General features: G+C 70.6%; 112 protein-coding genes and 1 pseudogene (2 of these 113 cut by a window edge). 51 read left to right on the top strand and 62 right to left on the bottom strand.

The features are described 5' to 3' along the window. The 3 genes and pseudogenes from PV646_RS17325 to PV646_RS17315 all read left to right on the top strand — a co-directional run. On the top strand, positions 1-434 hold the 3' portion of the coding sequence (locus PV646_RS17325; protein WP_500343005.1) for an ABC transporter ATP-binding protein. Its footprint begins 451 nt before the window's first position; the window shows 434 of its 885 coding nt (coding positions 452-885); the start codon falls outside the window, past its left edge; its stop codon occupies positions 432-434. A gap of 29 nt (positions 435-463) precedes the next feature. Continuing rightward, on the top strand, positions 464-1,183 hold the full coding sequence (locus tag PV646_RS17320) for an ABC transporter permease (protein ID WP_500343004.1): 720 nt from the start codon (positions 464-466) through the stop codon (positions 1,181-1,183). Between the two features lie 421 nt (positions 1,184-1,604). After that, positions 1,605-1,760: pseudogene (locus tag PV646_RS17315) on the top strand (LuxR C-terminal-related transcriptional regulator); the annotation flags it as partial. Positions 1,761-1,813: 53 nt separating this feature from the next. On the opposite strand, the gene PV646_RS17310 reads toward PV646_RS17315, so the two are convergent. Beyond that, positions 1,814-2,473 (bottom strand): response regulator, encoded by a 660-nt coding sequence (locus PV646_RS17310; protein WP_500343002.1) that lies wholly within the window; start codon positions 2,471-2,473, stop codon positions 1,814-1,816. A 9-nt stretch (positions 2,474-2,482) separates the two neighbouring features. Further along, positions 2,483-3,634, bottom strand: a complete 1,152-nt coding sequence (locus tag PV646_RS17305; RefSeq protein ID WP_500345024.1) for a sensor histidine kinase — start codon at positions 3,632-3,634, stop codon at positions 2,483-2,485. Positions 3,635-3,754: 120 nt separating this feature from the next. Between PV646_RS17305 and PV646_RS17300 the strand changes: the two genes are divergently transcribed. From PV646_RS17300 to PV646_RS17285, 4 genes are all read left to right on the top strand, one after another. After that, on the top strand, positions 3,755-4,498 hold the full coding sequence (locus tag PV646_RS17300; RefSeq protein ID WP_500343000.1) for an ABC transporter ATP-binding protein: 744 nt from the start codon (positions 3,755-3,757) through the stop codon (positions 4,496-4,498). Then, the gene (locus tag PV646_RS17295; protein ID WP_500342998.1) at positions 4,498-6,957 is read left to right on the top strand and encodes an ABC transporter permease; all 2,460 of its coding nucleotides are present in this window, start codon (positions 4,498-4,500) and stop codon (positions 6,955-6,957) included. Before PV646_RS17300 ends, PV646_RS17295 begins: the two co-directional genes overlap by 1 nt. A 72-nt stretch (positions 6,958-7,029) precedes the next feature. Then, positions 7,030-7,494, top strand: coding sequence for a hypothetical protein (locus PV646_RS17290; RefSeq protein WP_500342997.1), 465 nt, complete (start codon positions 7,030-7,032; stop codon positions 7,492-7,494). An 87-nt stretch (positions 7,495-7,581) separates the two neighbouring features. After that, complete coding sequence (locus tag PV646_RS17285) at positions 7,582-8,319, top strand: ribonuclease activity regulator RraA (protein ID WP_500342995.1); 738 nt, start codon at positions 7,582-7,584, stop codon at positions 8,317-8,319. Here PV646_RS17285 and PV646_RS17280 read toward each other — a convergent pair. The 4 genes from PV646_RS17280 to PV646_RS17265 form a co-directional block, all read right to left on the bottom strand. After that, positions 8,316-9,581 (bottom strand): mandelate racemase/muconate lactonizing enzyme family protein, encoded by a 1,266-nt coding sequence (locus PV646_RS17280; RefSeq protein ID WP_500342994.1) that lies wholly within the window; start codon positions 9,579-9,581, stop codon positions 8,316-8,318. The two genes, PV646_RS17285 and PV646_RS17280, sit on opposite strands and share 4 nt — an antisense overlap. Next, positions 9,578-11,587 (bottom strand): ABC transporter permease, encoded by a 2,010-nt coding sequence (locus PV646_RS17275; RefSeq protein WP_500342992.1) that lies wholly within the window; start codon positions 11,585-11,587, stop codon positions 9,578-9,580. Before PV646_RS17275 ends, PV646_RS17280 begins: the two co-directional genes overlap by 4 nt. Then, positions 11,584-12,966, bottom strand: coding sequence for an extracellular solute-binding protein (locus PV646_RS17270; RefSeq protein WP_500342991.1), 1,383 nt, complete (start codon positions 12,964-12,966; stop codon positions 11,584-11,586). The genes PV646_RS17275 and PV646_RS17270 overlap by 4 nt, the downstream gene beginning before the upstream one ends. 178 nt (positions 12,967-13,144) lie before the next feature. Next, a complete protein-coding gene (locus PV646_RS17265) occupies positions 13,145-13,888 on the bottom strand; it encodes a FadR/GntR family transcriptional regulator (protein WP_500342990.1) in 744 nt (247 codons plus the stop codon). Positions 13,889-13,960: 72 nt separating this feature from the next. Here PV646_RS17265 and PV646_RS17260 point away from each other — a divergent pair, with 72 nt between their 5' ends. After that, positions 13,961-15,118 (top strand): mandelate racemase/muconate lactonizing enzyme family protein, encoded by a 1,158-nt coding sequence (locus tag PV646_RS17260; RefSeq protein ID WP_500342989.1) that lies wholly within the window; start codon positions 13,961-13,963, stop codon positions 15,116-15,118. Here PV646_RS17260 and PV646_RS17255 read toward each other — a convergent pair. The 3 genes from PV646_RS17255 to PV646_RS17245 form a co-directional block, all read right to left on the bottom strand. Further along, positions 15,100-15,273, bottom strand: coding sequence for a hypothetical protein (locus PV646_RS17255; protein ID WP_500342988.1), 174 nt, complete (start codon positions 15,271-15,273; stop codon positions 15,100-15,102). The genes PV646_RS17260 and PV646_RS17255 overlap by 19 nt on opposite strands. Positions 15,274-15,389: 116 nt before the next feature. Beyond that, on the bottom strand, positions 15,390-15,566 hold the full coding sequence (locus PV646_RS17250) for a CsbD family protein (RefSeq protein WP_500342987.1): 177 nt from the start codon (positions 15,564-15,566) through the stop codon (positions 15,390-15,392). 78 nt (positions 15,567-15,644) lie between these two features. Next, positions 15,645-16,157, bottom strand: coding sequence for a MarR family winged helix-turn-helix transcriptional regulator (locus PV646_RS17245; RefSeq protein ID WP_500342986.1), 513 nt, complete (start codon positions 16,155-16,157; stop codon positions 15,645-15,647). A gap of 58 nt (positions 16,158-16,215) precedes the next feature. On the opposite strand from PV646_RS17245, the gene PV646_RS17240 reads away from it, so the two are divergent. Further along, positions 16,216-17,376, top strand: a complete 1,161-nt coding sequence (locus tag PV646_RS17240) for an FAD-dependent monooxygenase (protein ID WP_500342985.1) — start codon at positions 16,216-16,218, stop codon at positions 17,374-17,376. Between the two features lie 101 nt (positions 17,377-17,477). On the opposite strand, the gene crtI is transcribed toward PV646_RS17240, so the two are convergent. Together crtI and PV646_RS17230 are read right to left on the bottom strand one after the other, a co-directional pair. After that, positions 17,478-18,941 carry a phytoene desaturase family protein gene (gene crtI / locus PV646_RS17235; RefSeq protein WP_500342984.1) on the bottom strand — a complete coding sequence of 488 codons (1,464 nt, stop codon included), beginning with the start codon at positions 18,939-18,941 and terminating at the stop codon, positions 17,478-17,480. Next, complete coding sequence (locus PV646_RS17230) at positions 18,941-20,017, bottom strand: polyprenyl synthetase family protein (RefSeq protein WP_500342982.1); 1,077 nt, start codon at positions 20,015-20,017, stop codon at positions 18,941-18,943. Before PV646_RS17230 ends, crtI begins: the two co-directional genes overlap by 1 nt. A gap of 143 nt (positions 20,018-20,160) precedes the next feature. Between PV646_RS17230 and PV646_RS17225 the strand changes: the two genes are divergently transcribed. Continuing rightward, complete coding sequence (locus PV646_RS17225) at positions 20,161-21,087, top strand: phytoene/squalene synthase family protein (protein ID WP_500342980.1); 927 nt, start codon at positions 20,161-20,163, stop codon at positions 21,085-21,087. A gap of 10 nt (positions 21,088-21,097) precedes the next feature. Further along, on the top strand, positions 21,098-22,060 hold the full coding sequence (locus PV646_RS17220; RefSeq protein WP_500342979.1) for a Rieske (2Fe-2S) protein: 963 nt from the start codon (positions 21,098-21,100) through the stop codon (positions 22,058-22,060). Positions 22,061-22,125: 65 nt separating this feature from the next. Here PV646_RS17220 and PV646_RS17215 read toward each other — a convergent pair whose 3' ends face one another. From PV646_RS17215 to PV646_RS17205, 3 genes are all read right to left on the bottom strand, one after another. After that, positions 22,126-23,664, bottom strand: coding sequence for an FAD-dependent oxidoreductase (locus PV646_RS17215; protein WP_500342977.1), 1,539 nt, complete (start codon positions 23,662-23,664; stop codon positions 22,126-22,128). After that, positions 23,661-24,356 (bottom strand): class I SAM-dependent methyltransferase, encoded by a 696-nt coding sequence (locus PV646_RS17210; protein ID WP_500342976.1) that lies wholly within the window; start codon positions 24,354-24,356, stop codon positions 23,661-23,663. The genes PV646_RS17215 and PV646_RS17210 overlap by 4 nt, the downstream gene beginning before the upstream one ends. A gap of 65 nt (positions 24,357-24,421) precedes the next feature. Then, positions 24,422-25,231 (bottom strand): YhjD/YihY/BrkB family envelope integrity protein, encoded by an 810-nt coding sequence (locus PV646_RS17205; protein ID WP_500342975.1) that lies wholly within the window; start codon positions 25,229-25,231, stop codon positions 24,422-24,424. Positions 25,232-25,285: 54 nt separating this feature from the next. On the opposite strand from PV646_RS17205, the gene PV646_RS17200 reads away from it, so the two are divergent. After that, positions 25,286-26,038 (top strand): CDP-alcohol phosphatidyltransferase family protein, encoded by a 753-nt coding sequence (locus PV646_RS17200; protein WP_500342974.1) that lies wholly within the window; start codon positions 25,286-25,288, stop codon positions 26,036-26,038. On the opposite strand, the gene PV646_RS17195 is transcribed toward PV646_RS17200, so the two are convergent. The 13 genes from PV646_RS17195 to PV646_RS17135 all read right to left on the bottom strand — a co-directional run bounded on the left by PV646_RS17195 (position 25,966) and on the right by PV646_RS17135 (position 37,587). Continuing rightward, on the bottom strand, positions 25,966-27,438 hold the full coding sequence (locus tag PV646_RS17195) for a phytoene desaturase family protein (RefSeq protein WP_500342972.1): 1,473 nt from the start codon (positions 27,436-27,438) through the stop codon (positions 25,966-25,968). The genes PV646_RS17200 and PV646_RS17195 overlap by 73 nt on opposite strands. A 1-nt stretch (position 27,439) precedes the next feature. After that, positions 27,440-28,558 carry a glycosyltransferase family 2 protein gene (locus tag PV646_RS17190; RefSeq protein WP_500342970.1) on the bottom strand — a complete coding sequence of 373 codons (1,119 nt, stop codon included), beginning with the start codon at positions 28,556-28,558 and terminating at the stop codon, positions 27,440-27,442. Continuing rightward, a complete protein-coding gene (locus PV646_RS17185) occupies positions 28,555-29,370 on the bottom strand; it encodes a carotenoid biosynthesis protein (protein ID WP_500345023.1) in 816 nt (271 codons plus the stop codon). The genes PV646_RS17190 and PV646_RS17185 overlap by 4 nt, the downstream gene beginning before the upstream one ends. Before the next feature lie 53 nt (positions 29,371-29,423). After that, a complete protein-coding gene (locus tag PV646_RS17180; RefSeq protein WP_500342969.1) occupies positions 29,424-29,891 on the bottom strand; it encodes an SRPBCC family protein in 468 nt (155 codons plus the stop codon). A gap of 96 nt (positions 29,892-29,987) precedes the next feature. Next, the gene (locus PV646_RS17175) at positions 29,988-30,569 is read right to left on the bottom strand and encodes a TetR/AcrR family transcriptional regulator (protein ID WP_500342967.1); all 582 of its coding nucleotides are present in this window, start codon (positions 30,567-30,569) and stop codon (positions 29,988-29,990) included. Between the two features lie 77 nt (positions 30,570-30,646). Continuing rightward, complete coding sequence (locus PV646_RS17170; RefSeq protein WP_500342965.1) at positions 30,647-31,477, bottom strand: alpha/beta fold hydrolase; 831 nt, start codon at positions 31,475-31,477, stop codon at positions 30,647-30,649. 38 nt (positions 31,478-31,515) lie between these two features. After that, on the bottom strand, positions 31,516-32,352 hold the full coding sequence (locus PV646_RS17165; protein WP_500342963.1) for an alpha/beta fold hydrolase: 837 nt from the start codon (positions 32,350-32,352) through the stop codon (positions 31,516-31,518). A 52-nt stretch (positions 32,353-32,404) separates the two neighbouring features. After that, positions 32,405-32,950, bottom strand: a complete 546-nt coding sequence (locus PV646_RS17160) for a hypothetical protein (RefSeq protein ID WP_500342961.1) — start codon at positions 32,948-32,950, stop codon at positions 32,405-32,407. 48 nt (positions 32,951-32,998) lie between these two features. Continuing rightward, a complete protein-coding gene (locus PV646_RS17155; protein WP_500342960.1) occupies positions 32,999-33,658 on the bottom strand; it encodes a response regulator transcription factor in 660 nt (219 codons plus the stop codon). Further along, entirely contained in the window at positions 33,655-34,812 is a 1,158-nt protein-coding gene (locus PV646_RS17150) for a sensor histidine kinase (protein WP_500342959.1), read from the bottom strand. Before PV646_RS17150 ends, PV646_RS17155 begins: the two co-directional genes overlap by 4 nt. Before the next feature lie 14 nt (positions 34,813-34,826). After that, on the bottom strand, positions 34,827-35,597 hold the full coding sequence (locus PV646_RS17145) for an ABC transporter permease (RefSeq protein ID WP_500342957.1): 771 nt from the start codon (positions 35,595-35,597) through the stop codon (positions 34,827-34,829). Then, positions 35,597-36,520 (bottom strand): ABC transporter ATP-binding protein, encoded by a 924-nt coding sequence (locus PV646_RS17140; RefSeq protein ID WP_500342955.1) that lies wholly within the window; start codon positions 36,518-36,520, stop codon positions 35,597-35,599. Before PV646_RS17140 ends, PV646_RS17145 begins: the two co-directional genes overlap by 1 nt. Positions 36,521-36,702: 182 nt before the next feature. Then, complete coding sequence (locus tag PV646_RS17135) at positions 36,703-37,587, bottom strand: oxidoreductase (protein ID WP_500342952.1); 885 nt, start codon at positions 37,585-37,587, stop codon at positions 36,703-36,705. 203 nt (positions 37,588-37,790) lie between these two features. On the opposite strand from PV646_RS17135, the gene PV646_RS17130 reads away from it, so the two are divergent. From PV646_RS17130 to PV646_RS17120, 3 genes are all read left to right on the top strand, one after another. Continuing rightward, complete coding sequence (locus PV646_RS17130) at positions 37,791-38,213, top strand: PLAT/LH2 domain-containing protein (RefSeq protein ID WP_500342949.1); 423 nt, start codon at positions 37,791-37,793, stop codon at positions 38,211-38,213. A 132-nt stretch (positions 38,214-38,345) separates the two neighbouring features. Then, positions 38,346-39,386, top strand: coding sequence for a LacI family DNA-binding transcriptional regulator (locus tag PV646_RS17125; RefSeq protein WP_500342945.1), 1,041 nt, complete (start codon positions 38,346-38,348; stop codon positions 39,384-39,386). Between the two features lie 149 nt (positions 39,387-39,535). Beyond that, positions 39,536-41,218 carry a cellulase family glycosylhydrolase gene (locus tag PV646_RS17120; RefSeq protein ID WP_500342942.1) on the top strand — a complete coding sequence of 561 codons (1,683 nt, stop codon included), beginning with the start codon at positions 39,536-39,538 and terminating at the stop codon, positions 41,216-41,218. Positions 41,219-41,240: 22 nt separating this feature from the next. Here PV646_RS17120 and PV646_RS17115 read toward each other — a convergent pair whose 3' ends face one another. After that, positions 41,241-42,023: a glycoside hydrolase family 16 protein gene (locus PV646_RS17115; RefSeq protein ID WP_500342941.1), complete on the bottom strand. Its 783-nt coding sequence runs from the start codon at positions 42,021-42,023 to the stop codon at positions 41,241-41,243. 181 nt (positions 42,024-42,204) lie between these two features. On the opposite strand from PV646_RS17115, the gene PV646_RS17110 reads away from it, so the two are divergent. Continuing rightward, complete coding sequence (locus PV646_RS17110) at positions 42,205-42,861, top strand: hypothetical protein (protein ID WP_500342938.1); 657 nt, start codon at positions 42,205-42,207, stop codon at positions 42,859-42,861. Next, positions 42,858-43,136, top strand: a complete 279-nt coding sequence (locus PV646_RS17105) for a hypothetical protein (RefSeq protein WP_500342937.1) — start codon at positions 42,858-42,860, stop codon at positions 43,134-43,136. The genes PV646_RS17110 and PV646_RS17105 overlap by 4 nt, the downstream gene beginning before the upstream one ends. 219 nt (positions 43,137-43,355) lie before the next feature. Here the strand turns inward: PV646_RS17105 and PV646_RS17100 are convergent, their stop codons facing one another. Continuing rightward, positions 43,356-45,416: a putative bifunctional diguanylate cyclase/phosphodiesterase gene (locus tag PV646_RS17100; protein ID WP_500342935.1), complete on the bottom strand. Its 2,061-nt coding sequence runs from the start codon at positions 45,414-45,416 to the stop codon at positions 43,356-43,358. 181 nt (positions 45,417-45,597) lie between these two features. Further along, positions 45,598-46,986: a hypothetical protein gene (locus PV646_RS17095; protein WP_500342932.1), complete on the bottom strand. Its 1,389-nt coding sequence runs from the start codon at positions 46,984-46,986 to the stop codon at positions 45,598-45,600. Positions 46,987-47,215: 229 nt separating this feature from the next. Here PV646_RS17095 and PV646_RS17090 point away from each other — a divergent pair, with 229 nt between their 5' ends. Beyond that, complete coding sequence (locus PV646_RS17090; protein ID WP_500342930.1) at positions 47,216-47,560, top strand: MmcQ/YjbR family DNA-binding protein; 345 nt, start codon at positions 47,216-47,218, stop codon at positions 47,558-47,560. Here the strand turns inward: PV646_RS17090 and PV646_RS17085 are convergent. Next, complete coding sequence (locus PV646_RS17085) at positions 47,557-48,387, bottom strand: alpha/beta hydrolase (protein WP_500342925.1); 831 nt, start codon at positions 48,385-48,387, stop codon at positions 47,557-47,559. The two genes, PV646_RS17090 and PV646_RS17085, sit on opposite strands and share 4 nt — an antisense overlap. Positions 48,388-48,491: 104 nt before the next feature. Here PV646_RS17085 and PV646_RS17080 point away from each other — a divergent pair, with 104 nt between their 5' ends. The 3 genes from PV646_RS17080 to PV646_RS17070 all read left to right on the top strand — a co-directional run bounded on the left by PV646_RS17080 (position 48,492) and on the right by PV646_RS17070 (position 51,802). Further along, the gene (locus tag PV646_RS17080; protein WP_500342922.1) at positions 48,492-49,100 is read left to right on the top strand and encodes a TetR/AcrR family transcriptional regulator; all 609 of its coding nucleotides are present in this window, start codon (positions 48,492-48,494) and stop codon (positions 49,098-49,100) included. A gap of 20 nt (positions 49,101-49,120) precedes the next feature. Beyond that, positions 49,121-51,067, top strand: coding sequence for an ABC transporter ATP-binding protein (locus tag PV646_RS17075; RefSeq protein WP_500342920.1), 1,947 nt, complete (start codon positions 49,121-49,123; stop codon positions 51,065-51,067). A gap of 75 nt (positions 51,068-51,142) precedes the next feature. Next, the gene (locus tag PV646_RS17070; protein ID WP_500342918.1) at positions 51,143-51,802 is read left to right on the top strand and encodes a Type 1 glutamine amidotransferase-like domain-containing protein; all 660 of its coding nucleotides are present in this window, start codon (positions 51,143-51,145) and stop codon (positions 51,800-51,802) included. Here the strand turns inward: PV646_RS17070 and PV646_RS17065 are convergent. Continuing rightward, on the bottom strand, positions 51,773-52,606 hold the full coding sequence (locus PV646_RS17065) for an aldo/keto reductase (RefSeq protein WP_500342916.1): 834 nt from the start codon (positions 52,604-52,606) through the stop codon (positions 51,773-51,775). The genes PV646_RS17070 and PV646_RS17065 overlap by 30 nt on opposite strands. A gap of 98 nt (positions 52,607-52,704) precedes the next feature. On the opposite strand from PV646_RS17065, the gene PV646_RS17060 reads away from it, so the two are divergent. Beyond that, positions 52,705-53,631, top strand: coding sequence for a LysR family transcriptional regulator (locus tag PV646_RS17060; protein WP_500342915.1), 927 nt, complete (start codon positions 52,705-52,707; stop codon positions 53,629-53,631). On the opposite strand, the gene PV646_RS17055 is transcribed toward PV646_RS17060, so the two are convergent. From PV646_RS17055 to PV646_RS17035, 5 genes are all read right to left on the bottom strand, one after another. Beyond that, positions 53,606-53,872, bottom strand: coding sequence for a DUF3040 domain-containing protein (locus tag PV646_RS17055; protein WP_500342913.1), 267 nt, complete (start codon positions 53,870-53,872; stop codon positions 53,606-53,608). The genes PV646_RS17060 and PV646_RS17055 overlap by 26 nt on opposite strands. Beyond that, entirely contained in the window at positions 53,862-54,311 is a 450-nt protein-coding gene (locus tag PV646_RS17050) for a GreA/GreB family elongation factor (RefSeq protein ID WP_500342912.1), read from the bottom strand. The genes PV646_RS17055 and PV646_RS17050 overlap by 11 nt, the downstream gene beginning before the upstream one ends. Positions 54,312-54,428: 117 nt before the next feature. Continuing rightward, entirely contained in the window at positions 54,429-54,590 is a 162-nt protein-coding gene (locus PV646_RS17045; RefSeq protein ID WP_500342910.1) for a hypothetical protein, read from the bottom strand. Further along, positions 54,587-55,831: an NAD(P)/FAD-dependent oxidoreductase gene (locus PV646_RS17040; protein WP_500342908.1), complete on the bottom strand. Its 1,245-nt coding sequence runs from the start codon at positions 55,829-55,831 to the stop codon at positions 54,587-54,589. Before PV646_RS17040 ends, PV646_RS17045 begins: the two co-directional genes overlap by 4 nt. Positions 55,832-55,915: 84 nt before the next feature. Further along, positions 55,916-57,457 (bottom strand): PucR family transcriptional regulator, encoded by a 1,542-nt coding sequence (locus tag PV646_RS17035; RefSeq protein WP_500342905.1) that lies wholly within the window; start codon positions 57,455-57,457, stop codon positions 55,916-55,918. A gap of 70 nt (positions 57,458-57,527) precedes the next feature. Here PV646_RS17035 and PV646_RS17030 point away from each other — a divergent pair, with 70 nt between their 5' ends. After that, the gene (locus PV646_RS17030; protein WP_500342903.1) at positions 57,528-58,061 is read left to right on the top strand and encodes a hypothetical protein; all 534 of its coding nucleotides are present in this window, start codon (positions 57,528-57,530) and stop codon (positions 58,059-58,061) included. 2 nt (positions 58,062-58,063) lie between these two features. Here PV646_RS17030 and PV646_RS17025 read toward each other — a convergent pair whose 3' ends face one another. Further along, entirely contained in the window at positions 58,064-58,327 is a 264-nt protein-coding gene (locus tag PV646_RS17025) for a UBP-type zinc finger domain-containing protein (RefSeq protein ID WP_500342902.1), read from the bottom strand. A 56-nt stretch (positions 58,328-58,383) separates the two neighbouring features. On the opposite strand from PV646_RS17025, the gene PV646_RS17020 reads away from it, so the two are divergent. From PV646_RS17020 to PV646_RS17010, 3 genes are all read left to right on the top strand, one after another. Beyond that, positions 58,384-60,051, top strand: a complete 1,668-nt coding sequence (locus PV646_RS17020) for an NAD(P)/FAD-dependent oxidoreductase (RefSeq protein ID WP_500342900.1) — start codon at positions 58,384-58,386, stop codon at positions 60,049-60,051. Then, a complete protein-coding gene (locus tag PV646_RS17015) occupies positions 60,051-61,463 on the top strand; it encodes an ATP-binding protein (RefSeq protein ID WP_500342899.1) in 1,413 nt (470 codons plus the stop codon). The genes PV646_RS17020 and PV646_RS17015 overlap by 1 nt, the downstream gene beginning before the upstream one ends. A gap of 80 nt (positions 61,464-61,543) precedes the next feature. Continuing rightward, positions 61,544-61,858 carry a hypothetical protein gene (locus PV646_RS17010; RefSeq protein WP_500342897.1) on the top strand — a complete coding sequence of 105 codons (315 nt, stop codon included), beginning with the start codon at positions 61,544-61,546 and terminating at the stop codon, positions 61,856-61,858. Between the two features lie 32 nt (positions 61,859-61,890). Here the strand turns inward: PV646_RS17010 and PV646_RS17005 are convergent, their stop codons facing one another. Beyond that, entirely contained in the window at positions 61,891-62,775 is an 885-nt protein-coding gene (locus PV646_RS17005) for a LysR substrate-binding domain-containing protein (RefSeq protein WP_500342896.1), read from the bottom strand. A 77-nt stretch (positions 62,776-62,852) separates the two neighbouring features. Between PV646_RS17005 and PV646_RS17000 the strand changes: the two genes are divergently transcribed. The 4 genes from PV646_RS17000 to PV646_RS16985 are packed head-to-tail and all read left to right on the top strand — an operon-like array spanning position 62,853 to position 66,253. Beyond that, positions 62,853-64,064: an acetyl-CoA C-acetyltransferase gene (locus PV646_RS17000; RefSeq protein WP_500342894.1), complete on the top strand. Its 1,212-nt coding sequence runs from the start codon at positions 62,853-62,855 to the stop codon at positions 64,062-64,064. Then, positions 64,064-64,825, top strand: a complete 762-nt coding sequence (gene pcaD / locus PV646_RS16995) for a 3-oxoadipate enol-lactonase (protein ID WP_500342893.1) — start codon at positions 64,064-64,066, stop codon at positions 64,823-64,825. The genes PV646_RS17000 and pcaD overlap by 1 nt, the downstream gene beginning before the upstream one ends. A 2-nt stretch (positions 64,826-64,827) precedes the next feature. Next, entirely contained in the window at positions 64,828-65,598 is a 771-nt protein-coding gene (locus PV646_RS16990) for a CoA transferase subunit A (RefSeq protein WP_500345022.1), read from the top strand. Between the two features lies 1 nt (position 65,599). After that, positions 65,600-66,253, top strand: a complete 654-nt coding sequence (locus tag PV646_RS16985; RefSeq protein ID WP_500342892.1) for a CoA transferase subunit B — start codon at positions 65,600-65,602, stop codon at positions 66,251-66,253. Here PV646_RS16985 and PV646_RS16980 read toward each other — a convergent pair. The 3 genes from PV646_RS16980 to PV646_RS16970 all read right to left on the bottom strand — a co-directional run bounded on the left by PV646_RS16980 (position 66,222) and on the right by PV646_RS16970 (position 68,300). Further along, the gene (locus PV646_RS16980; protein WP_500342890.1) at positions 66,222-66,893 is read right to left on the bottom strand and encodes a DUF4166 domain-containing protein; all 672 of its coding nucleotides are present in this window, start codon (positions 66,891-66,893) and stop codon (positions 66,222-66,224) included. The two genes, PV646_RS16985 and PV646_RS16980, sit on opposite strands and share 32 nt — an antisense overlap. Then, positions 66,890-67,603: a hypothetical protein gene (locus PV646_RS16975; RefSeq protein ID WP_500342889.1), complete on the bottom strand. Its 714-nt coding sequence runs from the start codon at positions 67,601-67,603 to the stop codon at positions 66,890-66,892. Before PV646_RS16975 ends, PV646_RS16980 begins: the two co-directional genes overlap by 4 nt. Before the next feature lie 61 nt (positions 67,604-67,664). Beyond that, positions 67,665-68,300 carry a TetR/AcrR family transcriptional regulator gene (locus PV646_RS16970; protein ID WP_500342888.1) on the bottom strand — a complete coding sequence of 212 codons (636 nt, stop codon included), beginning with the start codon at positions 68,298-68,300 and terminating at the stop codon, positions 67,665-67,667. A 77-nt stretch (positions 68,301-68,377) separates the two neighbouring features. On the opposite strand from PV646_RS16970, the gene PV646_RS16965 reads away from it, so the two are divergent. After that, positions 68,378-69,040, top strand: a complete 663-nt coding sequence (locus PV646_RS16965; RefSeq protein WP_500342886.1) for an RraA family protein — start codon at positions 68,378-68,380, stop codon at positions 69,038-69,040. Between the two features lie 55 nt (positions 69,041-69,095). On the opposite strand, the gene PV646_RS16960 is transcribed toward PV646_RS16965, so the two are convergent. After that, complete coding sequence (locus PV646_RS16960; RefSeq protein WP_500345021.1) at positions 69,096-69,818, bottom strand: GntR family transcriptional regulator; 723 nt, start codon at positions 69,816-69,818, stop codon at positions 69,096-69,098. Positions 69,819-69,926: 108 nt separating this feature from the next. Between PV646_RS16960 and PV646_RS16955 the strand changes: the two genes are divergently transcribed. The 3 genes from PV646_RS16955 to PV646_RS16945 are packed head-to-tail and all read left to right on the top strand — an operon-like array spanning position 69,927 to position 72,890. Then, positions 69,927-71,183, top strand: coding sequence for an MFS transporter (locus PV646_RS16955; RefSeq protein WP_500342884.1), 1,257 nt, complete (start codon positions 69,927-69,929; stop codon positions 71,181-71,183). A gap of 20 nt (positions 71,184-71,203) precedes the next feature. Beyond that, positions 71,204-72,586 (top strand): acyclic terpene utilization AtuA family protein, encoded by a 1,383-nt coding sequence (locus PV646_RS16950; protein WP_500342883.1) that lies wholly within the window; start codon positions 71,204-71,206, stop codon positions 72,584-72,586. After that, positions 72,579-72,890 carry a DUF4387 domain-containing protein gene (locus tag PV646_RS16945; protein ID WP_500342881.1) on the top strand — a complete coding sequence of 104 codons (312 nt, stop codon included), beginning with the start codon at positions 72,579-72,581 and terminating at the stop codon, positions 72,888-72,890. The genes PV646_RS16950 and PV646_RS16945 overlap by 8 nt, the downstream gene beginning before the upstream one ends. Here PV646_RS16945 and PV646_RS16940 read toward each other — a convergent pair. Both PV646_RS16940 and PV646_RS16935 read right to left on the bottom strand, forming a co-directional pair. Further along, a complete protein-coding gene (locus PV646_RS16940; protein ID WP_500342879.1) occupies positions 72,877-75,111 on the bottom strand; it encodes a molybdopterin-dependent oxidoreductase in 2,235 nt (744 codons plus the stop codon). The two genes, PV646_RS16945 and PV646_RS16940, sit on opposite strands and share 14 nt — an antisense overlap. An 11-nt stretch (positions 75,112-75,122) precedes the next feature. After that, positions 75,123-75,698, bottom strand: a complete 576-nt coding sequence (locus PV646_RS16935; RefSeq protein WP_500342878.1) for a TetR/AcrR family transcriptional regulator — start codon at positions 75,696-75,698, stop codon at positions 75,123-75,125. Positions 75,699-75,842: 144 nt separating this feature from the next. Here PV646_RS16935 and PV646_RS16930 point away from each other — a divergent pair, with 144 nt between their 5' ends. The 3 genes from PV646_RS16930 (at position 75,843) to PV646_RS16920 (ending at position 78,345) form a co-directional block, all read left to right on the top strand. Beyond that, a complete protein-coding gene (locus PV646_RS16930; protein ID WP_500342876.1) occupies positions 75,843-76,307 on the top strand; it encodes a hypothetical protein in 465 nt (154 codons plus the stop codon). 110 nt (positions 76,308-76,417) lie between these two features. Continuing rightward, positions 76,418-76,744, top strand: a complete 327-nt coding sequence (locus PV646_RS16925; protein ID WP_500342874.1) for a hypothetical protein — start codon at positions 76,418-76,420, stop codon at positions 76,742-76,744. Further along, the gene (locus PV646_RS16920) at positions 76,741-78,345 is read left to right on the top strand and encodes a hypothetical protein (RefSeq protein WP_500342872.1); all 1,605 of its coding nucleotides are present in this window, start codon (positions 76,741-76,743) and stop codon (positions 78,343-78,345) included. Before PV646_RS16925 ends, PV646_RS16920 begins: the two co-directional genes overlap by 4 nt. Positions 78,346-78,368: 23 nt before the next feature. On the opposite strand, the gene PV646_RS16915 is transcribed toward PV646_RS16920, so the two are convergent. Next, positions 78,369-78,968, bottom strand: a complete 600-nt coding sequence (locus PV646_RS16915) for a sigma-70 family RNA polymerase sigma factor (RefSeq protein WP_500342870.1) — start codon at positions 78,966-78,968, stop codon at positions 78,369-78,371. 113 nt (positions 78,969-79,081) lie between these two features. Here PV646_RS16915 and PV646_RS16910 point away from each other — a divergent pair, with 113 nt between their 5' ends. Next, positions 79,082-79,834: a zf-HC2 domain-containing protein gene (locus PV646_RS16910; RefSeq protein ID WP_500342869.1), complete on the top strand. Its 753-nt coding sequence runs from the start codon at positions 79,082-79,084 to the stop codon at positions 79,832-79,834. Positions 79,835-79,888: 54 nt separating this feature from the next. Here the strand turns inward: PV646_RS16910 and PV646_RS16905 are convergent, their stop codons facing one another. Further along, positions 79,889-80,965 (bottom strand): BtrH N-terminal domain-containing protein, encoded by a 1,077-nt coding sequence (locus PV646_RS16905; RefSeq protein WP_500342866.1) that lies wholly within the window; start codon positions 80,963-80,965, stop codon positions 79,889-79,891. Positions 80,966-81,241: 276 nt separating this feature from the next. Between PV646_RS16905 and PV646_RS16900 the strand changes: the two genes are divergently transcribed. The 3 genes from PV646_RS16900 to PV646_RS16890 are packed head-to-tail and all read left to right on the top strand — an operon-like array spanning position 81,242 to position 82,922. After that, a complete protein-coding gene (locus PV646_RS16900) occupies positions 81,242-81,598 on the top strand; it encodes a hypothetical protein (RefSeq protein WP_500342865.1) in 357 nt (118 codons plus the stop codon). After that, on the top strand, positions 81,595-82,482 hold the full coding sequence (locus PV646_RS16895) for a WXG100 family type VII secretion target (protein ID WP_500342863.1): 888 nt from the start codon (positions 81,595-81,597) through the stop codon (positions 82,480-82,482). Before PV646_RS16900 ends, PV646_RS16895 begins: the two co-directional genes overlap by 4 nt. Then, a complete protein-coding gene (locus tag PV646_RS16890; protein ID WP_500342862.1) occupies positions 82,479-82,922 on the top strand; it encodes a hypothetical protein in 444 nt (147 codons plus the stop codon). The genes PV646_RS16895 and PV646_RS16890 overlap by 4 nt, the downstream gene beginning before the upstream one ends. 39 nt (positions 82,923-82,961) lie before the next feature. On the opposite strand, the gene PV646_RS16885 is transcribed toward PV646_RS16890, so the two are convergent. After that, the gene (locus PV646_RS16885; protein WP_500342859.1) at positions 82,962-84,005 is read right to left on the bottom strand and encodes a glycosyl hydrolase; all 1,044 of its coding nucleotides are present in this window, start codon (positions 84,003-84,005) and stop codon (positions 82,962-82,964) included. Positions 84,006-84,159: 154 nt separating this feature from the next. After that, positions 84,160-85,212: a LacI family DNA-binding transcriptional regulator gene (locus tag PV646_RS16880; protein ID WP_500342858.1), complete on the bottom strand. Its 1,053-nt coding sequence runs from the start codon at positions 85,210-85,212 to the stop codon at positions 84,160-84,162. 134 nt (positions 85,213-85,346) lie between these two features. Here PV646_RS16880 and PV646_RS16875 point away from each other — a divergent pair, with 134 nt between their 5' ends. Further along, positions 85,347-86,372, top strand: a complete 1,026-nt coding sequence (locus tag PV646_RS16875; RefSeq protein WP_500342854.1) for a LacI family DNA-binding transcriptional regulator — start codon at positions 85,347-85,349, stop codon at positions 86,370-86,372. Here PV646_RS16875 and PV646_RS16870 read toward each other — a convergent pair. The 4 genes from PV646_RS16870 to PV646_RS16855 are packed head-to-tail and all read right to left on the bottom strand — an operon-like array spanning position 86,369 to position 91,769. Continuing rightward, complete coding sequence (locus PV646_RS16870; protein ID WP_500342850.1) at positions 86,369-88,735, bottom strand: glycoside hydrolase family 2 protein; 2,367 nt, start codon at positions 88,733-88,735, stop codon at positions 86,369-86,371. The two genes, PV646_RS16875 and PV646_RS16870, sit on opposite strands and share 4 nt — an antisense overlap. 21 nt (positions 88,736-88,756) lie before the next feature. Further along, positions 88,757-89,590 carry a carbohydrate ABC transporter permease gene (locus PV646_RS16865; protein ID WP_500342848.1) on the bottom strand — a complete coding sequence of 278 codons (834 nt, stop codon included), beginning with the start codon at positions 89,588-89,590 and terminating at the stop codon, positions 88,757-88,759. Further along, positions 89,587-90,447: a carbohydrate ABC transporter permease gene (locus PV646_RS16860; RefSeq protein WP_500342843.1), complete on the bottom strand. Its 861-nt coding sequence runs from the start codon at positions 90,445-90,447 to the stop codon at positions 89,587-89,589. Before PV646_RS16860 ends, PV646_RS16865 begins: the two co-directional genes overlap by 4 nt. A gap of 8 nt (positions 90,448-90,455) precedes the next feature. After that, positions 90,456-91,769 carry an ABC transporter substrate-binding protein gene (locus PV646_RS16855; RefSeq protein ID WP_500342842.1) on the bottom strand — a complete coding sequence of 438 codons (1,314 nt, stop codon included), beginning with the start codon at positions 91,767-91,769 and terminating at the stop codon, positions 90,456-90,458. 196 nt (positions 91,770-91,965) lie between these two features. Between PV646_RS16855 and PV646_RS16850 the strand changes: the two genes are divergently transcribed. Further along, positions 91,966-92,571 carry a hypothetical protein gene (locus tag PV646_RS16850; protein ID WP_500342840.1) on the top strand — a complete coding sequence of 202 codons (606 nt, stop codon included), beginning with the start codon at positions 91,966-91,968 and terminating at the stop codon, positions 92,569-92,571. Here PV646_RS16850 and PV646_RS16845 read toward each other — a convergent pair. After that, entirely contained in the window at positions 92,568-93,548 is a 981-nt protein-coding gene (locus PV646_RS16845; protein ID WP_500342838.1) for an ADP-ribosylglycohydrolase family protein, read from the bottom strand. The two genes, PV646_RS16850 and PV646_RS16845, sit on opposite strands and share 4 nt — an antisense overlap. Before the next feature lie 18 nt (positions 93,549-93,566). Continuing rightward, positions 93,567-94,295: an SDR family oxidoreductase gene (locus PV646_RS16840; RefSeq protein WP_500342835.1), complete on the bottom strand. Its 729-nt coding sequence runs from the start codon at positions 94,293-94,295 to the stop codon at positions 93,567-93,569. A gap of 145 nt (positions 94,296-94,440) precedes the next feature. Between PV646_RS16840 and PV646_RS16835 the strand changes: the two genes are divergently transcribed. Beyond that, positions 94,441-94,974 carry a TetR/AcrR family transcriptional regulator gene (locus PV646_RS16835; RefSeq protein WP_500345020.1) on the top strand — a complete coding sequence of 178 codons (534 nt, stop codon included), beginning with the start codon at positions 94,441-94,443 and terminating at the stop codon, positions 94,972-94,974. Here the strand turns inward: PV646_RS16835 and PV646_RS16830 are convergent. Continuing rightward, the gene (locus PV646_RS16830; protein ID WP_500342833.1) at positions 94,954-96,069 is read right to left on the bottom strand and encodes a DNA alkylation repair protein; all 1,116 of its coding nucleotides are present in this window, start codon (positions 96,067-96,069) and stop codon (positions 94,954-94,956) included. The two genes, PV646_RS16835 and PV646_RS16830, sit on opposite strands and share 21 nt — an antisense overlap. A 128-nt stretch (positions 96,070-96,197) precedes the next feature. On the opposite strand from PV646_RS16830, the gene PV646_RS16825 reads away from it, so the two are divergent. Continuing rightward, positions 96,198-97,055: a DUF6585 family protein gene (locus PV646_RS16825; protein ID WP_500342831.1), complete on the top strand. Its 858-nt coding sequence runs from the start codon at positions 96,198-96,200 to the stop codon at positions 97,053-97,055. 22 nt (positions 97,056-97,077) lie between these two features. Here PV646_RS16825 and PV646_RS16820 read toward each other — a convergent pair whose 3' ends face one another. After that, positions 97,078-98,295, bottom strand: coding sequence for a multidrug effflux MFS transporter (locus PV646_RS16820; RefSeq protein ID WP_500342829.1), 1,218 nt, complete (start codon positions 98,293-98,295; stop codon positions 97,078-97,080). A 54-nt stretch (positions 98,296-98,349) separates the two neighbouring features. Between PV646_RS16820 and PV646_RS16815 the strand changes: the two genes are divergently transcribed. Then, positions 98,350-98,805 carry a MarR family winged helix-turn-helix transcriptional regulator gene (locus PV646_RS16815; protein WP_500342827.1) on the top strand — a complete coding sequence of 152 codons (456 nt, stop codon included), beginning with the start codon at positions 98,350-98,352 and terminating at the stop codon, positions 98,803-98,805. Positions 98,806-98,818: 13 nt separating this feature from the next. Here the strand turns inward: PV646_RS16815 and PV646_RS16810 are convergent, their stop codons facing one another. The 5 genes from PV646_RS16810 to PV646_RS16790 all read right to left on the bottom strand — a co-directional run bounded on the left by PV646_RS16810 (position 98,819) and on the right by PV646_RS16790 (position 104,868). Beyond that, positions 98,819-100,831: an iron ABC transporter permease gene (locus PV646_RS16810; protein WP_500342825.1), complete on the bottom strand. Its 2,013-nt coding sequence runs from the start codon at positions 100,829-100,831 to the stop codon at positions 98,819-98,821. A 2-nt stretch (positions 100,832-100,833) separates the two neighbouring features. Next, the gene (locus tag PV646_RS16805) at positions 100,834-101,790 is read right to left on the bottom strand and encodes an ABC transporter substrate-binding protein (protein WP_500342824.1); all 957 of its coding nucleotides are present in this window, start codon (positions 101,788-101,790) and stop codon (positions 100,834-100,836) included. A 23-nt stretch (positions 101,791-101,813) separates the two neighbouring features. Then, on the bottom strand, positions 101,814-102,632 hold the full coding sequence (locus PV646_RS16800; protein ID WP_500342821.1) for an ABC transporter ATP-binding protein: 819 nt from the start codon (positions 102,630-102,632) through the stop codon (positions 101,814-101,816). A 91-nt stretch (positions 102,633-102,723) separates the two neighbouring features. Continuing rightward, a complete protein-coding gene (locus tag PV646_RS16795) occupies positions 102,724-103,710 on the bottom strand; it encodes a hypothetical protein (protein ID WP_500342819.1) in 987 nt (328 codons plus the stop codon). Between the two features lie 135 nt (positions 103,711-103,845). Beyond that, positions 103,846-104,868, bottom strand: a complete 1,023-nt coding sequence (locus PV646_RS16790; RefSeq protein ID WP_500342817.1) for a S1 family peptidase — start codon at positions 104,866-104,868, stop codon at positions 103,846-103,848. Between the two features lie 492 nt (positions 104,869-105,360). Here PV646_RS16790 and PV646_RS16785 point away from each other — a divergent pair, with 492 nt between their 5' ends. From PV646_RS16785 to PV646_RS16765, 5 genes are all read left to right on the top strand, one after another. Continuing rightward, the gene (locus PV646_RS16785) at positions 105,361-106,701 is read left to right on the top strand and encodes a glycoside hydrolase family 10 protein (protein WP_500342814.1); all 1,341 of its coding nucleotides are present in this window, start codon (positions 105,361-105,363) and stop codon (positions 106,699-106,701) included. Between the two features lie 352 nt (positions 106,702-107,053). Then, a complete protein-coding gene (locus PV646_RS16780; RefSeq protein WP_500342812.1) occupies positions 107,054-108,763 on the top strand; it encodes an RICIN domain-containing protein in 1,710 nt (569 codons plus the stop codon). A gap of 119 nt (positions 108,764-108,882) precedes the next feature. Next, positions 108,883-110,055 (top strand): right-handed parallel beta-helix repeat-containing protein, encoded by a 1,173-nt coding sequence (locus PV646_RS16775; RefSeq protein ID WP_500342810.1) that lies wholly within the window; start codon positions 108,883-108,885, stop codon positions 110,053-110,055. A gap of 185 nt (positions 110,056-110,240) precedes the next feature. Further along, positions 110,241-111,611, top strand: a complete 1,371-nt coding sequence (locus PV646_RS16770; RefSeq protein WP_500342808.1) for a glycoside hydrolase family 43 protein — start codon at positions 110,241-110,243, stop codon at positions 111,609-111,611. Between the two features lie 11 nt (positions 111,612-111,622). Next, on the top strand, positions 111,623-112,151 hold the beginning of the coding sequence (locus tag PV646_RS16765; RefSeq protein ID WP_500342807.1) for a family 43 glycosylhydrolase. The gene runs 911 nt beyond the window's last position; the window shows 529 of its 1,440 coding nt (coding positions 1-529); the start codon lies at positions 111,623-111,625; the stop codon falls past the right edge of the window.

Here is a 112,151-nt window from a genome sequence, read left to right as displayed (position 1 = left end):
AGCTGGTGTTCCTGGACGAACCCACCACCGGCCTCGACATCCAGTCCCGCGACGACCTCTGGTCCACAGTGGACAGGATGCGCGAGAACGGCAGCACCGTGGTGCTCACGACGCACTACCTGGAGGAGGCACAGCAGCACGCCGACCGCATCGGGCTCATGCACCGCGGCAGGTTCCACCGCGAGGGCACGGTCGCCGAGCTGACCAGGACGCTGCCGTCGGTCATCCGCTTCGGTCTCGCGACACCCGCCCCGGCGCTGCCCCTGGACGCGACGAGCGAAGCGGACGGCCGGTTCCTCGTCGAGACCTTCGAACTGCAGAAGGCCATGTCGGCGTTGCTGCGCTGGGCGGAGGACAACGACCTCCAACTGCGCGACCTGGAGGCGGGCCCGACGCGTCTCGACGACGTCTTCCGCGCCATCGGCACCTCCTGACCCCGCTTCGTCCTGAAAGGACACCCGCTGTGCTCCCGATCTTCCTCAGCGAACTGACCCAGATCTTCCGCAACCGGTCGGTGCTGATCACGAGCTTCGTCATGCCGATCGCCGTCAGCGCGTTCTTCCTCTACCAGCACGATCTCTTCACCCAGATCGGCAGCCTGGGCTACATCGCCGCGATCGTGATGTTCACCGTCTGCGCGTTCGGCCTCTACGCGAGCTCCGTCACGACGCTGGCCTCGCGGCGCCAGAACCTGTTCCTCAAGCGGCTGCGGTCCACCGCCGCCGGCGACGGGGCGATCCTCACCGGGCTCGTGCTGCCCGCCACCGTGATCGCGCTGGTCCAGGTGACCGCGATCATGGCCGTGCTCGCCGCGGTCACCACGGTCCCGGAGAACATCGCCCTGCTCGCGCTCGCGGTCGTCACCACCGCGCTCATGATGGTCGGCCTGGCGCTCGCCACCGCAGGCCTGACGAACTCGCCCGAACACGCGCAGGTCACGACGCTGCCCGTCTGCCTCGGTGTCGTCGCCGTCGCGAGCTGGGTCGGCATCAGCGGGACCGAGGACCTGACGCTGCTCAAGCGGCTGCTGCCCGGAGGAGCGGCGACCGAACTGGTCGTGAACGCCTGGAACGGCGGCGCCTCGACGGCGGACTCCCTGTTCCTGCTGGCCCCGACGCTCGCGTGGGTGGTCGTGGCCGCCGCGCTGGCGTCCCGCCTGTTCCGCTGGGAGCCGCGGCGGTAGGCACCGGATAGGCACTTCTTGCCGATGCGGCGGCACGCGGGGCGAATCGATGATCAAGCTCCTCTTCGATCTTCGCGCACAGGGAGTCCCGCATGTCCACAGCAGTCGTGTCGCGCACCGTCGGCAGGCGCTGGTGGTGGTTCCTCTGGGGACTCCTCGCCCTGCTGGCGCTCGTCACCGCCGGCGTCTTCGTGCCGCCGTACCTGGCCGGGGGCTCGACCGTGCCGAACCTCGACCGAACCACCCCGGGCTACTACACCAGCCTCGTCGTCCACGCCGTGCCCGCGGGCCTCGCCCTGATCACCGGTCCGTGGCAGTTCGTGCCGAGGCTGCGGGCGCGGTATCCGCGACTGCACCGGATCACGGGCCGGAGCGGCGCTCCGCCCAGGTCCACGAACAGCTCACGACGCACCAGGTGGCCGTCGCCCGGCTCGTCGCCGCGGGCGCCACGTCGAAGGAGGTCGCGACCCAGCTGTTCATCAGCAAGCGGACCGTGGACGCGCACCTGCGCACCATCTTCCAGCGGCTCGGGGTGACCTCCCGCAGACAGCTCAGGGACCACCCCGGCCTCAGGTGATCCGGGCGCACGTCTCCGGTGTCCACACGACACCGACGAGAACCGTCACCCGCTCAGGAGCACAAGCCCGTCCGCCACGCCCAGGCGGCGATCTCCACCCGGTTGCGCACGCCCAGTTTCCGTTGCACGTTCGCCAGGTGCGTCTTGACCGTGGCCTGGGTCACGTACAGGTTCTCGGCGACCTCGGCGTTCGTCCTGCCCTGCGCCACCTGCCGGATGACGTCGAGCTCACGGTCGGTCAACGGTTCGCTCGGCGCCGAGTCCACAGTGGCCGTGTCCGAGCGGTCCAGCGCGAAGTGGGACAACAGCCGCGTGGTCACCGTGGGCGCGATCAGCGTCGCTCCCGCCGAGGCCGCGCGCACCGCCTCGACGAGCAACGCCGGTGACATGTCCTTGAGCAGGAATCCGCACGCGCCGTTCCGCAACGCGCGGTACACGTACTCGTCCAGGTCGAACGTCGTGGCGATCAGGACGTTGAGCGGGTTCAGCACCCCTGGTCCGGCGAGCAGCCTGGTCGCTTCCAGGCCGTCGAGCTTGGGCATGCGGATGTCCAGCAGGCACACGTCGGGGCGCAGGCGCCGGGCCTCGTCGACCGCGGCCTGGCCGTCCTCGACGGACGCGCACACCTCGATGTCGGGCTGGGAGTCCAGGATCATCCGGAACGCCGAACGCATCATCTCCTGGTCGTCGGCGATCAGCACGCGGATGCTCATGACCGTCCATCATGGCAGAGCCGGCGCGAGCGGCAGGACCGCGGTCACGCGCCAGCCGCTGCCCACCGGGCCCGCGGTGAGGGTGCCGCCGGCGGCCTCGACCCGTTCGGTGAGGCCCACCAGACCGAAGCCGGTGCCGGGAACGTCCGAAGTGGACGGAGAGTCGTCGGCCACCACGACCTCCAGTCGTGCTCCGGGCAGGGTCCTCGCCCGGACCTCCACCGCCCCGGCATCCCGCGCGTGGCGCAGGACGTTCGTGAGCGACTCCTGCACGACGTGCCGGACGGCGTCGACCACGGTGGCGGCCAGGTGCGTCGTCGCGAGGTCGTCGTCGATGTCGATGGTGATCGGCGGGCCCGCGAAGTGACCGACCGGCTCCGCGACCGCCTCGCCCAGCGTGCTGCGGATCGAGGCCGGTTCGTCGTCGCGCAGCACCGAGATCATGCCCCTCATCGACACGAGGGCCTGCTCGCCGGCCTGCTCGATCCCGGCCAGCGCCCTGTCCAGGTCCTCGGGCCCCGGCTGCCGGCCCTCCGTCGAGATGAAGCGGACGGCCTGCGCCTGCACCACCATCGCCGTCACGTGGTGAGCGACGAAATCGTGCAGGTCACGCGCGTACTCGAGCCTCTGTGCCTGCTTGGCGAGCTCCCCTGCGTCGACGCGGCGCTGGTCGTGCAGCCGCAGGTACATGCCGAGCAGGACGACGAACAGCATCCCGACGGCGAAGAACCCCGCCACGTAGTCGAGTTGCGGCCGTTCGAGCGTGTAGCACCGCGTCAGCATCGACACGACCGCGCCGTACAGCAGCGGAACCACCAGCATCGAACGGCTCGGCCGCAGCTCGATGATCGACCGCGCGCTCAGCCAGGCGAGCGCGGTCAGCTCCACCACTCCGAACGTGTTGTCCAGGCCGGCCGGCAACGCCTGGACCAGCAGGGTGAACACGATCGAGACGACCGCCACCGCCGCGACCACCGGCGCGCGCACCGAGGGCATCGCGAGTGCCGCGAGCGAGAGCAGGCCGGTGACCACCAGTCCCGCCCCGGTCGCCACCGTCTCCGCGCTCAGTCCCTCGAACACGACCACGGCGGTGGCGGTGAGCAGGCCGAGTCCCGCCGAAAGGCGCTGCGCCCAGGACAACCTTCTGATCTCCGCCAGCATGACCGTCACGGTAGGACAGTCGGCGGCGCCCGGCCCTCATCCCTTTGGTTGAGTGGCCCCGGAGGCGTTCGTCAGTTCGGTTGAGCCGCCGGGCCCACCACCCGCGCGAGCATGGCGATCATGAACGAACACACGGTGGCCGAGGCGATCCAGCTCGGCAAGGTCTACGGGGAGGGCGACGCCGCCGTCACCGCGCTGGCCGGGGTGACGGCGGGGTTCCGGCGCGGGGAGTTCACCGCGATCATGGGGCCGTCCGGCTCGGGCAAGTCGACGTTCCTGCACTGTCTCGCCGGACTCGACGAACCCACGTCCGGGACGGCGCGGATCGCGGGCACCGACCTGGGATCGCTGGACGACGAGAACCTCACGCGCGTGCGTCGCGAGCAGATCGGCTTCGTGTTCCAGTCCTTCAACCTGCTGCCCACGCTGACCGCGTGGGAGAACATCGTCCTGCCCCTGTCGCTGTCCGGCCGGACGCCGGAGAAGAGCTGGGCGGACCAGGTCGTCGCCGCGGTGGGCCTGGAGGACCGGCTCGAGCACCGCCCCGCGCAACTCTCCGGCGGCCAGCAGCAACGTGTCGCCTGCGCGCGGGCGTTGATCACGCGGCCCGAGATCATCGCCGCCGACGAACCCACGGGAAACCTGGACTCGCGCTCCGGCGCGCAGATCCTCGGCCTGTTCCAGCGCTGTGCCCGGGAGTGGCAGCAGACCGTGCTGATGGTGACGCACGACCCGTTGGCCGCCGGTTACGCGGACCGCGTGCTCTTCCTGGCCGACGGCGTGCTGGTGGACGAGATGCGGCAGCCGACACCGGACCAGGTGCTGGCGCGCATGCGCCGGTTCGAGCCGCAGGCGGTGCGCTGATGCTGCGTCACGCCCTCCGATCCGTCCTCGCGCACAAGGCGCGGTTCCTGCTGTCCCTGGCAGGTGTGGTCCTCAGCGTCGCCTTCGTCGTCGGGTCGCTGCTCTACGGTGACGCGGTCACGACCGCGTTCGACCGGGCTCAGGCCCGCGCGCAGGCCGACGTGGCGGTCAAGGTGGAGCCCGATCTCGTCTCCACCAAGCTCGGCGACGACGTCGTCGCGCAACTCCGCGCCCTCCCCGGCGTCGCGCAGGTGCGGCCGATCGCCGACGGATACGCGTTCCTCGTCACGAAGAGCGGGGAGATCGCCGGTCAGCCCGACCACGCCGGAGGTACCAGCTTCGACTCCGGCCGCCACCGGCTGATCGCCGGGAAGGCACCGGAGAGCGAGAACCAGGTCGCACTCGACGAGCACACCGCCACGAAGACGGGCTATCAGGCCGGTGACCAGGCCCGGGTGATCGTGAACGGCGTGGTGCACCCGGTGATGGTCACCGGTGTCTTCACCGCCGACGACCCGAGGCTCGCCGCGGGAGGCTCGCTCGTCGCGTTCGACCTCAGGACGGCGAGCGAGCGGTTCTCCCCCGTTCCCGGCGGGTACACGGCGGTCGACCTCGTCGCCGCACCGGGCGTCAGCCAGGACACGATCGCCACGAGCGTCCGCGCGGCCCTGCCGCCGACCTTCGACGCCGCGACGGGAGCCTCGCTCAACACCGTCGGTGGTGACGACAAGCTCACGTCGATCCTCCTCCTGTTCGCGAGCGTGGCGCTGTTCGTCGCGGTGTTCCTGGTGGCGAACACCTTCACCATGCTCGCCACAGCGCGTTCCCGGGAGAACGCCCTGTTGCGCGCGGTCGGCGCGTCCCGGCGGTACGTGCTCCGCAGCGTGCTCGCCGAAGCCGCTGTGCTCGGTCTCGTCGCGACGGTGCTCGGCTACGCGCTCGGGATCGGTGTCGCCGCCGTGCTCAACAGCGCCTTCTCCGTGATCAACGGCCCGGAGGTGCCGCTGCGGGCGTTCAGCCTCGGCGCCGTGGCCGCCGCTCTGGCCGTCGGCGTCGGCGTCACGACGGTCGCCGCGTACGTCCCGGCCCGGCGCGCCGCGTCCGTCCCGCCGATCGCGGCCCTGCGCACCGGACTTCCGCAGACCACGAAGTCGTTGCGCCGCAGGAACGTTCTCGGCGCGGCCCTGTTCCTGATCGGAGCAGCGGTCACCGCGGCCGCGATCGGCAGCCAGGACCTCATCTACCTCGGCGCTCCCCTGGTGATGCTCGGCCTGATCGTGCTCACTCCCCAGGTGAGCGCGGGCCTGACCAAGGTGCTGCGCGGCCCGCTGACCCGGCTGCGCGGGATGCCGGGCACCCTGGCCGTGGAGAACGCCCGCCGCAACCCGCGCCGCACGGCCGCGACCGCCACGACGCTGATGATCGGACTGTCCGTCTGCGCCGCCGTCACGGTGGGGATCTCCTCGGCGGCCACGAAGGACGCGGAGGACACCCGGACCGGGGACAACGCGGACGTCCAGATCGGCACGATCCCCTTCTCGGACCTCAGTTCCAGCACCGTGGCCGAGGTCGCGAAGGTCTCCGGCGTGCAGGCGGTCAGCCCGCTCACGCCGGTGTCCATCAAGCTGGGTGAGAGCAGGTTCCTCAACCTGACCGCCGTGAACGCGTCGAGCGTCGAGGACTTCCTGCCGCTGACGGTCAGGGACGGCTCGCTGGACCGCCTGGACCAGGGCATCGCCGTCTCGACGGCCACGGCCGACCGGTACGACCTCACGGTCGGTTCCCCGGTCACCGGTGTGCTCCAGGCGTTCGGCGCGGAGGACAAGCCGGTGACCCTGCCGGTCGTGGCCACCTACGACGTGCCGGAGGCCTCTGGACAGAAAGCGCTGATCTCGACGGAAGTCGCTCCGGCAGCGGCGTCACCGAGCACGATCCTGGTGAAGGCCGCGTCCGGACAGGATCCCACCGAGTTGCGCGCGCGGCTCCAGAAGACCCTCGACAACCCAGTGCTGACGGTGCAGACCAAGCCGGAGGCCGCGGAAGCGGCGACCAGTGCGGCGAAGACGTTCCTGAACATCCTCTACGCACTGCTCAGCGTCTCGGTGCTGATCGGCGCCCTGGGCGTGGTGAACACCATGACGATGTCCACTTTGGAGCGTGTGCGCGAGATCGGTCTCCTGCGCGCGGTCGGCCTGAGCAGCAGGCTGGTCGGCTCGGTCCTGCGGCTGGAGTCGGTGATCATCGCGGTGCTCGGCGCCGCCCTCGGCCTGCTCGCCGGCACCGGCCTCGGTGTGGTGGGAGTGCTCAGCCAGAAGGGGATTCCCGTGGTGATCCCGTGGGGGCAGCTGGGAGCGTTCGTCCTCGTGACGGTGGTGATCGGGATGCTCGCGTCGTTGTGGCCGGCCAGGACCGCGGCGCGCACGCCGATCCTGACGGCGATCCACGCGGACACCGAGTAGGCGTCGGCAGGCCGGATCCCGGTTCACGATTGTGGCGCGGGATCCGGCCCGGTGGCCCTACTGTGGTCAAGCATGAGACTGGTGCCGTTGCAGAAGGCCTCGCTCGTAGTGATCTTCATCGACGCCGTCGTCATCGTCTCCGGGTTCCTGACCGGCAGTGCGTTGCTGCCGCGGTCGGCGAACGTCGTGCTGACGGTGATCTCGACAGCTCTCATGGCCTCGACGGTGGTGCTGGCCAGAGGCGGGTACAACTTCACGAAGCCGACGCTGCCCGCATGGGCGGTCGCGGTGGGGGTGATCTCGTTTCTCGGCGGTGCCTTCCTCTTCGCCTACCCGCTGCTGACCGGCACCGACGCGGGCAGTTTCGAGCAGCGGAACGGGAAGTACCAGGAGTCGAAGGACGGTGTCGTCGTCCGCGAGCTCACCGAGGAGCAGTACGACGCGGTGATGGCGGCGAACCAGCGCGGGTGGGCGGGACTCGCTCTCGCCTTCGCCGGGGGCACGCTCCTGTACGCCGGGATCCGTCATCGCAAATGACTAGTCACACCAAGGGTTTTCCCGGCTAAGCTGAGATCGAACCTCTCCGTCAGTCGCGGTCAGCACGGATCCGAGGGAGCTGCCGACGTGGTCGAGACGCACGACATCGTTCGCCCGCCTGCCGAACTCAGCGCGGCCCTCGCGGCCATCGGGAGCGCGACGGCCAGTGCCGAGCTCAGCAGGATGGGCATCCGCAGCGCGTTCATCCGCGGGCCCGTCTCGGTGACGCCCGGCGTGCGGGTGGCGGGACCGGCGTTGACGTTGCAGTTCCTGCCGAAGCGGGAGGACCTGTACCCGGTCGACGAGTACGAGGAGCCGGAGAAGCAGTTGCACCGGCACGTCATGTACCACGCCCAGCCCGGCGACATGATCGTCGTCGACGCGCGCGGTGACATGGGCAGTGGCGTGTTCGGCGAGATGATGCTGACCTACTTCAAGGGTCGCGGCGGTCTCGGTGTCGTGGTCGACGGGTGCCTGCGCGACGTCGGTGAGGCAAAGGAACTCGGTCTCGGGCTGTGGATCCGGGGCGCCACACCGAACTTCCACGCCCAGACAGACATCGTGCCCGCCGCCGTCAACGTGCCGGTGGCGTGCGGCGGCACGCTCGTCGAGCCGGGCGACATCGTCGTGGCCGACGACGACGGGGCGGTCGTGGTGCCGGTCAAGCTCGCGCCCGCGGTGCTGGCCGTGGCCCAGGAGCACGCCGAGTGGGAGGAGTTCTCCCGGCTGCGCCTGGCCGAAGGTGGTGACCTGCGGCGGTACTACCCGCTGTCGGACGAGGCCCGGCCCGAGTACGAACGGTGGCGTGCCGAGCAGGGTCGTTAGCTCCACAGGCGGTCGTGGCTCGCCTCACCGTCCCAGTGCGTCGTCTCCGCGAAGAACACCGGATCACGCGGGTCCAGGTGGCGTCGCACCAGTTCCTCGTCGAGGTCGCCGAACCCCAGCCCCGGCGTGTCCGGCACCGCGATGTGGCCGTTCTGGATCAACGGGCGCGGCAGGCCGGTGACGAGGTCGCTCCAGAACTCCACATCGGTCGCGTGGTGTTCCAGCGCCAGGAAGTTCTCGGTGGCGGCGGCCAGGTGCACGCACGCCATCGTCGCGATCGGGGACGCCGCCAGGTGCAACGCCATCGCGATCCCGCGTTCCTGCGCGTGGTCACCGATCCGTTTGGTCTCCGCGATTCCTCCCGCCGTCGCGGGGTCGGGGTGCACGACGCGGACGGCGCCGGCGTCGAGCAGCGGCCGGAAGCCGTCGAGCAGGTAGATGTCCTCCCCCGTGCACGTCGGGACGGCGACGGACTCGGTGAGCCGGCGCCACTGGTCGGTCAGCTGCCACGGGATCAGGTCCTCGATCCACGCCAGCGTGAACGGTTCGAGCGCGCGACCGACGCGGATGCACGAGTCGAGGGCGATGTGGCCGAAGTGGTCCGCGGCGAGTGCGATGTCGTAGCCGACGACGGATCGGACGGTGTCCACATAGGACGCCAGGTGGTCCACGCCCTTCGCGGTGACCTGGATGCCGGTGAACGGGTGCATCGTCGTCAGGTCCGCGCGGGCGCCCGGCGGCGCGATCAACGCCCCGGGCACGTCCCACAGCAGGTCGATGCCCACGTCCATCTTCAGCATCGTGAACCCGCGTCGCCTGCGGTCCAGCAGCCGGGCGCCCATCGCGTGCGGATCCGGCAGCGACGGGGTGTCCGCGTAGCAGCGGACCTCGTCGCGGAACCGGCCGCCGAGCAACGCGTGCGCGGGCACCCCGTACGCCTTGCCGGCGAGGTCCATCAGCGCCATCTCGACGCCGGAGACCCCGCCGCCCTGACGGCCGTGGTGCCCGAACTGCTTGATCTTGCGGAAGATCTTGCCGACGTTGCAGGGGTTCTCGCCGACGAGCCGGCTCTTGAGCACGAGCGCGTAGGTGGCGCTGGCCTGGTCGCGCACCTCCCCGTAGCCCACCAGCCCCTGATTGGTGTCGATCCTGATGATCGACGAGCGGAACGGCACCCCGGCCAGCGTGGTCACCCGCAGGTCGGTGATGCGCAGGTCACTGGGCCGGGACGCCGTCGCGACGTGCTCCTCCGTGATGCTCACCCCTTCACCGCCCCCGCGGTGAGCCCTTCGGTCAGGAACCGCTGCCCGAACGCGTACATGGTGACGACCGGGATGCTGATCAGCAGCGAGGCCGCGGCCAGCTGTCCCTGCGGCACGACGTCACCGAAGATCATCGACTGCATGCCGACCGGCAACGTCTTGTAGTCGTCCTTGGTGATGAACACGAAGGCGAACAGGAACTCGTTCCACGCGTTGGTGAGCGTGAACAGCGCGACCGCGAGCAGTCCCGGTTTGGCCAGCGGCAGCACGATCCTGATGAACGCCCCGAACCGCGTGCAGCCGTCGACCAGCGCGGCCTCCTCAAGGTCCGCCGGGATCGACTTGAAGTAGCCGACGAGCAACCACGTCGCGAACGGCAGGGTGAAGGTGGGATAGGCGAGCACGAGCGACCACAACGAGTCGTTGAGCCCGATGCCGCTCATCATCTGGTACAGCGGGATGAACAGCAGCGCGCCCGGCATCACGTAGGTGAGCAGGATCGTGACCGTGAAGCTCTCCGAACCCCGGAACTTCAACCGCGCCAACGCGTACCCGGCCAGCGCCGCGCACACCAGCGCGATCACCGTGGACGCCACCGACACCAGGATCGTGTTGAGGTACCAGGTGCCGAACGCCCTGTCCGTGAAGAGGTTGGTGAACTGCTCGGTGGTCCACGGCGTCGGCCAGAGATCGTCCGTGCGCGCGACGATCTGGTCGTCGGACTTGAACGCCGTGACCGTCATCCAGTAGAGCGGCGCGAGCACGAAACCCAGCAGTCCCACCAAAGCGATCCCCGAACCGGTGCCGCCGACCAGGCGTGCGGCCAGCCGGTTGCCCCGCGCGGCGAGCACCGACACCACCCGTCCGACGGCGGCGGCGAGCACCACGAACACGCCCAGCACGAGCGCGGCCTTCCACACGATGTGCGGCGAAGCCCAGACCAGCACCAGCACCGAGAGCACGACGACGACCCACGGCAACGCCCTGCGCTGGGCCGGGGACAACCGCCTGCGTCCCAGGTCGCCCGCGCCCGGCAGGTCGTTGCGGCGCATCATCCGCACGAGGATCACGACGAGCACGGCGATGATCGGCAGCATCACCAGCGTGACCGCGGCGCCCGCACCCAGTTGCAACTGCTGGATGGCCTTCGAGTAGGCCACCATCACGTACGGGGCCGTGGCGTCCCCGGGGCCGCCCTGGGTCATCAGCCAGATCAGGTCGAAGTTGTTGAACGTCCAGATCGACGACAGCAACACCGTCACGATCATGATGTGGCGCAGGCCCGGCAGGGTGATGTGCAGGAAGCGCTGCCACGGCGTGGCACCGTCCACAACGGCCGCTTCGTACAGGCCGCCGTCGATGGCCTTGAGCCCGGCGAGGAACGTCACCGTGAAGAACGGGATGCCCTTCCACACGTTGACCAGGATGACCGCCGGCATCGCGAGTGCGGGATCGGACAGCCACTCCGCGGGCCACCGGTCGACCAACCCGATCGCGGCGAGGCCGGGCCCGATGCCGGAGTCGGTGAGCAAAACGTTGACGCTGCCGAAGATCGGGTCGAACAGCGACCGCCAGGTGAAGGCGGTGACGACCGTCGGCACCACCCACGGCAGCAGGATCACGCCGGCGACGATCGCTCGGCCGCGGCGCATGTGGTGCAGCATCAACGCCGCGATGAGGCCGAGGGTCACCTTGAAGATCTCGGCGTACGCGGTGAAGACGAACGAGTTGAGCACTCCCTTGTGGAACACGGTGTCGTCCACGAGGGCGGTGTAGTTGTCCAGCCCGACGAACACCGTCTCCGCGCCGTGGCGTTCCGTGGTGCTGGTGAAGATCGAGTCGGCGATCGGGAACAGGATCAGGCCCGCGACCAGCACGAGCGTCGGCCCGATGAACACCGCGGCGAGACGCCAGTCCCGCCCGAGCAGCCGCTGCGACGGCGTGAGCGAGGACGACCGGCCCGGCGCCGGGTGAACCGGCGCCGGACGTGTGCGCAGGGTGGTCACTGCTTGTAGCCCTGCTGCTCGAAGACCTGGACGATCCGGGCGTGCGTCGAGGCGACGGCGTCAGCCGGCTTGGTGCCCTGGATGACCGACTGCATCATGTCGGTCAGCAGGTACGCGGCGGTGGCGGCCTGCTCGCCGGGACTGGGAGCCTGGGGGAACTTGAAGCCGGTCTTCGTGGTCACCGGCAGCGGTGTGCGGGTCTGTTCCCGCAACGCGGGGAAGGCCGGGTCACCGCTCGTGTAGTACGGGTCGGAGTCCCACACCTTGTCCCACGACGGGTTCACCAGGCACGGCGCTCCCTTCGCCACACCGAGCAGCGCGGTCCCGCTGACCATGTACTTCGCCACGAGCTTGGCGAGATCGGGGTTCTTCGCCCCCTTGAACACGACGAACGAGTTGGACTCGCCGAACGCGAGCGGCTTGTCGAGCGCCGGTCCGGTGGCGCCGTTGAACGGGTGGGTGTTGGCGTAGACCGGGTTGTTCTTGGTCTTCGAGTCGGCGTAGACGCTGAACTGGTTGAGCGTGAGCCCCAGGATCTGGGCCAGCCAGTTCTCGTTGTTGCTCGAGTCGGTCCAGCTGCCGATCCCCGGCGGCAGCATCGGCGTGTACTTCGGGTTCGTGTAGATGTCGCCGATGAACGTGACGGCGGCGACGGTCTCCGGCGAGTTGAACACCACCTTCGTGCCGGTGTTGTCCGCGATCGCGCCGCCGTAGGTGTTGACGACGTTCGCGATGAAGCCGTTGGCGTCACCGGAGCGGTTCACCGTGAGACCCCAGCCGAAGCGCTTCTTCGCCGGGTCCGAGACCTCCAACGCGTTGTCGCGCAACTCTTCCCACGTGTAGTGAGGTTTGAGCGCTAGCCCCTTCTCCTGGTACCAGTCCTTGCGCAGGTACATCGCGGACGCGATGAAGTGGTACGGGATCGCGAACCAGCGCCCGCCGAACACGCAGTAGTTGGTCGCCTCCGTCGCGGGCTCCCCGTAGAGCTTGCGCATCTCCTCGACCACGTCGGTGACGTCGGTGAGGGCGCCGAGGTTGTGGAGCTGGCCGACGAACCGCCGGTCGCTCACGAAGGCGAAGTCACGGCTGGTGCCCGCCTTCACCTCGGCGTCCATCTTGGCCACCATGTCGCCGGCGTCCCCGGAGACCAGGTCGTTGCGGACCGTCGTGCCGGTGGCCTGTGCGAAGACCTGCAGCGACGCGTCCAGTGCCTTGTTGGCGGACTCGGAGTACAGCTTCTGCGAGAGCATTCCGACCGACCCGCCGCGGAGCCCGGCCGCCTGGTCCAGCAGGGCCTGGGGCACTTTGACGTCGACCTGCGGCGCGGCGGGGGCTCCTCCCCCGCATCCGGCGAGACCGAGCACGCCGAGCGCGCTCATCCCGAGAAAAGAACGCCGGGATAAATCCGCTTTCTCTTCCATGACCACTCCTCTCGCGTCCGGGCATGCGGACGCGGACCGACGGGGCGACGTTGCAGCCGGCGGTACAGCGAGGCGTGCGCCGCGCTGCCGGGTCGTTCAAGCGGCGAAGACGGCGGAGCGAGGTGCTGGTGGTGCGCTAACGGCGGCGGGTGGCCCGCCTGGTCTGCTTTTCCTTCTCCGCGAGGAGAGCGGAGTTGTTCGCGAGGTGCTTGCGCATCGCCGCGCGGGCCCGGTCCGGATCGCGCGCGACGATCGCCTCGTAGATCTCGGTGTGGTCGGCGGTGGCCTTGCGCAGTGCGGCGGGCGCCTCGTTGGTGATGCGCCGGCTGGCCGTGCCGAGCCAGCGGGCGGAGTACATGATCCGGTCGAGGATGCGGTTGTCGGCCGCCCGGCAGATCTCCATGTGGAACTCGTGGTCGACCTCGAGGTAGGCGTTGGGATCCGCCTCGAGCTCGGCCATCCGGTCGACCCCGGTCCTGAGCCGGTCGAGCGATTCGCCGGTGACGACGGCCGCGGCCATCGCGGCCAGTTCGGGTTCGAGCAGCACGCGCATCTGGTGCAGCTCCTGCAACAGGTCACCGACGATCTCCGTCGGCAGCCACTCGATCAGCAGCGGGCTCAGGTAGTCCCACTCGGCGGGTGGACGCACGACGACGCGGCGGCCCTGTGCGACCTCCACGATGTCCAGCGAGGCGAGGATCTTGAGCGTCTCCCGCGCCACCACGCGGGACACACCGAACTCCTGGGAGATGTCGAGTTCCGAAGGCGCGCGGCCGTCCTCGATCCCGCCGCTCACGATGCGGCGGGTCAGGTGTGCCGCCACCTGCACCGGAAGGGTCCGGACCTTGACAGCGTCCGGAGACTCTTGTCCCCTTTGCATGTCATCAGCTTATAGGACAAGTTGAGTTTCGCGACAGTCCGTTCTCATGCACCACCCGACTCCGGGAGAGCCATGCGAATCGTGAACGTCACAACGGCGGTGGTCGCCTACCACGGCGAGGCCACCCTCGTTCGAATCGACACCGACGAGGGCCTCAGCGGGTTCGGCGAGGCCAATCCCGACGCCGGCGCGGGTGCCGTCGTCGGGATGATCAACTCGCTGACGCCCCTCCTGATCGGCGAGGACCCGCGCAACGTCGAGCGGTGCTGGGAGAAACTGCGGCGCGCCAAGGTCTTCGCGGGGGCGCAGAGCGGGGTGTTCGTGATCGCCCTGTCCGGGATCGAGCTCGCGCTGTGGGACCTGGCGGGCAAGGCCGCGGGCCAGCCGGTGTACCGGATGCTCGGCGGGAAGTTCCGCGACCGGATCCGCCTCTACGCGGACTGCGGCGACGGTGACGACCCGGCCGGTTCGATCAGCGGGTGCGTCGACCGGGCCCAGCGGATGGTCGCGGAGGGGTTCACGGCCATCAAGTTCGACGTCGACGACCTGCACCACCCGGCCAAGTTCGACGCGTTCAACCACACGGTCAACGCCGCCGAGCTGCGGTCGATGGTCGAACGCGTGGCGGCCGTGCGGGAGGCGATCGGGCCGGACGTCGACCTCGCAATCGATCTGCACGCCCGCTACGACGTGCCGAGCGCGTGCCGGATCTCCTGGGAGCTCGAGCCGTTCGGCCTGATGTGGCTGGAGGAACCGCTACCGGCGGAGAACGTCGACGCGCTGGTGCGGGTGCGGGAGCAGACCCGCACGCCGATCTGCGCGGGCGAGAACCTCTACCTGCGGTGGGGATTCCGCGAGCTGCTCGAACGCGGCGCCGTGGACTTCATCGAGCCGGACGTGCCGAAGTGCGGCGGCCTGGCCGAGGCCAAGAAGATCGCCAACCTCGCCGAGCTGCACTACGTGCCCTTCGCACCACACCTGGTGTCGACGCCGCTGGGCACGATGGCCACGTCGCACCAGTGCGGGGCGATCCCCAACTTCTTCGTCCAGGAATGGCACGCCCTCGAGGAGCGCGAGGTGTGGGACAGCTACGTCCACGCACCGGACGGGAGCGGTTCGATCGTCAAGGACGGCTACATCACGCTGCCCGACACCCCCGGCATCGGCGTGGAGCTCGACATGGACGGGGTCCGGAGGCACGCCGTCGCGGGCTACGGGGTGTTCGAGTAGACGTCGGGCGCCGCAGCCGGTTCGTGGAAGAGGTTCGTGCGGTACTGGGCCATCTCGGCGGGCGAGAAGGCGCGCTGGGCACCGGTGTACTCGGTGTCCGGGTGGCTGAACAGCCCGTGGTCGGGCAACGTCTGGGCAGCGGGCTGGATCTGCAAGGTTCTCGGCTCTCTGTACGACCCGTGCGTTCACGGGCGGTCGTGCTGAAGTTGTTTCACAACAACGCGATGAGCGTGCATCCGGAGATGCACGCTCATCGCGGGAGACGCGTCGGTCAGTCCTTCTTGAAGGCGTCCTTCACCTTCTCGACGCCTTCCTTCAGGTGACCCTTCGCCTGGTCACCCTTGCCCTCGGCCTGCAGGCCCTCGTCGTCGGTCGCAGAGCCGACGCCCTCCTTGACCTTGCCCTTGAGCTGGTCGGCCTTGGCGTCGATCTTGTCGTCGGTGCCCATGTGGTCCTCCCTCAACGACTGTTTTGGTGCTACGCCAGCCGGATGCCCCACTCAGGTGAAGGTCAACCGTCGACCTCGTCACAACTTCGGGTGCGATTCCTCCTGCTCGCCCAGGCGCCGGTCGGCGTCGGCCGCGGCGCCGGTGATCCTGCCCAGGAACGCCGCGACGGCCCGGAGTTCGGCCGGTGACGTCGTGCGGAGGACGTCCGCGATCTCGGTGCCGGCGACGGCGAGGAAGCGGCGGGCGTGCTCGCGCGACGCCGGGGCGGGTCGCAGCGTGACGCGGCGGCGGTCGGCGCTCTCGCGGCTGCGGACGAGGTGCCCGGCGGCCTCGAGCCGGTTGAGCAGGATCGTGGTGGCGCCGGTCGTCATGCCGATCTGCCGGGCCAGCCGGGCGGGCGAGAGCGGTGTGCCCGCCTCGGCCGCCCAGACGATCTGCCCCAGCGCGCCCGCGTCGGAGGTGGGCAGGCGCATCCACGTGGCGAGGTGCTGGTCGAGCGCCGTGAACGCGACGACCCAGTCCCGCAGTCCGTGCATCACCTCGACCTGGGCCGCCGACCACGCCTCCACCAGCGGATCCGCGTCTGTCATGCACCCTCCCGCTCCCCGAAGTAGCTTTGCAGCAAAGCTATCAAGCAGGGGGTTGCACATGACGACACGGCACGCGGTCATCTCCGGCGCGAGCATCGCCGGGCTCTCGGCCGCGTTCTGGCTGCGCCGCACCGGGTGGGAGGTGACCGTGCTGGAGCGCGCACCGGAATTCCGCGACGGCGGGCAGAACGTCGACGTCCGCGGCACCGCCCGCGAGGTGCTCACCAGGATGGGGTTGTTCGACGCGGTCAAGGAGCAGAACACCACCGAGACCGGCACGGTGTTCGTCGACTCGTCGGGCCGGGTGCGCGCGGAACTGCCCTCGGGCGGCCCGGACGGGGCGACCGCCGAACTGGAGGTCCTGCGCGGCGACCTCGCCCGCACGATCCTGCGGCACCTGCCCGCGGGGGTCGACGTCCTCTTCGGCGACACCATCTCCGGCGTCGAGGACGGCACCGACGCCGTCACGGTGACCACCGCCTCCGGCCGGACGTTCCGCGCCGACCTGCTGGTCGTCGCCGAGGGCGTCCGCTCCACCACCCGCGACCTGCTGTTCGACGACGTCGACCGCCGTGACCTCGGCATCACGATGGCGTTCGGCACGATCCCCCGCACGGCGAGCGACGACAGCCGGTGGCGCTGGTACACCACGACCGGCGGACGGCAGATCCACCTGCGTCCCGACAACCACGGCACGACGCGGGCCATGCTCGCGTGCACCGGGGACTTTCCCGACCGCGCCCTGAGCCGGTTCCGCGAGCGCTTCGCCGACGCGGGCTGGGAGGCCCGCCGCGTCCTCGACGGGCTCGACGCCTCCGACGACGTCTACGTCGACCAGCTCACCCAGATCCGGATGCCCTCGTGGCACCGCGGCCGGGTGTGCCTCGCCGGGGACGCCGCGTGGTGCGTCACCCCGATGGGCGGGGGCGGCGCCTCGTTGGCGCTCATCAGCGGGTACGTGCTGGCCGCCTCCCTGTCCGGGTCCGAAGGCGGGCTCGCCGCCTACGACGAGTGGATGCGGCCGCTCGTCGACGACGTGCAGAACTTCCCGGGCTGGATCGTGCCGTTCGCGTATCCGCGGACCCGGTTCGGGTTGCGGCTGCGCCACCTGGCCGACAAGGCGTTCACTTCACGGCTGCTGGCGCCGTTGACGGCCAAGATGACCCAGGTCGCCGCGAGTGAGCGGGCGCTGCCGCCCATCGCGGTACCGCAGGTCTGAGGCCGGTGCCGGCCGGTCCGAGGTGACCGGCCGGCACCAGCCCGGTCAGCACCAGCCGGTCAACGCCGCACAACCAGCACCGCACGACCAGCACCAGCCAGTCAGCGCCGGAGCCGCTCGGCCGCCAGCCGGCCGGAGATCAGCACCGGGGGGATCCCGACCCCCGGTGCGGTGCCGCTGCCCGCCAGCACGACGTTGCCGTCGCGGAACGGCAGGTTGCTCGGCCGGAACGGTCCCGTCTGGGCGAAGGTGTGCGCGGCCGAGAACGGGGTGCCCGCGGCCTGGCCCTCCCGTGCCCAGTCGTCCGGGGTCACGACGGCGAGCGGTTCGGCGTCGGTGACGAGCTTGCGGGCCGTCATCTCCGCGATGAGTTCCTCCGCGTACCGCTCGGCCTCGACGTCCCAGCGGATCGGGGCCGCGTCGAGGTTCGGGCAGGGCGCGAGGAGGTACTGCAGGTGGCGGTCCGCGGGGGCGAGCGCGGGGTCGGTCAGCGTCGGGGTGGTCAGCAGCAGCGACGGATCGCTCATCAGCCGCCCGCGCCGGATGATCTCGTCGAAGGTGCCGTTCCACTGCTCGCCGAACGAGATCGTGTGGTGGGCGAGGTCGTCCACCACCCTGCGGGCGCTCAGGTGCACGACGACAGCGGAGGGCGACCAGCGCAGCGGCGTGAGCCTGCGCGGTTCCCCGCGCAGCAGCCGGGTGCTCTGGGCGGGACCGGTGGCGAGAACCACCGCGTCGCAAGGGAAGCGCGCCTCTGTCGAACGCACGGCTGTCACCCGGCTCCCCGTGCGTTCCAGGTCGTCGACCTCCACGCCGTAGGAGAACCGCACTCCGGCGCGCGCGGCGGCGTCGGCCAGTGCTTGGGGCACGGCACGCATTCCGCCGCGCGGGAACCACACACCCGCCACGGTGTCCATGTAGGCGATGACGGCGTAGGCGGCCAACGCGTCTCGCGGTGCGACACCGGCGTACAGCGCCTGGAAGGTGAACACCCTGCGCAGCCGCTCGTCCTTCAGGAACTTCCCGACGGCCCGATCGAGCGACCCGAAACCACCGAGCCGGGTGAGCGCCACCAGGTCGGGGCCCACCAGGTCGAACGGCGAGTCGAAGCTCGCGCCGATGAACTTGTCCCGTTCGACCTCGTAGAGCTTCGTCAGCCACGCTCGCATGTCGCGGTAGCCACGAGCTTCCGCACCGCCCGCGAAGTCGCGGACGGCCTGCTCCATGCGCTCGCCGTCGGTGTGCACGTCGAGTGCGGTCCCGTCGGCGAACGTCGCCCGGTAGGCCGGGTGCAGCGGCAGGAGCTCCAGGTGGTCCTCACGACGCTCCCCCACGGCCGCGAACGCCTCGTCGAGCAGTTCCGGCATGGTGAGCACGGTCGGCCCGGTGTCGATGTGGTGACCCGCGACGTCGAGCCTGCCCGCCAGCCCACCGGGGTGCGGCTGTCGTTCGAGGACCGTCACCTCGTGGCCGGCACCGCGCAGGTGCAGCGCGGCCGACAACCCCGAGAGCCCCGCTCCGACCACCACGACCCGGTCGGTCCGGCCTCGCACCGTGCGCGCCATCAGGTCGTCCTCTCCACGGCGCGGTGAGCCAGGCGGATCAGTTCGTCGCGGGCTCGCTCTTCGAGGTCCGCGCGTTCCAGGGCCGCCAGGCCTGTGGCCGCGAGCACCTCGATGTGCTCCTCGACCGCGGCGACCGCGCCGAGGTCCACCAGCAACGCGCGCACGTCGTCGACGGTCCGATCGCTCACCGCGCTGGCGGTGAGGCAGCGGCGCAGCAGTCTTTGCGCGCCGGGTTTTCCCTGTGCTCGTGAGAGCGCTATCGCCATGAGCGGTGTCCGCTTGCCTTCCCTCAGGTCCTCGCCCACCGGCTTCCCGCACACCGACGAGTCCCCGAACACGCCGATCAGGTCGTCCCGCAGCTGGAAGGCGATGCCGACGGAGTGGCCGTACTCGCGCAGGCTCTTCACGACGTCGTCGCCCGCTCCGGCGAGGGCGGCCCCGAGGTGCAACGGACGCTCCACGGTGTACGCGGCGGTCTTCAACGCGGCGACCCGCAAAGCGTGCTCCAGGGACTCCTCGCGGCGGGCGACGGCCTGCAGGTCGAGGTGCTGTCCGGTGATCATCTCGGTGCGCACGTCCTGCCACGGCCGCCAGGCCCGTTGCAGCGCGTCCGCGGGCAGACCGGCCGTCACCAGGGCGTCGTCGGCCCACGCCAGCGCCAGGTCGCCGACCAGGATCGCCGCCGAGTCGCCGTACTGGCGGGCACTGCCCGCCCAGCGCTCCCGCCGGTGCCGTGCCGCGAGCGCCTCGTGCACGGAGGGCTTGCCCCTGCGCGTCGGTGAGCGGTCCATCACGTCGTCGTGCACGAGTGCACAGGTCTGCAACAACTCCAACGAGACCAAAGCGCGCACGACGGTGTCCGCACGGGGCGCGCCGCCCGCGGCCCGCCAGCCCCACCACGCGAACGTGGGTCTGATCCTCTTGCCACCGGCCAGGGTCAGCCTGCGCAGCTCGTCGCCGAGCTCGCCCTCGGCGCCCTGCTTCGCGCTCAGGAACTCCCGCAGCGCGTCGTCCAGGAGCACGCCGAAGTCGTCCAAAGGCGACGTGCGAGCGTCCACGCTGGTCAACAGCGACATCGTCGCCCCCTCGAAGTCGGCGGAAGTGCGGCTTTCCGAGCTGACCACGGGCGGGTCGGGTCTGCATGATGAACGCCGCCGTTGTGCGGAGGGCAACTCGCCGCTTTAGCGTTGGGGAGAACCCTTCCGCGAAAGGACCGCTGATGTCGGCAGAGCGCGAACTGGACGCCGCCGGTGTGACCGCGCCGGCCCTGCGTGACGCGTACAGGCGCTGCCGCGAGCTCAACGCGCAGCACGGCCGCACCTACTTCCTGGCGACGAGGCTGCTCAGCCCAGAGCAACGTCCGGCCGTGCACGCGCTGTACGGCTTCGCGCGCTGGGTGGACGACGTCGTCGACGATCTCCACAGTGGACTCGACGAGAAGATCGCCGAGCTGTCCGCCGTCGAACTGAGGCTGCGCGCGGCCCTGGAGCACGGCACGTCGGACGACCAGGTGCTGACCGCGCTGCTCGACACCGTTCAGCGCTACGGCATCCCGCACCGGCACCTTCACGACTTCATGGCCTCGATGCGGATGGATCTCACCGTCACCGACTACCCCGGTTTCGCCGACCTCGAACGTTATGTGCACGGATCCGCCGCGGTGATCGGACTGCAGGTCCTGCCGGTGCTCGGCACGAGCGTGCCGCGCGAGGAGGCGGAACCCGCGGCCGCCGCGCTCGGCGTCGCCTTCCAGCTCACCAACTTCATCCGGGACGTCGGCGAGGACCTCGACCGCGGGCGGGTGTACCTGCCCGCCGACGAGCTCGCCTCGTTCGGCGTCGACCGCGAGAGGCTCCTGCACGCGCGTGCGACGGGCCAGACGGACAAGCAGGTGCGTGCCGCGCTGCGCGACCAGGTCGGCCGGGCGCGTGACATCTACACGCGCGCGTTGCCGGGTATCGCGATGCTCGCACCGCGCTCACGGCCGTGCGTGATGACCGCGTACCGGCTCTACGGCAGGATTCTGGACCTCGTCGAGGAGGCGGACTACGACGTGTTCTCGCGCCGTGTCGTCGTGTCCAACGGCAGGCGGCTCGCCGTAGCCCTGCCCGCGCTCGCCAGGGCGGTGCTCGCCCGTGCCGCCTGACGAGGGTTCCATGCGAGACCGCATTCCGCTGAAGGTGTACTCCAGTCCGCCGTGGAGGGAGCAGCGGCCCACGTGGCAGGACGCCAAGCCCGCGCTGATCGAGGCGGCGCTCAAGCGTGCGGAGGCGCGCCCGTCCGGGAACTGGTTCGTCGCGGGCGCGAGCGGGGACGTCGTGCGCGGCAAGGTGTGCGGCCGCACGATCGCGGGCCGGGAGATCGTGCTCTGGCGCGGACCTCACAGCCGGTTGATGGCGGGTTCCGGGTCGTGTCCGCACCTCGGAGCGCCACTGTGCGACGGTGCCGTGGCGGAGGGAAAGCTGATCTGCCGCTGGCACGGACTCGCCCTCGACGGCACGCGGTTCGGCGCGTGGACGCCCTTCCCCGCGCACGACGACGGCGTGCTCGTCTGGGTGCGGCTCGACCAGGCGGGCGGTGAGGAACCGCTGGACGCGCCCGTGCTGCCGCAACGCCCGCCGGCGGGCTCGATCGACGCCGTGGTCACGCTCGCCGGTCGCTGCGATCCCGAGGACGTCGTCGCGAACCGGCTCGACCCGTGGCACGGCGCGTGGTTCCACCCCTACTCGTTCGCCAACCTGAGGGTGCTGGAGACACCGACCGAGCAGAACGACGTCTTCCTGGTCGAGGTCACGTTCCGGCTGGCCGGCCGGGTCGGTGTGCCGGTGGTCGCCGCGTTCACCTGCCCGGAACCGCGCACCGTCGCGATGCACATCGTCGAAGGCGAAGGCGCCGGGAGTGTCGTCGAGACGCACGCGACACCGATCGGCCCTGGCCGCACCGCGGTCGTCGAGGCCACCATCGCGCACTCGGAGCGCAGCGGGTTCGCGGTGGCCCGGCGTGCCGCCGGCGCTCTGCGGCCGATCATGCGCCGGGCGGCGGTCCGGTTGTGGCGCGACGACCTCGCCTACGCCGAACGCCGCTACGCCCTGAGGGCGAGCGGCCGTTTCCCCGACTGAGCCAGGGGTTCCGTGTCGAAGTCCGGCCCGGCTGTCGCGGACCGGACTTCGACACGGATCCCAGGTCACGAGGCCTGGCGGTCCATCCCTCCCCAACGGCGGGCCGCCGCGCGCAGCAACGGCACGCGCCCCTCGGTCGGCACCGTCCACAGCTCGGTCCCGGCCACGCCCCACTGCCGCAGCAGGCGGTTGGCGGCGGTGAAACCGGTGGTGGCGGCGCGTTCCATCAACGCGACGGGCAGGTCGACGCGCACGTGGTCCCCGGCGAGCACCAGGAACTCGTCCGGTGTCCGCACTCCCGGCCGCCGCGCGTACCCGCCGGCAGGGAACAGCGGGCAGTCGTCGTGCAGCTCGTGCCGCTCGTCGACCACCTCCGCTCCCTTGGTCTCCGGGTAGACCTCGGTGAGCTGATGCCACAACCGGGCCCGCGCGTCGTGTTCGTCCACATCGGACGGCAGCGCGTAGGCGTGCAGTTCGACGACCGAGCCGCCCGTGCGCGCGGCCCACGCCCGTGCCTCGTGTTCGTAGTGGTCGAGCACGCTGATGTTGTCGAGCAGGTCGTGCCCGCTGGTGCCCAGGAATCCGGGCCTGTCCGGGTCCACCGGCCGGTCGAGCCAGAACCGCGACACCAGGAACGGCGGCGCGTTCCGCAGCTCACCGACGCGGCTCCTCCACTCGGCGTCGGCGAGGGACGGCGAGGCGCCTACGAGCGCTCGCAGGCCGCGGACGTCGGCGGCCAGCACCACCGCGTCCGCCTCGACCTCCCCTCCCCCGATCTCGACCGAGAAGCGCTTGTCCGTTCCACCGCGCACGGAGCCGACCTCGGTGCCCGTGCAGACCGTCGCGCCCAGCGAGGCCAGGTGCTGTCCCAGCGGCCCCCACAGACCGTGCGGGAACGGGTCCGCGGCCACGTCGAACAGCAGGCCCTCGTTGGACCCGAGGAAGTAGATGTGGAACATCACCGCGAGTTCCGCGGCCGACATCTGGCTGGGGTGCGCGAAGAAGCTGCGCGAGAAGACCTCGAACGCCAGGGCGTGCGCCGCTTGGGGAAAGCGGATGCGCTCCAGGTAGGACGCCGCGTCGATGCCGTCGAGCGCCTCGTAGACGCGAGGCACGGACACGTCGAACAGCGGTATGGCGGCGCGGCCGTCGACCTGCGGCAGGTCACGCCACCGGAAGGTCGGGCTGGCGCGCAGGAAGGCGAGCGCGTTCCACGGCGCCGTCGTCGGCAGTCCCGCGAACGAGTCGCGGTGGCCGGACGCCTGCTGCAACGGGTAGTCCGGCATCCCGGTCAGCGCGCGCCCGCCCGGATCGACCCGCCGCAGCAACGACCTGAGGTTGTAGTACTGCCGGAAGAACGCGTGGAAGCCGCGGGTCATCGTGACCTCGCTGCCGTCGGAGAGCCGGGTCGGCCAGCCGCCCACCCGTCCGCCGAGGTACCGCTCCCGTTCGCAGAGCACGACTCGCGCCCCGCGTTCGGCGAGCAGCGTCGCGGCGGCCAGACCGGCGATCCCGCCGCCCACGACGACGACCTGCGGGGCGTCCGCTCCGAACCGCGCGCGTCCCGCCGGTGCGGCGATCCGCACCGCCTTGCGATCCCTCACTGCTGCTGCTCCTGTTCCGGCGCGTGGCCGAGGAAGGTGTGCACGACCCCGAGTTGGAGGCCGCGGGACGGCGAGCTGGTCACGCCGACGAACCCGTTGCGGCGCAACCGGTCGCGCAACGCCGTGGCCCCGTCGAAGCGCACCACGCTGCGCCACAGGTAGGTGAACAGCGAGCGGTCGCCGGTGGCGAGCCAGCCGGCCGGCACGATCACGCCGCACAGCGCCGTCCAGATCGCGGTGCTGACGGCGGAGTCGCGCACCGAGTACTCGTGCAGCACCATGCGGCCGCCCGGCGCCAGGAAGTCCTTCACCTTGCGCAGCAAGGGATCCGGCTCCGGCAGGTTGCGCACGAGGTAGGCCGCGAACACGGCGTCGAACCGGCCCTCGTCCACGTCCTCGGCGCGGCTGTGCACGAACCGCACCCGGTCCGGCCAGCGCTTGCTCCGAGCACGGTCGAGCATCCCCGCCGACGCGTCCACGGCGACGATCTCGACCCCCGGCGCGGCCAGGACGAGCGCCGCCGTGGACGCTCCCGTGCCGCAGCCGAGGTCGAGCACCCGCATGCCGGGCCGCAGTCCCAACGCCCGTGCGGACCGGCGCAACGCCTGGTGGTAGCCGGGGTTGAGACCGACGAGCAGGTCGTACCCGTGTGCGGCGCGGTCGAACTTCCCCGGCACCTCGAGCTTGTCCACGTACCTGCCCTTCCCGTGCCCACGGCGACGAACCGTTGACGTCCTGCTCCGACCGTAAGTCCGCCTCAGCGAGCCTGCACAACGGCGAGGAAGCTCAGCGTCGTGCGGTAACCGAGCAGCAAGATGATGTGCAGCGCGAACAGCCACAACCCGAGTGCGGCGACGGTGCCCACCGCCGGCAGGCCTCCGAAGGGGATGGACCAGTCCAGGGGGATGGCCAGGAACACCAGGAAGCCGTGCAGGAAGCCCGTGAGCACGGCGCCGACCGCGACCCCCGACACCACCGCGGCTCTGATCGGCAACGTGACCGGGCCCGCGAACGCGAACACGAGGGCGACGGCCACGCACACAGGCACCAGGTCGAGGTGGAACGACAGCACAACGCCCCACACGACCGGCCAGCCACCGGCCTCGTACAGCGCCGCCACGTCCGCGGTGAACCGCAGAGGCAGCGCGATCAGCAGCGGCGCCACCAGCAGCACCGGCAGGAACCCGACGCGGCCGGCCTGCCCCGTCCACTTCGACACCGGCCGGTGGGCCACCTGCCCGAGTCCGCGCCGCAGCCCCTCGCCGTACAGGGTCGCGGGGATCAGCGCGGCGGCGAGCACCGGCCAGGAGGCGTTCACCGCGGCCTCGGCCAGCCGCACGAGCGCCTCGGTGGGATCGTGCGCGCTCGGCATCGACCCGCCGAGGATCCGGGCGTTGCCGAGCACGAACGCCGGTCCGAACAGCAGTGCCGCCCCGCGCAGCGCGAGCAGCAGCATCGGCACGAGGCCGAGTCCCGCGTAGAACGTCAGCCCGGCCGCCCACAGCACAAGATCCCGGCCGCGCAACGAACTTCGCACGTCGGCCGTCACGGCGCGGAGCAATCCCATGATCACCAGTTACCCGAACCTGCGTGCCGCCACCCCTCCGATTACGGTGGTGACGTGACCGGTCACGAGGTGGACCCCGTTGCCGGTTGGTCGCGCCTGCACAGCGAGGACGTCTCCGGCAGCCGGTTGGTCGTCGGCTGGCTGCGGTTCATCCACGCGATCGCGCGGCCGTTCGACCGCGTGCACCCCGACCTGCTGTCCGTCGCGGGAGTGGTGGCCGTCGGAGGGGCCGCGGCGGTGGCGTTCGCGGGTGGACGATGGCCGTTGCTGGCGCTGGTGCTGGTCGTCGCCGGTGGGGTGCTCGACGGGCTGGACGGCGCGGTCGCCCTGCGCACCGGCCGTGCGCGACCGGTGGGTGCCGTGATCGACGCCGTCGCCGACCGGCTCTCGGACCTGGGTCTCGTGCTGGTGCTGTTCGCGCTGGACGCGCCGGCGTGGTGGTGTGCCGGTCTCGGCGTGGCGTTGCTGCTGCACGAGTACGCCAGGGCCAAGGCGCAGAGCGTCGGGATGACGTCGGCCGGGGCCGTCACCGTGGCGGAACGTCCGACCAGGATGATCGTCGTCGCCGTGGCGTGTGCCGGCGCGGGACTGGCGCCGGACGGCACCCCGGGCACCGGGTGGAGCTGGGCCGTGGTCTGCGCACTCGTGTGGGCGGGGTGCGCGGTGGCCGGGATGGTCCAGCTCGCGGCGGGAATCCGGCGGGAGCTCGGCGGCCGGGTGTTGCCGGACGCCGTTCAGGCCGGTCCGACGAGGCGGGACACGATCGCCGCCGACATCCCCACCAGCGGCAGTCCCCCACCGGGGTGAGCCGATCCCCCGACCAGGAACAGTCCCGGCACGGGTGACCGGTTGGCCGGGCGCAGGAGTGCCGCGCGCGGTCCGTTGGACGAGGTGCCGTAGATCGCGCCGCCGACGGACCCGGTGTCGCGTTCCCAGTCCGCCGGAGTGCGGATCTCCCGCCACAGCACGCGGTCCCGCACGTCCAGGCCCCGGCTCGCCATGACTTCCAGGACCCGGTCGGCGTACCGCTCGGCGAGCTCCGGAGCGGTCCAGTCCACGGGTCCCTGCCTCGGGGCGTTCACCAGCACGAACCAGGCCTCGGCACCGTCCGGTGCCACCGACGGGTCGGCGGGGTGGCAGACGTAGACCGTGGGATCGGGCACCGGCCGCGGGTCCTTGCCGAAGATCGCGTCGAACTCGGCGTCGTAGTCGGTGGGGAACAACACCCGGTGGTGCGCCGCGTCCGGCGTCCTCCCCCGCAACGCCAGCAGCAGGACGAAGCCCGACAACGACGGCTCGACCTTCCGCAACGCCCTGCGGGCCCCCTTCGCCCGGCGATCGGGCAGCAGCGCGCCGTAGAGCTGCGCCGCGTCGGCGTCCGACACGACGACGTCCGCCTCCACCCGTTCGCCGTCCTGGAGCACGAGCCCGGACACGCCTCCGGCGCGGGTCTCGATCGCCTCGACCCTGGTGTCGAACCGGAAACCGGCTCCCAGCAGGACGCAGCGTTCGAACAGGGCCTCGCCCAGCCTGCGCAGCCCGCCCCGCACGTACCAGCCGCCGTACCGCTGCTCGATGAACGGCACCACCGTCATCAACGCCGGTGTGCGGCGGGGATCCGAGCCGCTGTAGGTGGCGTAGCGGTCGAGCAGCATGCGCAGGCGCGGGTCTTCCAGCCGGCGTTCGCCGACCCCGCGCAGCGTGCGCCACGGCGCGATCGCCATCAGGTCCCGGACGCTCGCCGACCGGCGGACGAGATCACGCACGCCGCCCAGCGGGTTCTGCAGCACGGGTTCGCCGACGAGGTCCCACAACCGTTCCGCGTCGTTCATGACGGCACGCCAGTCGCGTGCGGCCTTCGGCCCCAGCGCCCCGGCGATGGCGGCGTCGACGTCCCGTTCGGCGTGGGGCAGGTCGAGGGTGGAACCGTCGGGAAAGCGGTACCGGCACGCGGGTTCGACCGGGACGACGTCCACGACCTCGTCGAGCGGCGCGCCGGTCTCCGCGAAGAGGTCGCGGTAGACCTGCGGCAGCGTCAGCAACGACGGGCCCGTGTCGAAGGTGAACCCCTCCCGCCTCAGGACACCGAGCTTGCCGCCGTGCTCCGGGGCCTGCTCGTACACGGTGACGGTGTGCCCGGCGTGTGCCAGGCGCGCGGTGACGGCCAACCCGCCCATGCCCGCGCCGATGACTGCGACTCGTGCCACGTCAGGTGCTTCCTCGCAACGATCGGCCCTTCCAGCTCAGGCGTCCCCTCCACCGCGACCACCACGACCGCGCGATCAGGGACACCAGGACACCCACCGAGATCGGGTGGGCCAGCGCGTCCGGCCACACCCGGCCGCCCGTGCGCCGCGCGGCCACCGCACGACCGAGGACGCCGGCGAGGTAACCGGCCGCTCCCGCACGTGAGCCCGCGAGCGCCGCCACCACCGGCAGCACGTACAGCCAGGTGAGCACGCCCGACAGCGCCACGGCCGACACGGGACTGCCGGTAGCGGACCACAGCGACTTTTCGTAGCCGTCGCGCAGGTCCGGCCACCCGTCGTACATCCGGCAGACCGCCACGGAGCTGCCGTCGGCGACCACACCGCGGCCACCACCGCGCTTGATCGCCCGCATCAGCGCGAGGTCGTCGAGCACGGCCGTGGCCACCCCGGCGAAGCCTCCGCAGCGGTGGTAGGCGTCGGCGTCCACGACGAGGAACTGGCCGTTGGCGGCGGACAGCGACGGACGCGGTGAGCGTTCGGCGAGGCGCAACGGCAGGAACGTGAGCCACGACCACTGCAGCAGCGGTTGGACGAGACGGGTCGCCACGTCGTCCGCGAGTTGCCGGGGGAAGGGTGACACGGCGTCGAGCCGGTTCTCGCGCAGCAGGGCGATCGCGGCGGCCACCGCGTGTGGCGCGAGCACCACGTCGGCGTCGACGAACACCAGCACCCGGCCCCGCGCCATGGCGGCGAGTTGTGCGCACGCGTGCGGCTTGCCGGGCAGGCCGGGCGGTGGCGGCTCGCCGGTGACGACGCGGAGCCGGACGTCGCCCGCCGCGACCGAGAGGACCTCGTCTGCGGTGCCGTCGGCCGACCCGTCGTCGAGCACGACGATCTCCAGCCCGGGCACTCCCTCCTGGCCGAGCAGGGACCGGATGGTCGGCGCGATGCGGTGCGCCTCGTCCCGTGCGGGTACCAGCACCGACACCATCTCGTCGCACTCCGGCGGATGTGCCGGCGGGACCCTCATCAGCCGTGCGTTGACCAGCACGTGCAGCAGCGAGACGGCCGAACCGACGGCCGCACCGCGCACGGCGGCCGAGAGCCAGGGCTTCACCGATGCGCCTTCCAGACCTCGACCGCGAACGGCACGGCGACGATCCCCATCAGCAGACCGCCGACGAGCGCGCCGGACGGACGCCCGAAGAACGCGGCGTGCGCCCACACCGACGAGCCGAAGGTCCAGAGGTAGAGCACCGGAGCGGGCCCCACGCGCAGATCCAGTTCCCGGCCCTCGCGTCCCACCAGCCGGTGCAGCGCCGCCACCATCAGCGTGGCGACGAGGATCCACCCGGCGAAGTTGGTCAGCGGCACCCCGTGGACACCGGGCAACGCCGGCTCGGGGTGGGCCCACACCCAATGGCCGGCGTCCACCATCTGCGGGTCCAGGAAGACGTCCCAGCTCACCAGGGCCCAGGCGCCGATTCCCACGACGAGCCAGGCCGGTGGACCTTCCCGCCACCGCCGCGCGAGAGCACGGCCGACGAGCAGGGCGGGCCAGGACATCATCACCCAGGCCAGGGGGACCACCAGCGGCACCGTCCACAGCGAGGGCCCGAGCGTGCCCGCGTAGAGGTACTGCCCGAACGGGAATCCGGTGTGGACACCGACCGTCTCGGCGAGCAGCCCGCCTCCCCCGGCGACCACCACGAGCGCGACGGCGGCCGTCCTGCCGAAGCGGACGGCCGCGTCGCACACCGATGCCACCGCGAAGGCGGCCACGGACAGCAGCGTCATCGGCAGCCGCTGGTCCGGCTCGGTCATCGAGTAGACGATCTGGGCGAGCACGACGACGAAGCCGCAGGCCCAGGCAACACCCGGGACGACTTTGGTCCGACTGCGCACCGCTGACAGGGAGACCGGCGTCATGGGCACGAACTCACGCTAACCGGCGCCGAGGAGCCCGGCATGACAGCGCGTGATCAGGACTGGGCGGGGCGGTCGACGTCACCGCGCCACGCACCGGTCTCGACGCCCCCGCGCTTCTCGATGAACGTCTTGAACCTGTCCAGGTCACCCTGCACCCGGCGGTCGAGGATGCCGAGCTTGTCGGCGACGTTCTCGACGAAACCCTCCGGGTCGATGTCCATCTGCACCGTGACCCGCGTGTGCTCGGCGTCGAGGCGGTGCACGGTCACCACCCCGGCGTGCCCCGGGCCCGTGTCGGAACGCCAGGCGACCCGCTGGTCCGGGTGCTGCTCGGTGATCGTGGCGTCGAACCCGCGCGTCACCCCGGCGATGCTGACCGTCCAGCGGGTGTGGGTGTCGTCGAGCTGCTCGATCCGGTCGACGCCCTCCATGAACCGCGGGAACTCGGTGAACTGCGTCCACTGGTCGTAGACGCTGGTCACGTCGGCCTCGACGTCGACGGACTTGGTGATCGTGCTCATGACGGGCGCCTCCTGCTGGTGAAGTGGTCGCGGAATGCCGCGACCGCTCCAGCAGTACCCCTCGATTCAACTCAAAAACGATCCAATCGACTGTGATCAGGTCGCGGCGGAGTCCGGCCGGTTGTGCAACAGGCCCGAGATCACGGACTCGACCAGCACGCGGTAGCTGCGGTCGACGTCACGCGGCAACCCGAAGGCACCGGCACTTTCGAGGCTCGCGAAGCCGTGCACCGCCGCCCGCAACGCACGGGCGGCGTCGACCGCGTCGTCGTCGTGCAGCCCGAAGCCGGCGAGAATGTCGTAGAGCGCCCGCAGCGAGTCGTCGCTGATCTGGCGGTCTTCCTCGTCGTCGGGTGCGGGGGCGCGGAGTGACGCCACGTAACGGCCGGGGTGGTCGAGGACCCAGCGGCGATACGCGTCGGCGAACGCGTGGATCGCCGCTGAGCCCGCCTTGCCGACGGCGGCCCGGGCCGCCACGCCGCCCAGTTCGCGCTTCGCTTGCAGGGCGATGCCCCGGCGCAGCGCGTCCAGGGACTCGACGTGCCGGTAGAGCGAAGGCGGGCGCACGTCGAGCCGCTCGGCGAGCAGGCCCATGGTCAGCGACTCGAAGCCGACCTCGTCGGCGAGTTCCGCTCCGGCCGCGATGACGGTGGCCGGAACGAGGCCCGCCCTAGGCACGAGAGCCCCCGCGGAGGGTTGTCTGCATCAGGAACACCACTTCGCCGGGGTTGTTCGGACGTGCTGGTTCGATCATCTCAGGCTCCCGCGGCCACGTCCGTCATGAAGTCGGTCACCAACGCGGCGAACCGGTCCGGCGTCTCCTGGTGCGGAGCGTGGCCCGCGCCGGGGATCACCTGGACCTCGCCGCGCCACAACGCCGGGAAGTCGAGCTTGCGCAGGTAGTCGAGACTCACCAGCTGTTCCTCGGCACCGTGCAGGACGGCCAGCGGACGGCGGAGTGCCGAGACGATCGCGAGTTCGTCGGCGAACAGACCGGCACCGGCACTGGCGCCGAGTCCGGTGCGCGCCCTGCCGTCGGTGGCCAGGATGTCAGCGACGAAGTCCGCGAGGCCCAGAGACGAGTCCGGCGCGGTGAAGCTCGCCGCGACGAGTTCGGCCTCCTCCTCGCTGACCTGGTCGGTGAAGAGCGCGCCCATCGCCGGGTGGGGCAGGAACGCCTCGGCCATGTCCGCGGGTGTCGCGATCGGGGGCGCGCCGAAGACGACGAAGCCGCAGGCGTCCGGCAGGCCGGGCGCGGCCTCCATCACGATCTGCCCGCCCAGGCTCCAGCCGACGAAGACGGCGTCGGTCACCCCCAGTTCCCGGGCGAAACCGGTGAGCACGGCCGCGTACCCCGGCAACGAGTAGGCGGCGTCGTCGCCGGCCGGCTCGGACCTGCCGTGCCCGGGCAGGTCCAGGGCGAGACAGCGGAACCGGCTGCCGAAGTCCTGCTGCAGCAGGGGAAGCCACGTTCGTGCCGAGGACGAGTTCCCGTGCAGGAACACCACCGTGCGGGCGTCCGCCCGGCCTGGGCTCTCGACGTAGGCGATGTTCTGCCCACCGACGTTCACGTTCGACTGCTTCACCAGAAGCCTTTCTGTGGATTGTGGACGGACGCGGCCGTTCAGGCGCGCGCCAAGGTCTTGGTCAGAAACGGCAACGAGAGTGCGAGCACCTCGTCGGGGGTCTGGGTGTGCGGGTAGTGCCCGGCACCGTCGATGACCGCCAGCTCACCGAGGCCGCGGGGCAGGTCGGCGAGGACCCTCTCCCCCTCGGAACGCGGGTCGGCCCAGTCGGGATCGGCGCTGCCGACGACGACCAGGACCGGGCAGGTGACGTTGGCCAGCTGGGCGCCGGCGTCGGCGGGGCTGGTCTTGCACATGGCCTGCAGGACCTTCATCCGGCCGGGTTCGCTCAGCTTGGACTCGATGCGCGCGAGCTCGGCGTCCCAGTCCGCCGGCTTGGCCGGCATCGCGAGGCCGAGGTACTTCTTCCAGGCCGTCAGGCTTCCCCCGACCATGACCTTCGCGAGCTGGGTGTAGCCGGCGCGGAACCGCCGCACGCGCATCAGCCCGCCCAGGTCGAAGGACTGCGCGCGGGTGAACGGCGCGAGCTCGACGACTCCGGCGATCACGTCGGGCGCGGTGGCGGCCGCGATGGTCGCGGCACCGCCGCTGATCGACTGGCCGATGATCACCGCCGGGCCGCCGAGGTGGCGGACGACGGCGACCAGGTCACCCGCGATGTCGGTGCGGCTGTAGCCGTCCCAGCCGGTGCTGGAGTCACCGCAGCCGCGGATGTCGACGTTCGCCACCCGGTAGCCCTGCGCGGCGAGCGCCGGGGCCAGGAAGCGGTAGGAGTGGCGGCTGTCCCCGATGCCGTGGGCCAGCACGACGAGGGGACCCTGCCCCGTCACGTCGTAGGCGATGGTGTTCCCGGCGATGTTCAGGTACTCGGTCATGCCGTCCGTCCTCCGCAGTAAAACTAATGTGATTAGCTAAAAGCTAATGCTGTTAGCTTTTGCTGTCAACCACCTTGCGGACCCGTCCCCACGGCTTGAACACCGAGAGCACCATCGCGAAACTCAGCAGCACCAACGCGCTGATGGCGAGGAACGCGACGAACCACATGTCCTGCAACGGTTGTTCGCCCGACGACAGCTCGCGGATCGGCCCGAGGAACGCCAGCAGCAGTGCGCATGCCACGACGTTGAGCACCAGTTTCACGGCGACCCATCGGTAGCGGACGAGTCCCCACTTCGTGGCCATCCCGAGCAGGACTCCGGTGACCAGGCAGACCACCCCCGCCACGAGAGCGGCGAGCAGGAGCGGGACGACGGAGAAGTCCGCGAGTGCCTGGTACACGGCGGTCCGGTCGTCACCCGACCTCGCCCATCCGATCGCCACGAGAACGGTGGCCGCGACGTCGACGCCGATCCAGGCTCCCGCCGCCACGACGTGGGTCACCAGGATCGCCTTGCGCAACCGGGCCGAGATGGGCCAGCGGACGCGGTTCACCGGTGCGGGAGCAGTTTTGGGCGCTGTCGTGAGAGTGCTCATGGTCGTTCCTTGTCCGTGAGAAGTCGGGGGTGATCAACCGAGCGGACGTCAGGCGCGGACCAGGCCGGTCTGGTGCGCCACCACGACGAGCTGGGCGCGGTCGCGCGCCTGGAGCTTCATCATCGCCCGGTTGACGTGGGTCTTGACGGTGAGCGGCGAGACCACGAGCTCTTCCGCGATCTCGTCGTTGGACATGCCGTTGGCCGCCAGCACGACGACTTCGCGTTCGCGCTGGGTCAGCACGTCCAGGCGTTCGGGGTTGATCGGCTCGCTGGGGCGCTGGGCCAGGAACCGGCCGATCAACGCCTTGGTCGCCTTCGGTGACAGCAGGGCGTCACCTCGGGCCACGGTGCGGATCGCCGCCTGCAGTTCGGCGGCCTCGACACCCTTGCCGAGGAACCCGCCGGCTCCCGCCTGGACTGCCTGAGCCACGTGGTCGTCCATCTCGAACGTGGTCAGCACCAGGACCTTCACGCCGTCGAGGTTCTCGTCGGCGGTGATGCGGCGGGTGGTCTCCAGTCCGTCCATCCGGGGCATCCGGATGTCCATGACGACCACGTCGGCACGGCACGTGCGCACGTGGTCGAGCACTTCCAGCCCGTCGGCCGCCTCACCCACGACCTCGATGTCCGGCGCGGAGTCGATGAGCACGCGGAACCCGGCCCGGATGAGCGGCTGGTCGTCGGCGAGCAGGACGCGGATGGTCATGAGTTCTTCCCGAGGGGCAGGGTGACGTGGAGGTGGAAGGTGTCGCCGGGGCCGATCCCGGTCCTGGCCGTGCCGCCGACGGCGCCGGCGCGTTCGCGGATGCCGATCAGCCCGAGTCCCGAACCGCCCGTGGCAACGTGGTGGCCGCGGGAGTTCACGACCTGCAGCACCAGTTCGGCGGGCGTGTAGGTCACGGTGAGGTGCGCGGTGCCGTTGCCGTGGCGGTGGACGTTGGTCAACGCCTCCTGGATCACCCGGTAGGCGACCAGGTCGACGGTCGCGGGCAACGGCCGCGACTCCCCGCTCGAGGTCCAGCGCAGTTCCAGGCCGGAGGTCCGGAACGTCTCGACCAGCGGTCCCAGCAGGTCCATGCCGGGCGCGGGTTCGACCGGACCGTGCGGCTCACCGGCCCCGCGGAGCACGCCGAGCAGGTCGCGCAGTTCGTCCAGCACCGAGCGGCTCGACCGGCGGACGTGCTGCAACGCCTCGGCCGCGGCGCCCGGCCGCGAGGTGATCAGGTGCTCGGCCACGGCGGCCTGGACGTTGATCACGGAGATGTGGTGCGCCACCACGTCGTGCAGCTCGCGAGCGATGTGCAGCCGCTCCTCCGCCACCCGGCGCCGTGCCTCCTCCTCGCGGGACCGTTCCGCCCGCACCGCCCGTTCCTCGATCGCCGCGATGAACGCGCGCCTGTTGCGCACCGCCTCCCCCGCCGCCGCGGCCATGCCGATCAGCGTGAGGCGACCGAGGTTCTCCCACGCCGAACCGGTCGTGCCGGTCACGATCGCGACGACCGGGACCGCGAGCAGCGCGCCGGCCACCGCGGCCCGGCGCGTCGTCCACCGATCGGTGTGCACGGTGAAGGTCGCCACGGCCAGCGGAACCAGGAACGGCTCCAGGTCCGCCCCCAGCACCGTCCCCGTCACCACCCCGGAGGCGGTGACGGCCAGTGTCCACAGTGGCCACTTCCGGCGCACCGCCAGGCCGGCGGTGACCACCGCCAGCAGGCCGGGCAGCGGAGGGGTCCGGACGTCCAGCGCGGACTCCGCACCGTCCGCCGCGCTCAGCCCGAAGATGACGAGGTAGATCACCGCGGCGCTCACCGCGTCCACGACGAGCGGATGCTCCCGTGCCCACGACCGGAGCCCCTCCACCGCGACCTCCCCGCCTACACGTCACGACGGCGCAGCAACACCGCGGCGACGAGGAGGGGGACGAAGACCCAGGCCGCGAACACGGCGGCACCGGCCGTCGCGCTGAGGAGTCCGGGAGCAGGGGCGACGTGGGTGAACGCCTCCGCCGCCGAGGAAGGCAGGAACTTCAGCACGCCGTCCCTCCACGTGGCCGGCAGGAGAAGGCCTCCGAGCCCTGGCGCGAGGAAGACGAGGAAGACCACTGTGGACACCGCACCCGCTGTGTTGCGCAGCAGTGCCCCGAGCGCAAGACCGATGACCGCGACACCGGTCATCGTCACGGCCGATCCCACCAGTGCGCCGAGCACACCGGCGTCACCGATCTCGGCGGTGGGCAGGCCGGCGTTGCCCATGACGACCTGCCCGGCGAAGAAGACGGCGAACGCGCTCGCCAGCACGGCCGGGAACACGGTGCCGGCGAGCACGGCGACCTTGGCCGCGAGCACCGGCAACCGCGCGGGCACGGCGGTCAGCGTCGGCTTGATCATGCCGGTGGCGTACTCGCCGGACATCACCAGCACGCCCAGCACACCCGTCACGAGCTGCGCGAACATGACGCCGCTCAAGGTGATTCCGGCCGGATCGGTCACCCCGTCGGCGCCGTCGGAGTCGGTGCCGATCGTGGCGGCGAAGACCAGCCCCGCCACGATCATCGTCAGCACCGCGCCCAGCACGGCGAAGCCGCTGGACCGCACCGAGCGCAGCTTCACCCACTCACCGCGCGCCACACCGCCGAAGGTGGTCATCACGCCACCTCCCCGAGCGAGGTGGTCGTGCCCTGGTACTCGACGACGTCCCGGGTCAGTTCCGCGTAGGCCTCCTCGAGCGACGCCTGCCGCGGGGTCAGCTCGAACAACGGGATTCCGGCGAGGGAGGCCCGCGCCGCGATGTCCTCTGTAGACAGTCCGACCACTTCGAGCACGTCGCCGGTGACGGAACTGATCCGCACACCATCGCCGCTCAGCACCTCGACGAGCTCACCGGTGCGGGACGAGCGGACGTGCACACCGCGATCGATCGACGTGATCAGCTCCGCCATCGGCACGTCCGCGACGAGCTTCCCGCGCCCCACCACGACCAGGTGGTCGGCGGTCAGCGCCATCTCGCTCATCAGGTGCGAGGAGACGAACACCGTCCGGCCCTCGGCGGCGAGGTCCTTGAGCAGGTGCCGGATCCACCGGATGCCGTCCGGGTCGAGGCCGTTGACCGGCTCGTCCAGCACCACCGTGCGCGGGTCGCCCAGCAACGCGACCGCGATGCCCAGCCGCTGCCCCATGCCGAGCGAGAAGGCGCCCACCCGGCGCTTCGCCACGTCCGTGAGGCCCACGACGTCCAGCACCTCGTCGACCCGCCTGGCGGAGATGCCGTGCGTGGCACCGATGGCCAGCAGGTGATCACGGGCCGAACGGCCGGGGTGCACCGCGCGTGCGTCGAGCAGCACCCCGATCTCCCGCATGGGAGCGCGGTGCTCGCGGTAGGGCTTGCCGTTGACCCTGGTGATGCCCGAAGAGGGTGCGGCGAGGCCGACGAGCATTCGCATCGTGGTCGTCTTGCCCGCGCCGTTCGGACCGAGGAATCCGGTGACGATTCCGGGCTCGACGGTGAAGGAAAGCCCGTCCACCGCGGTCTTCGGTCCATAACGCTTGCTGAGGTTCACCACCTCGATCATTGTTCTCTCCCAATGGGTTCGTCTGTGTCACACACAGATTCGCCGCTCAGGGAACAAAGATCGTCCTACTGACGCAGGTAGCTGAATACTGCAGCCGCAGTATATGCGGAAGAAATCGCCTGAAACTCATCACGCAATTGCCGAATGGTAAATCGGCAATTAACCAGAACGCACTTGAACGGTCACAGCGGGAAGGTCACCCCGGTGAGCCGTTCCGACGTCTCCCACAGGCGCCGCGCCAGCACCGGATCGCTGGCCGCCGCCGACCGGCCGACGAGCGCGGGGTGACCGTGCAGCTCGAACCGCCCGTCCGGGCCGACGTAAGCGGCACCGGGCAGGTCCTGGGTCGCCGCGTACAACGACGGCAACGCTCCTTGGTCCTCGGACTGCGCGAGGTAACGCCCGGCCACGTGCACGAGTTTGACGAGGTGCCGGTTACGCCCCTTGGTACCCAGGTTGGACGCCGTGTAGCCGGGGTGCGCGGACAGCGCGCGCACGGACGACCCGGCCTCGCGGCACCGCCGTTCCAGCTCGAGGGTGAACAACAGGTTCGCGAGCTTCGACCGGCCGTACCCCTTCACCGCGGTGTAGCCGGTGCGGGCCAGGTCGAGGTCGTCGAGATCGAGCACGCCCGCCTTGTGCGCGCCCGACGCCACGGTCACCACGCGGCCGGTGATCGAGGGCAGCAGCAGGTTGGTCAGCGCGAAGTGGCCCAGGTGGTTGGTGCCGAACTGCAGCTCGAACCCGTCCGCCGTGCGACCGAACGGCGTCATCGCCACTCCGGCGTTGTTGACCAGGACGTCGATCCCGCCCTGCCACCCCTCGGCGAACGCGCGCACCGACGCCAGGTTCGCGAGGTCCAGCTCACGGACCTCGGTGGTGCCGGACATGGCGGCCGCGGCCCGTTCACCGGCGGCCACGTCACGCACCGCGAGCACCGTGCGCGCCCCTGCCGCGGCGAAGGCCTTGGCCGTGCCGCGACCGACCCCGCTCGCAGCCCCCGTCACCACGACCGTGCGCCCGGTCAGGTCGGGGAGATCAGCGGCGGCCCACCGGTGCTTGGTCATGATCGCCAGCTTAGGCGTCCACCGGCGGGTCGATCCGCTGAGCCTCGTGCGGCGACCGGAGTCGTGGGCTTCTCCTTCGCCGGCAACGGATCTGCCCGGCGTCGGTGTACCGAGCCCGGGCGGCCGCTGGACGACCGCCGCACGGCCACCGTCCCCCCGGCACTGTTCCGGCGTCACGACAAGTGTCGACAGGAAGAGAGAAGATGAAGATCCGCACCGTGGTGCTCTCCGCCGCACTGGCCGTTCTCGGCTCGCTCACGGCGGTCGTCCCCGCCTCGGCGGACGGCGTCAGCACCTACTACCTCACCTTCCGCACCGGCAACCTGCCGAACGCGGACACTGAGGACCCCGTCCGGGTCACGATGTTCGGCACCGAGGGCAAGTCCGACCCGATGCAGTTCGACCGGGACTTCCGCCGCGGTGAGACGTGGACCTCCGGCCCGCACCGGCACCCGTCGTTCGGCGCCATCGGCTACATCAGCCTCGGCAAGGGCGGCCGGGAGTCCGACGCCTGGTACTCCGAGTACGTCGCCATCCACGAGGAGGCCACCGGCAAGGTCTACCACTGCGCGGTCAACCAGTGGTTCCCGAAGGAGAGCCTGACGCGGTTCTACGCCTGCTCGTGAACTGAGCACCCGGTGCGGGCGCGGACTCCTCGTCGCGTCCGCACCGAGCCCGCCGAACGGGATGAGCCCCGCGGGAGCGCGTCGGGAAGGATGAGGCGTCCGTGCTGCCGCCGAACCGAGGAGGGCGACCCGATGGCGCGCAAGCCCACCGTGTACGACGTCGCCGAGCGGGCAGGGGTGTCCATCGCGACGGTGTCGTTCGCCTTCACCCAGCCGGAGCGGGTGCGCAGGAAGACGCTGGACAACGTCCTGGCCGCCGCGGCCTCGCTGGGCTACGTGCCGAACGTCAACGCCCGTGGGCTGGCCAAGGGACGCACGGGCGCCATCGGTCTCTACTCGTTCAACTACCTGCTGGACAACGACCACGACGCGGCCGAGGAGTTGCGGACGGACGGCGCGCGGTCGTTCCCGCTCTACTCGGACCTGGTGCAGCGGGGCGTGGAACTCGAATGCCGCCACCGGGGTCTCGCGCTCATGCTGGGATCGGGAAGCCCGCCGGACCACCTGCCCGCCGTGGTCGACGTCGCCGGACGCGTCGACGGCCTGATCACCTTCGCGGGCGCCGCGCCGGCCGACGCCCTGGCCCGCATAGCGCGGCGGATCCCCGTCGTGGAACTCGGCGGCCGCTCGACCGCCGCCGGGACGCGCACGGTCCTGGTGGACCACCGGCCGGGCATGCGCGGGCTGGTCGACCACCTCCTGCACGAGCACGGGCACCGCAGCTTCGGTTACGTGGGCTCGCGCGACGCCACAGCGGAGTTCGAGGAACGATTCGGCGGCTACTCCGACGCTCTCGTGGCCGCGGGACTCCCGGTGGCCCCGCCGCTCGACAGCCACCCCGCGCAGGCGGCGACCACCCGTGCCGCGCTGGCTCCCCTGCTCGCCGGCGACCTGCCCGACGCCCTCGTGTGCGCCACCGACCAGGAGGCGCTGGTCGTGCTGGACGTGCTGCGCGAGGCCGGTGTCGACGTCCCCGGGCGGGTGGCGGTGACCGGGTTCGACGGCACGGTCGCCACCCGCCTGTCGTCCCCATCGCTGACCACGGTCCGGCAACCCATGCAGAACATCGGCCGCACAGCGGTGCGCCTGCTCCTCGACGCCGACTTCTCCCAGGCCCCTCTGCCCACCGCGCCGGTCTTCCGCGCGAGCTGCGGCTGCCCTCCCCGGAACTGACTCCGTCGAACGGCGTCGAACGGGCGTCCAGCACCTTGCCGCGGCAAATCTAAGCGCTTAGATTCGGGCTGCCGCACCGCCGCCCTCCTGCGATGACAGCAAGGGACAGTGAAGTGTTGGGCCTCTTCGACAAACGCGGAACCGCACGCATGGTCGCCATCACCCTGGCAACACTGCTGGTGGCGGGAGCGCTCGCGATGGTTTCCTTCCACGCCAACGGAATGGCGTCCACCTCCGGCCGTGCACCCCGTGACGCCGTGAAGACCGTCGCCGCGATGCAACCCGGCTGGAACCTCGGCAACACGCTCGACGCCATCCCCGACGAGACGTCGTGGGGCAACCCGCGCACGACGCGGACCCTGCTGCGGCACGTGCGCTCCCAGGGCTACAAGAGCATCCGCATCCCGGTGACGTGGAGCAACCACCACGGCCCCGCACCCGCTTACGCCATCGACACGGCGTGGCTGAACCGCGTGCGCGAGATCGTCGACTGGTCGCTGGCGGAAGGCCTGTACGTGATGGTCAACCTGCACCACGACTCGTGGCAGTGGATCAACACCTATCCGGCCGACCGCGCGAACGTCCGCGCGCGGTACACCGCTCTGTGGTCGCAGATCGCCACGACGTTCCGCGACCACTCGTCGAAGCTCGTCTTCGAGAACATCAACGAACCGCAGTTCACCGGCACGTCCGGCGTCGAGCAGGAGTTCCAGGCGCTGCACGAGCTCAACGCGGAGTTCCACCGGATCGTGCGCGGGTCCGGTGGCGGCAACACCACCCGCCTGCTGGTGCTGCCGACGCTGCACACCAACGCCGACCAGGACAGGCTCGACGCGTTCCTCGCGAGCTACCGGCAGTTGCGCGACACCAACATCGCGGCGACCGTCCACTTCTACGGCTTCTGGCCGTTCAGCGTGAACATCGCCGGGTTCACCCGCTTCAACACCGAGGTCGAGCAGGACCTGGTGAACACCTTCGACCGCGTGCACACCACCTTCGTGACGCGCGGCATCCCGGTGATCATCGGCGAGTGGGCGTTGCTCAACTACGACCACAACCGCCCAGGGGTGATCGAACGCGGCGAGTTCCTCAAGTTCCTGGAGGCGGTCGGCCACCACGCCCGCACCCGCGCGCTCACCACGATGCTCTGGGACGCGGGCCAGTTCCTGAACCGCGCCGAACTGCGGTGGCGCGACCAGGGCCTGCACGACCTGATCAGGTCCAGCTGGACCACGCGGTCGGGCACCGCCTCGTCCGACCAGGTCCACCTGCCCCGCACCGGCTCGATCACGGCCAAGACGCTGGCGCTCAACCTGAACGGCACGTCGTTCCAGGGGGTGCGGCACGGCGGCACCGACCTCGTCCGGGGCACCGACTACACCGTCACCGGCAGCACCCTGACGCTCACCGCCGCCGCTCTCACCCGGCTGGCCGGCAACCGCGCCTACGGCGTCAACGCCACCGTGGAAGCCCGGTTCTCCCGGGGTGTGCCGTGGCCGATCAGCATCATCAGCCACGACCCGCCGACCCATGCCGCCACCTCCGGCACGACCACGTCGTTCTCGATCCCCACGCAGTTCCGCGGCGACCAACTCGCGACCATGGAGGCGAAGTACGCCGACGGATCCCCGGCCGGACCGGCGAACTGGACCTCCTTCAAGGAGTTCTGGCAGCACTTCCAGCCCGACCACGGCAGCGGCGCCATCATCCTCAAGCCGGAGTTCTTCGCGGAGGTGGCCGACGGCGGGGTGACGCTCACGTTCCACTTCTGGAGCGGGACGCGAACCACCTACACCATCACCAGGTCGGGCACGGCGGTGTCCGGCGGCTGAACGGCGTTTCGCCGGCGACCCGCTACGCCCGCGTCCGTCCGATGTAGACGTTGCGGGCGCGGTAGACCGTCTCCGCGGTGGGACCGGGGCTGCCCGACGAGCCCTCCATCTGCAGGTTGAGGATCAGCCACAGCGGCTTGCCGGCGAAGTTCCTGCCCGTGTGCTTCGCGATCCACTTGCCGTCGAGGTAGTAGTGGATGTCGACGTCCGTGCCGTTCACCTTGGTGATCCACGCCCGGTAGGTGTGCCACGCACCGGGCGACGAGACGCCGACGATCGAGCTCGACACGTCACTGGACGTCCGGAAGGTGTTGAACCAGTTCCGGTTGTCCCCCTTGAACTCGAGGATGTCGCTCTCGGGCGGCCAGCTGTTGACGCCGGTGAGCCAGAAGGCGGGCCAGGTGCCCCGTGCGGACGGCGCCTGGAACTCACCCTTCACCTCCCAGTTGGGGAACTGGTCGGTCACCACCACGTGCTCCTTGGCGTGGACCGCGCCGGAGTGGTAGCGGATCGGCAGGTACGGGCTGGCGCTGCTGTTGCCCTCGTTCCACGAGATCCGCGTCGCCTTCACCGTGAGCACGCCCCCGGACAGCGACACGTGGTTGTGGTCCGTGGCGCTCGCGTACATGCGGGCGGTGCCGTTGTGGTCGGAACCCCACGGGTAGCGGTAGTTCCACTCCGACTCCAGCGCGCCGTAACTGCCGAAGGAGCCCGGCCCGATCACGTCCTCCCAGGCGGCGGCCCGCGCGGGACTCGGGAGGCCGCTCATGAGCACGAGGACGAGGGTGGTCGCCGCGATTCTCATGGATCGCACTGTGGGGCAGGACGGCTCGGTGGTGCAACGAAGCCGTCGATTCGACGGTGGTTCGAGTCGAATCCGGCTGGTACCGGGACCGGCCACAAATGGCCGGTGTGCCGGCCTGGTCCCGGCGCGACGCCCTGCCCTGTGATGACCGCGGAAGTGGTGTCGCAGGAAGGGGAACGAGATGGCAACGGCCACTCCCGCGTTGGTGGAGCGGGAACGCAGGCTGCGACTGGTGCGGCTGGTGGAGGTCTTCGCCGCCGCGGGCGGGATCACGACGCTGGTCGCCTGCGGGTACCTGGCAGACGGGCCCGGCCCGGCGCTCGTGGCGGTCAGCGGTGTCGCGCTGCTGGTGACGGCCTCGCTCACGGCCCAGCGGATCAGGCGGAAGGTGCGGTACCGCGTCGACAGGCCGAACTCCGCCCTGTGGCTGGCGGGGAAGATCGCGGCACTGCTCGCCGGCGCGGCCGTCGTCGTCTACGTCGCGTGGGCACTAGACGTTCCGTCGCTGCCACGGGGCCTGTTCGTGTTCGCCGTCGTCGGCTCGCTCCTGGCTGTCGTGAACACGCATGCGAGCAGGTGGACGCTGCTCCAGATCGACGCCACGGGGGTGCGGCTGGGGCAGGTACACCTGCCGTGGCCCGCCGTGGTGCGGCTCGAACTGGCTGACGCCGCACCTGGTCTGGTTGAGGTCGGCGTCCGGCTCGCACCGGGCGGCGATCTCGCGGCCCGCACGACCGTTCCCGCGGCCGAGGTGGACCGGATCCCCCGGGCGCTCGCCGAGTTCGGCGATCCCGCCCTCGTCGACGTGGTGATCTCGCACGTCGGGAGGGCGGCATGACCAGCGGTCCGGAACGGTCGCGGCGGGCTGCCCGAGCGGCGGCGAACGACCCCGGCCGCTACCTCGCCAAGGTCGATCCCGTGTACGTCCGCCACCTCCGCGGGCTGGACGAGCCGGCCGGCATCACCCGTGGCGGCGGCGAGGACGAGGCGATCCTCACCGCCGCGGCCGTCGCCTACCTGCAGCAGCTCCCCTGGGGATGGGACTGCCACGTCGACTCCGGCAGGAGGTGGATCTACTTCGAGGGACGGCCCCACCCGTTGACCCGGCTGTGAGCACGGCTACCTCGATCCGGCGGTGAAGGTGAACGACCCGGCGCGCGGACGACCTGCCCGGCCGCCACCGGCACCCAGACCTCGGCCGGCACCTCCACCGCGAGGCGGAACGAGCGGTCCGTCCTGGTCCACTCGGAACGCACGGTGCTCTGGGCGGTGCGGTAGCTAGCTGCGGAGACGACCAGGTTTCGAGCGGTGCTGGAGGGGCGGGGGCGCCGATCACCACCCCGGCGACGCCGCCGACGAGTGCGCGTTCCAACTGGCGGCGTCCGCTGGCCTGCCGAAGAGGTAGCCCTGCGCGTAGGAGCACCCGGCGGCGCGGAGCCAGTCCGCCTGCTCCGGCGTCTCGATCCCCTCGGCGACCGTCTTCGCGCCCAGCACGTCGGCCAGGGCGATGATGCACCGGATCACGCCCTCGGTGCGGCCGTTGCGGCCGAGGGCCCCGGTGAACGAGCGGTCGATCTTCACGACGTCGAACGGGTAGCGCTGCAGGTAGCTGAGCGACGAGTAACCGGTGCCGAAGTCGTCCAGCGCCACGCGGATCCCCGCGTCCCGCACGGCCACGAGGGTCCGCATCGCCGGTTCGTCCGCCCACACGCTCTCGGTCACCTCGATGGTCAACCGGCCCGGCGCCAGCCCCGCCGCGGTGATGACCCGTTCCAGCCTCGGCAGGAAGCCGGGGGTCGCCAGTTCGCGGGTGGAGACGTTCACCGTCACCCCGAGGCACCGCCCCTCGGCGTGCCAGCGCACGGCCTGCTCGCACGCGGCTTCGAGCACCTTCGCGCCGAGCGGCACGATGAGGCCGGTCTCCTCGGCCAGCCCGATGAACTTGTCGGGCCCCAGCAGGCCCATTCCGGGTCGCTGCCACCGGACCAGTGCCTCGGCGCCGGTCACCGCGCTCGTCGCGAGGTCGACGATCGGCTGGTAGTGGACGACGAGCTCGTCACCCTCCACAGCGGCGCGCAGGTCGGTCCTGTCGCGTTGCCGGGCGAGCGCCTGCTCCCCCATCTCGCGGCGGAACAGGCGCACCCGGTTGCCGCCGTCCCGCTTCGCGACGTACATCGCGGTGTCCGCGTCCCGGAGCAGGTCGGCCACGCCGGTGCCGGCCTGTGAGACGGCGGCGCCGACGCTCGCGGCGAACGGTTCCGCGGCGCCGTTCAGGCTCGACAGCACGGACTTCGCCAGTCGCACGGTGTCGCGGACGTCGAAGCCAGGGGCGAGCACGGCGAACTCGTCACCGCCGAGACGTCCTGCCACGGCCCTCGAAGGCAGTGCGGACCTCATGCGGGCGGCCGAGGCCTTGAGGTACCGGTCGCCCACCTCGTGGCCGTCGGCGTCGTTGACGTCCTTGAACCTGTCCAGGTCGACGACCAGGAGCCCGACCACGGGTTCGAGGACCATCGCCTCCCGCACGAGGTGCAGGAAGTGCGCACGGCTGGCCAGTCCGGTCAGCCCGTCGCGTTCCGCCCTGTCGCGCAACGCCTCTTCCCACTCCCGGCGCCTGGTCACGTCCACGGCGGCGACCACCACGTGATCGGGCCCGGTGTCCTGTTCGACCGGACCGGTGTGCACGGAGAGCACCACTCCGTCGCGCGGCTCCACCTCGACCGCGCTGTCCGAGGACACGCACCCGTCGCGGCACCGGGTGATGCTGACGTCGTGCGGGCACAGCACGGTGCTCGTCCCTGAGTCGTCCCACCCGAACATCTCCTGGGCGCGAAGGTTGTGCAGGCGGGGAGTCCCCTGCTCGTCGAGGACGGCCAGCCCGGCCGGACTCGCCTGGAGCACCGCCTCCACCGTCCGGCGGGCGACCTCCTGCGTCCTGACCGCGCGCACCGTCTCGTGCAGGGCGAACGTGCCGATCACCAGGCCCAGCAGCGGCATGACCCCCGCCAGCACGGCGTCCGGGTCGACGCGGTCCAGCCGGGACAACGACACGCACAGCCCGCCCACGTAGCCGCCCAGGCTCACGAGCGACTTCACCGGGTACCGCCCCGGGCCGCCGTGCAACGCACGCCGTGTCGTCGTGCCGAACAGGAACGCGAGCACGGGCTGGGCACCGGGGAGGACCACTGCCGCGCCCGCCGTGACAACGCCTTCGGCGACCGCGACCGCCCAGCCGTCGTGCCGCGGCCTCCACAGCCACGAAGCCACCACGAGGACGACCACGGCGGCCAGCGGGAAGCGGACGATCCCGGCTCCGGCGAAGAGGAGGTTGCCGGCCAGTGCGGCGGCTCCGAGCCAGGCGAACACATTGGTGAGCAATCGAACCGTGCGCACCGAAGCACGGGACGCGCGGCTCACCTGCCCGTTGACCAGCCCCGTAACCGTCGCACTGGAACGGTGCGAACCTGCCACGGCCCGATGCCCCCATGGATTCGACGTAACTCGGCTGTAGAGACCGACAAAATGTGCACTATCTGCCGAAAATCAGTCACCGTACAGCCGCCGATCGGGTACCTCAGCCGGCGCTGGTCTCCCTCGCGCGCAACCACGTGGGCTCGGTGATCGTCCACGCCGGTTCCTGCCGCCACCGGCCGAGCACGTCACACGGCTGCCACGGCCCGTCCGGGTGCTCGCGCGTCGCCTCGCCGGCCGGCGACCAGCGGATGAACCTCATGAAGCCGGGTTCCCCGTTGACGATCTGGAAGTAGCGGGTCTCCCCCGACAGCCGTGCCGCGATCCGGTGCACGTCGTCCGCGCCGATCGGCCTCGTGACGAGGTGCAGCGGACCGCTGGTCGGCAGCCATTCTCCGGACCGCAGGAACAGCTCCCACCGAGGTGCGGCGTCCGCGGGGCAGCGGATCAGGGAGACGGCCCGGCCGGCGTCCGCGGCGTCGCGCAGGGAGTCCAGGACGGCGAAGTAGTAGTGGCCGTCGACGGGTGCGGCCTCGCGGCGGGCGAGGCGCAGGCTGAGCCGCAGGAAGAGGCGGTAGGCCTCGACGTCGTCCAGCGGCAGGCTCACGACCTCGGCTTCGGGTCCCGGCTCGCGCGAGATCCCGACCGCCGAGTCGAGGTCGAGCACGTCGACCTGGCGCTGGAACAGGGCGTACCCGCCGGTCAGCTTGGCGCGGTCCTGGTCCCTGCGGTAGCAGACGAGTGCGGCCATGACCCTGACCGCGTAGTCGTACGGCACCTCCTCGGCGGCCGCGACCGGGTCTTGCTCGGCCCTGCTCACCAGATCGCCGGGCCCGAACTCGCCCGTGCCGTCGAAGGCCATCTCCTGCACCGAAGTGCCGGTGCTCCGGGACCTCGCGGCCACGGCGACCGGGTTGCCGTTCACCTTGATCACGTAGTGCCGCAGGGCCTCGTTCTCCCACCACGTGTCGAGGCGCTGCTTGAACTCCGCCGCCTCCTGCGCGCTGATCGCGACGTAGTCGCCCTGCATGTCCTCGCCGCGGTCGACGTCGTGGGGACGGTCGGTGTCCTCCCACGTGTTGTGCCCCATGTACTCCTGGTCGCCGTAGTACTCGGGACGCCGGATGAGCGCGTGCGCGTTGCGGAGGTCCAGGACGTCCACGGTCCGGCGGAAGTAGGCGAAGTACTTGTAGTCCGCGAACTCCGAGAGGTGGGTCCGCGCGCGGATCGTCTGGACCATCTCGACGAGGAACCCGTTGGCATAACCGACGTTCGCGGGTTTCGCGGTCCACGCCGGCTCGCTGGGAACCCGGCTCAGCAGAGTCGACGGTTCCCAGCGCAGGTCGTGCGTGAAGGCCTCTTCGACACCGCCGGTCAGACGCACGACGGCGAGCGGAAGTACTTGTCCCGCAACGAGAATGATGGTGTACGTGACGTTCGGGTCCTCGTCGCCCGCGAAGAAGTCGCGGAGTCCCCAATCAGAGTCGAACATGTGAACCGCCCCCCAGGGTGATCTTTGGGGAAGTCTACGACAGACCGGAGCCCACCGGGCGGGTTTCGCACCGGATCACATTCGCCGCGGCTCAGATCGCTTGGGAGAACTGGAAAACCCGTCCGTGAAATCGCGGCCAGTTCCGCGATTGCCCGCACCGAAAGCGCTCAGCCGCGTGAGTTTCCATTCGTCCAAGGCGGACGCCCCCGGTCACTGCGACGATGGCGGCATGGCTACCTGGAACGACGTGGTGACGCTCGCGGCACGACTGCCGGAGGTCGAGGAGGCGACCTGGTACCGGACGCCCGCGCTGAAGGTGGCGGGCAAGGGCTTCGCCCGGTTGCGCGCGGAGGCCGAGGGGGGCCTCGTCCTGATGTGCGGTCTCGACGAGAAGGCGGCGCTGCTCGCGTCCGGCGACCCGGCGTTCTACACGACGCCGCACTACGACGGCCACGGGTCGATCCTCGTCGACCTGGCGGAGGTGGATCCGGGACAGCTGGCCGAACTGGTCGAGCAGGCGTGGCGGATCAAGGCTCCGGCGAAGCTGCTCGCGACGTTCGACCGCAGGCCCTAGGCGCGAAGCGACGTGAGCGCCGCGACGGTCTGTTCGACGATCTCCTCCTGGGCCTCGGCGCGGGACACCGTGGGCACGCCGTCGCCCGGCTGGTCGCCGTAGTCGCCGAAGAAGGCGTGCACGGCACCGGGAACCTGCTCGAACCGCGTGTCCGCCGGCAGCAGGGCACGCGACTCGGCGATGTTCCGCGGCGTGGTGAAGCCGTCGCGTTCGCCGTGGATCGACCACGCCGTCAGGTCGCCGCGGCCGCTCAGGTCGTCGACCGGATAGGACGCCCACAGCACCAGGCCGCGCACCGACGCGTCCGCGCGCACGTCCCGCGCCGCGGCCACCCCTCCCAGCGAATGTCCGCCGACCGCCCAGACCGGCACCTCGGGATGTTCGGCTCGCAACGCGGCCGTGTCGCCGCCCAGCAGTGCGATGTTGAGCGGCTCCTTCACCACGACCACGAGAAAGCCCTGCGCCGCAACGCGTTTGAGCAACGGCAGGTACGCCCGGTAGTCCACGCGGGCGCCGGGGTGGAAGACCAGTCCCGCTCGGGCCGGGCCGTCCGGCCGCAGCACCGTCGCGTCGCCGGTGTCCTGGGTGGCGGCGAACGGCTGGAGGTACAGCAGCGGCGCGAGGAGAACGACGGCGAGCACCACCGCGAGCCACGCCGGAACCCGGCTCCACAGCGCGAGCCCAACGCCCACGAGCACGACCAGGCCCAACAGCACCAGCTGTGCGGGGTGGCCGTTCGTCAGCGGGCCCCACGCCAGCGCGAGCAGGACCAGCGGCACGGCGACGCAGAGAGCGGCGGCGCCCCGCCTCAACACATTGTTCAGCACGCTGAACATTATGAGGTCCTGGTCGGCGACTCCACCGAACGGGCGTCCACCGAGGTGACGGAACTCATTTGACGGAGTGAGCACTCACTCCGCACACTGGGTGCATGACACCAGCATCCGAAGCCCGGCGAAGAGCGCCGAGCATGAGCGCCGAGGACCGGCGCGCCATGATCGTCCACGCGGTGCTGCCGCTCCTGATCGAGCACGGCGCGAACGTGACGAGCAGCCAGATAGCCCGTGCCGCCGGCATCGGCGAGGGCACCATCTTCCGCGCGTTCAAGGACAAGGACGAGCTGTTCGACGCCTGCACCGCCGAGGCGCTGCGGCCCGACCACGTGCTCGACGCGATCGCCGAGATCCCCGTCGACCAGCCCCTGGAGGACCGGCTCGCCGAAGCCGCCGAGGCACTCGGCGCGCACCTCGAGCGGATGGGTGCCCTGATGGGCGCGCTGCACGCGTCCGGCCGGGTCAAGCACCGCGAGCCCGGACAGCGCGGCAAGGGCGGGCGCCGCGAGTCGATGGCCGCCATCCGAGGGGCGATGGTCGAGCTGTTCACGCCGGAGAGGGACCGGCTGCGGCTGCCGCCCGAACACCTCGCCTCCCTCTTCCTGACCCTGCTGTTCGGTGGCCGCCGGTTGGCCTCGGACGTCGACGCGCCCACCACGCGCCAGGTGGTCGACTTCTTCCTGCACGGCGCCGTGGAGGCTGGATGATCCCGGGCGGCGGAGGTGGCATGGAGTTCGCGCTGGGCCGGCGCGGACGGCGGCGGCGCGCCACGACGGTGCCGGACAGCGGGCTCACCGGACCGGTCGACATCCCCGAACCGAACCAGGACGACGAACCGAAGGACCTGCGTTCCCGGCTCAAGCGCGCGAGGACGTCCGTGGCGGGCACGGTCCGCGGCCTGCCGAAGGTCGCGCGGCTGACGTGGCAGGCCAGTCCGGTGCTGACCGTCCTGCTGACGTTGATCACGCTCCTGTCCGGGCTCCTGCCGACCGCTACCGCGTACATCGCGAAGCTGCTGCTGGACTCGGTCGTCGCGGCGATCCAGCACACCGGCACCACGGGTGACATCGCGAAGATCGCGTTGCTGCAGTTCGGCGTGCTCGGCGCGACCGCGGTCAGCGGCGCGCTGACGTCGATCGCCCAGTCGCTGCTGCAGGAACGCATGACGCTGACGATCCGCCACCGCGTGATGGCGCACGCCAGCGAACTGCACCTCGCGTACTTCGAGGGCTCGACGTCGTACGACATGCTGCGCCAGGCCGCGCAGGAGGCACCGACGCGGCCGTTGTCGATGATGAACTCCGCACTCGGACTCCTGCGGACGCTGATCACCTTCGGCAGCATGATCGCGCTGCTCGTCTCGATCAGCCCGCTGCTGGCCCTGGTCGCGCTGCTGGCGCCGATCCCCGCGTTCATCTCGCAGTCGAAGTACGGCTCGCGCGCGTTCTGGCTGACCTTCCTGATGTCGCCGATCAAGCGCCGGATGGACTACCTGTCGTCGTTGGTCACGACGGACACCTACGCCAAGGAGACGAAGCTGTTCGGGCTCGGCCCGTACTTCGTCGACCGGTTCCGCAGGCTCGGCACCGTCTCCTACGAGCGGCAGCGCAAGCTGACGATCAACCGCAACATCAGCTCGACGTCGTGGGGTCTGCTCAGCACGCTCGCGGGTTCGGCGATCACGCTGTACATCGCGCTGGAAGCGGTCGGCGGACGGCTCACACTCGGAGACCTGGCGCTGTACACGGCAGCGGCGGCCTCCGTGCAGACGTCGGTGTCGGGGCTCTTCACCGCGCTGTCGGGGATGTACGAGAACAACCTGTACCTCGACACGCTGTACCGGTTCCTGGACACCGAGCCGGAGATCACCGCGCCGGCGTCGCCACGGCCGATGCCGTCCACTGTGGAGGGACACATCAGGTTCGACGGGGTGACCTTCAGCTATCCGGGCGCGCAGGAACCCGCGCTGGACCACGTCACCTTCGAGATCCGCCCCGGCGAGACGGTGGCGGTGGTGGGCCGCAACGGAGCGGGCAAGTCGACGTTGTTCAAGCTGCTGTGCCGCCTCTACGACCCGACCGGCGGCCGCATCCTGCTCGACGGCGTCGACATCCGCGAGTACGACCCCGACGAGCTGCGCACGCGGATCAGCGCGATGTTCCAGGACTACGTGACCTACCAGGGCACGGCCGCGGAGAACATCGGCCTCGGCGACCTGACGCGGCTGGAAGACCGGCCGCACATCGAGAACTCAGCACGCCGCGCCGGCGCCGACGAACGGATCCAGCGGCTCCCCCGCGGGTACGACAGCCCGCTCGGCCGCTGGTTCGACCAGGGCGTGAGCCTGTCCGGCGGTGAGTGGCAGAAGATCGCGCTGGCCAGGGCGTTCCAGCGGGAGGCGCCGATCCTGGTGCTCGACGAGCCGACGTCCGCGCTGGACGCCCAGGCCGAGCACGACCTGTTCTCGCGGCTGCGGGAGCTGTCGGAGGGCCGGACGACGCTGTACATCTCGCACCGGTTCTCCACCGTGCGGCAGGCGGAGCGCATCTTGTTGCTGGAGCACGGGAAGGTCGCCGAGTACGGGACGCACGAGGAGCTGATGGCGGCCAAGGCCGGGTACGCCGAGCTGTTCACGCTGCAGGCGCAGGCGTACCTGGACGAGGTGCCCGGCTGAACCGACCGCCGGCGATGAGTTCCGCCCAGGTCCGTGGTCTGCCCACACGTCCACGTTCCGACCCGGGAGGCATCTGTGAAGCTCTTGCTCACCTCAGGCGGCGTCACGAACCCGAGCATCCACTCGGCGCTCGTGCGGCTGCTCGGCAAACCGGTCTCCGAGTGCCACGCCCTCTGCGTCCCGACCGCCCTGTGGGGCAACTCGCCGAGCGCCCCGGCATCGGTGCGCGGGCTGCTCACCGGTGAGGGCAGGTGGCGGCAGTTCTCCGGGCTGGGCTGGGCCTCGCTCGGAGTCCTCGAACTCACCGCGCTGCCCAGCATCGGCGCACCGCGGTGGGTTCCCTGGGTGCGGGAGGCGGACGTGCTCCTGGTGGACGGCGGTGACGCGACGTACCTGTGCCACTGGATGCGGGAGTCCGGACTGGCCGACCTGCTGCCGTCGCTGCCGGACAAGGTCTGGGTGGGGGTGAGTGCCGGGAGCATGGTCCTGACGCCCCGGATCGGTCAGGACTTCGTCGAGTGGGCGGCCGCGCCGGACGACCGCACCCTCGGCGTCGTCGACTTCTCGATCTTCCCGCACCTGGACGCCTTCCCGGCGAACACCCAGGCCGACGCGGAGAAGTGGGCCGCCGAGATCGGCGGCCCCGCCTACGCCATCGACGAGCAGACGGCCATCGAGGTCGTCGGCGGGTCCGTCGAGGTGATCTCAGAGGGACGCTGGACGAAGTTCGGCTGACAGCCGGTCGAGGAGCGCGAAGTCCTCATCAGACAGTGCGACGCCGGCCGCGCCGACGTTCTCCTCGAGGTGACGCGCGGACGACGTGCCGGGGATGGGCAGCATGACCTCCGACCGGCGCAGCAGCCAGGCCAGCGCGACCTGGGCCGAGGTGGCGCCGAGCCGGCGGGCCACCTCGGTCACCGGCGAGTCCGGCCGCACGCTCGGCGCGATCGGCAGCCAGGGCAGGAACGCGATGCCGTGCCGTGCGCAGTGGTCCAGCACGTCCTCCGAGCGCCGGTCGGCGAGGTTGTAGCGGTTCTGCACGCTCACGATCGGCGTGATCCGGCCCGCCTCGACGATCTGGTCGACGGAGACCTCGGACAGCCCGACGTGCCGCACCTTGCCCTCGTCCTGCAGCCGCCGTAACGCGCCGATCTGGTCCGCCAGCGGGACCGCGGGGTCGACCCGGTGCAGCTGGAACAGGTCGATGCGTTCCACCCGCAGCCGTCGCAGGCTCAGTTCGGCCTGCTGACGCAGGTACTCCGGGCGTCCGAGCGGGATCCACTCGTCACCGGGGTGGCACTGGCCGGCCTTGGTGGCCACGACGACACCATCCGGGTACGGGTGGAGAGCTTCGGCCAGCAGCTCCTCGTTGCGGCCGAGGTCGTAGGAGTCGGCGGTGTCGAGGAACGTGACGCCGAGTTCGACCGCGCGGCGGGCCAGGGCGTGCGCCGCTGCGGGGTCGTCGGCGGGCATCCGCATCGCGCCGAAACCGAGGCGGTGGACGGGAAGGTCGCCGCCGAGGACGAGGTGGGAGTGCACGGGTACTCCTTGCGAAGGTGTCGGTTCGTTCAGCCTGCCGACCCGGCGTTGCTAAGACAATCGAAACATTCTTGGCCTGATTGCGTAGCATCGCTGATGTGTTGAATCTGGAACGCCTGCGGACGCTGCACGCGGTGTCCACGACGGGATCGGTCCGCGGCGCCGCCGAGGCACTGCACGTGACCACCTCCGCGGTGTCGCAGCAACTGTCCAGGCTGGAACGCGAGGTCGGTCAGCGCCTGCTCGAACGGCAGGGCCGCGGCATCCGCCTCACCGACGTCGGCGACCTGCTCGCCGAGCACGCGGGCAGGCTGTTGCAGCAGGTCGAACTCGTCGAGACCGACCTCGCCGACCACCGCGGCGCCGTGACCGGAACGCTCTCGGTGGCCGCGTTCGCCACCGCCGCCCGCGGCCTCCTGCCGCCGATGCTGCACGCGCTGAGGCAGCGGTACCCGGCCCTGGCGGCGCGGCTCGTGGAACTGGAACCCCACGAGTCGATCGCACAGTTGCGCCACGCCGACGTCGACCTCGCGGTGGTGCAGGACTGGCCGGAGGACCCGCTCGCGGTCCCCGAAGGGATCTCGTGCGCGCCGCTCCTGGAGGACGTCCTCGACGTGGCGCTGCCGGCGCGGCACCCGTTCGCCGACCGGGCCGCGGTCACCCTGGACGAGCTGCGCGACGAGGACTGGGTGGGCTGGCCCAGCGACGAGATGTGCCACGGCTGGCTGGAGAACACGTTGCGCCGCAACGGGATCGAGCGCCCGATCAGGCACACCGCGTCGGAGCACTCCACCCAGCTGGCACTGGTGGCGGCGGGGCTCGGCGCCGCGCTCATCCCCCGGCTCGGTCGCGGACCCACGCCGGAGGGCGTCCGGTTCGTGCCGTTGCTGCCGGCACCTCGACGGAGGGTGTTCGCTCTGTGGCGCAACGGGAGCACGAACCGTCCCGCGTGCCGGGCGGCGCTGCGGGCGTTGCAGGAGGCCGCTCAGCAGTGCGATCTCAGTCGGTCACCCGGCTCCGGTTGACCCCGGGCGTTCTGCGGCGTTGCCACGCACCCCAGGTCCACCCGGCCACCAGCGCGCACGCGATCGCGCCGGTCAGGTGCCCGAGCACCAACGCGACCAGCGTCAGCAGCGCGGCCACGACCCCGAGGGCCGGGTGGACGCGGCGTTCGGCACCCTTCAGGGTCGAGGCGAGTCTCGGGTCCTCTGCGGACAGCGCGCGCTCGATCTCGCACAGCGTCTCGCGTTCCCGGTCACTGAGCACGGCGCACCTCCAGCGTCCTCCCGTACGGCACCGCGTTCAGCAGGGTGACGAGGACCGTGCCGCCGCTGGGTGTCCGGTACGCGCGCTGTTCTCCCCGGCGGGCACCGTGCACGGCTGCTCCCAGCGGGGAGTCCGGCGAGTAGACCTCGACCGCGCCGGACTCCGCGCCGCGCGCGCCGAGCAGGAACGTCTCGGTCTCGCCGGTGTCGTCGAAGCGGACGGTGAGCACCATCCCGGGTTCGGCCACGCCGTCGTCGGGAGGGTCCTCGCCCACGATCGCGTTGGTGAGGAGTTCGTTGAGCTGACGGATGCGCGTCTCCCGGTCGCGCCGTGAGGTGAAGTCCGGATCGCCGGTCTGCGGTGAGGCGAGCAGGGCCGTCAGTTCGTTGCGGAGTCTGTGGTGTGCCTGCGGTGACAGCCACACCCGCGGGGTCGTCATGATGCCTCCGGGGTTGGGTGCCGTCAGGGCGGATCGGGGGGAGGTACCGCCCTGACGGCGGGGCGTCCGTGCCGGCCGGGTTCGGTCGGCCCACGACTCGCACGGACAGGAAGGGGGTCAGGGGTGGCGGCGCGACATCGCCTCGAAGTCGTGGGCGTAGCCGGAGGCCACGCGCAGGAGGATGTCGCGCTGGACGCGGAGGAAGTCGTTCTCCTTGCGCAGCCACGCGAGTTCGGCTCGTTCGCCGTCGGTCAGCGGTGGCTCGGCCGGTGCGGTCACCGGAGCGGGTCGAACTCGCGCAGGGCGGCGGGTTGCTTGCCGGTGGTGATCTGCTCGGCCAGCAACCGTCCGGTGACGGGACCCTGGGCCAGGCCCCACATGCCGTGCCCTCCCGCGACGTACACGCCCGGCACGCGCGTGGCGCCGATGAGCGCGCGGCCGTCCGGTGTGACCGGGCGGGGACCGACCCACACGTCGGTGCGGTCCTCCCACCGCACCCCGTCGAGCAACGGCCGGACGGAGGCGATGATCGCGTCCACCCTCGTCTCGTCCACCGGTGCGTCCGGGGAGCGGAACTCCATGGTGCCCGCCACGCGAAGACCGCCCTGGTAAGGCGTGCACGCCACTCGTGCCTCCGGGAGGTAGACGGGGCCGTGGACCGGTTCGCTGACCGGCACGGTGAACGAGTACCCGCGTCCGGCACGAACCGGGGTGCGGACGCCGAAACGTGCCGCGAGTCCCGGCAGCCAGGCACCGGTGGCCAGCACCGCCACGTCGGCGGAGATGCCTTGCACGACAACACCGGTGCTGTGCGCGCGGACGTCGTCCACCTCGAAGGTGTGGATCGTGGCGCCACGGGCGACCACGGCGCGACCCAGTGCCTGGACGAACTCCCCCGGAGCGGCGAACCGCTGCCCTTCGACGCGCACACCGGCCGTGAGTGCGGACGACGCCAACGGCACCTGCTCGCGCAAGTCCGTTGTGGACAGCCTGACGTGGTCGACCGGTTGCCCTGCCGCCGCGAGCCTGTCCAGTTCCCGCACGAGGCCCTGCGCGCTCACGGCGGAGGTGAAGACCGCCGTGATCGGAGCGTCGACGGTGGACGCTTCGACGCCGTTCGCGGTGAGCACGTCGTAGGCCTCGATGCACTCCTCATTGAGAGGGATGTTCGCCTTGGCCGCCCTGGTCCACGACGACCAACGGCAGTGAGCGGCGAACCGCGCGAGGAACGACCAGAGCTTCGGGTCCGCGGTCAGCGGGATGTGCAGTGGCGCGGCCGGGTCGAACAGGGATCGCAGTCCGTAGCGCAGCACCGCCGGTTCGTTCAGCGGGATCGCGAGCCCTGGTGCGATCCACCCGGCGTTGCCCCAGGAGGCGCCGGCCGCGACCCCGGTCCGGTCGACCACGGTCACCTCGACTCCGCGCTCCTGCAGGAACCACGCCGTGGACAGGCCGACCACGCCCGCCCCGACCACCACCGCGGAGCGCGGACCGCCGTCAAGGCGCTCGACGCCGTCCATCCCTGCCTCCTGTCATCGCTGATACCGATTCCAGGATGCGGTGGACGGTGGGCCAACCGGTTGTCCGATTCCTACAATCGCCGGTCAGCGGTTGTAGGTTTCCGACACCGTCGCGGCGAGATCGATCGTCATCGCGACCCTCTTGGCGGGATCGTCCAGGCCGAGGCTGGTCACCTCGCTCATCTTCCGCAGCCGGTTGCGCACCGTGTTCCCGTGCACCCCCAGCCGCTCGCCCGCCACGGCCAGATCGCCCTGGGCCTCGAGCCAGGCGCGCAGCGTCGCGACGTAGTCGGTGCCGTGCTCACCGTCGTGCCGGCGCAGGTCGGCCACCGGTCCGCGGGCCGACGCCCGGCCGACCCTGGCCGCGGTGCGCAGGCGCTGCAACAGGATCTCGTCCCACGACTCGTCGTAGGCGGGCGCGTCCCCGGCCCGCACCTCGTGCAGCGCCAGGCACTCGTCCGCCTCCTGGCGAGCGGCGGGCAGGTCCGCGGGCTCGGCGACCGCGCTGATCCCGGCCGACAGCACGACGTTCCCGGGCAGCGCCGACCTCAGCGCCGCCAGCCAGTCCCGCGCCGCGGCGATCCGCTCCCCCGGCAGCACCGTGTAGATGCTGTTGCCCGCCAACGCGCTGCGCCCCGGCCGCGACCAGCCGAACCCGGTGGTCGCCTGTTCGAACGCCAGCAGCACGGCCGCGTGCCGCTCCTCGCCGACGTGCGCGCGCACCGCGACCACCCGGCCGGGTTCCGGCGGCAACCCGAGCTGGCTGATCACCGTCGCGGCGTCCGCGGTGCCCTCCAGCAGCCGGAGCACCCACTCCGACTCCACCTGGCGCTCCAGATCGGCACTGGCCCTCAGCCGCAACAGGTGCAACGCCACGATCCGGGCACCGTCGGTGAGCGCGGTGCGGCGAGTGCCCTCCAACGGCGCCGGGCACGCCACCCAGATCGCGCCCAGCAGCTCCTTGCCCACCCGGACCGCGACCACCATCCGCCCGGTCAGGCCACGCGCCGGTGCGCCGGGGACGAACAGCGGCTCGTCGGACGCCAGCACGTGCGCCCGCACCCCCGCCGCGTCGAACAACTCCCGCACCCAGACCGGCACCTGCCGGCCCATGATGGTCTCCAGCCGGGCCGCGTCGGCCTCCTGCTGCGGGCCCGAATACGCCAGCACGCGCGACAGCGGGTCCTCGATGGTCACCGCGCCGCCGGTGGCCGCGGCGAGGCTGTCGGCCAGCGCGAACAGGTCCGTCGGACCACGACCGGACTCGGTCTCGCGACCCTCCAGCACGAGGCCGTAGACGACGCCGGCGAGCTGACTCCACGACAGGGCCGGATCCGCCAGCATCACCGCGACGCCCTCGGCCTCCCCCACCGCGACGGCGTCGGCGAGGAGGTCCTCGCCTCCCCGGACGAGCACGACGACGGCACGTGCCGCGACCGCCGCACGGACCGCCTCGGCCACCGACCCGGTGCCGACGGCGAGGTACACGTCGCCGACCTCGGCACGGTCGTCCGCGGCGTCCCGCAGCACCACACCGCGCAGCTCCGCCGACCGCGGCACCGGACAGCAGCACAGGCGAACCCCGTACCCTCCCAGCACGTTGACCAGACGGTCCAGCCTCACCATCAGCAAGCTCCTCGCCGTTGCCGCCACCGTAACCGTGCGAGACGATCACCACCGCACCCCCACGAGAGGCATGTCGATGATTCCCGAAGACCTCGCCGTCTGGCGCCGCCTGCGGGACGCGGGCGAGCCCAACCCCTGGTCGGAGGGCCTGCGCCTGCTCGCCGACGACGAACGGCCGGAGGCGCTCGACACCGGCTACCTGACCGCCGAGGACCTCGCGAACCCCGACGTCGTCGCCAACGTCCGGGCGATCGAGGAGACGGCCGCGCTGATCACGTGGGTCGCCGAGGACGGCGACGAGGGCCAGGCGTTCGGCTACTGGCGCGGCCCGGACGACCTCCCGCTCACCGCGGCGCCCGTCGTCAGCCTCGACAACGAGGGCCAGTACCAGCTCCTGCGCGGCACCAGCCTCAGCGAGGCCCTGAGCGACGAGTACGGCCAGTGGTCCGACGACGGATACGCGGGCATGGTCGCGCAGTGCCGGTCCCAGGGCGTGGTGATCGCCGACGACCCCGACGACCTTCCGGAGCCGGCGGTGTCGCCGACCCCGGACGAACACCACGCCGCCCGCTACCGCGAGCTGCTGGCGGCCGGTCCGGCCTGACGTCAGACGATCGTGTTGTCCACGAAGCACCAGCGCCAGGTCTCCCCCGGCTCGAACGAGCGCATGACCGGGTGGGCCTCGTCGGCGAAGTGCTTCGAGGCGTGCTTGGCGGGCGAGGAGTCGCAGCAGGCGACCTTGCCGCAACCGAGGCACAGGCGCAGGTGCACCCACCGGCCGCCGACGGCCAGGCAGTCCTCGCACCCCTCCACCGTGGACGGTGCGGGCTCGGCGCCCAGCTCGGCGACGTGTTCACAAGTAGTTGCCACGGCACGAAGGTACCTCGCTCGCGGCCATCGGCGAGTTCTGGTGTTTGACTGGTCTCATGACGACTGCCGGTCGCGTCTCGCGGCCTTCGATTCTCACGGTGGACGACGACCCCGCCGTGTCGCGGGCGGTGGCGCGCGACCTGCGCCGGAAGTACGGCGAGCAGTACCGGATCGTGCGGGCGGAGTCCGGGTCCCAGGCACTGGAGGCCCTGCACGAGATCAAGCTGCGCGGCGAGGAGGTCGCGGCGCTGCTGGCCGACTACCGGATGCCGCAGATGAGCGGCATCGAGTTCCTCGAACAGGCCATGGACGTGTTCCCCCAGGCACGCCGGGTGCTGCTCACGGCGTACGCGGACACCGACGCCGCGATCCAGGCGATCAACGTCGTGGACCTCGACCACTACCTGCTCAAGCCGTGGGACCCGCCCGAGCAGAACCTCTACCCGGTGCTCGACGAGCAGCTGCGCGCCTGGGCGGTGAGCGACCGGCAGCCACCACAGCGGGTGCGCGTGGTCGGGCACCGCTGGTCACCCCGTTCCTACGAGGTGCGTGACTTCCTGGCGCGCAACAACGTTCCGTTCCGCTGGCACGCGCTCGACGAGCCGGAGGCGCGCTGCCTGCTCACCGCCGCGCACCAGGACGGGACGACGCTGCCCGTCGTGGTGACGGCCCAGGGCAAGGCCCTGGTCGACCCGTCGGACGCGGAGCTCGCCGCCGAGGTGGGCCTGACCACGCAGCCGTCGTCCGAGTTCTACGACCTGATCGTCGTGGGCGGCGGGCCCGCGGGGCTCGGTGCCGCGGTGTACGGAGGCTCGGAGGGCCTGCGGACCGTCCTCGTGGAACGGATCGCGACCGGCGGCCAGGCGGGCACCAGCAGCCGCATCGAGAACTACCTGGGCTTCCCCGACGGCGTGTCCGGCGGCCAGCTGACCGAACGGGCCCGCAGGCAGGCGGTCAAGTTCGGGGTCGAGCTGCTCACGACGCGCGACGTCGTCTCCCTGGAGCGCCGGGGTGCCGCGCGCGTCGTGCGGTTCGGTGACGGCACCGAACTCTCCGCCCACACCGTCATCCTCGCCACGGGCGTGTCCTACCGGTTGCTCGACGCACCCGGACTCGGCGAGCTGACCGGACGAGGCGTGTACTACGGCGCCTCGACCACCGAGGGCCCGAACTGCGCCGGTCAGGACGTCTACCTGGTCGGGGGCGCGAACTCCGCGGGCCAGGCGGCCGTCTACTTCTCCGGCCACGCGCGCAAGGTGGTGATCCTGGTGCGCGGCGACTCACTGGAGCAGTCGATGTCGCGGTACCTGATCGACCAGCTCTCCGCGATCCCGAACGTCGAGGTGCGCACGCACACCGAGATCCGCGGCGGCTCCGGCGACGACCACCTGGAGACGCTGACGTTGCTGCACAACAAGACCGGCGAGACGACGACCGTGCCGGCGAGCTGGTTGTTCGCGTTCATCGGCGCCGCCCCGCGCACGGACTGGCTGGACGGCACGCTGGAACGGGACGACCGCGGTTTCCTGCTCGCCGGGCCCGACCTCGGCGGCTCACCTCCCGGCTGGGACCTCGAACGGGCGCCGTACCACCTGGAGACGAACCTGCCCGGCGTGTTCGTCGCGGGCGACGTCCGGGCGGACTCGGTGAAGCGGGTCGCGTCCGCGGTCGGTGAGGGTGCCATGGCGGTCACGCTGGTCCACCGCTACCTGGAGAGGTCCTGATGGAGAGGCTCACGGCGACGGATCTGCGCGAGCTGTTCCTGTTCGAGAAGCTCGACGACGACCAGCTGGACTGGCTGGCCGGGCACGGGCACGTCGAGACCCGCGAGGCGGGCACGCCCGTGCTCACCGAGGGCGAGCCCGCGACGTGCTTCTTCGTGCTGCTCGAGGGCACGGTCGCCCTGTGCCGCAACATCGGCGGGCAGCGCGTCGAGGTGAGCCGCAGCGACCTGCGCGGCTCGTACTTCGGCGCCACCCAGGCATACCTGGAGCTCGACCAGCCGACCTACCAGATGACCGTCGAGTCGATCACCGCCACGTCGATGCTGCAGTTCGACGCCGACGAGTTCGGGCCGGTGGTCCGCGCGTGGTTCCCGATGGCGATGCACCTGCTGGAGGGCCTGTTCTGGGGCATGCGCAACACCCAGGCGACGGTGGGCCAGCACGAACGGCTCACCGCGCTCGGCGCCCTGTCCGCGGGCCTCACACACGAGCTGAACAACCCGGCCGCAGCGGCCGTGCGGGCGACGGCGGCGTTGCGCGAACGGGTCGCGGGTATGCGGCACAAGCTCGCCCTGCTCGCCCAGGGGGCGATCGACCCGGAGGTCCTGCCCGCCCTGGTGAAACTCCAGGAGAAGGCGGTCGAACGGGTCGCCAAGGCACCGAAGCTCAGCCCGCTGGAGGCGAGCGACGCCGAGGACGAGGTCTCCGACTGGCTCGACGACCACGGCATCGCCGGTGGCTGGGACGTCGCGCCCGTCCTGGTCGCGGCCGGGCTGGACGTCGAGTGGCTGGAGACGTCGCTCCTGCCGTGCCCGGCGGCCGTCACGGGATCCGCCGTGCACTGGCTCAGGTACACGGTCGAGACCGAGATGCTGATGAACGAGATCGAGGACGCCACCACGCGGGTGTCCACTTTGGTCGGTGCCGCCAAGCAGTACTCCCAGATGGACCGCGCGCCGCACCAGGTCGTCGACGTGCACGACCTGCTCGACTCCACGTTGGTCATGTTCGGCGGCAAGCTCAAGGACGTGACGGTGGTCAAGGACTACGACCGCGCCCTGCCCGCCATCCCCGCGTACGCCGGTGAGCTCAACCAGGTGTGGACGAACATGATCGACAACGCCCTGAGCGCGATGGGCGGCACGGGAACGTTGACAGTGCGCACTTTCGCGCGGGACAGGCGCCTCGTCGTGGAGATCGGCGACACCGGACCCGGCATCCCGGCGGAGGTGCAGGGCCGGATCTTCGAACCGTTCTTCACCACCAAACCGGTCGGCGAGGGCACCGGGCTCGGACTGGAGATCTCGTGGCGGATCGTGGTCAACAAGCACCACGGCAGCATCCGGGTGGAGTCGCAGCCGGGCGACACGCGGTTCCAGGTCGTGCTGCCGGTGGAGGCGGCCGGTCCGTGACTGTCGGTCGTTCGACCCACTGTGCGCGGAGGTGCCCGCCGCTAGCTTGAGGGCGAAGCCCTCTACACCGTAGGAGCACCATGACGACCACCCGGCGCGTTCTCACCGGAATGGCCACCGCAGGTCTGTTCATCTCGGTTCTCGGCGCGGGTTCCGCCACCGCCGCGACCAAGGGCAAGATCTACATCTCCAACAACTGCGGCAAGGCGGTCGCCACCGACATCCTGCGCGGCGGTTACGTGATCGCGGGCACTGCGGCCGCCCCGGCGGGCAGCTACTTCGGCTATCCGGTCAACCCCGGCACCTACCAGGTCCGCGTGCCCGCCGGCACCAAGACCGTGAAGATCCTCGACCTCGGCAGCAAGGCGCACTCGGTCGTCGTCCGGGCCTGCTGACGTCCACAGAGGACGGATACGGGAGCGCTGACTCAGCGCGCCTGTGTCCGTTCCAGCAGGCCGAGCGCCCTGGCGAGAACCGGCGAGTCGTCGTCGGCGCGCACGGCGGCCAGGAGGTCGATGCTCCGGTCCCCCGCCAACGGCCTGTAGGTCGTGCCCGGCACGCCGAGTTCCGCCACGGGTTGCGGGACCACGGCCACTCCGAGTCCGGATGCGACGAACGTGACGAGGGTGGAGGTCTCCTCGACCTCGTGCCGGATCCGGGGTTCGAACCCGGCTGAGCGGCACAGGTCCGTGACGATGCCGTGCATGACCGAACGGCCTCGTGCGGCGTGCACGATCAGGTCTTCGTCACGCAGGTCCTCGATCTTCAACCGGCGGCGCCGCGCGAGCCGGTGGTCCTCGGGAAGTGCCACGATGAACCTGTCCTGGCGCACGGTCAGCGCCCGCACCGCCGGGTGTTCGACCGGCGGGCGCAGCAGCGCGAGGTCGATGCGGCGGGCGAGCAGGGACTCGAGCTGGTCGGGCGCCAGCATCTCGCCCCGGAACACGAAGTCCACGGCCGGGAGCTCGTCGCGCAGAACCCGTGCGAACGCGGGCAGCAGGCTGTAGGTGGCCGAGCCGACGCAGCCCACGACCAGGCGGCCCTGCAGTCCGTCCGCCACGCGCCGCGCCTCCTCCCCGGCGTCGTCCACGGCGGCCAGCACGGTTCGCGCGCGGTCCAGGTAGACCGCGCCCGCGTCGGTGAGCTCGACCTTGCGGGTGGTGCGCCGCAGCAACGTCACGCCGAGCTCGGCCTCCAGCTGCTGGATCTGCTGCGAGAGCGGCGGTTGTGCCATGTGCAGGCGTTCGGCGGCGCGTCCGAAGTGCCGTTCCTCGGCGACCGCGACGAAATACCGCAGATGACGGAGTTCCATTCAGTGATATTCGCAGAATATCAATGGTCGCGAAATGAGTACTTCTGTATATGGCCGATCCGCCCTAGCGTAGGGGCATGACCGACGTCGTGATCTGCGAACCCCTCCGGACCCCGGTCGGACGGTTCGGCGGGGCCCTGGCCTCGCTGAGCGCCACCGACCTCGCCACCGCCGTGCTCACGGAACTGGTGCGCCGCACGGGGCTGCGGGAGGGCGACGTGGACGACGTCGTGCTCGGGCAGAGCTACCCGAACGGCGAGTCACCGGCGATCGGCCGGATCGCGGCGCTCGACGCGGGCCTCGGCACCGGTGTGCCCGGCCTCCAGATCGACCGGCGCTGCGGGTCCGGGCTGCAGGCCGTGCTGTACGCGGCGGGTCAGGTCGCGACCGGCGCGGCGAGCGTGGTGATCGCGGGTGGCGCGGAGTCGATGTCGCAGGTCGAGCACTACGCGCTGGGCCTGCGCACGGGTGTGCGCAGCGGCGGCGTGCAGCTCGTCGACCGCCTCGACCGGGCCAGGGAGACCGCGGGCGGCCGGTTCCACCCGGTGCCCGGCGGCATGCTGGAGACGGCCGAGAACCTGCGTCGCGAGTACGGCATCTCCCGCGCCGACCAGGACGCGCTGGCGGTCCGGTCGCAGCAGCGCTGGGGCGCCGCGGACCAGGCCGGAAAGTTCGCCGACGAACTCGTCCCGGTCACCGTTCCCGGCGGCCGCAAGCCCGACGTCGTCGTCGACCGCGACGAACACCCACGTCCGGACACGACGCTCGAGGACCTGGCCAGGCTGAGGCCGGTGCGGCTGAAGCTCGACGCCGAGTCCACGGTGACCGCGGGCAACGCCAGCGGCCAGAACGACGGCGCGGCGCTGTGCGTCGTCACCACCCGTGCCGAGGCCGAGAAGCGCGGGCTGCGACCCGTGCTCGCGCTCAGGTCGTGGGCCGTGGCGGGAGTCGGGCCGGAGGTCATGGGCATCGGGCCCGTCCCCGCCTCGGCCGCCGCCCTCGCGCGCGCCGGCCTCACCCTCGACGACATGGACGTGATCGAGCTCAACGAGGCGTTCGCCGCCCAGGTGCTCGCCTGCCTGAGCGAGTGGAAGCTCGATCCCGCCGACGAACGGCTCAACCCCAACGGTTCCGGCATCTCGCTCGGGCACCCGGTGGGCGCGACCGGAGCGCGGATCCTCACCACCCTCGCGCACGAGATGCGTCGTCGTGGCAGCCGCTACGGTCTGGAGACCATGTGCATCGGCGGCGGTCAGGGCCTCGCCGCGGTCTTCGAGGCGGTGCGCTGATGAGCGTCGCCGAGGTCCACCACGTCGTCACCGGCAGGCCGGACGGGCCGGTCGTCGTCCTGTCCAACTCGCTGGGCTCGACGCTGGAGATGTGGGACGCCACCGTCCCCGCGCTCGAAGAGCACTTCCGCGTCGTCCGCTACGACACCCGCGGCCACGGGCGCTCCCCCGTGCTGCCGGGCTCGCACACGATCGACTCCCTCGCCTCCGACCTCGTCGTGCTGCTCAACCGCCTGGGCGTGGAGAGGGCGCACCTGGTCGGCCTGTCGCTCGGGGGCATGACGGCGCTGCGCGTCGCCGCCCGCAACCCCGAACGCGTCGACCGGCTCGCCGTGCTGTGCACCAGCGCCTGCCTCGGGCCGGCCTCGAACTGGACGGACCGCGCGGCCCTCGTCCGCGCGCAAGGGACGAAGGCGGTCGCCGAAGCCGTGGTCCAGCGCTGGTTCACCCCGGCCCACCACGACCGCGAGAGCTGGGAGGCGATGGTGGCCTCGACTCCGGCGGAGGGCTACGCGGGCTGCTGCGAGGCGATCGCGACCATGGACCAGCGCGCCGACCTGCACCGGATCACCGCACCCACCCTCGCGATCGCGGGCGCCGACGACCCGGCCACCCCGCCGCCGCATCTGGAGGAGATCGCCACCTCCGTCCGCGACGGACGGCTCCTGGTCGTGCCGGGCGCCGCCCACCTCGCCAACGCCGAACGTCCCGACGTCGTCAACACGGCGCTGGTCGACCACCTCACGAAGGAGAACTCATGAGCCTGGACAAGGTGGTCGGCGGTCCGGCCGAGGCCGTGGCGGGCATCCGGTCCGGCGCGAGCGTCGCGGTCGGCGGGTTCGGGCTCGCGGGCATCCCGTGGTTCCTGATCGAGGCGTTGCTGGAGCAGGGCGCCGACGACCTCACGATCGTCTCCAACAACTGCGGTGTCGACGGTGCCGGTCTCGGCCTGCTGCTCGAGGCCCGGCGGATCAGCCGCGTCGTCGCGTCCTACGTCGGGGAGAACAAGGAGTTCGCCCGGCAGTACCTGGCGGGCGAGCTGACGGTGGAGCTCACTCCACAAGGGACACTCGCGGAACGGCTGCGCGCCGGCGGTTCCGGGGTGGGCGCCTTCTACACCCCGACCGGTGTCGGCACGCTCGTCTCCGAGGGCGGCCTTCCGTGGCGCTACAACGCGGACGGCACCGTCGCCCTCTCCTCACCGCCCAAGGAGGTGCGCACCTTCCACGGCAAGGAGATGGTGCTGGAGGAGTCGATCGTCACCGACGTCGCCCTCATCCGCGCCGCGATCGCCGACCGCGCGGGCAACTGCGTCTTCCACGCCGCCGCCCGCAACTTCAACCCCGCCGCCGCGATGGCCGGACGCTTCACCGTCGTCGAGGCCGAACGCGTCGTCGAGGTCGGCGAGATCCACCCCGACCACGTGCACCTGCCCGGCGTCTTCGTGCAGCACGTCGTCGCGCTCACCACCGAACAGGCCGCCCGCAAGGACATCGAGAAGCGCACCACCCGCGCCCGCCAGGAGGCGAACTGACATGGCCTGGACCCGCGACCAGATGGCCGCCCGCGCCGCGCTCGAACTGCGCGACGGCGAGTACGTCAACCTCGGCATCGGCCTGCCCACGCTCATCCCCGACCACCTGCCCGCGGACTCGACCGTCACACTGCACGCGGAGAACGGCATCCTCGGCGTCGGCCCGTTCCCCTACGACGACGAGGTCGACCCCGACCTCATCAACGCGGGCAAGCAGACCGTCAGCGTCCTGCCGGGAGCGTCGTTCTTCGACTCCCCCACCAGCTTCGCGATGATCCGCGGCGGCCACATCGACACCGCGGTCCTCGGCGGCATGCAGGTCTCCGCCCACGGCGACCTCGCGAACTGGATGGTGCCCGGTGCGATGGTCAAGGGCATGGGCGGCGCCATGGATCTCGTCAGCGGCGCCCGCCGGGTCATCGTCCTGATGGAGCACAACGCCCGCAACGGCGACGCGAAACTGGTCGATACCTGCACTTTGCCGCTCACGGGCCGCGGTGTCGTCTCCCGCGTCATCACCGACCTGGCCGTGCTCGACGTCGAGGACGGTGCCTTCCGCCTGGTCGAGCTCGCGCCCGGCAGCACCATCGAGGACGTCGTGGCCAGGACCGGCGCACCCGTCGTCAGACCCTCGCCTGCTCCCGCACCGGCCTGACCGCGTCCGGCACGGCACCGCTCTCGGGATAGGAGCAGTGGAAGGTGCCGTGGTAGCCGAAGAGCGGCCCGAACCGGTGGTTGGTCACCTCGACGTTGATGCGGAACCGGCCCAGTTCGTCGTCGAAGGACTCGCGGACCTCCGCGGTGCCGGTGACCAGCCTGGGGATGCGGAAGTGGACCGGTCCCTCGTGGAAGCGCTGCTCCCCGCTGCGGATCAGCAGCCCGCCGCGGTCGTCCACGGACAGGTGCAGGTCGACGGCGACGTGCTGGTGCGTGCCCAGGTAGTCCACGACGCAGCCGCGCTCGGGGCTGTAGATCATCGTGGCATCCCAGCGCTGCGGCCGGTCGAAGGTGAAGGTGCGGACGAAGGTCACCGTCTCCCGGCCGAGCGAGTCGCGGTAGGGGTAGTTCTCGATGGTGAACGGGATGTCGCCGCCGTGGCCCGGCAGCAGGATGTGGCGCTTGGCCCCGAGCCAGAGGAACGGCCGGGTGAACCCTCGGCCGTGCCAGACCCGGTCCATCGTGCCCGTGCCGACGCAGGCGACGCCCTGCTCGTCGGAGACGCCGAACCGGCGTCGCAACTGCGGGTGCAGGCGGTCGAAGTCACGGCCGAGGGCGCGCTGGAAGATCGACGTCATTGGGGGTGCTCCAAAGTGGACAGGGTCGAGGGCGCCGTCGACGAACGGCGGTCCGGCGGAGTCCGGCGGCACCTGCGGGCAGCCGGGGTGGACGGCGACGGCGGGACCAGGAGGGCGATCAGGGTGAGGGCCGCGGCGAGCAGAGCAGGCGCGGTCCACCAGGCGACGACGCAGACGGCGATCCTCGCGCCCGCGTCCAGCAGCGCCCGCCGGAACGACACCTCGGGCGGCACACCGCGTTCGAGCCACAGCCGGAGCCGGTCGAACGACCAGGCCGTGCCCCACCCCATCAGCAGGCGGAACGGGCGGTCGGCCAGCGCGCCCAGCCGGCCCCAGCCCGGCTGGTAGTCGTACCCGGTGAGGAACCGGACGCCCGCGCTGGTCGGCACGTACCGCCAGTAGCCCGCCCCGCTGCGGATCAGCGACAACGGGTGCGCCGAACTGAAGCGCAGCGCCGACGTCCGCGAACCGTCGCGCTTGGTGCGTTCACCGACGCTGACGCCGGTCCCGTCGACCTCCAGGCCGGGCAGGACGCGGACCGCGTACCGGAAGTGCTGCGCGTCGTCCGGATCCGCCTTCGGCAGGTAGTCGATCCGCGTGAACCGGAGGTCCCACCGCTGGTGCGGGCGGGGTTCCTGGGTGTGCCGCCACAGGTCGTCGAGGTCGGCCCTGATCAGAGTCTCCACGTAGAGCGCTCGTCGTCGCGCCATGAGGTCACCTCCTGTTTGAGCAACTGCTCAAACAGGAGGGTAGCTGCATTTGAGCAGTTGCTCAAATACGGTTCTTGGCGGTCTTCCGGAGCTTGGCGCGCAGGGCGCGGACCGCGACCGGCCCGAGGTCGTCCACCACCTCGATGAGCACGGCCAGCCGGTCGAGGGCGTCCAGCGCGGCCTGGGCCCCGTCCGGGTCGACGCCCTCGTACAGCTCCAGGCCGATGAACCCGGCGCTCACCGCACGCGCGAGGCCCGCCGTGTCGATCAGCTCGGCCACCGGCGAGCCGGCCAGCAACCTCGTCAGGGCGTCCTCGATCGGGGTGATCCACAGCCGCAGCGACGCCGCGGTGGCCTCGGCGAGCTTGGGGTCGGTCTGGGCGCCGGCCAGCAGTTGGGCGAGCACCATGACGTTGCCCTCGGCGCGCTCCGCGGTGTGCAGGGTGCGGCCGAGCGCGAGGAGCTGCCGCAGGTCGGTGATCCGGCCGAGCTGCTCGGCGAACGGCTCCACCCTGGCCCGGGTGGCGGCGAGGCACGCGGCCTGCAGCAGGTCGTGGACGGTGCCGAAGTGGTAGAAGACCAGCGCCTGGTTGACCCCGGCGGTGGCCGCGATGCTCCGTGCCGTGGTGCCGGTCAGACCGTGCGCGCGGATCGTCTCGATCGCGCCGTCGATCAGGCGTTGTCGGGTGTCTGCCACGGCATCACCGTAGACGGGGCGAACCGGCCGGGGTGGGATGGAGGGAGTTCCACCGCCGAGACAAGGGATCGCGCCTCATGCCAGTGAACGACGCACTGCTGGAACGGTTTCTGGACGTCGACACGACCGCCCTCTGCGACGCCGACCGGACCACCCGGGTCGTGCACAGCGCGATCCGCGCCCGGTCCGCGGCGACCCGGATCTGCGGCCCGGCGTTCACGGTCCGCTGCCGCGAGGACTTCCTGGCCGTGCTGCGCGCGGTCGAGACGGCCGAGCCCGGCGCGGTGATCGTCGTGGACGGCGGCGCACGCGAGACCGCGCTCGGTGGCGAGATGTTCGCGCGGGCGGCGTTGGTGCGGTCGCTCGGCGGCATCGTCGTGGACGGCGGCTACCGCGACATGGCCTACGTCTCGACGTGCGCGCTGCCGGTCTACAGCCGGTTCGTCACGCCGCGCGCCGGCACCGCGACGCAGCTCGGCGAGCTCCAGGTCCCGGTGACCTGCGGCGGGGTCACGGTCAACCCCGGCGACCTGGTCCTCGCCGACGACGAGGGCCTCGTCGTCGTGGACCCGGCGCGGGTCGAGTCGCTCCTCGACGCCGCGCTGGCCGTCAAGGAGCGCGAACACCGGGTGATCGGCCTCCTCGACGGTGGCGGCACGCTGAGCGACGCGTTCACCGTCGCCGAGCACGTCGCCGCTCTGGAGCGCGGCGAGCAGTCGGTGTTGCGAGCTCGGTCCTGACTCGGGTCAGGACCGGTCGAACTCCGGGATCAGCTCCCCCACGCGGAGGGCACGCTCACTTCCCCGTCGGCACCCGGACGGGTGTGCTGCGCAGGTCGTCCAGCCCGCCCCGGACGTCGTCCATCGCGATCTGCTCCGCGGCGGCCGAGTCGCCCGCGCGCAGGGCGCGGACCAGGGCGCGGTGGCTCGCGTAGCGGTCGAGGCCGAACTGGTGGTTCGCGGCCGCCCGCTCCAGCATCCGGGCCCGGCGCTCGGCCTGCGAGAACACCCTGGTCTGGTCGAGCAGCCGGACGAGGATGTCGTTGCCCGCGCAGGACGCCACCGCGTCGTTGAAGCGCCGCATGGTGTCCAGCAGGGTGTTCAGGTGCTTGTCGGCCGGACGTCCGTCGGCGGCGCGCTGCTTGATGACGATCAGCAGGTCGTCCGCCTCGTCCAGGATCGTGTCGAGCTCGTCGAGCTGCGCGGGGCCCGCGTGCCGGGCGGCGAAGCGGGCGATGAGGCCCCGCAGCGCGATCTCGACCTCGGCCAGGTCCTCGACGGCGGAGGCGCCGATGTCCGCGACGACGACCGTGCGCGGGCCGGTCCTCTTGATCAGGCCGTCCTGCTCCAGCCGGCGGATGGCCTCGCGGACCGGGGTGGGGCTCATAGACAGCCGCTCGGCGAGGCCGCGTTCGGTGACCTTCTCGCCGGGGGCCAGCTCGCCCGCCGCGATGGCGTCGTGGACCGAGCGGTAGGCCCGGCCGGCCAGCGTGCCGGACTGAGGATCTTTCTCCGCCATCACGAGCGCCGATACTACGGCAAGCACTTAAGCTATTGCTTGCTTATTTTGCTATAGCATCCTAGCTTGGTGGCGCCGCGACGTTCCCGAGCCAACGGAGGCTTCCCGATGTCGTCACTCGCCGCGCCGGTCGACCGGCGGCTCGCCAGGCGCATCACGTTCTTCGTCGCGCTGGCCGTGTTCGCGCAGGAGGCGACCTGGGACTTCTACGACGCCCAGGTGCCGCCGCTGCTGCGGGAGCACATCGCCAGCACCGCGGTCGTCGGTCTGCTCATGGGCATGGACAACCTGCTCGGCATCTTCGTGCAGCCCTGGATCGCCAACCGGTCGGACAACACCCGGACGCGGTGGGGCCGCAGGATTCCCTACCTGGCGGTGGGCATGCCGCTCGCCGCGCTGCTGTTCATGCTCATCCCACTGGCCACGGCACTGCCCGCGCTGATCGCGGTGATCTTCGTGTACTCGCTGGTGGGCAACAGCTTCAAGCCGATCGCGCAGGCGTTGCTGCCCGACTTCATCGAGCCGGAACGCAGGGGCAGGGCGAACGCGGCGGTGAAGATCGCCTCCGGCCTGACCGTCATCGTGTCCGCGCTCATCAGCGCACTGCTGGTGGACGACCACCCGAAGCTCGCGTTCACCGTGCCGGCACTGCTCATGCTGGTGTGCACGGCGGTTCTCGTCTCGCGGGTGCGGGACAACACCTCGCGGGCCTACCAGCTCGCGCTCACCGAGGACGCGCACGACGAGTCGTCCGTGCGGTTGCGGGACCTGCTCAAGGACATCCTGCGCGACCCGAACCGCAGCCGGCTCCTCCTCGTCACCGCGGTCCTGCTGTTCGCCTCCGCCTGGTTCTCCTCGCGGTCGCTGTTCACCCCGTACGGCATGGAGACCCTGGGCCTGTCCCGTGGCGCGGCGGGTTCGCTGACGTTCCCCAGCGGTGTCGCGTTCCTCGTCGCCGCCTACCCCGCCGCGCTGCTCGCCGAACGGATCGGGCGCGTCCGCACGATGACGATCGGGATGGTCGTCTTCGGCGTCTCGCTCGCCTGCGGCACCCTCGTGCCGACCCCCGCCGCCACCGTCGCGGCCTTCTGCGTCGCGGCCGCCGGCGCGTCCGGGTTCCTGATCAACGCCGCCGTCGTGCTGTGGAACCTGGCGCCGTCCGCCCGCGTGATCGGCGTGTACACGGGCCTGTACACGGTGAGCTGGGCGACCGGCGGGTTCATCGGGCCGGGGGTGGTCGGCGCGATGGTCGACATCACCGGGTGGCGCTACATGCTCCTCGACATCGCCCTGCTCAGCGCGCTTGCCACCGCCGTGATCCTGCGCGTCGCCGTCCTGAGCCGCCGCCACGCGGTCTCCCTGTAACAACCGGAAGGAACTCGCACATGAACGCTCCCGACGGAGCCGTCCGCGTCCTGACGCCCACGGGCATGCTCGGCGCCGGCTTCACCCAGTCCTCCGTGGACCGCGGGCTGGAGCTCGGCGCCGACGTCATCGCCGTGGACGGCGGATCGACCGACTCGGGCCCGCACTACCTCGGTTCGGGCACCGCCAAGACGACCGCCGCGGCCGTCGCCCGCGACCTGCGGATCCTCCTGCGTGCAAGCGCTCAGGCCCGCATCCCGCTCATCGTCGGGTCCTGCGGCACCAGTGGCACCGACTCCGGTGTCGCCTGGGTCGCCGGCATCGTCGACGACATCCTGTGCGAGGAGGAGCTCGACCTGTCCGTGGCGACGATCTTCAGCGAGCAACGGGCCGGCTTCGTGAAGGCACGGCTGCGTGAACGCGCAGTGCATCCGTTGCCACCGGCGACAGTTCTCGATGAGGCCACTGTGGACAGTTGTACGCACGTCGTCGGGATGATGGGCCACGAACCGATCGAGGAGGCCCTGCGCGCCGGAGCCGACGTGGTGCTCGCGGGCCGTGCGACGGACACCGCCCTCGCCGCCGCCTTCCCGTTGATGAAGGGCATGCCGGCCGGACCCGTATGGCACGCGGCGAAGATCGTCGAGTGCGGCGGCCAGTGCACGACGAACCCCCGCGCGGGCGGCGTCCTCGCCACCGTCGACCACACCGGCTTCACCATCGAACCGCTCGACCCGGACGCCGCCTGCACGCCGATCTCCGTTGCGGCGCACATGCTCTACGAGACGGTGAACCCGTTCCGCATGCGCGAACCGGCCGGCGAACTGGACGTCTCGGAGGCCACCTACACGGCTCTGGACGAACGGCGCGTGCGCGTCGAGGGCTCGCGGTTCCACCCCGCCGGCCAGCACACGATCAAGCTGGAGGGCGCCCGGATCACCGGCTACGAGACGATGTCGTTCACCGCGATCCGCGACGAGCACATCCTCGCGAACATCGAGGAGTGGACCGGCCTGTTCGTCAAGGTCTTCACCGGCCGCGTCGCGCAGACCCTCGGGCTCGACGAGGGCGAGTACTCCTTCGACCTGCGCCGCTACGGCTACGACGCCGTGCTGGGCTCACTGGACCCGGCGACGCGGCCACCGCGCGAGATCGGGGTGATGCTCCTGGTGCGCGCCCGAACCCAGGAGCTCGCGACCGCCGTCGCCAAGGTCGCCAACCCGTTGATGCTGCACCTGCCGACCCCGGACATGGCCTACCTGCCGAGCCTCGCGTTCGCGACCTCCCCCGCCGAGACCGAGCGCGGTCCGGTCTACGAGTTCGCGCTCAACCACGTCGTCGACACCCTCACCCCCACCGAGATGTTCCGCACCGAGCACCGGAAGGCCCTCTCCCATGACTGAGCAGCCCACGTTCGGCGATCTCGCGCTGGAGGTCCGGTCCAAGAACGCCGGACCGTTCTGGGTGACGATGGAACTGTTCCTGCGCGACGAGTCCGGTTACGCGCTCGCGGCCGGGACGGTGGACGCGAACCTCGTCGCGTCCCTGTACGACGTGCGCGCCGAGGACGTCCAGATCTTCCGGATCCCGTCGCTGAACGTCGTCAAGATCTCGTTCCCGCGCCCGGTCCCGCAGGGAGGCCTGCGGGACCGCGACGTCCACGCCGGGCAGCACCACGTGCCGCTGGCGTCGCTCAGGGTGCCGTGACCGGTTCGAGGCGGGCCGGAACGTGCTTGTGCCACGGGGTTCCGGCCCACTCGTCGCGGTCCTCGGCCGCGGTCAGCTCGTTGGGCGCGACGCCCGTGCGCTCGTTCACCGTGAGCCCGAAGCCGTTGGGCAGGGAGATGTGACCGGAGCGCATGGTGTCCGCGACGTCCACGGACACCTCCGCGCTGCCACGCCGGGTGGTGACCTTCACCTTGTCGCCCGTCGCGATGCCCAGCGACGCCGCGTCGGCGACGCTGATGCGCAGCCGACCGTCGGCGTCGCGGCGTCGCCAGGTGGGGTCGCGCATGATCGTGTTGGCCGTGAAGGCGCGGCGTTCCCCGGCGGACAGCACGAACGGCCAGTCCGGATCCCCTTGCGGCACAGGCCTGTCGCCCAGCGCGGCCACAGCGGCGAGCAGCTCCGGCACGTCCAGGTGAATCCGGTCGCCGCGCAGCCGCCGCCAGGACTCGTCGTACTCGTCGTCGGTGATGTGCACGCCGTGCTCGCCGTCGACGATCGCGGCGAAGAGCCGCTCCCCCGCCTCGAGCCCGGACCCGTAGCCCGCCTTCTCGACACCGGCGGGGTTCTTGCGGGCGCACTCGTGCGCGGCCATCCACAGCACGGCGGCCGCCGAGGCGTCGTGCGGCAGCGTCGGGCCGAGCGTGCGGTACAGCAGAACGGCCGCGAGCCGCCGTTTCACCGGATCCGCGAGCACGGCGAGGAACGCCTGGGCGAACTGCACCCGTCCGGCCGCTGCGGCCTCCCGCAGCGGAGCGTAGTCCTCTTCGGACAGTGCGCCGGACGCCTCGACGAGCCGGGCGTGGATCTCCGGTTCGGGCAGGACCCCCTCCGGCGCGGGCACGACCGGGTGCCGCAGGTGGAAGATGTTGCGCGGGAAGTCGAAGTTGAAGAACGTGGCCTCGAACTTCTCGAACTGCGTCGGCGCGGGCAGCACGTAGTCGGCCAGGCGCGCGGTCTCGGTCATCGCGATGTCGATGACCACGACGAGTTCCAGTGCTGCCAACGCTTCCCGCATCTTCGCCGAGTCGGCCAGCGAGTGCGCGGGGTTCGCGCTCTCGACCAGCATCGCGCGGTAGCGGGCCGGGTGGTCGGTGAGGATCTCCTCGGCGATCACGTTGGACGGCACGAGACCGCTGATGATCCGCGCGCCCACGACCGGGCTGCGCGGGCCCTGGTCTCCCGCGTGCCCCCGGTCGCGGCCGATCGGCACCAGGCTGGACGGCACGTACTGGGTGCCGCGCTTGCCGAAGTTGCCGGTGAGCAGCCAGACGAGCTTCTCGACGTAGCTCACCAGCGTCGAGTCGCGGTTCATCTGGACCCCGAGGTCCTCGAACACGGCCACGGACTCCGCGGCGGCGATCCGCGCGGCCACCGCCCGCACCAGCGTCTCCTCGACGTCGGCGACCGCGCAGTACTCCCCCACCGGCACCTGCCGCAGGACGGCGGTGACGGCGTCGAGGCCGTCCGCGTGCTCGGCGAGCCAGTCCGCGGCGACCAGGTCCTCCTGCACGAGCACCGCGGCCAGCGCGGTCAGCAGGTAGAGGTCGGTGCCGGGCCGGACCTGGAGGTGGAAGTCGGAGAGCTCGGCGGTCTCGGTCCGCACGGGGTCGATCACGATCATCGACCGGGCGGGGTCCTTCGCGATCTCCTTGAGCACCGAGCGCGCCCGCGGGAAACCGTGCGACTGGTAGGGGTTCTTGCCGACGAACAGCGCGACCTCGCAGTGCTCGAAGTCCGCGCGGGTCATGTTGCCGAGCATCCGGGCGCTGACCCAGAACTCGCCGGTCTTCTCCTGCGCGAGCGCCGACGAGCGGTAGCGGGCGCCGAAGGCCGCGAGGGTGGCGGGCGAGTACGCGCCACCGAGATGGTTGCCCTGGCCACCGCCACCGTAGTAGAAGATCGTCTCGCCGCCGAAGGTGTCGCGGACCTCGCCCAGCCGGGCCGCGATCTCCCCGATGGCGGTGTCCCAGTCGATCTCCTCGAACGTGCCGTCGGGCGTCCTGCGCAACGGACTCGTGATCCGGCCCGTGTCACCGTTCTGGTGCAACCCCAGGCGCAGCGCCTTGTTGCAGGTGTAGCCGGCGGAGGCGGGGTGGAGCTTGTCGCCGCGGATCTTGTCGAACGACCGCCCGTCCTCGCCGACGAGGATCTCGATCCCGCAGTTGCACTCGCAGAGGATGCAGGCGCTGGGTTTCCACATGGGCCAGGCTCCTAGTCTCGTCGCTCCAGCAGGGGCGCGATCTCGGCGAGCACGTCGTCGAGCGGGCCCAGGTCGCGGTGTGCGCGGCAGAGGATGATCGCGCCTTCGACGGCGGACACGACCAGCGTCGCCAGCCGCTGCGCGCGGGCCGCCTCGACACCGTTGCGGGACAGTGCTTCCGCGATGCTGCCCTGCCACCGCGCGAAGATCTCCCGCACCACGTCGACGGCGTCGGGAACGGTGTCGCGGCCGTCCATGGCCATCGCGGCGGCGGGACAGCCCGCCCGGAAGTCCGTCTTGGTCAGCGACCGCTTCCAGAAGGCGACCAGACGTTCCAGCAGTTGCCGGACGTCCCCCTCGGCCGCCGCCTCGCTGACCATGGTGTCGATGTAGTCACCGGCCAGGCGGACCGCGCCGAGCACCATCTCGTTCCGGCCGCCGGGGAAGTGGTGGTAGACGGACCCTCGCGGCGCACCGCTGTGGGCCAGCACGGCGTCGACCGTGACGCCGGCCGCGCCGCGTTCACGCAGCAGCAGCACCGCGCTGTCCAGCATCCGCTGCTTGGTGCCCCGCCTGCCGTCGCTCATCGCACCTCCCTGTTCGGGAGTATGGCAGAGACCATAGTCGCTGTCAGCAGCACACGACTTTCGGCTCACCGGAGCCTGGTGCGGCCGCCCGTCCGCCGGAATCATCGACCGTGTCGGAGCCTGACGCGGGGAGGGAGGCGACCGGTGGGTGGATCCGAGGGGACGCGGGACTGGCAGCAGGAGGTCGCGGAGAACGCCCACCGGTTCGGGGCGCTGCGGGACCGGTTGTCCGGCCAGACGGTCCGCGAGGTGTCCCCGGACGGGACGATCGAGGTCGTGGTGTCCACCAGCGGCGCGCTCACCGGGCTGCTGCTGCGGGAGGGGCGGAACCGGGAGCCGCTGCCCGTGCTCGCGGCTCAGGTCATGGACTGCGTGCGCCGTGCCCAGGCACGCATTCCCGCCCTGGTGGACCAGGCGATGACCGAGACGATCGGCCCGCACGACGCCGCGGCCCACCTGATCCTCGCCGAGACGAGACAGCGCTTTCCCGAGCCGCCCCCTCCGGCGCATCCCGTTGCCGGGCAAGCGGTTCCTCCTCGACCGGCACCCGCACGCCCCTCGTCGCCGGACGCGGACGACTGGGACGGGCCGGAGATCTTCGACCGCTGATCGCCCGGTGCTGCGCTGTACGGCCGAACTTCGCCGGTTCGGTGTCGTCACGGCGCGTGGTTGCGCCATTGTTGGCGGTGACGGGTCTTGGGTGACGCCAGGAGCGGATCATGCGTGAGGGTTACGCGGTCTCAGCCACGGTTCTCGCGGAGCAGGCGCGCGGTGTCGGCGAACTGGTCGCCGAGTTGCAGCTCGCCGCCGACGCGGTGGGGTCGGTCTCGTTGACGCCCGGCGCGTTCGGTGACGCGGCGGCGGAGGCGGTCCCCGTGCTCGACAGGCTCGGCTTCGAAGGGCTGGAGACCGTGGTCGCCGCGCTCAACACGTTGGTGGAGACCGGTTCCCGGCTCCGCGACACGGCAGAGGAGTACGCGCGCCAGGAGGCCGGCGTGCGGTCGTCCTTCGACTCGCTCGCCGACCCCGCGGAGCGAACGGTATGAACACCGCCACCGAGGCCGCTGATCGGCTCGCGAGCGCGATGGCCGGTGGCGACTGGGTCGCACCACGACTGCGCAGCGGTGGGACGGTCACCGGGGTGCGGCCCGTGCGGCGGTTGGTCGCGGCCGGGCTCGGGGACTACGTGTCGCTGGTCGAGCCGTTGCAGCACGCCGTCGACCGGATGGCCGTCGACGGGTCGGTGAACGCGTACACGGACGCCCTGACTCGTGCCGCCACGGTGGTCGAGCGGGTGGGTCAGGAGTTCGTCCGGTCCGCGGTCGCGGGTGAGGCCGACTGGACCGGAGCGGCCGGCGACCGGTACCGCGAGCGGGCCGGGGTGATCGGCCGGGCGCTGGCCGGGGTCTCGAGGGTGCTGGCCGCCGGGGGTGCGGCGGCGCGGATGACGGGCGCGGCCGTCGGTTCCGCGCGGGCGCAGGCGGACGCGCTGCTCGACCACTGCGTCGGCGAGCTGATCTCCTACGTGCGGCTGGCGAGTTCGGTGCGGGGCGCGAACACCGTCGAGATCCGCGCCGAGGCCGCCTCCCTCGTCGCCTCGTACGCCCAGCCCGTGGCGGAGCTGGAGGAGATGCTGCGGCAGACCGCGCGGCAACTGGCCGGGACGGTGCGGGCGGGTGAGGTGCTGGCGCCGCTCCGTGACGCCCTTGCCCTCCCCACCGCCCCACGGCCGTCCGGTGTGGACGGAGACCCGAACCTGGTCCTGGCCGCCCACGCGCCGGGCGGGAACGGCGGGACGACGAACGCGGCGTCGTTCCAGTCTCCTGCCGGCGAAACGGTGCGCGGACCGACGGGTGATCCAGGAGCCGCCAAGAACGTCCAGCTCGCGGGCTGGATGAACCGCTGGCGCCCAACCGGCAAACCAGGCTGGCGACCCGGCGGAAGACCCACCACACCCAAACCCGGTTCGATCGGACGGCCCGTCGGCCCGGCTCACGGCCGGCAGCCGGTGATCGGCCGCAAGACCCACCCGTTCGACACCAAGCAGCTCCTCCCCACGCCCAAGAACGACCCGAGGTGGAACCGGGCGAACCCGAAGGACCGCGAGGCGATCCAGGAGGCCGCCGAGGAGATCCACAACCAGCTGCTGGAGACGTTCATCGACCTCACGAACGGGATGCGCGACGAGGTCGCCCACGACCTGCCGAACGTCCGGAAGGACTACCCGCAGGACTGGAGCACCGAGCGGATCATCGGCACCGAGACGGACAAGCGCGTCGGCAAGTGGGTCGAGGACAACCACGACAGGCTGATCGACCCGGACAGCGGGTGGCAGCTGCGCAGCCAGGTCGCGCAGATGAGCCCCGAGGCGGAGGTGCCGTGGGGCACCAACGGGTCCCGGCGGGTCGACATCGTCCTGCAGCGGGAGATCCCCAACCCGAAGTGGACTCCCGGCTCCACCATCCTGCCCCAGTTCGGGCACGAGAACGTCACCGTCTACGACGTCAAGACCGGCGAGAAGGGCATCCAGGCCGACTGGTCGAGGGACGTCAAGCGCAAGTTCGACCCGCTGTTCGAACCGGTCGAGATCCATCCGGACCGGGGCACCGTCGAGCGCGGCACGCTCAGGAGCATGCGGCTCAGGTGAGAACGAGCACGCGCACCCGAGTCTCAGCCCGTCTCGCTGGCATCACGCCCGGTGGCCCTGACCAGGTCCTCACGTGCCCGCGCGACCCGCGAGCGGATCGTCCCGATCGGGCAGCCGACGACCTCGGCGGCCTCGGCGTAGCCCAGCCCGAGCACCTGCGTGAGCACCAGGGCCTCCCGCCGGTCCGCGGCCAGCTCGTCGAGCAGCAGGTTGAGCTCGACCACGCCGGTGAAGCCGGACGAAACGCCACGCCCGCGGTCCGCCGCCTGCACCCAGTCGACGTCCGGGGACACCCGCGGCCTCGACCGCGCCATCCGCACCTGGTCGATCACGACCCGGCGGGCGATCGAGAGGAGCCACGTCGTCGCCGAGGACCTCGCCTCGAAGTTCCGCAGGCTCGGCAGCGCGCGCAGGAAGGTCTCCTGCGTGAGGTCGTCCGCCACGCCCACGTCCTCGAGGTGCGCGACGAAACGCCACACGTCGCGCTGGGTCGCCCGCACGAACCGTTCCAGGGCGTCCCGGTCACCGTCCCGGGCCTGCAACGCCCATCGGGTCACCTCGTCATCGGCGAAGTCCACGAGGCCGAAGCCTAACGGGCGAACGTCCGGGACCTGACCGGCCATTCGGACCGATCAGTGGTACACGCGCCGCCGGCCCGTCCGGGCGCGGCCGCTGACCAGGGCGATCCGGGTCCGTTCCGAACCGCTCGCAGATCACCGGGAACCAACCGGGCCGCATGACCGACAATGTGTACGTGGACTGCAGCACCTGCCGCGAAGCCCTCTCCGCGCGACTCGACGGGGAGGACGAGGGCGTGCCCGCCGCCGAGGTGGACGCCCACCTGAAGACGTGCGCGGACTGCCGGGAGTGGCAGGAGACCGCCACGGCTCTGAACCGCACCCTGCGCGTGCGGGCCGCGACCCCCGTGCCCGACCTCGCCGCCACGATCCTCGACGCCGCTCCCCCGATCGTCCCGCCCGCGCCGCGCGGCTGGCTCGTCAGGACGTTGCTCGGCGCAGTCGCGGTCGCCCAGCTGACGCTCGGTCTCGCCCAGGTGCTGGGCACCGGCTCGGCCACGCACGGAGGCCACGTCTCCGGTCTCGACAGCAGCCACCTGTTCAACGAGAGCACCGCCTGGAACCTCGCGCTCGGCCTCGGCCTGCTCTGGACCGCGCTGCGCCCCGCCGCGACCGCGGGCATGCTGCCCGTCACCGCGGCGTTCGTCGCCGTGCTGATCCCGTACTCGGCCAGCGACCTGATCGACGGCACCGCCACCGCGGGCCGCGTGCTGTCCCACTCGCTGCTGCTCGCGGCACTCGCGTTGCTGGCGCTCACGCACTTCCGCGACCGGGGCCCCGGCGGCCGCGCCACGTCGTCGGACAGCGACTCCGCCGGCACGGAGGACTCCTCCGAGTCTTCACGCCGCGAGGAGAAGCCCCGTGCCCGCCGCGTCCGGCTGCGGCCGGTGAGCCGGCGCGACGTCGCCTGACCGTTGCCTGACCAGACGGACGCGGGACGATCGTCCCGCGTCCCCCGGCGGCGATCAGCTCACCGCGGCCTTCAACCGGGCGATCGCGTCGGTCTCCGCCTCGTACAGCTCAGCGAGCTGTGCACCCATGGCCGGGAAGTCGGTCGACTCCCCCAGCGCGTTCCACATCTCGCCGATCTCCCGCCACCGCGGCGCCAGCCCGGAATGGCCGGCCTGGTCGAGGAAGTCCGCGAACAACGGCCGCAGGTTCCCGCCCGTGACCCCGTACCGGCCGTCGACGCCCTCCCGGACGCTCTGGAACGCGTGGTCGAGCCCCTGCCCGTCGGCGAACACCTTGGGCCACGCCTTGGCGGCCTTGGTGTCGGTCATCATCCGGGACCACTTGCGCCACGCCGGCAACGAGAACGAGTCCGACTTCTGCGACAGGTGCTCGACGACGTCCCGCAGGCCCTCGCGCACCGCGGCCTCGACGTCGGGTTCGTGATCGGACCCGGTGACCACGACCGCCTGGTTCTTCCACGTGCCGACCCGCGCGACGGCCCGGTCCAGGTCCGCCCGCGCGACCGTCAGCGGCACCAGGTTCCGGTCGTCCACGTACACCTGGTCGCCGGACGTGCCGTACACCACGACCGGGTGCCCGCCGTGACCGTCGAGCGACTCCGGCAGGTCCCAGTAGCCGATCTGGTACCGGTCGGGCCACACCATCACGGCGTCACCGGCGTCGAGCCGGCCGGTCAGCCACGCCTGCGCGGCCTTGGGCGCCGACCGGTGCCACTCGTGTGCGACGCCCAGTCGCGTGAGGACCTTCTCGGTGCGGCGGGTGACGTACTGCCACGAGTTGGAGAACCCGATCGTCACGTGCCGCCCGTTGTCGTGCTTGAACTCCCACAGGATGTAGCCCGCGCCGATCCCGCCGCCGATGCCGAACAGCAGCGCCTCGTTCAGCCCGGAGATGCCGCGGGCGGCGAGCATGGCGTCCAGGCCCGCCGCGTCGGGGTCCGTGCCTCCGCGCAACTCCCAGCCGTCGTCCGGCGCCGCACCGCTCAGGTGCGCCAGGGCGGTCGTGTAGCGCTCACCGGTCTTGGCCATGCGGGCGCGGACCTGAGCCTTGAACTGCTTGCGTGACGTCATCACCGATCTCCTCGGCCGTCGCGGAAGGCACCCGGACCCCACGCGTTCAGATGCCACGACAGCCTTGGTCAAGGCGTGACGAAGACGGCGTCCCCAGGCACACAGGTCCCGTTTGCCTCCGCGTCAGCCGGGTTGCGTGGGCACCCGGTCAGGAGGTTGGGCGTGGAACTCGCCGGTGGTCATCCTAACCGGACCGGTCCCGGGGCGCGGGGACCGCCGCGATTCGTGTTTTTTATAGCCGGGAATACGAAGGATCCGCGCATTAAGGTCAGGCGGATGGGAGAGAAGTTCCACGTCGAGCCGGATGAGCTGCGTGGGTACAGCGGACTCCTCGAACGTCAGGCCGAGCACTTCCTGACGATCCGGGAGCACGCGATCGACAAGGGTGGGGACACGTCCGGGTTCACCGGGCTGCTGTCGCTGCTCGACCCCGTCGTGACCGGGGTCGCGCAGCTCTACGGGGAGACGCTCGAGGCCGCGAACAAGAAGATGACCCAGGACGCCGAGTCCTTGGTCAAGGCGGCCCGTGCCTACGAGAAGGCGGACGAGATCGGCGTCTGCCTGATCGACGCCGCGGGCGGGAAGACGGAGCCCCCGTCCTGGCTGGGGCGGTACCTGGGGGTGGGCGAATGACCGGCGGGGTCTGCAACGGCTACCAGGACATCGAGGATCCGAATGTCTCGCTGCGCGCGGCGCCCGACAACCGGCCCGGCCGGCAGACCGTCAAGGAGCTGATCGAGGCCGCCGGCTGGAAGATCCAGGGCGTCAACTGGATCTACCAGCAGGTCACCGGCGACGACCTGGTGCGCGACCTGGTCATGCCGCTGGCGGGCGACTTCGAGAAGATCGACGCGAACGCCGCCGCGTGGGACCGGATCGCCAAGTCGCTCGACAACGTGCGGCACAACGTGAACAACGGCATCGAGGAGCTGTCGCCGAGCTGGGACGGCGGTGCCGCGCAGAGCTTCGAGAACCGCATGCGCCGCACGTGGACCACGGCGATCGAGTGGGACTCGCAGGTCGCGAAGTTCATCGGCGACCGGTTCAAGAACATGGCGGCCTCCTGCCGGTCGGCCGCGAAGCTCGCGCTGACGCTGCTCGACAAGATCTGCGACAAGCTGATGAAGGCCGCGATGACGGCCTGGATCCCTCTCGTCGGCTGGGGCCGTGCCGTGTGGATGGTCTACGACGTGGTCAACATCGTCGACCAGGTGCGCAAGCTGATCCAGTCCATGAAGACGCTCATCGAGGGCGTCCAGGGCATGATCAACGGCATCAAGCTCATGGGCACCGCGCTGGCCAGGATCCCGGACGTGCGGGACGTCAACGACTTCTTCGACGTGGTCGACACCTGGCAGGACGGCAAGGAGAAGTTCGGCGACGGCGTGTCCGCCGTGGGCAGCGGCGCGTGGGGCGCGGTGAAGAGCGGCTACAAGGGACACAGCAAGTACAAGGACGCCCAGAAGGAGGAACGCTGGGCGGAGCCCAGCACCTCGAGCCCGGGCGGTGCGGAATGACGTTCCCGTACGACAGCGCCCGCCAGCAGTTGCGGACGTGGCAGGAGGATCTCGACGCCAGGGGCGCACGGCTGGAGAAGGTCGCTCTCGAAGCGTCCAAGGCGCAGGGCCGCGGCGCCGATCTGTCCCCCGCCGACATCGCCGAGATCGAGAAGTTCGCCCGGTCGAAGGATGCGCCGAACGCGCTGAAAGACCTGCAGCGCAAGGTCGACTCGGGCGAACTGTCCTGGCGGGACATCGCGTCCGGCAGGGCCGTGAACGATCCCGAGGTGCAGCGCGCGATGCAGACCAGCATGCCGTCGCTGAAGCGCGCGTACACGGCGATCAAGGAGGGCCAGGACCTCGACGAGATCGTCGCGGCGGGTCAGCAGCGCACCAGGCGCTCGCACGGCGACTACGACGACGACATGCCGAGCGACTTCACCGAGGACGCCTTCTGACCCGGCCGCGATCTCGTCGGAGCGGGCAGGGGGGAGAAGTCAGTTCGCGCGGACCACTCCGTCCGGAGTGGACGGTGCGGAGCCGATGGTGAACTCGCCCTGGTTCAGCGTGCGCGGGTGGAAGTAGCCGGCCTGGACCTCCGCCGGGGTGTTGTTGCCGCGCAGGTGTTCCGACCACACCATGAAGTAGCTCCAGCGGGTCTGGCCGCCGAGGAACGCGGCGTTCGGCACCTTGCCGGTCTCGGCGAGCGCGATCGGCTTGCCGTTCGCGATGGCCTGGATCTGCTGGTAGTCACCGGAAGTGGGCAGTCCCTTGTACCAGACGTCCAGTGACACCACGTCCACGTACTGCGCGCCGGGGTAGTACGACGCCCAGTTGCCGGCGGGGTTGTCCTGGACGTTCCACACCCAGATCAGGTTGTCGAGGCCCTTGGACACCAGGTGGTCGCGGGTGATGCGGTAGAGCTTCGCGCTGCCCTCCGGGCCCGGCCGGTTGCCCCACCAGTTCCAGGCCTCGTTCATCTCGTGCAGTGGGCGGAACAACACCGGCACGCCCGCGGCCTTGAGCTGCTGCAGGTACGGCACCACTTCGTCGAGGCGGCGCTTCCACGCGTTGTTGAGTCCTGTGCCGCCGGTGACCATCTCGGTGAACTGGCCCTGGCTGATCCGCGTCTTCACACCGCCGTCGAACTGGCAGGTGCTGCCTCCGGTCGGTGTGCACACGTGCCAGGTCAGCGTGACCAGCGAACCGTTGGCCCACTCGATCTTGGCCTGGTCGACCACGCGCTGCCGGTTCGCCACGTCCTCCGGCCGGAACATCAGGTCACCGCCCCACAGACCGGGGTACTGGCCGGTGATGTCCTTGACCTGCTGGGTGTACTGGCCGGGGTTGTTCGCCGGTTCCTTGTTGTGCTGGCCGGAGACGATGGCGCGGCCGGTGATCGAGCTCAGGTAGTTGATCACTTGCTGCCGGGACGACCTCGGGAACGCCTGCGCCTGCGGTGACACCGCGACCAGGACGCCGAGGAAGGTCAGGACCGCGGTCAGAACCGCGCCGGACCGATGAAGCGTGGTGTGTCGCACTCGCTCCTCCTCGTGGAACCCGCTCCTCACTGGGCGGGACTACGTGACGGCTGCGGCGGCGAGCCGATGAACTAAAACGTTTAATCTGCTCTGCTGCATCAACATAGGCGGACTCGTACGAGGTGTCCATAGAGCGTTTTAGTTCCGGAACGGTTCAGCTTCGAGGCGGCGCGGTCGACGCTCGTGGGACCAACCTCGGGGCGTGCGCGAGACGGTGCGCCGGAGACCGGTTGTTCATCACGTCGAACAGCGTCTCCGCCGCCTGCGCGCCGAACGAGAAGACGTCGTGGTGCATGGCCGAGAGAGTCGGCCTGGTGAGCTGGCAGAGCTGCGAGTCGTCCCAGGCCAGCAGGGACAGGTCGGCCGGCACCGACAGGCCGAACTCCGCGGCCACGCCCAGCGCCGCGACCGCCATGACGTCGTTGTCGAACACGATGGCGGTCGGACGGTCCGGCGAGAGCAGCAGCGTGCGACAGGCCCGGCTGCCCTGGTCCGCGGAGAAGTCCGCCACGACCGTGCGGGCGTCCAGCCCGAGGTCCCGTGCCACGTCGGCGAAAGCGGCCGTGCGGATCGCGCTGTGCCCCAGCTCCGGCGGCCCGCTCACCCGCGCGATGCGGCGATGCCCCAGCGCGGCGAGGTAGCGCACGGCCTCGGTGATCGCCTCGGCGTCCTCCGTCCACACCGGCGTGAACTCCCCCGCCAGGCTCGGATGACCCACGACCACCACGGGAAGGCCCAGGTCCGCCAGCGCAGGGATGCGCGGGTCGTCCACGTGCAGATCGACGAGGATGCTGCCGTTGACACGTCCGCCCTGCCACCACTCGCGGTGGACCTCGATCTCCTCGGCACCGTCCGCCAGCCGCAGCAGCAACGAGCACGACCGCCGCACCAGCACGCTCTCGATGCCCGAGATGAACTCCATGTAGAACGGTTCGAGCCCCAGCAGTCGGGCGGGCCTCGCGATCACGAGCCCGACCGTGTGCAGGCGCCGCCCGGACAACGACGAGGCCGCGAGGTTGGGCCGCCAGCCGAGCTCACGCGCGGCGGTGAGGATGCGCTCCTTGGTCGCGGCGGACACGCCGGGCCGGTCGTGCAGGGCGATCGACACGGCCGCCGGGGACACACCGGCGCGCGCGGCGACGTCCCTGATGGTGGCCCTGCGCTCGCCGGCGGTCGAGTCGTGCTGGCTCACCCGGAACCGCCTCACCTGTCTCACCCGCTGCTGGACCGTGCGAGTCTAACCGGGAGCGCTCCCAGGAACCGTGCTCGTGGCGTGCTGGTTAAACGCTTCAGTTGTTGCGCTGCTATGTTTTGATCTCCGCAGCCGACGAGGAGGTCCGGATGAAGCGGCCGACGATCTCCGACGTCGCGCAACGAGCGGGGGTGTCGATCAGCGCCGCGTCGTTCGCCCTGAACGGACGGCCCGGTGTCTCCGACCGGACCCGCCAGCGCGTCCTCGACGCCGCCGACGCGATCGGGTGGCACCGCAACAGCGCCGCCCGCGTGCTGTCCGGCGGCACCACCAACGTCATCGGCATGGCGATCCCCCGGCCCGCCGCCACCCTGGGCGTCGAGCCGTTCTTCATGGAACTGGTCAGCGGCATCGAGTCGGTGCTGGCGACGCCGGGCTACGCGCTGATGATGCAGGTCGTCGCGAGCGTCGACGCCGAGCTCAAGGTCTACCGGTCCTGGTGGGGTGAGCACCGGGTCGACGGGATCATCGTCGTCGACCTGCGTGGCGACGACCCCCGCGTCGGCCTGCTCGAACAGCTCGGCCTGCCCGCGGTCGTGGTCGGTGGTCCCGCCGACGTGGGGTCGCTGCCGCACGTCTGGGCGGACGACGCCGCGGCCGCCGCCGAGACCGTCGGTTACCTGGCCGCGCTGGGCCACCGCCGGATCGGCCGGATCGCGGGCCTGCCGGACCTGCTGCACACCCGGCGCCGCGACGAGGCGTTCCGCGACGCGAGCACCCGGTACGGGATCGAGTCGATCGAGGTCGTGCACACCGACTACACCGGGCTCGAAGGCGCCCAGGCGACGCGCAGGCTGCTGACCTCGCCCGAGCGCCCGACGGCGATCCTCTACGACAACAGCATCATGGCCGTCGCCGGGATGTCGGTGGCCGACGAGATGCGGCTCTCGGTGCCCGAGGACCTGTCGATCGTCGCGTGGGACGACTCCCAGCTGTGCCAGGTGATCCGGCCGGCGATCACCGCGCTCGCCCGGGACGTCGCCGCGTACGGTGCCCGCGTCGCGCAGCTGCTGCTCGACGTGGTCGCGAAGAACGGCGCCGTCGAGCAGCGCGGTGTGGAGGTGCCGGCGCCCCGGCTCGTCCCGAGGTCGAGCACGGCACCTCCGAAGCGCTAGACCTCCAGTTGGTTCGCTGAACGCAGGACGTCCGCCGCCACCAGCAACTCCGGCGCGAACCGTGCGGCGGTGCGCACGCCGAACACGGTGGACTCCCCTGGCAGCAACGAGACCAGGCCGCGGTCGACCACACCGTCCGCCGCCACCTTGTCGGCCAGCAGCGTCAGGTCCTTCAGCACCGACCTGGCGGTCACGGTGACGCGGTAACCGCCGTCGACAGCCTCCGCGGTCGCGTCGAAAGCGGCTTCGGGCAAGGCCTTTCCGGCCGGGAACGCGAACGACCTGACCTCGCCCACGGAGGCCACGACGAGGTCACCGGCCGAGTCCGGGACACCGACGGTCGTGGCCGAACGCGGAGCGACCACGATCGGCAGCACCACGTCCGTCACCTCCGCCCCGTCGAGCCGCACCCGCCGCACCCGCAGTTCGCCCGCCCACTCCTGCGCGGTGTCGTTCACCGCGACGACGGCGTCCGGCCTGATCGTCAGCAACCGCTCGGCGTAGGCGGCCCGCAACGCGTACCAGGACGGCTTGAGCCGGCCGTACCCGTCGACGACCGCCCACGAGGTCACCGGCCAGCAGTCGTTGAGCTGCCACAGGATCGTGCCGGAGCACTTCGGGGTGAGCGACCGGAAGTGCCCGATCCCGGTGCTGATGGCGTGGGCCTGGTTGAGTTGCGCGGCCCAGTGCCAGTCGTCGAACCCCCGCACGTCGGAGAAGTGTTCGGCGAGCCTGCGCGCGATCTTGCGGTTGCCGTCCTCGGCCTTGATGTGGGCGGTCATGCGGCGTCCGTACGGCGCCGGTGGGGTGTCGCGGATCGCCTCCTTCACCGTCGCCGTCGCGGGCGGGCCGCAGAACCCGAACTCGGCCACGAACCGCGGCTCGTACTCCAGGTAGGCCGTGTAGTCGCGGTCGTTCCAGACGTCCCAGATGTGCGTGCAGCCGTGCGCCGGGTCGTTCGGGTGCAGGTCCTCGGAGACCGAGTACGGGCTGCTCGGCAGGTAGGGACGGCCCGGGTCCAGTTCGGCGACGATCTTCGGGAGGACGTCGGTGTAGTAGCCGATGCCCCAGGTCCGCTCGCCGAGATCCTCCTGCCAGCCCCAGTCGTGGTAGCCCCAGACGTTCTCGTTGCCGCCGTTCCAGGCGATGAGGCTCGGGTGCGCGGCCAGCCGGTTGACGGCGTCACGGGCCTCCGCGACGACCTCGCCGCGCAGTGGTTCCTCCTCGGGGTAGGCGGCACAGGCGAACAGGAAGTCCTGCCACACCAGCAGTCCCAGCTCGTCGGCGAGCGCGTAGAAGTCGTCGGACTCGTAGATGCCGCCGCCCCAGACGCGCAGCAGGTTCACGCCGGCGTCGAGGGCCTGGCCGAACCGCTCCCGCAGCCGGGCCTCACCGACGCGGTGCGGGAAGCAGTCGTCCGGGATCCAGTTGACGCCCTTGACGAAGACGCGCTCACCGTTGATCCGGAACGTGAACTCGGTGCCGTCGTCGTCCGGATTCGTGAGCAGCTCGACGGTGCGGAAGCCGGCCTCACCGCGCCAGATGTCCCCTGTGGACAGTGTCACCTCGATCGGGTGCAGCGTCTGCTCGCCGTGGCCGCGTGGCCACCACAGGCCGACGTCGCCGAGTTCCATCCGCAGCACCGTTCCACCGGCACCGGGAACGAGTTCGGACCGGACCTCGTGCTCGCCGATGCGCGCGACGACCGTCAGCGGTTCGTCGCCGGTCCGCTGGACGTCGACGTGCACCTCCGCGGTGCCGTCCATGCTCGTGAGCGGGCGAACGGCCGCGATGCGCGCCTCCTGCCACTCCTCGATCGCGATCGGCCGCCAGATCCCGGCGGTGACGAGGACCGGGCCCCAGTCCCAGCCGAAGTTGCAGGCCATCTTGCGGATCATGTTGTACGGGTGGGCGTTGACGTGCGGGCGGGCGCCGAGCAGCCGTTCCTGTTCCTCGGCGTGGGCCAGCGCGCTCGTGAACGTCACCGAGAGCGTGTTCTCCCCGTCGCGCAGGGCGGCCCGGACGTCGAAGCGGTAGGCGCGGTGCATGTTGACCGTGGAGGCGATCTCCTGGCCGTTCAGCTCGATCCTGGCGATCGTGTCCAGGCCGTCGCACACCAGCTCGACCCGGGTGCCGTCCTCCGCGCTGTAGTGGAAGGTCGTCTCGTAACGCCAGTCGGTCCGGCCGATCCACGCGAGCTTCGCCTCGTTCTCGTCGAGGTACGGATCGGGGATGAGCCCGGCCGACAGCAGATCCGTGTGCACGCACCCCGGCACCGTGGCGGGCACCTCCCTCTCGCCGAGCTTGCTCGGGCTCTCGGAGCGGAGAACCCAGCCGTCGTGGAGTTCGGTTCTGGTCACCATGTTCTGCTTCTCCTGAAGTGGTTATTTGACCGCGCCCGCGGTGAGCCCGCCGTAGATGAAGCGCTGCAACGCGAGGAACACGACCAGGGTCGGGAGGATGACGAGGACCGTGCCCGCCGAGATGACCTCCCAGTGGGCGCCGTACGGGCCCTTGAACCGGAACAGCGCGGTCGAGATGGTGCCGAGCTTGTCCGAGGGCATGTACAGGAACGGGATGTAGAAGTCGTTGTAGATCGCGACTCCCTTGACGATCACGACGGTGACGATCGCGGGCCGCAGCAGCGGCAGGACGATCCGCCAGTAGATCGTGAGCGAGCCGGCGCCGTCGATCCTCGCCGCCTCGTCGAGCGCGACCGGGATCGAGCGCATGAACTGCAGGAAGATGTACACGGCCACGATGTCCGTGCCGGTGTAGAGCAGGATCGGCGCCCACCGGGTGCCGTTGACGCCGAGTGCGCTGATCACCTCGTAGGTCGCGACCTGCGTGGTCACGCTGGGCACCAGCGTCGCGACGAGGAACAGGGCCATGACGAGCTTCTTGGCCCTGAAGTGGAACCGGTCGACGGCGTAGGCGGTCATCGAGCCGATGAGCACGGTGCCGATCAGGGCGAAGACCAGGATGAACGTGGTGTTCCACAGCGCCCGCGCCATCTGCCCGTCGGTGAAGGCGATGGCGAAGTTGCCGAGGTTGAACCAGTCGGCCGGCGCGGCCAGCGGGTTGCGGTTGGCGGTGGCCTCCTCGCTGGTGCGCAACGAGGTGAGCAGCACGGCCAGCAACGGCAGCACCACCGCGACGCTGGCGAGCACCAGGCTGAGGTACTTGAGGAACGCGGCGAGCGCGTGGCGTGCCGTCATGACTGCTCGACCCTCTCCTCGGGGACGAGCGTCCGCTGCAACCACGTCACCAGCAGCACGATGACGAGGAGCACCACCGCGGCCGCCGACGCCAGGCCGACCTTGTTGAAGGTGAACGCCAGCTTGATCGTCTGGATCACGAACGTCTCGCTGTTGTTCGCTCCCCCGGTCATGATGAACGGGATCTCGAACACCGACAGCGCGCCGGACACCGCGAGGATCACGCACAAGCTGATGATCGGTTTGATGCTGGGCACGATGATGTGGCGGAACTGCTGCCATCGGCTCGCTCCGTCCAAAGTGGCCGCTTCGTACAGGTGCGGCGGGATCGACTGGATGGCACCGAGGAACAGCACGAGGTTCAGCCCGGCGTAGCGCCAGACCGACACCCCGGCGAGCGAGGTGTTGACGAGGTCGGGGTCGCCGAGCCACAGCCGCGGCTGCACGCCGAACACCGCGAGCGTGGTGTCCAGCGTGCCGCCGGGCTGGAAGAAGTAGAGGAACACGAACCCGATCGCGACGCCGTTGACGAGGTACGGGAAGAAGAAGATGCCCTTGAACAGGCCCCGCAGCCGCGTGCCGAAGCTCAGGACGGTCGCGAAGTACAGTGCCAGCCCCGTCTGCAGCAGCGCGCCCGCGAGGTAGAAGAGGCTGACCGCGAAGACCTGGAACAGCTGTGGCCGGGTGAAGAGGTCGACGTAGTTCTCGGCGCCGACGAAGTCGCGGTCGCGGCTGAGGCCGTCCCAGTCCGTGAAGCTGTGCACCACCATGCTCACGACCGGTACGTACGTGAACGCCACCAGGAACACGAGCGGGACGAGCAGGTAGAGCCACGGCACGTGGGCGCGTTGTTTCATCGGTGCGGTCAGCCGATCTCGGCCTGCGCTTCGGCCCACCTCTTGTTGAGGTCGGCGAACACACCCGCGAGATCACCCGGTGCCGCTCCCCTGGCGACGTCGACGATGCGCTGCGGGTAGTCCTTGGCGCTCAGCCCCACCTCGGAGGCCTTGTCGATCTGGTTGACCAGGTTGTTCTTCGCCCAGCCGAGCCGCACGAGCTCGACCTTCGCGTCCTCGAACGGCTTGAGGCTCTCCGGCAGCGGCGCGCCCTTGAGCGCGGAGATCGACAACGACTGCTGCGCGTCACCGGACTTCGAGATGTACCAGTCGATCCACGCCCGTGCGGCCTCCTTCGCCTTGCTGTGCTTGTTGATCGCGAAGAGGTAGTCGGGCCGCACGACCGAGCAGAACTTCCCGCCGGCCTGTGCCGGGAACGGCATGAACCCGATGTCCTGCGGGTCACGCCCGGCCTTGCGCGCGGCCTCCCGCATCTGGACCACCGCCCACGACCCGAGCCACATGGTCGCGACCTCGCCGGTGCCGAGGAGGTTCTTGGAGTTCTCCCAGTTGGTGGTGTTCGGGTCGGCCTCGGAGAGTCCGGTGTGGACGATGTCGTGCAGCAAGGTGTCGACGACGTTCAGGTCCGTGCCCGGTGCCCACGGTTCCTTCGTCTCGGCCAGCTTGTCGTTCGCGGCGACGTCACAGCTCGGCGAGCCGAGACCGCTGCCCCAGTTCGTCAGCGGCCAGCCGTCCTTGTAGTTCGTGTAGTACGGCGTGGAGCCGGTCTTGTCCTTGATCGCCTTGAGCGCGGTGAGGAACTCCGCGGGTGTCTTCGGCCACTCGGTGACACCCGCCTTCTGCCAGACGCTCTTGTTGTAGACGAACCCGTTGGCCGTGCCGATGTTCGCGAGCCCGTAGACCTTGCCGTCCACCGCGGCCTTGTCGGTGAAGTCGTACTTCGGCTGCAGTTCCTCGGTGGTCCCCAGCGGAGCGAAGAACTGCGGGTACTGGTTCGAGTCGACCGAACCGGGGATGAGCACCACGTCGCCGTAGTCCTCGCCGCTCATCCGGATCCGGACCTCGCCCTCGTAGTCGGTGAGGCCCTGGAACTCCACCGTGACACCGGGATAGGTCTTCTTGAACTCGTCGGCGTACTTCTTGGTCGTGCCGTCCTGCACCTGGTCGGTCCGGTTGGTCAGGACCGTGATGGTCCCGGTGACCTTCGCCGGGTCGGCGGGAACGGCGACGACCGCCTCGCCGTCCGCACCGCCACCGCCGCCGCAGGCGGAGAGAGCCAGCACGAGAACCGTCCCGGCCACCGTTGCGCGAGTCGCAGCCACTTCGCCTCCGAACTTAAGCGTTTTAGTTGACAGGCCTCCGACGACTTCCTGCCGTTGACAGGAGGTGTTCGGGGTGATGAGCGCTTAACCTAGACGCAACGTGAATCGCTGTCTATAACGCTTTAGCAGGCATCCGTGGATGACAGCTGACAGAAATGCTTCGGAGCCCGGCGACGGGCCGTGCGATGCTCCGCCGATGAAGATCGCCTCACCGAAGGCCGACGCACGGCTGTTCGACCTGATCGCTGACGACGACGCCGTCCGCGGCCGGGCGCTGGCGCGGCACCGCGAGTCGGTGGCCAGTGGAACGGGTGTGTCGATCTACGAGCCCGGCCGCGACCGGACGGTCTTCTGGTACCTGGGGCAGCTGTTGCGGTGGGAGTCCCGGAACTCCGCCGTGAGCGCGGAGCTCTGGCCGTTCGTGGCGCTGTACCTGAGGTGGGAGACGCTCTTCCCCGACCAGTGGACCTCGCGTGACACGCAGATCTGGTCACCGTGGTCGATGAAGGAAGGGGTGCTCGGCCACCTGGGCCGGTGCGGACTGCCGACCGAGGCTCGACCTGAGGCCATCGATCTGCTGGTCGACGTGGTGCACCGCCCCTACCGCTGCAAGGACTGGATGTACGCGCTCCTGGTGCGCCACGTCGACGGCGCGGACTTCCGCGACCGGATGGCGGCCCTCGCACGGGCGGAAGATCCACTCGTCCGGTGCCGAGCCCAGTTCCTCCTCGACGTCGCCGACCGGCCTGAGGTCCGGGTCAAGCGGAACACGTGGGGCGCCTGGCTCGACAGCCGAACCTAGGCGGTGAGTGCGGCCAGCTGGTCCGCGTACTCGATGCGCGTGACCCAGTCCGCGGGCCAGGCGTCCAGACCGTGCGCCGCGCCGACGAACGCCCCGGCCAGGGCGGCGATCGAGTCCGAGTCGCCGCTGGTCCGCGCCGCCCGCACCAGGCAGGCCACCGGGTTGCCGGCGTGCCGGACCGCGCAGTACAAGCCGGTCGCCAGCGCCTCCTCGGCGATCCAGCCCTCCCCGGTGGCCAGGCACGCGTCCAGGCCGTCGTCGGGCCGGGCCAGGGCGGCCACCAGCAGTTCGAGGGCCGCGACGCACTCGTCCCAGCCGCGGGCGATGAAGTCGGCGGGTGTGGTCGCCCCCGGCATCTGCCACAGGGAGCCCAGCCACTCCTCCAGGTAGAGCGAACGCCGTTCGGCGCAGCGGGCCAGCAAGGCGGCGGGCACGTCCGCCAGGTCGGCGCCGTCGACCAGCAGGCGCGTCGCGTAGGCGGTGAGCTCGGACGCGGCCAGTGCCGTGGGATGGCCGTGGGTCATCGCGGCCTGCAGTTGCGACACCCCGGCCAGCACGTCGAGGTCGAGGCCGGGCACCAGGCCCACCGGGGTCACGCGCATGTTCGCGCCGCACCCCTTGGAGCCCTTGATGGTCGCCTCCACCCACGGGGCGCCCTCCGCCAGTCCGCCGCACGCGCGCAGGCACGTCATCCCCGGCGCGCGGTTGTTCTCCGGGCTGTGCGCCCACGCGACGAACCGCTCCCGCAGGCGCGGTTCGAGTGCGTCGGCGGTGAGGTGGCCGGCGTCGCGCAGCGCCCACGCGACCGCGAGCGCCATCTGCGTGTCGTCGGTGACCAGTGCGGGATCACCCGTGAGGTCGTCCGGACCGTCCGGACCGAACTGACGGTCGATCTCCTCGACCGTCAGGAACTCCGTCGGCTTGGCGAGCGCGTCCCCGAACGCCAGCCCGTACCACGATCCCGCGATGCGATCCACGGCACCGACCCTACGTCGCTAGAGCTGGTTCTCGCCGCCGTCGACGTACAGGTTGGCCCCGACGACGAAGCTGCTCTGGTCCGAGGCGAGGAACGCCACGGCGTCCGCCACCTCGTCCGCCGTTCCCATCCGGCCGATCGGCACCCCGGCCGCGAAGCCCTCCCTGGCCTCGTCCGACAGCCCGGCGACCGCGGGCGTGTCGATCGTGCCGGGTGAGATCGCGTTGACGCGGACGTTCCGGCCCTTGAGCTCGTTGGCCCAGGTGCGGACGTACGAGCGCAGCGCGGCCTTGGTCGCCGCGTAGGTGCCGAACTCCGCGACGCCGTCGTCGGCGCGGACCGAGCAGTTCACGATCACGGCGGCGCCGTCGTTGAGCAGCGGCAACGCCTTCTGGACGCTGAACAGCGTGCCGCGCACGTTGACGCCGAAGATCTGGTCGAAGTGCTCCTCGGTCGTGTCCTCGAGCGCCGCGAACCCGCCGATGCCCGCGTTGGCGAACAGCGCGTCCACTCCCCTGCCCCTGGCGCGGACCGCGTCGTAGAGCCGGTCGAGGTCCGCCGGGTCGGCCACGTCGCCCCGCACGGCCGTGGCGTCGCCGATCAACTCCACGGCCGCGTCCAGCTCGCCCTGGCGCCTGCCGGTGATGAACACGTGCGCGCCCTCGCCGGCGAACCGCCGGGCGGCGGCGAGGCCGATGCCGCTGCTCCCGCCGGTCACGACCACCGTCTTGCCCTCGAACTGAGGCATGTCCCCTCCAAGCTTTCGGTACCGATCGGTACGTAACTCGACCGTAGCACTTCCGAACCGATCGGTACCGAAGAGGTAGGCTGAGGGTGTGACGGTGATCGGCAGGCCCAGGGGCTTCGACGCGGACGAGGCGTTGCACGCGGCCATGCTGGTGTTCTGGAGGCAGGGCTACGAGGGTGCGAGCCTCGCGGACCTCACCGGCGCCATGGGCATCACCAAGACGAGCATGTACGCGGCGTTCGGCAACAAGGAGCAGCTCTTCCGCAAAGCCTTGGCACGCTACGACGAGGGCCCGGCGTCCTACGCGTTGCGCGCGATCGAGAAGCCGACCGCGCACGAGGTGGCGACGGCGTTCCTCACGGGCTCGGTGCACACCACGACCCAGCCCGGAGGTCCTGCGGGCTGCCTGGGCGTGCAGGGGTCACTGGCGGCGGGCGGGTCCGGCGAGCCCGCGCGCGATATCCTGGCGGAGTGGCGCGCCCACGGCCGCCGGCTCCTCGAAACGCGGTTCCGGCGCGCCGCCGACGAGGGCGACCTGCCGCCGGGGACCGACGCGCGCAGGCTCGCCCTGTTCGTCATGACGGTCGCTTTCGGGATCGCCGTCCAGGCCGCGAGCGGCGTCAGCCGTGCTGACCTGCAGGAGATCGCCGACACGGCTCTACGCGACTGGCCCGTCTAGGGCGCCCAACTCGAACTCCCTGCGGTCCGTCGCGACTCCGTTGACCTGCAAGGAGATCGCGTGCCCGCCGGGGTGGTAGCGGCGAGTGGTGATCGGCCGGAACGAGTGCTCCCGCGTCACCTGGATCCGTTCGCCCGGGGCCAGGGTCCTGGTCGTCAGCTTGAACGTCTTGCCGGTCTGGCCGCCGTTGGCCTTGCGGTGGTGCACGACGTAGTCGATCGCGAGCGCCGCCTCGGTGTCACCGGCGTTGTGGATCGTGGCGGTGAACCGGACGCTGCCGCCGAACGGGACCACGTCCTGCTCCAGGTGGGGCCCGTCGACCTCCACCGTCGCGGGCGCGAACCCCAGCAGTGCGAGCGCGCCGCGGTCGCCGCGCTTCACGAGCGTGCGCAACCCGTGGCGGACAAGGCGTCCGGTGTTCGCGTCACCGTCCTCCAGCCAGCGCCGCGCCGTGTCCACGACGAGGTCCGGGTGGTCGCGACTGAGGTCGTTGAGGTGGTTGGCGACCGACCGGCGCACGTAGTCGCTCTCGTCGCGGTGCAGAGAGTCCAGAATGGACACCGTCGCCCCGGGACGGGCCAAGATCTCCGGCACGCGCACGGCCCAGGGCAGGTAGGGGCGAGTGCCCTCGGAGGCCAGTCTGCGCACGTGCTCGTCGGCGGACCCGGTCCAGTCGCCGATGATGCCGAGGGCGCGGTCGAGGTCGTGCCGCAGCAGCGTCCTGATCGCGAACTCGGCGGTGAGCAGCCCGGTGAGGTCGGCGAGCAGCGCCATCGCGTCGTCGAACGCGGCGGTGTCCTCCCGGACGGCCTGGGTGGCGAGCGCGCTGGTGACCGGCCAGATCAGCCAGCCGGTGAACTGCGGCGAGTGGTCCCGGGCCGCGCGGACGGTCCGGGCGAGCGCGGTGTAGCCACCGGGCAGGTCCGCCAGCAGGGCGTCCCTCAGCAGGTCGGCGCGTTCCCGCAGTGACAACGGGGCGATCTGCTTCGGCGCCGCCCGCAACGCCGTGAGGTCGGCGTCCGGAGCGGCGACCTGGATCGCCTGGACGAGGCTGGTGACGGCGGAACGTCCGAGGAGTTCGTCGGCGGTGGGCATGCGGCTCATCCTAGGAAACGACCCGGTCAGCGGAACTCCCGATCGCCACTAGATCATCCGAACCGCCACGCGGCGCCCGTGCCCCGTGGTTCCATTGGGCCTCAACAGATCGCGGGGCGGGAGTACGGATGTCGATTCAGTTCTCGGGCGACCAGGCGATCCCGCCCGAGGTGACGATCGCGGCCTCCAACAAGGGGCTGGGCCGGGCCACCGGGGTGTACCGGGTGCCGCACGTGGTCGGCACCGTCGAGGAGGCCGAGAAGCAGAAGGCCAACGAGTTCGTCGAGGCCCTGCCGATCCTCGCCGCGCTCGTCGCCCCGCTGGCCGTCGGCGGGCTGCTCTGGTGGGTGAGCGGGAGCATCGGTCTGGGCATCGGCGCGGGTGTCGTGCTGACGATCGTGGGCTTCATCGCGATCACTCAGTACGAGAATCGGAACGACGGCAAGAACAAAGAAGCCCACGAGTGGGTCTACGTGTACGGCGAGGGTGTCGCACTGCCCGCGAGGGACGGCGTGCCCGCCCGCGCGATCAGCTGGGACGAGATCGAGGCCATCCACCAGATCTCCACCGACAACTACGTCAACTACCAGCACGTCTTCACCGTCCACGCCTACCGGCTCGTGCTGCGGGACGGCGAACTGGTCGTCTTCCGTGGCGTCGAGCAGCCGGACAAGGTGCCCGCCACCGAGGTCCGGACACTGGGTCCGCTGCTGGCGAAGGAGGTCTTCGCCCTGCGGCTGCCACCGGCGGTGGAAGCGATCAACGAGGGCAGGACCGTCGGCTTCGGTCCGCTGGCCCTGTCGGGATCCGGGATCGTCACGCCGGACGGTCTCGTGGCGTGGGACGAGATCGAGGGCCTGTCGACCAGTGCGGGTGACGTCGTGCTCACCGCGACGAGGCGCAAGCAGGGGAACTACGCGATCGGCGACATCCCCAACTTCGAGGTCTTCTGGACGCTGGCGCAGAACCTGCGCGAACAGAACTGAGGCCTCCGCCGGGGTTTCGCCCTCAGTTCGCACCCGTGAGCACGTCGACGGGTTCCGGAGCAGGGACGTCTCGTCCGGCGAGCAGCCGGGAGGCGCAGACCGCGATGGCGGCGAGCACGGCGATGAGGATCGCCATCGGCAGCGCGGAATGGGTGCTGCCGACGCTCACGAGCGGGGACACGGCCGCGCCGAGCCCGAACTGGGCGGCACCGAGCACGGCCGATCCCGTGCCGGCCGCGCCCGGCACCGCGTCGAGGGCGAGTGCCGTGGCCGGGCCGAGGACGAACCCGAGCGACGCCACCGCGAAGAAGATCGGCACCATCAGCCAGGCGGCGCTGATCGGCAGGAGCGCGAGGACCAGCAGCACCACGGCGGCCCCGAGCAGCCAGCCCGTGCCGATGGTGAGGACCCGGCGCGGGTGACTGCGGCGCAGCAGCCGTGACGCGACCGTGCTGCTCGTGATCAGCCCGAGCGCGTTGAGCGCGAACAGCACGCCGTAGCTGACGGGACCCATCCCGATGACGACCTGGTACAGGAACGGCGAGGCCGAGATGTAGGCCATCAGCACGGCGAACGAGAAGACGAACGTGGCCGTGGCGGTCAGGTAGGCGCGCCGGCCGAGTGCCCGGAACCCGCCCGCCTTCGCGATACCGCGCCGTTCGCGCGGATGGGTCTCCCGCACGACCACCGCCGAACCGGCGAGCATCGCGACCGCCAGACCGGCCAGGACGAACAGCACGCCCCGCCACCCGATCCCGTCGACCATCAGGCTGCCCAGCAGCGGCGCCACCACCGGCGCCACCCCGCTGACGATCATCATGAGACTGAACGCGCGGGCGGCGGCACGGCCGGTGGCGAGGTCGGCGATGACCGCACGGCCGATGACCATGCCGGCCGCCGCGGTCAGCCCCTGGACGAGCCGGGCGACGAGCAGGACCCCGATCGTGGGCGCGACGGCGGCGAGCACGCTGGCCGCCACGAACACCGCCGAGCCGGCCAGCAACGGCCCGCGCCTGCCCCACCGGTCCGAGACGGGGCCGAAGACCAGCTGCCCCGCGGCGAGGCCGAGCAGGAACATCGTGAGCGTGAGCTGGACCGCCGTGTCGCTCGTCGTGAGGTCGGCGGTCATGCGCGGGAACGCGGGCAGGTAGAGGTCGATGCCGAACGGGGCGACGCTCGCCAGCAGGGCGAGCACGAGCAGGAGCGGCACGGGGATGGTGCTGCGGGACGGCGCGTTCACCACTTCTCCTATCAACTGATAGCTATCACTCGACAGGAAAAGTAACATGGACGCGTGGACGAGGACCAGAAGACCCGGTTGTTCGAACTGGCCGACCTGATCGCGGCGGTCGGCCGCCAGATCCACGCCGCCAAGGAGGGTGTGAGCGAGGACAGGTGGTCAGCGGTGGACATCGCGGTGATGCGGTACATCGACCGCAACCCCGGCACGTCCGCCCGCGCCGCCGCCGAGGCCACGCAGCAGATCTCCAGCAACTTCAGCCGGGCGCTGCGCGGCCTGGAGAGCAAGGGCCTCGTCCACCGCGAGGCCGACCAGGAGGACGCCCGCCGCGTCCGCCTCTACCCCACCGCCCGCGCGCAGGCGAACCTCCAGCGGCTGCACGGCATCTGGAGCGACCTGCTCGACGGCGTCGTCACCGACGAGGACGAGATCGAGGGCATGATCACGACGTTGCGGCGCATCGAGACGGGGCTCGCCGAGAAGGCGCTCGCGCGGGTTCGCGTCAGGTGAGCGGCACGACGGTTCACGCACGCGTCCGCCAGAGCACCAGGACGAAGTAGGGCGTCCCGACCAGGGCGATCACCAGGCCTGCGGGTATCTGCGCCGGAGCGATGACGGTGCGTCCCAGGGTGTCCGCGGCGCTCACCAGGATCGCGCCGACCGCCGCGGCCACCGGGATGACGCGGGCGTGGCGGCCACCCACCAGCGATCGGGCCAGATGGGGTGCGACCAGGCCGACGAACGCCACCACACCGACCGCGGCCACGGCCGTCGCCGCGAGGATGCCGCACGCGGCGAGGACCACCAGGCGCGAGCGTTCCAGCGGCAGGCCGAGGATGCGCGGTGTGTCGTCGTCGATGCTGTGCAGGTCCAGTTCCCGGTGCCGTGACCACAGCAGCGGCAGCAGGATCGCCAGCGCGAGCAGGCCCGGCACGACCTGATCCAGCGTCCGGCCGTAGGTGGAGCCGGACAGCCAGGTCAGCGCCTTGGCCATGTTCCACGGGTCCGAGGTCACGATCATCAGCGTGATCAGGGCCATCCCGCCGGACCAGAGCCCGATGCCGATGATCACCAGCCGGTCGGAGTCGAGACCCGACCGCCAGGCGAGGCCGTAGACCAGGACGAACGCGACCAGCGCACCCGCCCCCGCGGCACCGGCGATCTGCCACGCGCCGGCCAGCGGCACGAAGGTGATCAGGGCGATGGCGCCGAGTCCCGCACCGGCGGTGATGCCGAGCAGGCCGGGTTCGGCCAGCGGGTTGCGGCTCACCGACTGGATTCCGCACCCGGACACCGCGAGCGCCGCACCGGCGGTGAGCGCGGCGAGCACCCGCGGCAGGCGTTGGTCGAGCACGAACGTCAGGGCCGTGCCGGTGCGGCCGGACAGCCAGTTGACGAGGTCGCCGAGCAGCACGAAGCGGTCGCCGAGCAGCATGCCGACCACCGGTGCGGTGACCAGCAGCACCAGGACGACGGCGCCGGTGACGACGAGACGGCGACGCGAGCCCGCAACGCTGACCCGGCCCGACGGTGGTTGCCGGCGTGACCCGCTCGGGCGGCTGCGGCGAGCCAGCCACACCAGGACCACCGCACCCACGATCGTGGTGATCACACCGGTCGGCACGCGCAGTGCCGCCGCCGATCCCATCACCGCCCGCAGCACCACGTCGGCCCCGAGCACCAGCACGACGCCGAGAAGTCCCGACAGGGGCAGGAGAACTCGGTGACGCCCTTCCCCCGACATGAGCAGGCGCGTGATCACCGGCGCGCAGAGACCGACGAAGCCGACGGGGCCGGCGACGGTCACCGCCGCGGCCGTCAGCGCGACGGTCAGCAGCACCGCGCCGATGCGGGTGCGGCGCACGTTCAGGCCGACGACGGACGCGTTGTCGTCGCCCAGCGCCAGGACGTCCAGCGACCGGCCCATCGCGATCAGCGCGACGGTCGCCGCGAGCACGATCGGCGCCATCCGGGCGGTGGCGTCGAGGTTCGCCACGCTCAGCGAGCCGCTTCCCCAGGCGAACAGGCCCGAGGTCTCCTGTTCGTAGAACAGCAGCAGCAGAATGGTGATCGACTGCAGAGCCAGCGTCACGGCCGAGCCGATCAGGATCAGCCGGGGTGTCGCCGACGCGGCACCGGACAGGCCCAGCACCACGACCGCGGCGGCAAGCGCTCCTGCGAACGCCGTCGCTCCGGCGGGCAACGTCGGCAGCGTCAGCCCGAACGCGGACACCGCGACGACGGCCAGGTAGGCGCCGGCGTTCACGGCGAGCGTGTCCGGTGCCGCGAGCGGGTTTCGCGCCACGGACTGCATGCCCGCGCCCGCGACGCCCAGTGCCACGCCCAGCAGCAAAGCCGTGAGCAGGCGCGGCATCCGTGAACCGGACAGGACGGCGTAGGTCTGCTCGTCGCCCGCTCCGACCACGGCGCGCAGAACGTCGAGCACACCGGTGTCGGCGGTGCCCTGGGTGAGGTGAACGGCGGCGAGCAGGGCGATGACCACCACGCTCGCCGCCGCGACGACGGCGTTGCGCACGATCAGGCGAGTGCTTTCACGAACTGGTCAGCGACGTGGACCACGGACTTCGGGCCACCGAACGTCCAGGTACCCGGTTCGAGCTTGTGGACCTTCTTGGCCGACACGAACGGCAGCCGCTGCCACACCGGGTTCTGGGCGAGACCGGTGGTGAAGACGTCGTCCTCCGACGCGCTGTAGAACAGCACGGTGTTCGGGTCGGTGAGCGCGGTCAGGCCTTCGACGTCGGTCTGGCCCAGACCCCACTGCGGATCGACCTGACCGGTCCACGCGTTCTTCAACCCGAGCGCCTCGGCCGTGTCGGACACCAGCGACCCCTTGCCGAACGGGCGGATGCTGACGGTGCTCCCCTCCAGGTAACCGTCGGCCATGAAGAACGGCGTGCCCGCCTTGGCCGCCAACGCCTTCCTGCCGTCGGCCAGCTTGGTGTCCATTTCGGACAGCAGCCGGTCCGCCTCCGCGGTCTTGCCGACCGCCTGCGCGATCATCTTGAGGTCCTCGCGCAACCGGTCGAAGTTGCGCGCGGCGTCGCTGGACTTGGTGACCACGACCGGCACGTACTTCTCCAGTTGCGGCGCCAGCGTCGAGTCGCGCTCCTCGGCCATGATCACGACGTCCGGGTTCAGCGCCACGATGGAGTCCACGCTCGGTTCGCCGCGCTTGCCGACGTCCTTGACCGAGGCGTCCAGCGGCACCGCCGAGTCCCACGTCTTGTACCCCGCCGTGTCCGCCGCCCCCACCGGCATCACGCCCAGCGACGCGACCATCTCGGCCTCGCCCCACTCCAGCACGACGACGCGCTTCGCGGCGGCCTTCAGTTCGACCGCCTTGCCGCGGGAATCGGTGACCTTGACCGGGCCACCCGAGTCGCCGGTGGACTGCCCGCTCTGCGGTGTTTCCGTCGTACCGCAGGCGGTCAGGAGGATCGCGGCGACCGCGACCAGGACTTGAACGCGCATGACAAGCCTTCCGGGGTAATGGTTCAGACGCGAGGGGTGTGTCTGCCGACCGGGCGGCAGTGCAGAGTTCCGGTGACCGGGTCGTCTGCGACGTGCACGACGACGCCGTAGGCCTCGGTCAGGTGCTCGGCCGTGAGCACGTCCTTCACGGCGCCGCTCGCGAGGGCCTTGCCCCGCGACAGCAGGACCACGCGGTCGGCGATGATCGCCGCGTGGTCGAGGTCGTGCAGCACCACCCCGACCGCCACGCGGTGGTCGTCGGCCAGATCCCGCACCACGTCGAGGATCTCCACCTGATACCGCAGGTCGAGGTGGTTGGTCGGCTCGTCGAGCAGCAGGACCGACGTCTGCTGGGCGAGGCACGAGGCCAGCCACACCCGCTGCAACTCGCCGCCGGACAACTCGTCGACCCCTCGGGCGGCCATGTCGGCGACACCCGTCATCGCCATCGCCTCGGCGACGGCGGCCGCTCCGTCCGGATCCACGCCGCGCCACCCCGAGCGGTAGGGATGGCGCCCGTAGCCGACGACGTCCCGCACGGACACACCGGACGGCGTGGGCCGCTGCTGCGTGAGCAGGGTGACGTTGCGCGCGAACTCCTTGCCGGACAACGCCGACCCCCGCCACACGGAGCGTTCGCCGAGGTGCACCTCACCGGTCTTCGGCCGGTGCAGGCGAGCCAGCGAGCGCAGCACCGTCGACTTGCCGGATCCGTTGGGTCCGACCAGCGCCGTGACGGCTCCCGGCGTCAACTCCACCGAGACGCCGTGCACCACCTCGTGCTCGTGATGGGCGAGCACGAGGCTCCGCCCCGCCAGCACCGCCCCATCGACCTCAGACATGAGGGGAGCCTAACCTAAGTTAGGCGAACTGCGGCCCGCAGTGACCCGGGGCACGTCCTTTGAGGACTCGGCCGGCCCTCGGGCCGGGCCGTCAGACCGCGCGGGCGATCGCGATGTTGCCCGACAGCCGGTCCCCGGCCTCGTAGATCATGTACTCCCGGCCCTGGTAGGTGCCGAACGAGGGCGCGGCGGCCCGGCCGTTGTCCGGCGACCCCGCCAGCGAGTCGTGGAAGACGCCGAGGTGGTTGCGCTTGCTGAAGTCGAGACCCACCTCGGTGATGAGGATGTTGCCGCCGCTGCCGATGTCGGTGTTGTAGACCACGTACACGCTGTTGTTGCGGAACAACAGGTGTGGCCCGCCGACGTTGACCGCGCCCACGTCCTGGTGCCGGACGAGCGGGGTCTGGGCGAACGTCCAGTCGCGGGCGTTGGCCGACCAGCCCCAGCCGATGTCGCGCCGGTTGGTGGTGTTGTTGAGCATGAACACCATCACGTACCGGGCGCCGCGCGACGGCAGGTCGTGCCGGAACACCCTGGCGTAGGAGGTCTCGGTCGTCCCGGCGGGGAGCAGGCGGGTGGACAGGACCTCCTTCTCGTAGGAGAAGTGGATGCCGTCGGCGGAGCTGGCGAGCCGGGTCACGGTGTTCTCGCCGTGGAAGTACAGGTACATGCGCTGGGCGTCGTCGTTCCACATGGCGTGCGGCGAGGACACGTGCGACACGCTGTACTCACCGGGCCAGTTCCTCGTGATGATCGGGTTTCCGGCGTACTCGGTGAACTCCTCGTCCAGCGTGTTCGCGTACGCGAGGCAGATGCCGCCGGGGGCGTCGTGCGGCGCGTAGTAGAGGTAGTACGCGGCCAGCGCGCCGGAGATCCGGTTCTTCGTGCCCCGGATGGTCGGGAAGATCAGTTCGTTGGTGGGGTTGTAGCGGAGCTTGCTCTTCACCAGCGCGAGCCTGCGGTACCGGTAGTCGGGGAACCCGGCGGGCGCGGCGGCGGCGGCGGTTCCCCCTGCGCTCGCTCCCAGCAGGGCCGCGCTCGCGGTGCCGATCAGCAGCTGACGGCGATTCGGTGCCATGGGGGACGCTCCTTCGCGTTGAGGACTCCGCGTTTTCGGACCGTAGAGGCGAACTCACAGTGAAACAAGGCTGTAATACGAATTATCAGGGGTAGGGCGTCAGTCGGGACGCCCCGCCCTCCTCTGTGGACCAGCTCAGTAGACCGTCACTCCGTAGGCCCGGAGCGCCTCGGTCACCGGCTGGTAGAACGACCGCCCGCCGCTCGTGCAGTCACCGCTGCCGCCGGACGTCAGGCCCAGCGCGGTGTTGTTGGCGAACAACGGCCCTCCGCTGTCCCCGCCCTGCACGCACACCGTCGTCGCGATCATGCCGGTGACGGTCGTGCCGTCGACGTAGTTCACCGTGACGTTCAGGCCCGTGACCTTGCCCCGGTGGAACCCGGTGGTGCTGCCGCTGCGGCCGACCGTCTGCCCGACGACGGCGTCGGCCGCGTTGTCGATGCCGCGATGCGTGCCGTTGTAGAGGTTCACCTCGCCGGGCCGGTTGACGGAGCCGGTGTAGCGGAAGAGCGCGTAGTCGTTGCCCGGGAAGCTGGTTCCCGTCCTGGACGCGATGACCTGGCCGCCCGAGGTGCTCCAGGTGGACGTGAGGTTGCCGCAGTGCCCTGCCGTCAGCAGGTACGCGGTGCTGGTGCCGGGGGTCTTCACGTTGAAGCCGAGCGAGCAGCGCACACCTCCGCCGAGGATCGCGTCGCCGCCCGCGATCGTCGTGCGGAACGAGCCGGCGACCTGCTCCAGCCGTGCCGTGGAGCCGAGACCCGCGACGACGGACTTCAGCCGGTCGAGCGACGCGCCGGTCACCGTGGCGTCGGCGGACACCACCACCTGGTTCGTGACCGGGTCCGTGCCCCAGGACGTGCCGGGGATCTTCGCGGTGCGCTCCAGCACCCCGGCACTGGCCGCGAGCACGGCGGCACTGTGCTCGACCACCCGAACCCGTGCGCCGGCCGCGTCCACGGCCTGAGCCGCGGCCTGGTCGGTCACGGTGACGACCAGACGTCCGGAGTCGTCGAGGTAGGACCCCGCGGTCGACGTTCCGAGGCGGGCGGTGAGTGCGGCGGCGTCAGGTGCGGCCTGCGCGACGGGTGCGGTCATCAGGAAACTGGAGGCCAGCACAACGATCGACGCCAATGTGAGCGCGCCAGTACAACGACTCATCGATTCTCCTCGACTGTCCCACGAATGGTGGCGGGCGGCTCGCCGTGCGTACGGACAGCCAGAGTGCTCGATTCCAGGAAATGCGTCCAGATGGCTAATATTATTTCCCGGCGGCTAATATTTCCTCCTTCGCAGGTTGACGAACAACGGCCCAGCGGGACCACGACCACCGCTGCGTCGAGTTTCGAAACTTTCACAAATTAGACACCGCGCCTCCGCCTCATTTCTTTCGAAACCTCCTGGACCACACCGCCGCCGACCTGTGCATTCGACGGAGATTCGACGGTCCCGACGTCCGATCGCCGGCGTTCACGCAGGTGAACTCCTCTCCGGAGCGCCGGAGAACGAGGCTTGTCCAGCCGGGCGGAGTGAGCTGATACTGCTCGACGTTCCCAGTCAAATGGGGTGGATTTGGCGCAATCCACACCACCGATCCTCGAGCAATTCCATTCTCGCCCGCGTGATCGCGGGTTCTCTCAGAAAGCGCCGAACATGACACTGACACCGAAGTCAGTCGCACGGGTCTCACTCGTGTCCAGCCTCGTCCTCGCCGCCGCCGGAGCCGCGGTGCTCGCGGCGGCACCCGCCAGTGGTGCCGCCTCCACCCTCGCCGCGGCGGCCCAGCAGAGCGGCCGGTACTACGGCACCGCCGTCGCCGCGAACAAGCTCGGTGACTCGACCTACGTGGGGATCCTGAACCGCGAGTTCGACATGGTCACGGCCGAGAACGAGATGAAGATGGACGCGACCGAGCCCAACCAGGGCCAGTTCAGCTACGGCAACGCGGACCGGATCGTGAACCAGGCCCGCAACCAGGGCAAGCGGGTGCGCGGGCACGCGTTGGCGTGGCACTCCCAGCAGCCGGGCTGGATGCAGAACATGTCGGGCACCGCCCTGCGCAACGCGATGCTCAACCACGTCACGCAGGTCGCGAGCTACTACCGGGGCAAGATCTACGCCTGGGACGTCGTCAACGAGGCGTTCGCGGACGGCAGTGGCGGCGGCCGGCGTGACTCCAACCTGCAGCGCACCGGCAACGACTGGATCGAGGCCGCGTTCCGCGCGGCACGGTCGGCGGATCCGGGCGCGAAGCTCTGCTACAACGACTACAACACCGACAACTGGTCGCACGCCAAGACCCAGGGCGTCTACCGGATGGTGCAGGACTTCAAGTCCCGCGGCGTCCCGATCGACTGCGTCGGGTTCCAGGCCCACTTCAACAGCGGCAACCCGGTGCCGTCCAACTACCACACGACACTGCAGAACTTCGCCGCTCTCGGCGTGGACGTGCAGATCACCGAACTGGACATCGAGGGTTCCGGAAGCTCGCAGGCCCAGCAGTACCAGGGTGTCACGCAGGCCTGTCTGTCCGTCGCGCGTTGCACCGGCATCACCGTGTGGGGCATCCGCGACACCGACTCGTGGCGCGCCTCCGGCACCCCGCTGCTCTTCGACGGCAGCGGCAACAAGAAGGCCGCCTACACCTCGGTCCTCAACGTCCTGAACAGCGGCACGGGCGGCACGACCCCGCCGACCACCACCACGACGACGTCCAACCCCGGCGGCGGGGGCTGCACGGCCACGTACTCCGAGGGCGAGAAGTGGAACGACCGCTTCAACGGCAACGTCACCGTGACCGGCACGGACACCTGGATCGTCACGGTCACCGTCAGCTCGCCACAACGGATCATCGCCACCTGGAACACCAGCGCGAGCTGGGACTCCGCGAACGTGATGACCGCGAGGCCGAACGGCAACGGCAACACGTTCGGCTTCACCGTCCAGCACGGCGGTAACTGGAACTGGCCCAGCATCTCCTGCCGCGTCGCCTGATCCCCGAAGACACACGGCCCTGCCGCGGACCCACGGTCCGCGGCAGGGCTTTTTCGTTCACCCGGAGACCCTCGGATCAATCGCCGAGATTCACGGTGATGAACCAGAAATAGCGGTCCCGCCAGGTGAGGCTGTTCACGAGTGTGACCGACCGGAATTTTTCGGCTCCGTTCGGGGATTCGTTCGACGAGCTCCGACCTGGACCTTCGATGAATTCGACTTCGAACATCGACCCGAGCACGAATTACCTCGACGTTGACCGCGTCAGAAGAATGCTCTTAGCATCCGACGGGAACCCCGCCACGCATCCGAAGAAAAACCCTTTCTCCAGTGTAGAAGAAGTGGAGCCCCCATGGGCATTTCGGAACAGCCTGCGCACCGGGCGCGTCAGCGACGCGTCCGGGCCGGACTGGCGTCGGGCGGTGCCGTCGTCGCACTGGTCACCGTGCTCGCGGCGTGGCCCGGTCTCGCGGCGACCGCGAACGCCGCAGGCACCTACGAGATGAAGAACGCCGGCAGCGGCCTGTGCCTCGACGCGGGGACGAGCCCGTCGAGCGGGACGCAGCTGCGGCAACAGGCGTGCGCCGGCCAGCAGTGGGTGCTGACCGACGTCAGCGGCGGAGTCCGGATCACGGCGGGTGGCCTGTGCGTCGGTGTGCGCGACGCGTCGACCAGCGCGGGCAAGCCGATCCAGCTCGAGACGTGCACCGGTGCGACGAGCCAGGTCTGGGCTCTGACACCGAACGGCGACACCCAGCGCCTGGTCAACGCCAACGGCGGCAAGTGCATGAACGTCAAGGACAACGCCACGACGTCAGGTGCGTTGGTGCAGACCAACTCCTGCGACAGCGCCGCCACCAAGCAGTGGACGCTCGCGCCGGCCGGTGGACCGACCAGCACGACGACGACAACCACCACTACCACTACCACCACCACGACCACCGGCCCGACGACGACCACGACCGGCACGCCGCCCGCCAACGCGCTGTACGTGTCGCCGACCGGTCGTGACAGCGCGGCCGGCACGATCTCCGACCCGACCACGCTGACGTCCGCACTCCCCCGCGTCGCCTCGGGCGGCACGATCTTCCTGCGCGGCGGCACGTACAGCTTCTCCCAGACGGTGACGATCCCCGACACCAACAACGGCACTTCAGGCGCCCGCAAGAAGCTGGCGGCCTACCAGGGCGAGAAGCCGGTGCTGAACTTCTCGGCGCAGACCGAGGACCCGGCGAACCGGGGCCTGGCCGTGAACGGCTCGTACTGGCACGTGCTGGGCGTCGTCGTCGAACGCGCCGGGGACAACGGCATCTTCGTCGGCGGCAGCAACAACATCTTCGAACGCACGATCACGCGGTTCAACCGCGACACCGGCCTGCAGCTCTCCCGGAAGCTGTCCAGCACGCCGAAGGACCAGTGGCCGTCCAACAACCTGATCCTCAGCGCGGAGTCGCACGACAACGCCGACTCCGACGGGGAGGACGCCGACGGCTTCGCCGCCAAGCTCACCTCCGGGCCCGGCAACGTGTTCCGCTACTCGGTCGCGCACAACAACATCGACGACGGCTGGGACCTCTACACGAAGTCGGACACCGGGGCGATCGGCGCCGTCACCATCGAGGACTCGCTGGCGTACAAGAACGGCACGCTGAGCAACGGCGGCCAGGCCGGCAACGGCGACCGCAACGGCTTCAAGCTCGGCGGCGAGGACATCGGCGTCAACCACACGATCACCCGCACCATCGCCTACGACAACGGCAAGCACGGCTTCACCTACAACCGCAACCCCGGCTCCATGGCCGTGTCGAGCAATCTCAGCATCGACAACGACGAGCGCAACTTCTCGTTCGACGCGGGCAGTTCGGTGTTCCGCACGAACACGTCCTGCCGCAGCAGCAGCGGGAGCAACGACAAGGTCGTCGGGAACTCCGACTCCACCAACCAGTTCTGGTCGGGCACCAACGGTTCTCGGTGCTCCGGTTACAGCGGAGCCCTCGGCTGGTCGTTCGCCTCCGACGGCAGGCTCGTCGTCACCCTCGGCGGCAAGACCGTCGCGTTCTGACCACCGTCACGTTCTTGGCCACCGTCACGTTCTTGGCCACCGTCGCCACCCCATCCCAGGCCGGGTCAGTGCGTCAGCCGCGCTGGCCCGGCCTGCGGGCCCCTGCCCGGGAGCAGAAGATGAAGCTGAGTTCTCTCGTCGTCGCGGCGATCCTGTCCGCCGGTGGCGTGCTCGTGCCACTGCCCGCCGCGGCTGCGACCGCGCTGTACGTTGCCACCACTGGCAACGACGGCAACGCCGGCACGGTGACCGCGCCGCTGAAGACCATCCAGAAGGCCGTGGACCTCGTCTCGGCGGGCGGCACCATCCACGTCCGCGGCGGCACCTACGCCCCGGCGACCAACATCCAGATCCTCAAGAACGGCACCCAGAGCGCTCCGATCACCCTGCGCGCCCACAACTCCGAGCGCGTGGTCATCGACGGTGAGAACATGCCGCACACGCCCGGCCCGGTCGGCTCGTCCATCCCGCGGGCCGAGCGCGGCGCGATCCACATCGAGGGCGACTGGTGGCGGCTCGTCGGACTGGAGATCATCCACGGTCCGTACGGCGTCTTCGGCCTGGACGTGAACAACACGGTGTTCGACCGGATCATCACCAGGGACAACTACGAGTCGGGCCTGCACATCGTGCTGGCGTCCAGCAACAACCAGATCCTCAACCTCGACAGCCACGGCAACCGCGACCCGCGCAAGAACGGCGAGAGCGCGGACGGCCTGGCGATCAAGGAGGGCTCCGGCACCGGCAACGTGGTGCGGGGCGCCCGGCTGTGGAACAACTCCGACGACGGCCTCGACTTCTGGATGTTCTCCTCGCCGGTCCTGGTGGAGAACAGCGTGGCGTGGGGCAACGGCTTCAACCGCTGGAACCTCCCGGACTTCACCGGTGACGGCAACGGCTTCAAGCTGGGCGGCAACGGGGTGGCGGCCGGGCACACCGTGCGCAACAGCGCGACGTGGGACAACGCCGTGGGCGGTTTCATCGACAACAACAACCCCGGCCGGCACACGATCGACCGCTGCACGGCGTGGGACAACCCCGGCACCGGCTTCAACTTCAGCCGTTCCTCCAGCACGCTGACGAAGAACCTCTCGGTGGCCAACGGCACCGCCATGTCGCTCGGTTCCACCTCCACCGGCAGCGGCAACTCGTGGAACATCGGTGGCTCCTGGTCCCTGCAGAGCACGGATCCAGGCGTGGTCACCGGCTCCCGCAACGCGGACGGGTCGATCCGGTCGTCCCCGTTCCTGCGTCCTGCCAACGGTGCCGACCTCGGCGTGCGCTTTCCCTGAGTTCGACTCGCGTCGTCGAATCCCGCGTCGAATGACGTTCGACTGTGGTCAGCGCACGGAAGACCCTCTTGTTATCGCTAACTTGATCTACCCTGGTAGAAGCACTATTGCCAGGAGTACACATATGCCCACATAGTGTTAACGCTAACTTCCTGGAGCCTCTCAATGGTGCAAGGAGCCGGTCCATGCGTTTCCCCCTGCCGCATGCCGTCCGTTCAACCCGAAAGCGCGTGCTGACAGCTGTCACGGCCGCGTTCGCCATCGGGGCGGGTGTCGTCGCCACCGCTCCCGTGGCGACGGCCGCCGGTCCCGTACCGCACTACGTGATGACCGCGTTCACGAACAGCAGCGAGTCGAACATGTACGTCTACGACTCGGCGAACGCGACCGGTTTCACCCAGGTCCGGGCCAACGCCTACACACCGCCGTCGGGCCTGATCCGCGATCCCAGCGTCATCCGGCACACCGACGGTTACTACTACATCGTCTACACGACGAACTGGACGGGCGACACGATCGGCTTCGCCCGCAGCGCGGACTACGTGACGTGGACATTCCTGCGCACCGTCCGGGTAGGACTCAACGGAGCCACCGGAAGCACGTGGGCACCGGAGTGGTTCAAGGACTCCGACGGCAGCGTGCACGTGATCTTCTCCGCGTCCACGGCGGGCACGGCGGGACAGTTCCGGCCCTACCGGATCACCGCGACGAACGCGGACCTGTCGGCGTGGAGCAGCCCGGTGGCACTGGGCATCCCGGCCAACTTCATCGACAGCTTCCTGGTCAAGGTCGGTGGCACCTACCACAACTTCCTCAAGAACGAGACCACGAAGTACATCGAGCACGCGACCGCCACGTCGTTGAACGGGCCGTGGACGTTCGTCGGCACGGGCAACTGGGCGGGCTGGGGCTCCGGTCTCGAAGGGCCCGCGCTCGTGCGGCTGCCCGACGGCCGCTGGCGGATCTACTTCGACCAGTACGGCCAGCGGCGCTACTTCTACGCCGACAGCACGAACCTCTCCAGCTTCGGCGCCAAGACCGAGCTCACCGCGCTGTCGGGCACCGCGCGGCACTTCACCGTGCTGCGGGAGGACTCCGGCGACGGCACGGCGGTGGCCACGGGAGCCAGGTCGCTGCGGTCGGTCAACCTCCCAGACCGGTACGTCCGGCACCGCGACAACCTCGGGTACGTCGAGCCGGTGAGCTCGTCCAGTTCGCTCACCACACGCCAGGACGCGACGTTCACGGTCGTGGCGGGGCTGGCGAACGCGAACTGCTACTCGTTGCGCTCGGTGAACTTCCCGGACCGCTACCTGCGGCACTACGGCTTCCGCGTCCGGCTGGACACCGGCACCGGTGACGCGGCTTTCGCCCGTGACGCCACGTTCTGCGGCAGGGCCGGGCTCGCTGGCGGCGGCAGCACGTCGTTCGAGTCCTACTCGCACCCCGGCCGGTACCTGCGCCACCAGAACAACGAACTGCGCGTCGACTGGCGCACCTCGGACTCGACCTTCGCCGGGGACGCGTCGTTCACCGTCACCGCGCCACTGGCCTGAAAGGACAGTCGATGAAGACGGTTCTCCTCCGCCTGGCCGTGCTGGTGCTCACCGCCGTGACCTGTGTGGCGGGCCTGCCCGTGCCACCGGCCGGTGCGACGCCCGCGGTGCGGTACACCAACCCGATCGCGGAACGACGCGCCGACCCGCACATCTTCAAGCACACCGACGGTTTCTACTACTTCACCGCGACCGTGCCGGAGTACGACCGGATCGTCCTGCGCCGCGCGACCACGATCCAGGGTCTGGCATCGGCGCAGGAGACGGTGATCTGGCGCAAGCACTCGAGCGGTGAGATGGGCGCCCACATCTGGGCGCCGGAGATCCACTTCATCAACGGCAAGTGGTACGTCTACTTCGCCGCGGGCCGCACCGACGACATCTGGCGCATCCGGATGTACGTGCTGGAGACTTCGAGCGCCAACCCGCTCACCGGGTCGTGGACCGAACGCGGCCGCATCACGACCCCCTGGGACACCTTCTCCCTGGACGCCTCGACGTTCGTGCACAACGGCGTGCGCTACCTGACCTGGGCGCAGC

The sequence above is a fragment of the Streptomyces sp. ID05-26A genome (assembly GCF_033794685.1).
Taxonomy (GTDB): Bacteria; Actinomycetota; Actinomycetes; order Mycobacteriales; family Pseudonocardiaceae; genus Lentzea.
Note: the sequence above shows the minus strand (reverse complement) of the source record. Positions and strands in the feature narration are given on the sequence as shown.

Coding starts and splice junctions, on each gene's coding strand:
- PV646_RS16945 (WP_500342881.1), top strand. CDS start 72,579: ATGACTGAGCAGCCCACGTTCGGCGATCTCGCGCTGGAGGTCCGGTCC.
- PV646_RS17145 (WP_500342957.1), bottom strand. CDS start 35,597: ATGACCACCTTCGGCGGTGTGGCGCGCGGTGAGTGGGTGAAGCTGCGC.
- PV646_RS17020 (WP_500342900.1), top strand. CDS start 58,384: ATGACGACTGCCGGTCGCGTCTCGCGGCCTTCGATTCTCACGGTGGAC.
- PV646_RS16875 (WP_500342854.1), top strand. CDS start 85,347: ATGAAGCGGCCGACGATCTCCGACGTCGCGCAACGAGCGGGGGTGTCG.
- PV646_RS17130 (WP_500342949.1), top strand. CDS start 37,791: ATGAAGATCCGCACCGTGGTGCTCTCCGCCGCACTGGCCGTTCTCGGC.
- PV646_RS17120 (WP_500342942.1), top strand. CDS start 39,536: ATGGTCGCCATCACCCTGGCAACACTGCTGGTGGCGGGAGCGCTCGCG.
- PV646_RS16925 (WP_500342874.1), top strand. CDS start 76,418: ATGCGTGAGGGTTACGCGGTCTCAGCCACGGTTCTCGCGGAGCAGGCG.
- PV646_RS17050 (WP_500342912.1), bottom strand. CDS start 54,311: ATGACGACCCCGCGGGTGTGGCTGTCACCGCAGGCACACCACAGACTC.
- crtI (WP_500342984.1), bottom strand. CDS start 18,941: ATGGCGCGCACGGTGCGAGGCCGGACCGACCGGGTCGTGGTGGTCGGA.
- PV646_RS17300 (WP_500343000.1), top strand. CDS start 3,755: ATGAACGAACACACGGTGGCCGAGGCGATCCAGCTCGGCAAGGTCTAC.
- PV646_RS16915 (WP_500342870.1), bottom strand. CDS start 78,968: ATGGCCGGTCAGGTCCCGGACGTTCGCCCGTTAGGCTTCGGCCTCGTG.
- PV646_RS17165 (WP_500342963.1), bottom strand. CDS start 32,352: ATGACCGAGTACCTGAACATCGCCGGGAACACCATCGCCTACGACGTG.
- PV646_RS17240 (WP_500342985.1), top strand. CDS start 16,216: ATGACGACACGGCACGCGGTCATCTCCGGCGCGAGCATCGCCGGGCTC.
- PV646_RS16830 (WP_500342833.1), bottom strand. CDS start 96,069: ATGCCCACCGCCGACGAACTCCTCGGACGTTCCGCCGTCACCAGCCTC.
- PV646_RS16785 (WP_500342814.1), top strand. CDS start 105,361: ATGACACTGACACCGAAGTCAGTCGCACGGGTCTCACTCGTGTCCAGC.
- pcaD (WP_500342893.1), top strand. CDS start 64,064: ATGAGCGTCGCCGAGGTCCACCACGTCGTCACCGGCAGGCCGGACGGG.
- PV646_RS17075 (WP_500342920.1), top strand. CDS start 49,121: ATGGAGTTCGCGCTGGGCCGGCGCGGACGGCGGCGGCGCGCCACGACG.
- PV646_RS17185 (WP_500345023.1), bottom strand. CDS start 29,370: ATGACGCCGGTCTCCCTGTCAGCGGTGCGCAGTCGGACCAAAGTCGTC.
- PV646_RS17155 (WP_500342960.1), bottom strand. CDS start 33,658: ATGACCATCCGCGTCCTGCTCGCCGACGACCAGCCGCTCATCCGGGCC.
- PV646_RS17295 (WP_500342998.1), top strand. CDS start 4,498: ATGCTGCGTCACGCCCTCCGATCCGTCCTCGCGCACAAGGCGCGGTTC.
- PV646_RS16985 (WP_500342892.1), top strand. CDS start 65,600: ATGGCCTGGACCCGCGACCAGATGGCCGCCCGCGCCGCGCTCGAACTG.
- PV646_RS16860 (WP_500342843.1), bottom strand. CDS start 90,447: ATGAAACAACGCGCCCACGTGCCGTGGCTCTACCTGCTCGTCCCGCTC.
- PV646_RS16950 (WP_500342883.1), top strand. CDS start 71,204: ATGAACGCTCCCGACGGAGCCGTCCGCGTCCTGACGCCCACGGGCATG.
- PV646_RS17225 (WP_500342980.1), top strand. CDS start 20,161: ATGTCGGCAGAGCGCGAACTGGACGCCGCCGGTGTGACCGCGCCGGCC.
- PV646_RS17040 (WP_500342908.1), bottom strand. CDS start 55,831: ATGGACGGCGTCGAGCGCCTTGACGGCGGTCCGCGCTCCGCGGTGGTG.
- PV646_RS17205 (WP_500342975.1), bottom strand. CDS start 25,231: ATGGGATTGCTCCGCGCCGTGACGGCCGACGTGCGAAGTTCGTTGCGC.
- PV646_RS16980 (WP_500342890.1), bottom strand. CDS start 66,893: ATGACGTCGATCTTCCAGCGCGCCCTCGGCCGTGACTTCGACCGCCTG.
- PV646_RS16825 (WP_500342831.1), top strand. CDS start 96,198: ATGTCGATTCAGTTCTCGGGCGACCAGGCGATCCCGCCCGAGGTGACG.
- PV646_RS16775 (WP_500342810.1), top strand. CDS start 108,883: ATGAAGCTGAGTTCTCTCGTCGTCGCGGCGATCCTGTCCGCCGGTGGC.
- PV646_RS16835 (WP_500345020.1), top strand. CDS start 94,441: ATGCTGGTGTTCTGGAGGCAGGGCTACGAGGGTGCGAGCCTCGCGGAC.
- PV646_RS17270 (WP_500342991.1), bottom strand. CDS start 12,966: ATGAGCGCGCTCGGCGTGCTCGGTCTCGCCGGATGCGGGGGAGGAGCC.
- PV646_RS16935 (WP_500342878.1), bottom strand. CDS start 75,698: ATGAGCGACGGCAGGCGGGGCACCAAGCAGCGGATGCTGGACAGCGCG.
- PV646_RS16975 (WP_500342889.1), bottom strand. CDS start 67,603: ATGGCGCGACGACGAGCGCTCTACGTGGAGACTCTGATCAGGGCCGAC.
- PV646_RS17030 (WP_500342903.1), top strand. CDS start 57,528: ATGTCGATGATTCCCGAAGACCTCGCCGTCTGGCGCCGCCTGCGGGAC.
- PV646_RS16900 (WP_500342865.1), top strand. CDS start 81,242: ATGGGAGAGAAGTTCCACGTCGAGCCGGATGAGCTGCGTGGGTACAGC.
- PV646_RS17180 (WP_500342969.1), bottom strand. CDS start 29,891: ATGAGCACGATCACCAAGTCCGTCGACGTCGAGGCCGACGTGACCAGC.
- PV646_RS16865 (WP_500342848.1), bottom strand. CDS start 89,590: ATGACGGCACGCCACGCGCTCGCCGCGTTCCTCAAGTACCTCAGCCTG.
- PV646_RS17245 (WP_500342986.1), bottom strand. CDS start 16,157: ATGACAGACGCGGATCCGCTGGTGGAGGCGTGGTCGGCGGCCCAGGTC.
- PV646_RS17310 (WP_500343002.1), bottom strand. CDS start 2,473: ATGAGCATCCGCGTGCTGATCGCCGACGACCAGGAGATGATGCGTTCG.
- PV646_RS17290 (WP_500342997.1), top strand. CDS start 7,030: ATGAGACTGGTGCCGTTGCAGAAGGCCTCGCTCGTAGTGATCTTCATC.
- PV646_RS17140 (WP_500342955.1), bottom strand. CDS start 36,520: ATGATCGAGGTGGTGAACCTCAGCAAGCGTTATGGACCGAAGACCGCG.
- PV646_RS17000 (WP_500342894.1), top strand. CDS start 62,853: ATGACCGACGTCGTGATCTGCGAACCCCTCCGGACCCCGGTCGGACGG.
- PV646_RS17105 (WP_500342937.1), top strand. CDS start 42,858: ATGACCAGCGGTCCGGAACGGTCGCGGCGGGCTGCCCGAGCGGCGGCG.
- PV646_RS16870 (WP_500342850.1), bottom strand. CDS start 88,735: ATGGTGACCAGAACCGAACTCCACGACGGCTGGGTTCTCCGCTCCGAG.
- PV646_RS17010 (WP_500342897.1), top strand. CDS start 61,544: ATGACGACCACCCGGCGCGTTCTCACCGGAATGGCCACCGCAGGTCTG.
- PV646_RS17220 (WP_500342979.1), top strand. CDS start 21,098: ATGCGAGACCGCATTCCGCTGAAGGTGTACTCCAGTCCGCCGTGGAGG.
- PV646_RS16895 (WP_500342863.1), top strand. CDS start 81,595: ATGACCGGCGGGGTCTGCAACGGCTACCAGGACATCGAGGATCCGAAT.
- PV646_RS16955 (WP_500342884.1), top strand. CDS start 69,927: ATGTCGTCACTCGCCGCGCCGGTCGACCGGCGGCTCGCCAGGCGCATC.
- PV646_RS17090 (WP_500342930.1), top strand. CDS start 47,216: ATGGCTACCTGGAACGACGTGGTGACGCTCGCGGCACGACTGCCGGAG.
- PV646_RS16795 (WP_500342819.1), bottom strand. CDS start 103,710: ATGGCACCGAATCGCCGTCAGCTGCTGATCGGCACCGCGAGCGCGGCC.
- PV646_RS17250 (WP_500342987.1), bottom strand. CDS start 15,566: ATGGGCACCGACGACAAGATCGACGCCAAGGCCGACCAGCTCAAGGGC.
- PV646_RS16910 (WP_500342869.1), top strand. CDS start 79,082: ATGACCGACAATGTGTACGTGGACTGCAGCACCTGCCGCGAAGCCCTC.
- PV646_RS17305 (WP_500345024.1), bottom strand. CDS start 3,634: ATGCTGGCGGAGATCAGAAGGTTGTCCTGGGCGCAGCGCCTTTCGGCG.
- PV646_RS17265 (WP_500342990.1), bottom strand. CDS start 13,888: ATGCAAAGGGGACAAGAGTCTCCGGACGCTGTCAAGGTCCGGACCCTT.
- PV646_RS16850 (WP_500342840.1), top strand. CDS start 91,966: ATGAAGATCGCCTCACCGAAGGCCGACGCACGGCTGTTCGACCTGATC.
- PV646_RS17125 (WP_500342945.1), top strand. CDS start 38,346: ATGGCGCGCAAGCCCACCGTGTACGACGTCGCCGAGCGGGCAGGGGTG.
- PV646_RS17035 (WP_500342905.1), bottom strand. CDS start 57,457: ATGGTGAGGCTGGACCGTCTGGTCAACGTGCTGGGAGGGTACGGGGTT.
- PV646_RS16790 (WP_500342817.1), bottom strand. CDS start 104,868: ATGAGTCGTTGTACTGGCGCGCTCACATTGGCGTCGATCGTTGTGCTG.
- PV646_RS17160 (WP_500342961.1), bottom strand. CDS start 32,950: ATGAGCACTCTCACGACAGCGCCCAAAACTGCTCCCGCACCGGTGAAC.
- PV646_RS17005 (WP_500342896.1), bottom strand. CDS start 62,775: ATGGAACTCCGTCATCTGCGGTATTTCGTCGCGGTCGCCGAGGAACGG.
- PV646_RS17080 (WP_500342922.1), top strand. CDS start 48,492: ATGACACCAGCATCCGAAGCCCGGCGAAGAGCGCCGAGCATGAGCGCC.
- PV646_RS16770 (WP_500342808.1), top strand. CDS start 110,241: ATGCGTTTCCCCCTGCCGCATGCCGTCCGTTCAACCCGAAAGCGCGTG.
- PV646_RS16805 (WP_500342824.1), bottom strand. CDS start 101,790: ATGCGCGTTCAAGTCCTGGTCGCGGTCGCCGCGATCCTCCTGACCGCC.
- PV646_RS16780 (WP_500342812.1), top strand. CDS start 107,054: ATGGGCATTTCGGAACAGCCTGCGCACCGGGCGCGTCAGCGACGCGTC.
- PV646_RS16905 (WP_500342866.1), bottom strand. CDS start 80,965: ATGACGTCACGCAAGCAGTTCAAGGCTCAGGTCCGCGCCCGCATGGCC.
- PV646_RS16840 (WP_500342835.1), bottom strand. CDS start 94,295: ATGCCTCAGTTCGAGGGCAAGACGGTGGTCGTGACCGGCGGGAGCAGC.
- PV646_RS17095 (WP_500342932.1), bottom strand. CDS start 46,986: ATGTTCGACTCTGATTGGGGACTCCGCGACTTCTTCGCGGGCGACGAG.
- PV646_RS17115 (WP_500342941.1), bottom strand. CDS start 42,023: ATGAGAATCGCGGCGACCACCCTCGTCCTCGTGCTCATGAGCGGCCTC.
- PV646_RS16965 (WP_500342886.1), top strand. CDS start 68,378: ATGCCAGTGAACGACGCACTGCTGGAACGGTTTCTGGACGTCGACACG.
- PV646_RS17135 (WP_500342952.1), bottom strand. CDS start 37,587: ATGACCAAGCACCGGTGGGCCGCCGCTGATCTCCCCGACCTGACCGGG.
- PV646_RS16920 (WP_500342872.1), top strand. CDS start 76,741: ATGAACACCGCCACCGAGGCCGCTGATCGGCTCGCGAGCGCGATGGCC.
- PV646_RS17110 (WP_500342938.1), top strand. CDS start 42,205: ATGGCAACGGCCACTCCCGCGTTGGTGGAGCGGGAACGCAGGCTGCGA.
- PV646_RS16890 (WP_500342862.1), top strand. CDS start 82,479: ATGACGTTCCCGTACGACAGCGCCCGCCAGCAGTTGCGGACGTGGCAG.
- PV646_RS16940 (WP_500342879.1), bottom strand. CDS start 75,111: ATGTGGAAACCCAGCGCCTGCATCCTCTGCGAGTGCAACTGCGGGATC.
- PV646_RS17260 (WP_500342989.1), top strand. CDS start 13,961: ATGCGAATCGTGAACGTCACAACGGCGGTGGTCGCCTACCACGGCGAG.
- PV646_RS17015 (WP_500342899.1), top strand. CDS start 60,051: ATGGAGAGGCTCACGGCGACGGATCTGCGCGAGCTGTTCCTGTTCGAG.
- PV646_RS16800 (WP_500342821.1), bottom strand. CDS start 102,632: ATGTCTGAGGTCGATGGGGCGGTGCTGGCGGGGCGGAGCCTCGTGCTC.
- PV646_RS17230 (WP_500342982.1), bottom strand. CDS start 20,017: ATGTCGCTGTTGACCAGCGTGGACGCTCGCACGTCGCCTTTGGACGAC.
- PV646_RS16960 (WP_500345021.1), bottom strand. CDS start 69,818: ATGGCGGAGAAAGATCCTCAGTCCGGCACGCTGGCCGGCCGGGCCTAC.